This is a genomic window from Burkholderia sp. JKS000303 (assembly GCF_002563755.1).
GTDB lineage: Bacteria > Pseudomonadota > Gammaproteobacteria > Burkholderiales > Burkholderiaceae > Burkholderia > Burkholderia anthina_B.
Window position 1 is genome coordinate 2,737,824 of the sequence record NZ_PDBZ01000001.1, and the last position, 114,640, is coordinate 2,852,463.

Annotated in this window: 101 protein-coding genes and 2 pseudogenes (2 of these 103 only partly in view); 53 read left to right on the forward strand and 50 right to left on the reverse strand. The window is 67.4% G+C overall.

The genetic code is table 11. The features are described from left to right. Nucleotides 1-999: the 5' portion of a DUF3999 domain-containing protein gene (locus BX604_RS13145; protein ID WP_098551169.1), read on the reverse strand. 366 nt of this gene lie to the left of the window's left edge; the window shows 999 of its 1,365 coding nt (coding positions 1-999); the start codon lies at nt 997-999; its stop codon lies beyond the left edge, outside the window. Beyond that, entirely contained in the window at nt 996-4,394 is a 3,399-nt protein-coding gene (locus BX604_RS13150) for a DUF2339 domain-containing protein (RefSeq protein WP_098551170.1), read from the reverse strand. The genes BX604_RS13145 and BX604_RS13150 overlap by 4 nt, the downstream gene beginning before the upstream one ends. A 475-nt stretch (nt 4,395-4,869) precedes the next feature. Between BX604_RS13150 and BX604_RS13155 the strand changes: the two are divergent. From BX604_RS13155 to BX604_RS13170, 4 genes and pseudogenes are all read left to right on the forward strand, one after another. Then, nucleotides 4,870-6,161, forward strand: a pseudogene (locus BX604_RS13155) (quaternary amine ABC transporter ATP-binding protein); the annotation flags it as partial. Then, nucleotides 6,154-7,050, forward strand: a complete 897-nt coding sequence (choW, locus tag BX604_RS13160; protein ID WP_098551171.1) for a choline ABC transporter permease subunit — start codon at nt 6,154-6,156, stop codon at nt 7,048-7,050. The pseudogene BX604_RS13155 and the gene choW, both read left to right, overlap by 8 nt. 118 nt (nt 7,051-7,168) lie before the next feature. Continuing rightward, nucleotides 7,169-8,167: a GlxA family transcriptional regulator gene (locus tag BX604_RS13165; RefSeq protein WP_098551172.1), complete on the forward strand. Its 999-nt coding sequence runs from the start codon at nt 7,169-7,171 to the stop codon at nt 8,165-8,167. A 110-nt stretch (nt 8,168-8,277) separates the two neighbouring features. Beyond that, the gene (locus BX604_RS13170; RefSeq protein ID WP_098551173.1) at nt 8,278-9,225 is read left to right on the forward strand and encodes a choline ABC transporter substrate-binding protein; all 948 of its coding nucleotides are present in this window, start codon (nt 8,278-8,280) and stop codon (nt 9,223-9,225) included. Nucleotides 9,226-9,348: 123 nt separating this feature from the next. Here the strand turns inward: BX604_RS13170 and BX604_RS13175 are convergent, their stop codons facing one another. The 3 genes from BX604_RS13175 to BX604_RS13185 form a co-directional block, all read right to left on the reverse strand. After that, entirely contained in the window at nt 9,349-10,326 is a 978-nt protein-coding gene (locus BX604_RS13175; protein ID WP_098551174.1) for a GlxA family transcriptional regulator, read from the reverse strand. Nucleotides 10,327-10,408: 82 nt separating this feature from the next. Next, the gene (locus BX604_RS13180) at nt 10,409-11,866 is read right to left on the reverse strand and encodes an amino acid permease (protein WP_098551175.1); all 1,458 of its coding nucleotides are present in this window, start codon (nt 11,864-11,866) and stop codon (nt 10,409-10,411) included. Nucleotides 11,867-11,918: 52 nt separating this feature from the next. Beyond that, the gene (locus BX604_RS13185; RefSeq protein WP_098552857.1) at nt 11,919-12,719 is read right to left on the reverse strand and encodes an SDR family NAD(P)-dependent oxidoreductase; all 801 of its coding nucleotides are present in this window, start codon (nt 12,717-12,719) and stop codon (nt 11,919-11,921) included. A gap of 211 nt (nt 12,720-12,930) precedes the next feature. On the opposite strand from BX604_RS13185, the gene BX604_RS13190 reads away from it, so the two are divergent. Beyond that, nucleotides 12,931-13,704, forward strand: coding sequence for an SDR family NAD(P)-dependent oxidoreductase (locus BX604_RS13190; RefSeq protein WP_098551176.1), 774 nt, complete (start codon nt 12,931-12,933; stop codon nt 13,702-13,704). Between the two features lie 3 nt (nt 13,705-13,707). After that, on the forward strand, nt 13,708-14,409 hold the full coding sequence (locus tag BX604_RS13195; RefSeq protein ID WP_098551177.1) for a FadR/GntR family transcriptional regulator: 702 nt from the start codon (nt 13,708-13,710) through the stop codon (nt 14,407-14,409). 6 nt (nt 14,410-14,415) lie between these two features. On the opposite strand, the gene BX604_RS13200 is transcribed toward BX604_RS13195, so the two are convergent. Then, nucleotides 14,416-14,841 (reverse strand): PACE efflux transporter, encoded by a 426-nt coding sequence (locus BX604_RS13200; RefSeq protein WP_098551178.1) that lies wholly within the window; start codon nt 14,839-14,841, stop codon nt 14,416-14,418. 146 nt (nt 14,842-14,987) lie between these two features. Here BX604_RS13200 and BX604_RS13205 point away from each other — a divergent pair, with 146 nt between their 5' ends. Continuing rightward, on the forward strand, nt 14,988-15,911 hold the full coding sequence (locus tag BX604_RS13205) for a LysR substrate-binding domain-containing protein (protein ID WP_098551179.1): 924 nt from the start codon (nt 14,988-14,990) through the stop codon (nt 15,909-15,911). A 50-nt stretch (nt 15,912-15,961) separates the two neighbouring features. On the opposite strand, the gene BX604_RS13210 is transcribed toward BX604_RS13205, so the two are convergent. The 3 genes from BX604_RS13210 to BX604_RS13220 all read right to left on the reverse strand — a co-directional run bounded on the left by BX604_RS13210 (nt 15,962) and on the right by BX604_RS13220 (nt 18,481). Then, nucleotides 15,962-17,110: a WD40/YVTN/BNR-like repeat-containing protein gene (locus BX604_RS13210; RefSeq protein WP_098551180.1), complete on the reverse strand. Its 1,149-nt coding sequence runs from the start codon at nt 17,108-17,110 to the stop codon at nt 15,962-15,964. Nucleotides 17,111-17,166: 56 nt separating this feature from the next. After that, a complete protein-coding gene (locus BX604_RS13215) occupies nt 17,167-17,436 on the reverse strand; it encodes a MoaD/ThiS family protein (RefSeq protein WP_098551181.1) in 270 nt (89 codons plus the stop codon). 355 nt (nt 17,437-17,791) lie between these two features. After that, entirely contained in the window at nt 17,792-18,481 is a 690-nt protein-coding gene (locus BX604_RS13220; RefSeq protein WP_098551182.1) for an aspartyl/asparaginyl beta-hydroxylase domain-containing protein, read from the reverse strand. A 238-nt stretch (nt 18,482-18,719) separates the two neighbouring features. Here BX604_RS13220 and BX604_RS13225 point away from each other — a divergent pair, with 238 nt between their 5' ends. Together BX604_RS13225 and BX604_RS13230 are read left to right on the forward strand one after the other, a co-directional pair. Continuing rightward, nucleotides 18,720-19,076: a DUF4148 domain-containing protein gene (locus BX604_RS13225; RefSeq protein WP_098551183.1), complete on the forward strand. Its 357-nt coding sequence runs from the start codon at nt 18,720-18,722 to the stop codon at nt 19,074-19,076. Between the two features lie 71 nt (nt 19,077-19,147). Next, entirely contained in the window at nt 19,148-19,435 is a 288-nt protein-coding gene (locus tag BX604_RS13230; RefSeq protein WP_098552858.1) for a DUF4148 domain-containing protein, read from the forward strand. A gap of 50 nt (nt 19,436-19,485) precedes the next feature. Here the strand turns inward: BX604_RS13230 and BX604_RS13235 are convergent, their stop codons facing one another. The 3 genes from BX604_RS13235 to BX604_RS13245 form a co-directional block, all read right to left on the reverse strand. Next, nucleotides 19,486-20,013: a cytochrome b gene (locus BX604_RS13235; protein ID WP_098551184.1), complete on the reverse strand. Its 528-nt coding sequence runs from the start codon at nt 20,011-20,013 to the stop codon at nt 19,486-19,488. A 70-nt stretch (nt 20,014-20,083) separates the two neighbouring features. Beyond that, complete coding sequence (locus BX604_RS13240) at nt 20,084-21,553, reverse strand: ATP-binding protein (protein ID WP_098551185.1); 1,470 nt, start codon at nt 21,551-21,553, stop codon at nt 20,084-20,086. Then, entirely contained in the window at nt 21,550-22,209 is a 660-nt protein-coding gene (locus BX604_RS13245; RefSeq protein WP_098551186.1) for a response regulator, read from the reverse strand. The genes BX604_RS13240 and BX604_RS13245 overlap by 4 nt, the downstream gene beginning before the upstream one ends. Nucleotides 22,210-22,496: 287 nt before the next feature. Between BX604_RS13245 and BX604_RS13250 the strand changes: the two genes are divergently transcribed. The 3 genes from BX604_RS13250 (at nt 22,497) to BX604_RS13260 (ending at nt 25,164) form a co-directional block, all read left to right on the forward strand. Further along, nucleotides 22,497-22,847 carry a hypothetical protein gene (locus tag BX604_RS13250; protein ID WP_098551187.1) on the forward strand — a complete coding sequence of 117 codons (351 nt, stop codon included), beginning with the start codon at nt 22,497-22,499 and terminating at the stop codon, nt 22,845-22,847. Nucleotides 22,848-22,909: 62 nt separating this feature from the next. Further along, nucleotides 22,910-24,079 (forward strand): bacteriohopanetetrol glucosamine biosynthesis glycosyltransferase HpnI, encoded by a 1,170-nt coding sequence (gene hpnI, locus BX604_RS13255; protein WP_098551188.1) that lies wholly within the window; start codon nt 22,910-22,912, stop codon nt 24,077-24,079. Then, the gene (locus BX604_RS13260) at nt 24,076-25,164 is read left to right on the forward strand and encodes a lysylphosphatidylglycerol synthase domain-containing protein (RefSeq protein WP_098551189.1); all 1,089 of its coding nucleotides are present in this window, start codon (nt 24,076-24,078) and stop codon (nt 25,162-25,164) included. Before hpnI ends, BX604_RS13260 begins: the two co-directional genes overlap by 4 nt. 68 nt (nt 25,165-25,232) lie before the next feature. On the opposite strand, the gene denD is transcribed toward BX604_RS13260, so the two are convergent. The 10 genes from denD to BX604_RS13310 all read right to left on the reverse strand — a co-directional run bounded on the left by denD (nt 25,233) and on the right by BX604_RS13310 (nt 35,540). Beyond that, a complete protein-coding gene (denD, locus tag BX604_RS13265; RefSeq protein WP_098551190.1) occupies nt 25,233-26,204 on the reverse strand; it encodes a D-erythronate dehydrogenase in 972 nt (323 codons plus the stop codon). Nucleotides 26,205-26,232: 28 nt separating this feature from the next. Further along, nucleotides 26,233-27,009 carry a 2-oxo-tetronate isomerase gene (otnI, locus tag BX604_RS13270; RefSeq protein WP_098551191.1) on the reverse strand — a complete coding sequence of 259 codons (777 nt, stop codon included), beginning with the start codon at nt 27,007-27,009 and terminating at the stop codon, nt 26,233-26,235. Between the two features lie 61 nt (nt 27,010-27,070). Beyond that, entirely contained in the window at nt 27,071-28,396 is a 1,326-nt protein-coding gene (locus BX604_RS13275; RefSeq protein ID WP_098551192.1) for an MFS transporter, read from the reverse strand. Between the two features lie 118 nt (nt 28,397-28,514). Beyond that, nucleotides 28,515-29,153, reverse strand: coding sequence for a 3-oxo-tetronate 4-phosphate decarboxylase (gene otnC, locus BX604_RS13280; protein WP_098552859.1), 639 nt, complete (start codon nt 29,151-29,153; stop codon nt 28,515-28,517). After that, nucleotides 29,153-30,451, reverse strand: coding sequence for a 3-oxo-tetronate kinase (otnK, locus tag BX604_RS13285; protein WP_098551193.1), 1,299 nt, complete (start codon nt 30,449-30,451; stop codon nt 29,153-29,155). The genes otnC and otnK overlap by 1 nt, the downstream gene beginning before the upstream one ends. Nucleotides 30,452-30,470: 19 nt before the next feature. Next, nucleotides 30,471-31,367, reverse strand: a complete 897-nt coding sequence (ltnD, locus tag BX604_RS13290) for an L-threonate dehydrogenase (protein WP_341772666.1) — start codon at nt 31,365-31,367, stop codon at nt 30,471-30,473. A 56-nt stretch (nt 31,368-31,423) separates the two neighbouring features. Continuing rightward, nucleotides 31,424-32,128 carry a FadR/GntR family transcriptional regulator gene (locus BX604_RS13295; RefSeq protein WP_098551195.1) on the reverse strand — a complete coding sequence of 235 codons (705 nt, stop codon included), beginning with the start codon at nt 32,126-32,128 and terminating at the stop codon, nt 31,424-31,426. A gap of 157 nt (nt 32,129-32,285) precedes the next feature. Further along, entirely contained in the window at nt 32,286-33,065 is a 780-nt protein-coding gene (locus tag BX604_RS13300; protein WP_098551196.1) for an IclR family transcriptional regulator, read from the reverse strand. Between the two features lie 27 nt (nt 33,066-33,092). Then, nucleotides 33,093-34,214, reverse strand: a complete 1,122-nt coding sequence (locus BX604_RS13305; protein ID WP_098551197.1) for an FAD-dependent monooxygenase — start codon at nt 34,212-34,214, stop codon at nt 33,093-33,095. A gap of 252 nt (nt 34,215-34,466) precedes the next feature. Continuing rightward, the gene (locus BX604_RS13310; protein ID WP_098551198.1) at nt 34,467-35,540 is read right to left on the reverse strand and encodes a porin; all 1,074 of its coding nucleotides are present in this window, start codon (nt 35,538-35,540) and stop codon (nt 34,467-34,469) included. Between the two features lie 278 nt (nt 35,541-35,818). Here BX604_RS13310 and BX604_RS13315 point away from each other — a divergent pair, with 278 nt between their 5' ends. Together BX604_RS13315 and BX604_RS13320 are read left to right on the forward strand one after the other, a co-directional pair. After that, nucleotides 35,819-37,654 carry a sulfatase-like hydrolase/transferase gene (locus tag BX604_RS13315; RefSeq protein ID WP_098551199.1) on the forward strand — a complete coding sequence of 612 codons (1,836 nt, stop codon included), beginning with the start codon at nt 35,819-35,821 and terminating at the stop codon, nt 37,652-37,654. A gap of 100 nt (nt 37,655-37,754) precedes the next feature. Further along, nucleotides 37,755-38,045, forward strand: a complete 291-nt coding sequence (locus BX604_RS13320) for a LysR substrate-binding domain-containing protein (protein ID WP_098551200.1) — start codon at nt 37,755-37,757, stop codon at nt 38,043-38,045. A 60-nt stretch (nt 38,046-38,105) separates the two neighbouring features. Here the strand turns inward: BX604_RS13320 and BX604_RS13325 are convergent, their stop codons facing one another. Beyond that, nucleotides 38,106-39,182, reverse strand: a complete 1,077-nt coding sequence (locus BX604_RS13325) for a GlxA family transcriptional regulator (RefSeq protein WP_098551201.1) — start codon at nt 39,180-39,182, stop codon at nt 38,106-38,108. A 260-nt stretch (nt 39,183-39,442) separates the two neighbouring features. On the opposite strand from BX604_RS13325, the gene BX604_RS13330 reads away from it, so the two are divergent. The 8 genes from BX604_RS13330 to BX604_RS13365 all read left to right on the forward strand — a co-directional run bounded on the left by BX604_RS13330 (nt 39,443) and on the right by BX604_RS13365 (nt 48,411). Further along, a complete protein-coding gene (locus tag BX604_RS13330) occupies nt 39,443-40,828 on the forward strand; it encodes an L-serine ammonia-lyase (RefSeq protein WP_098551202.1) in 1,386 nt (461 codons plus the stop codon). Between the two features lie 15 nt (nt 40,829-40,843). Further along, a complete protein-coding gene (locus BX604_RS13335; RefSeq protein WP_006480591.1) occupies nt 40,844-42,088 on the forward strand; it encodes a sarcosine oxidase subunit beta family protein in 1,245 nt (414 codons plus the stop codon). 25 nt (nt 42,089-42,113) lie between these two features. Continuing rightward, nucleotides 42,114-42,428, forward strand: a complete 315-nt coding sequence (locus BX604_RS13340; RefSeq protein ID WP_023476365.1) for a sarcosine oxidase subunit delta — start codon at nt 42,114-42,116, stop codon at nt 42,426-42,428. Continuing rightward, nucleotides 42,425-45,436 (forward strand): sarcosine oxidase subunit alpha family protein, encoded by a 3,012-nt coding sequence (locus tag BX604_RS13345; RefSeq protein ID WP_098551203.1) that lies wholly within the window; start codon nt 42,425-42,427, stop codon nt 45,434-45,436. The genes BX604_RS13340 and BX604_RS13345 overlap by 4 nt, the downstream gene beginning before the upstream one ends. Continuing rightward, nucleotides 45,426-46,055 (forward strand): sarcosine oxidase subunit gamma, encoded by a 630-nt coding sequence (locus BX604_RS13350; protein ID WP_098551204.1) that lies wholly within the window; start codon nt 45,426-45,428, stop codon nt 46,053-46,055. Before BX604_RS13345 ends, BX604_RS13350 begins: the two co-directional genes overlap by 11 nt. Continuing rightward, nucleotides 46,052-46,492: a dihydroneopterin aldolase gene (locus BX604_RS13355; RefSeq protein WP_096501943.1), complete on the forward strand. Its 441-nt coding sequence runs from the start codon at nt 46,052-46,054 to the stop codon at nt 46,490-46,492. The genes BX604_RS13350 and BX604_RS13355 overlap by 4 nt, the downstream gene beginning before the upstream one ends. A gap of 249 nt (nt 46,493-46,741) precedes the next feature. Beyond that, nucleotides 46,742-47,059, forward strand: a complete 318-nt coding sequence (locus BX604_RS13360; RefSeq protein ID WP_096501941.1) for a helix-turn-helix domain-containing protein — start codon at nt 46,742-46,744, stop codon at nt 47,057-47,059. Further along, nucleotides 47,059-48,411, forward strand: coding sequence for a HipA domain-containing protein (locus tag BX604_RS13365; RefSeq protein ID WP_098551205.1), 1,353 nt, complete (start codon nt 47,059-47,061; stop codon nt 48,409-48,411). The genes BX604_RS13360 and BX604_RS13365 overlap by 1 nt, the downstream gene beginning before the upstream one ends. 70 nt (nt 48,412-48,481) lie before the next feature. Here BX604_RS13365 and BX604_RS13370 read toward each other — a convergent pair whose 3' ends face one another. Beyond that, nucleotides 48,482-49,594, reverse strand: coding sequence for an alkene reductase (locus BX604_RS13370; RefSeq protein WP_098551206.1), 1,113 nt, complete (start codon nt 49,592-49,594; stop codon nt 48,482-48,484). Nucleotides 49,595-49,762: 168 nt separating this feature from the next. On the opposite strand from BX604_RS13370, the gene BX604_RS13375 reads away from it, so the two are divergent. Further along, nucleotides 49,763-50,638, forward strand: coding sequence for a LysR family transcriptional regulator (locus tag BX604_RS13375; protein WP_098551207.1), 876 nt, complete (start codon nt 49,763-49,765; stop codon nt 50,636-50,638). 25 nt (nt 50,639-50,663) lie between these two features. Here BX604_RS13375 and BX604_RS13380 read toward each other — a convergent pair whose 3' ends face one another. The 6 genes from BX604_RS13380 to osmF all read right to left on the reverse strand — a co-directional run bounded on the left by BX604_RS13380 (nt 50,664) and on the right by osmF (nt 55,786). Next, nucleotides 50,664-51,050 carry a lysozyme inhibitor LprI family protein gene (locus tag BX604_RS13380; protein ID WP_143748022.1) on the reverse strand — a complete coding sequence of 129 codons (387 nt, stop codon included), beginning with the start codon at nt 51,048-51,050 and terminating at the stop codon, nt 50,664-50,666. A gap of 25 nt (nt 51,051-51,075) precedes the next feature. Further along, nucleotides 51,076-51,744: a lytic transglycosylase domain-containing protein gene (locus BX604_RS13385; protein ID WP_098551208.1), complete on the reverse strand. Its 669-nt coding sequence runs from the start codon at nt 51,742-51,744 to the stop codon at nt 51,076-51,078. A gap of 244 nt (nt 51,745-51,988) precedes the next feature. Further along, nucleotides 51,989-52,756, reverse strand: coding sequence for an ABC transporter permease (locus BX604_RS13390; RefSeq protein WP_098551209.1), 768 nt, complete (start codon nt 52,754-52,756; stop codon nt 51,989-51,991). Further along, a complete protein-coding gene (locus BX604_RS13395) occupies nt 52,753-53,691 on the reverse strand; it encodes an ABC transporter ATP-binding protein (protein WP_098551210.1) in 939 nt (312 codons plus the stop codon). The genes BX604_RS13390 and BX604_RS13395 overlap by 4 nt, the downstream gene beginning before the upstream one ends. Continuing rightward, nucleotides 53,688-54,866 (reverse strand): ABC transporter permease, encoded by a 1,179-nt coding sequence (locus BX604_RS13400; RefSeq protein WP_098551211.1) that lies wholly within the window; start codon nt 54,864-54,866, stop codon nt 53,688-53,690. Before BX604_RS13400 ends, BX604_RS13395 begins: the two co-directional genes overlap by 4 nt. Next, a complete protein-coding gene (gene osmF / locus BX604_RS13405; protein WP_098551212.1) occupies nt 54,863-55,786 on the reverse strand; it encodes a glycine betaine ABC transporter substrate-binding protein OsmF in 924 nt (307 codons plus the stop codon). Before osmF ends, BX604_RS13400 begins: the two co-directional genes overlap by 4 nt. Before the next feature lie 166 nt (nt 55,787-55,952). Between osmF and BX604_RS13410 the strand changes: the two genes are divergently transcribed. The 4 genes and pseudogenes from BX604_RS13410 to BX604_RS13425 all read left to right on the forward strand — a co-directional run bounded on the left by BX604_RS13410 (nt 55,953) and on the right by BX604_RS13425 (nt 61,400). Continuing rightward, nucleotides 55,953-56,882, forward strand: a complete 930-nt coding sequence (locus tag BX604_RS13410) for a 2-hydroxyacid dehydrogenase (protein ID WP_098551213.1) — start codon at nt 55,953-55,955, stop codon at nt 56,880-56,882. Nucleotides 56,883-57,089: 207 nt separating this feature from the next. Beyond that, nucleotides 57,090-58,352 (forward strand): Zn-dependent hydrolase, encoded by a 1,263-nt coding sequence (locus BX604_RS13415; protein WP_098551214.1) that lies wholly within the window; start codon nt 57,090-57,092, stop codon nt 58,350-58,352. Between the two features lie 64 nt (nt 58,353-58,416). Beyond that, a pseudogene (locus tag BX604_RS13420) lies at nt 58,417-59,642 on the forward strand (diaminopropionate ammonia-lyase). 132 nt (nt 59,643-59,774) lie between these two features. Beyond that, on the forward strand, nt 59,775-61,400 hold the full coding sequence (locus BX604_RS13425; protein ID WP_098551215.1) for an APC family permease: 1,626 nt from the start codon (nt 59,775-59,777) through the stop codon (nt 61,398-61,400). Nucleotides 61,401-61,500: 100 nt separating this feature from the next. Here the strand turns inward: BX604_RS13425 and BX604_RS13430 are convergent, their stop codons facing one another. Next, complete coding sequence (locus BX604_RS13430) at nt 61,501-63,438, reverse strand: Xaa-Pro dipeptidyl-peptidase (RefSeq protein WP_098551216.1); 1,938 nt, start codon at nt 63,436-63,438, stop codon at nt 61,501-61,503. A 480-nt stretch (nt 63,439-63,918) separates the two neighbouring features. On the opposite strand from BX604_RS13430, the gene BX604_RS13435 reads away from it, so the two are divergent. Next, a complete protein-coding gene (locus BX604_RS13435) occupies nt 63,919-64,728 on the forward strand; it encodes a hypothetical protein (protein ID WP_098551217.1) in 810 nt (269 codons plus the stop codon). Nucleotides 64,729-64,800: 72 nt separating this feature from the next. On the opposite strand, the gene BX604_RS13440 is transcribed toward BX604_RS13435, so the two are convergent. Beyond that, nucleotides 64,801-65,223, reverse strand: a complete 423-nt coding sequence (locus BX604_RS13440; RefSeq protein WP_257146303.1) for a hypothetical protein — start codon at nt 65,221-65,223, stop codon at nt 64,801-64,803. On the opposite strand from BX604_RS13440, the gene BX604_RS39565 reads away from it, so the two are divergent. Genes BX604_RS39565 through pbpC form a run of 3 tightly spaced genes read left to right on the forward strand, consistent with a single transcriptional unit; the run spans nt 65,213 to nt 73,995 of the window. Next, complete coding sequence (locus tag BX604_RS39565) at nt 65,213-65,533, forward strand: hypothetical protein (protein ID WP_257146304.1); 321 nt, start codon at nt 65,213-65,215, stop codon at nt 65,531-65,533. The two genes, BX604_RS13440 and BX604_RS39565, sit on opposite strands and share 11 nt — an antisense overlap. 2 nt (nt 65,534-65,535) lie before the next feature. After that, nucleotides 65,536-71,532, forward strand: a complete 5,997-nt coding sequence (locus BX604_RS13445; protein WP_098551218.1) for an MG2 domain-containing protein — start codon at nt 65,536-65,538, stop codon at nt 71,530-71,532. 51 nt (nt 71,533-71,583) lie between these two features. Continuing rightward, nucleotides 71,584-73,995, forward strand: coding sequence for a penicillin-binding protein 1C (gene pbpC / locus BX604_RS13450; protein ID WP_098551219.1), 2,412 nt, complete (start codon nt 71,584-71,586; stop codon nt 73,993-73,995). Nucleotides 73,996-74,047: 52 nt separating this feature from the next. On the opposite strand, the gene BX604_RS13455 is transcribed toward pbpC, so the two are convergent. Further along, a complete protein-coding gene (locus BX604_RS13455; RefSeq protein ID WP_098551220.1) occupies nt 74,048-75,031 on the reverse strand; it encodes a LysR substrate-binding domain-containing protein in 984 nt (327 codons plus the stop codon). Nucleotides 75,032-75,214: 183 nt separating this feature from the next. Between BX604_RS13455 and BX604_RS13460 the strand changes: the two genes are divergently transcribed. The 4 genes from BX604_RS13460 (at nt 75,215) to BX604_RS39980 (ending at nt 79,568) form a co-directional block, all read left to right on the forward strand. Further along, nucleotides 75,215-76,543: an MFS transporter gene (locus BX604_RS13460; protein WP_098552861.1), complete on the forward strand. Its 1,329-nt coding sequence runs from the start codon at nt 75,215-75,217 to the stop codon at nt 76,541-76,543. A gap of 35 nt (nt 76,544-76,578) precedes the next feature. Continuing rightward, the gene (locus BX604_RS13465) at nt 76,579-78,144 is read left to right on the forward strand and encodes a sulfatase-like hydrolase/transferase (protein WP_098551221.1); all 1,566 of its coding nucleotides are present in this window, start codon (nt 76,579-76,581) and stop codon (nt 78,142-78,144) included. An 86-nt stretch (nt 78,145-78,230) separates the two neighbouring features. Further along, complete coding sequence (locus tag BX604_RS13470; RefSeq protein ID WP_098551222.1) at nt 78,231-79,310, forward strand: DUF1176 domain-containing protein; 1,080 nt, start codon at nt 78,231-78,233, stop codon at nt 79,308-79,310. A 42-nt stretch (nt 79,311-79,352) separates the two neighbouring features. Then, nucleotides 79,353-79,568, forward strand: coding sequence for a DEAD/DEAH box helicase (locus tag BX604_RS39980; RefSeq protein ID WP_098551223.1), 216 nt, complete (start codon nt 79,353-79,355; stop codon nt 79,566-79,568). Nucleotides 79,569-79,849: 281 nt separating this feature from the next. On the opposite strand, the gene BX604_RS13480 is transcribed toward BX604_RS39980, so the two are convergent. Next, entirely contained in the window at nt 79,850-80,206 is a 357-nt protein-coding gene (locus BX604_RS13480) for a DNA-binding protein (protein ID WP_098552862.1), read from the reverse strand. A 78-nt stretch (nt 80,207-80,284) separates the two neighbouring features. Between BX604_RS13480 and BX604_RS13485 the strand changes: the two genes are divergently transcribed. Together BX604_RS13485 and BX604_RS13490 are read left to right on the forward strand one after the other, a co-directional pair. Then, nucleotides 80,285-81,190, forward strand: a complete 906-nt coding sequence (locus tag BX604_RS13485) for a hypothetical protein (RefSeq protein ID WP_098551224.1) — start codon at nt 80,285-80,287, stop codon at nt 81,188-81,190. Between the two features lie 250 nt (nt 81,191-81,440). Beyond that, nucleotides 81,441-81,671: a hypothetical protein gene (locus BX604_RS13490; protein WP_098552863.1), complete on the forward strand. Its 231-nt coding sequence runs from the start codon at nt 81,441-81,443 to the stop codon at nt 81,669-81,671. Between the two features lie 219 nt (nt 81,672-81,890). On the opposite strand, the gene BX604_RS13495 is transcribed toward BX604_RS13490, so the two are convergent. The 6 genes from BX604_RS13495 to BX604_RS13520 all read right to left on the reverse strand — a co-directional run bounded on the left by BX604_RS13495 (nt 81,891) and on the right by BX604_RS13520 (nt 86,925). After that, nucleotides 81,891-82,898 carry an aldo/keto reductase gene (locus BX604_RS13495; RefSeq protein WP_098551225.1) on the reverse strand — a complete coding sequence of 336 codons (1,008 nt, stop codon included), beginning with the start codon at nt 82,896-82,898 and terminating at the stop codon, nt 81,891-81,893. A 76-nt stretch (nt 82,899-82,974) separates the two neighbouring features. Next, nucleotides 82,975-83,301, reverse strand: coding sequence for a carboxymuconolactone decarboxylase family protein (locus BX604_RS13500; protein WP_098551226.1), 327 nt, complete (start codon nt 83,299-83,301; stop codon nt 82,975-82,977). A 96-nt stretch (nt 83,302-83,397) separates the two neighbouring features. Further along, the gene (locus BX604_RS13505; RefSeq protein WP_098551227.1) at nt 83,398-84,297 is read right to left on the reverse strand and encodes a LysR family transcriptional regulator; all 900 of its coding nucleotides are present in this window, start codon (nt 84,295-84,297) and stop codon (nt 83,398-83,400) included. Between the two features lie 80 nt (nt 84,298-84,377). After that, nucleotides 84,378-85,256, reverse strand: coding sequence for an alpha/beta hydrolase (locus BX604_RS13510; RefSeq protein ID WP_179894798.1), 879 nt, complete (start codon nt 85,254-85,256; stop codon nt 84,378-84,380). Nucleotides 85,257-85,390: 134 nt separating this feature from the next. Next, nucleotides 85,391-86,122 carry an alpha/beta fold hydrolase gene (locus BX604_RS13515; protein ID WP_098551229.1) on the reverse strand — a complete coding sequence of 244 codons (732 nt, stop codon included), beginning with the start codon at nt 86,120-86,122 and terminating at the stop codon, nt 85,391-85,393. Further along, nucleotides 86,119-86,925, reverse strand: coding sequence for a DinB family protein (locus BX604_RS13520; protein WP_098551230.1), 807 nt, complete (start codon nt 86,923-86,925; stop codon nt 86,119-86,121). The genes BX604_RS13515 and BX604_RS13520 overlap by 4 nt, the downstream gene beginning before the upstream one ends. Before the next feature lie 475 nt (nt 86,926-87,400). Here BX604_RS13520 and BX604_RS13525 point away from each other — a divergent pair, with 475 nt between their 5' ends. From BX604_RS13525 to BX604_RS13545, 5 genes are all read left to right on the forward strand, one after another. Further along, nucleotides 87,401-88,564, forward strand: coding sequence for an aromatic ring-hydroxylating oxygenase subunit alpha (locus BX604_RS13525; protein ID WP_098551231.1), 1,164 nt, complete (start codon nt 87,401-87,403; stop codon nt 88,562-88,564). Nucleotides 88,565-88,662: 98 nt separating this feature from the next. Next, nucleotides 88,663-90,348, forward strand: a complete 1,686-nt coding sequence (locus tag BX604_RS13530; protein WP_098552864.1) for a choline dehydrogenase — start codon at nt 88,663-88,665, stop codon at nt 90,346-90,348. A gap of 5 nt (nt 90,349-90,353) precedes the next feature. Continuing rightward, nucleotides 90,354-91,337, forward strand: coding sequence for a PDR/VanB family oxidoreductase (locus BX604_RS13535; RefSeq protein WP_179894799.1), 984 nt, complete (start codon nt 90,354-90,356; stop codon nt 91,335-91,337). Nucleotides 91,338-91,367: 30 nt separating this feature from the next. Then, nucleotides 91,368-92,315, forward strand: coding sequence for a choline ABC transporter substrate-binding protein (locus BX604_RS13540; protein WP_098551233.1), 948 nt, complete (start codon nt 91,368-91,370; stop codon nt 92,313-92,315). Between the two features lie 80 nt (nt 92,316-92,395). After that, a complete protein-coding gene (locus BX604_RS13545; RefSeq protein WP_098552865.1) occupies nt 92,396-93,169 on the forward strand; it encodes an SDR family oxidoreductase in 774 nt (257 codons plus the stop codon). A 92-nt stretch (nt 93,170-93,261) separates the two neighbouring features. Here BX604_RS13545 and BX604_RS13550 read toward each other — a convergent pair whose 3' ends face one another. Next, nucleotides 93,262-94,011 carry a class II aldolase and adducin N-terminal domain-containing protein gene (locus BX604_RS13550; protein WP_098551234.1) on the reverse strand — a complete coding sequence of 250 codons (750 nt, stop codon included), beginning with the start codon at nt 94,009-94,011 and terminating at the stop codon, nt 93,262-93,264. Between the two features lie 24 nt (nt 94,012-94,035). Then, nucleotides 94,036-95,499: an aldehyde dehydrogenase family protein gene (locus tag BX604_RS13555; RefSeq protein WP_098551235.1), complete on the reverse strand. Its 1,464-nt coding sequence runs from the start codon at nt 95,497-95,499 to the stop codon at nt 94,036-94,038. Nucleotides 95,500-95,811: 312 nt separating this feature from the next. Here BX604_RS13555 and BX604_RS13560 point away from each other — a divergent pair, with 312 nt between their 5' ends. Then, entirely contained in the window at nt 95,812-96,843 is a 1,032-nt protein-coding gene (locus BX604_RS13560) for a GlxA family transcriptional regulator (protein ID WP_257146305.1), read from the forward strand. Between the two features lie 149 nt (nt 96,844-96,992). On the opposite strand, the gene BX604_RS13565 is transcribed toward BX604_RS13560, so the two are convergent. Continuing rightward, nucleotides 96,993-97,424, reverse strand: a complete 432-nt coding sequence (locus BX604_RS13565; protein WP_098551236.1) for a YciI family protein — start codon at nt 97,422-97,424, stop codon at nt 96,993-96,995. Between the two features lie 224 nt (nt 97,425-97,648). After that, complete coding sequence (locus tag BX604_RS13570; RefSeq protein ID WP_098551237.1) at nt 97,649-98,239, reverse strand: hypothetical protein; 591 nt, start codon at nt 98,237-98,239, stop codon at nt 97,649-97,651. A gap of 196 nt (nt 98,240-98,435) precedes the next feature. Here BX604_RS13570 and BX604_RS13575 point away from each other — a divergent pair, with 196 nt between their 5' ends. After that, nucleotides 98,436-98,666, forward strand: a complete 231-nt coding sequence (locus BX604_RS13575; RefSeq protein WP_098551238.1) for a hypothetical protein — start codon at nt 98,436-98,438, stop codon at nt 98,664-98,666. A 33-nt stretch (nt 98,667-98,699) separates the two neighbouring features. Here BX604_RS13575 and BX604_RS13580 read toward each other — a convergent pair whose 3' ends face one another. The 3 genes from BX604_RS13580 to BX604_RS13590 all read right to left on the reverse strand — a co-directional run bounded on the left by BX604_RS13580 (nt 98,700) and on the right by BX604_RS13590 (nt 101,260). Next, nucleotides 98,700-99,401 carry an MBL fold metallo-hydrolase gene (locus tag BX604_RS13580; RefSeq protein ID WP_098551239.1) on the reverse strand — a complete coding sequence of 234 codons (702 nt, stop codon included), beginning with the start codon at nt 99,399-99,401 and terminating at the stop codon, nt 98,700-98,702. A gap of 138 nt (nt 99,402-99,539) precedes the next feature. Beyond that, the gene (locus BX604_RS13585; protein WP_098551240.1) at nt 99,540-100,310 is read right to left on the reverse strand and encodes an ABC transporter permease; all 771 of its coding nucleotides are present in this window, start codon (nt 100,308-100,310) and stop codon (nt 99,540-99,542) included. Nucleotides 100,311-100,315: 5 nt separating this feature from the next. Further along, nucleotides 100,316-101,260 (reverse strand): ABC transporter ATP-binding protein, encoded by a 945-nt coding sequence (locus BX604_RS13590; RefSeq protein ID WP_098551241.1) that lies wholly within the window; start codon nt 101,258-101,260, stop codon nt 100,316-100,318. A gap of 430 nt (nt 101,261-101,690) precedes the next feature. Here BX604_RS13590 and BX604_RS13600 point away from each other — a divergent pair, with 430 nt between their 5' ends. The 6 genes from BX604_RS13600 (at nt 101,691) to BX604_RS13625 (ending at nt 108,396) form a co-directional block, all read left to right on the forward strand. Further along, complete coding sequence (locus BX604_RS13600) at nt 101,691-101,987, forward strand: cupin domain-containing protein (protein WP_098551242.1); 297 nt, start codon at nt 101,691-101,693, stop codon at nt 101,985-101,987. 628 nt (nt 101,988-102,615) lie between these two features. Then, on the forward strand, nt 102,616-104,214 hold the full coding sequence (locus BX604_RS13605) for a DUF2957 domain-containing protein (RefSeq protein ID WP_098551243.1): 1,599 nt from the start codon (nt 102,616-102,618) through the stop codon (nt 104,212-104,214). Nucleotides 104,215-104,285: 71 nt separating this feature from the next. Further along, a complete protein-coding gene (locus tag BX604_RS13610) occupies nt 104,286-105,539 on the forward strand; it encodes a DUF2957 domain-containing protein (RefSeq protein ID WP_098551244.1) in 1,254 nt (417 codons plus the stop codon). 71 nt (nt 105,540-105,610) lie between these two features. After that, entirely contained in the window at nt 105,611-106,435 is an 825-nt protein-coding gene (locus BX604_RS13615; RefSeq protein WP_098551245.1) for an OmpW/AlkL family protein, read from the forward strand. 121 nt (nt 106,436-106,556) lie between these two features. After that, nucleotides 106,557-107,060 carry an activator protein gene (locus tag BX604_RS13620; protein ID WP_098551246.1) on the forward strand — a complete coding sequence of 168 codons (504 nt, stop codon included), beginning with the start codon at nt 106,557-106,559 and terminating at the stop codon, nt 107,058-107,060. A 241-nt stretch (nt 107,061-107,301) separates the two neighbouring features. Beyond that, nucleotides 107,302-108,396 (forward strand): hypothetical protein, encoded by a 1,095-nt coding sequence (locus BX604_RS13625; RefSeq protein ID WP_098551247.1) that lies wholly within the window; start codon nt 107,302-107,304, stop codon nt 108,394-108,396. A gap of 75 nt (nt 108,397-108,471) precedes the next feature. Here the strand turns inward: BX604_RS13625 and betA are convergent, their stop codons facing one another. Genes betA through betI form a run of 3 tightly spaced genes read right to left on the reverse strand, consistent with a single transcriptional unit; the run spans nt 108,472 to nt 112,281 of the window. Then, a complete protein-coding gene (gene betA / locus BX604_RS13630) occupies nt 108,472-110,172 on the reverse strand; it encodes a choline dehydrogenase (RefSeq protein ID WP_098551248.1) in 1,701 nt (566 codons plus the stop codon). A gap of 22 nt (nt 110,173-110,194) precedes the next feature. Next, nucleotides 110,195-111,664 carry a betaine-aldehyde dehydrogenase gene (gene betB, locus BX604_RS13635; protein ID WP_098551249.1) on the reverse strand — a complete coding sequence of 490 codons (1,470 nt, stop codon included), beginning with the start codon at nt 111,662-111,664 and terminating at the stop codon, nt 110,195-110,197. Nucleotides 111,665-111,696: 32 nt separating this feature from the next. Then, complete coding sequence (gene betI / locus BX604_RS13640; RefSeq protein WP_098551250.1) at nt 111,697-112,281, reverse strand: transcriptional regulator BetI; 585 nt, start codon at nt 112,279-112,281, stop codon at nt 111,697-111,699. A 720-nt stretch (nt 112,282-113,001) separates the two neighbouring features. On the opposite strand from betI, the gene BX604_RS13645 reads away from it, so the two are divergent. The 3 genes from BX604_RS13645 to BX604_RS13655 all read left to right on the forward strand — a co-directional run. Continuing rightward, nucleotides 113,002-113,901 (forward strand): alpha/beta fold hydrolase, encoded by a 900-nt coding sequence (locus BX604_RS13645; RefSeq protein ID WP_098551251.1) that lies wholly within the window; start codon nt 113,002-113,004, stop codon nt 113,899-113,901. Between the two features lie 82 nt (nt 113,902-113,983). Beyond that, on the forward strand, nt 113,984-114,553 hold the full coding sequence (locus BX604_RS13650) for a methyltransferase family protein (protein WP_098551252.1): 570 nt from the start codon (nt 113,984-113,986) through the stop codon (nt 114,551-114,553). Between the two features lie 17 nt (nt 114,554-114,570). After that, a protein-coding gene (locus tag BX604_RS13655; protein ID WP_098551253.1) for a glycosyltransferase crosses the window boundary here: on the forward strand, nt 114,571-114,640 show its beginning. 1,214 nt of this gene lie beyond the right edge of the window; only the first 70 of its 1,284 coding nucleotides appear in the window; its start codon is at nt 114,571-114,573; its stop codon lies beyond the right edge, outside the window.

Genomic DNA, 114,640 nt, shown 5'->3' on the forward strand with positions numbered 1-114,640 from the left:
GCGCATGTCGACGACGATCCGCCATGCGCGGTCCGGATCCGACGGGAATTCGAGCGGCGGATTGCGTTGATCGCCGCCCTTGCCCTGCAACCTGAACAGCACGGCGTCGGCAACGTCGCGCCACGGCGCCTGCGCGTCGGGGCGGCTCTGCAGCGTTGCGCGCGCAACGGTATTCGGTTGCGGCAGGTCGATCCGCACGCGGTCGACCGGATAGGCACCGTCGGTCTCGAACAGATATTCGCCGGGCGCGCTGCCGGCGCGCGCGTGCGTGACGTCGCGCCATTGGCGCGGCACGGCCGCCGCGTCGGTCGAGCGTGCATCGCGCGGATGCGTCTCGACGTCGACCGACCCGATCGCGGGTGCGCCGTCGAGCCAGTCGAGCCGCAGGTAGCGCGGCCCGGCGCCTTCGAGCGCGATGCGTTCCTGCACCAGCATGTCGCCGCCGCGCCCGACCTTCAGCAGTTGCGTGCTGCCGAGCGAGCGCCAGCTGCGCAGGTCGTCGCTTGCCGCGACGGCGACGCGCCCCTGGTAGCTGTCGTCGTTCACATGCACGAGCAGCGCGTCGATTTCGCCGTCCGCATGCGACAGGTCGACGAGATCCGACGCATGCTTCGCGCGCGCCGGCACGGTGGCGGCCGCGCGCAGCGAGCCGTCCGGGCCGACCGACACGCCGAGCGGCGCGTGGCTGTTGTCGGTGCGGGCCGGCGGCAGCGGGAACCAGTGCACCGGCGTGCGCGACGGCGCCACCGCGGCCGCGGCGGGCGCATCGAGGGAATACGGCACGGGCTCGCCCGCGCTGTTGAAGATGCGCACGTCGCCGAGATCGTCGCGCCGGCTGCCCGCATAGACGGCTTGCGGCACGGTGAGCTGGTAATACGCGGCGCTGCCGTCGAGATCGAGCGAGAAGCGATGTGCGACGCGTTCGGCGCCCGACGTGCCGTCGGCCGCCGCGAACGACGTCAGCAGGCTCAGGCCGAGCAGGGCTGCGAGTCGTTTCATGGTTGGTGGTCGTTGCGTTGGGCCGCGGCCTTCGGCGGCAGCGGCGAGAAATAACCGATCAACAGCAGCAGCACGCCGATGCCGATGAACGACACGATGCGCTCGATGCCGGTGACGTGCGACAGGTCGAACAGGAACAGCTTGATCACCGTGAGCGCGAGCAGCGCGGCGCCGACGAACCACAGCGCACGCAACCCGCGACGCGTCGCCCAGATCATCGTCGCGAGCGCGCAGACCGTCCAGTACACGGACAGCGACGCCTGCACGAGCGTCGATTCCGCCATTGCATCGAATGCGTACGGCACGCCGGTCCAGTGATGCAGCGTGCGCAGCAGGATCGCGTTCAGCCACAGGAACGCCGTCGCGCCGGCCGCGCCGAGCAGCCCGACGCGATAGTTGTCGAACGCCCAGCCGAGCTTGCGCGCGCGCACGAACCACGACGCGGCGAGCGCATAGACGACCACGAGCACGAGATCGAGCGGATTGAGCAGCGGGATGCGCGCCCAGCTGCCGCCGTCCTGCGTGAAGTTCGCGTAGAAGGTCCAGACCCACATCACGACGATCAGCGGCAGTGCCGCGAGCGCGCACACGCGTGCGATGCCGTCGCGGCGCACGAGCCACATGCCGGCGAACGCGAACAGGCTCCAGCCGACCATGAACACCTGCTGGATGCCGAACGACGACAGCACGGTGTCGATGTCGTAGCCGAAGTGGAACCGCTGATGCAGCGTGCGCAGCAGCAGCGCGTTGAACCACAGGAACACGGTCGCGAGCGCGGCAAGGTCGATCGCGAGCGGATGCCACGTGACGCCGAGCGTCTTCAGCCGGCGCAGCCACGTCGCGAACCCGACGAAGATCAGCAGTTGCGCGACGTCGAGCGGATTGAGCAGCGGCAGCCAGAACAGCGGCGACGCGTCGCCGTCGCTCGTCACGCTGGCGATGCTCCACAACCACAGCAGCGCGGCGAGCGGTGCGGCGCCCCATATCTGATAGGCGCGCGGGAAGGCGGCAATCGGCCAGCGCAGGCGCGTGCCGGGGCCGGACACCAGCAGGAGCAGCGCGCCGAAGCCGTAGGCCCATGCGCTCCAGCTCCACGCGCCTTCGGGGACGAACGCGCGCAGCCGCCAGAAGCCTTCGAGCGAGAACAGCCCGCACAGCGTCCAGAAAGTCAGCGTGTGCAGCGGCGCGAGCACGCCGGCGGGGATGGCGGTCGCACCGGCCGAGGTCGCGCCCGACGTGCCGGCCGCTGCCGTATCGCGCGACTGGCGCCACAGCAGCGCATAGCATGCGACGACGGCGATCGGCCACGCGAACGCGCCCATGCCCGACAGCGGCGCTTCGTGCGCATCGAACGCGCGCAGCGCGAGCAGCGCCAGCACCGGCGTCAACGCGAGCGCCGGCCATTCGGCGATCGGCCACGCGAGCTTGCGGCGCGCGAGGTGGGCGAGCCAGGCGGTGCCGGCCGCGAACAGCGCGGTGGTGTCGACGACGAAGCGGTCCGCATGCAGGTCGACGTGACGGCTCGCATAGACGAGGATCTCGTGCAGCCCGCCGCTCACCCACCACAGCAGCCCCCACGCCGCGGCGGCCGCGCCGACCTCCGGCATCCATGCGTGCCACGCGCGCGCTTCGTCGCGCCCGTGCAGCCACCAGCCCGTGAACAGCCCGGCGAGCGCGATCAGCAGCATCGCGATATACGGGCTGTTGAGCACCGGCAACGCGTTTGCGTCGACCGGCCCGAGCACGCTCGTGAAGAACGCGCCGGCCGCGGCCACCTGCATCAGCAGCCCGAAGCCGAACGGCGCGAGGCGCTTCTCGCGCACGCCGACCCATACGATGGCCGCGCCTTCGATCGCCCATGCGGCGCTCGTCGTCGGGCCCGAGAACGCGAGCGGCACCGCCAGCGTCGCGAAGATCACCGCGAGCGCGAGCATCGCTTCGAACAGAAACGCGAGGCGATCGCGGCGCCGCGCGAGCCAGGCGGCGACGGCGACGTAGAACGCCGACAGCGCGACGGCGCTCCACGCGAGCCCGAACGGCATGTCCTTCACGAGCGCCGCCTGCAGCGCGGTCGCGACGATCGGCGTGCCGAACACGAGCGTGCCGTCCACATAGTGACGCAGCGCGAGTTCGCGTTTGACCGCATAGAGCAGCGCGATGCCGACATACATCAGGAAGAACAGGATCAGGAACGGCTCGGTGCTCGCGAACAGCGCGGGGCGGTAGGCCGTCACGCCCCACGCGGAGCCGATCGTGAACGTGAACACGAAGCCGAGCAGGTTCAGCGGGCGCCATGCCTTGAACCATGCGATCGCGAAGATGCCCGTGTTCAGCAGCGCGTAGTAGCTGAACAGTGCGATGTGGCTGCCGTGGCCGGTCGACAGCAGCACCGGCGCGAGAAAGCCGCCCGCGCTCCCCATGAACGCGAGCGGCAACGCATTCTGTCTGACCGCGAGGAACGCGCTCAGCGCGCACACCGCGACCATCAGCGGGAACGCCGCGCCGACGGGCAGCAGCGGGTAGAGCTTGGTCGCGGCGAAGATCGTCAGATACAGGATGCCGATGCCGCCGCCTTGCAGCACGAGGCCGTACGCGGCGCGGCGCGCACGCACGCGCCAGCCGATCGCGAGCAGCGCGGCCGCGGCGAGCGCGGTGCCTGCCAGGCGGAATTCGATCGGCAGCAGGTTGTTGTCGGCCGCGTACTTGAGCAGGAACGCGACGCCGAAGAACAGCACGATGATCCCGACGCGCACGACCGTGTTGCCGCCGAGCAGCCAGTCGCGCGCGGCGCGGAACGCGCGTTCGGCGAGGTCGGGTTCGCGCGGCTTCGGCGGGGCGGGCGGGGTAGCCGGAGCGGGGCGCGCGGTCGTTGCGGGCGCATTCATCGGTGCGCGGGTGGCCGCGTCGGCGTCGCGCGTGCGCGGCGTGGCGACGGCAGGTGCGGGAGCCGGCACGGACGACGACGAACCCGCACTCGCGGCGGCAGGCTGCGTCGACGGTCGTGGCGCAATGGCGGCGGCGGGTGGCGCGACGATGGCGGACGAAGACGTCGACGGTGTTTGCGCCGTGCTGCCGGCCGCCGCTGCACCGGCCTTCGCGCCGGCGAGCTGGCCGCGCAGCACATCGAGCTCGCGCGTGAGGGTGTCGACCGTGGCTTCGAGACGCGCGACGCGATCGGCGAGCGTCGCGGGCGGCTGCGGTGGCGTCGCTGCGGTGGTGATGGCGAACGCGTCGCGTGCGGTGTTGTCGTTCTTGCGCTTGCGTTGCAGCAGCGCGTGGCCGAGACAGAACCCGACCGCCGCCCCGAGCAGCGCGCCGTTGGCGGCCGAAAAATCCCCGAACAATGCAGCGATACCGCCCACGATGAAACCGATTGCGGCAAAAGCCCAATTCATCGCCTTGCTCCCTCTCTCATTTCGTTATCGTGCTTCGATCATGGTGCGCCCGATCGAGGCTGTTTCGGCATGGCCGGCAGGCGAACCGGCATGCGCGCACTCCGGCGCGGTGCGGCGTGCGCAAGGCGCCGCGACGTCGCGATCAGTGTATTTGCCGGCAATGTATCACAGCGGCCATGCGGGATTTTCAGGGTTGCGGACGGGCCGTCAAACGTGGCTGTCTGGCTGTTGCGGCGCGCGGTTTTACGTACGGTCATGCTTTTTGTCCGGATGCGACCGCGATACGGTCCGATCGGACGTGAAATTGTCGCAAAGCGACGCGCGGCCGATGCGCTTTGACGCAAAACATCATCGGTTGCGCGTCGCGCTGCTGCGCACAAGTCTCACGCGCGATGCCCGTCGTTGCTGGCCCTGCGCGTATTGCATTGCCGCAAACGGGTGCTGCCGCATGCCGCGGCCCGCCAGGCGGGGCTGCCGGCCGTGTCGTATTTGCGCAAGCGTTTGTCGTAATTCGTCGGCAGGTCGGGGTTTTTTCTGGCAACTATGTAGGCACGCTATGACACGCGTGAGTCCCCGCTACACGAGGAGAAGGTTTCGATGGATGCCCCCAAGGTCGTGGTCGAAGGTCTGTGCAAGGTGTTTGGAAGTAACCCGCAGCAGGCGCTCGACATGCTCGCCGCCGGCTCGACGAAAGACGAAGTGCTCAAGCGTACCGGTCAGGTCGTCGGCGTGCACAACGTATCGTTCGACGTGCAGGAAGGCGAAATATTCGTGCTGATGGGCCTGTCGGGCTCCGGCAAGTCCACTCTGATCCGCCTCGTGAACCGGCTGGTCGATCCCAGCGCCGGCAAGGTGATGATCGACGGGCTCGACGTCGCGTCGGCACGCCGCTCGGCGCTGACTGCGCTGCGCCGCAAGGACATGAGCATGGTGTTCCAGTCGTTCGCGCTGATGCCGCATCGCACCGTGGTGTCCAACGCCGCGTTCGGCCTGGAGGTCGCGGGCGTCGGCAAGAAGGAGCGCGAGCGCCGTGCGATGGAAGTGCTCGAGCAGGTCGGTCTCGCCCCGTTCTCGAACAAGCTGCCGTCCGAGTTGTCGGGCGGGATGCAGCAGCGCGTCGGTCTCGCCCGCGCGCTGGCCGTGAACCCGTCGCTGATGATCATGGACGAGGCGTTTTCCGCGCTCGATCCGCTCAAGCGCCGCGAAATGCAGGACGTGCTGCTGCAACTGCAGAAGGAGCAGCGCCGCACGATCATGTTCGTGTCGCACGATCTGGAAGAGGCGCTGCGCATCGGCAACCGCATCGCGATCATGGAAGGCGGCCGGCTCGTGCAGGTCGGCACGCCGCAGGACATCATCACGAACCCGGCCGACGACTACGTGCGCGCGTTCTTCGACGGCGTCGACACCAGCCGCTACCTCACGGCCGGCGACCTGATGCAGACGGGTGCCGTGCCGATCGTGTCGAAGTGCGATGCCGCGAACGTCGCGGCGACGCTGAACGGCAACGCCGAATACGCGTTCGTGCTCGACGCCGCACGCAAGATCCGCGGCTTCGTCACGCGCGAGGCGATCGGCCAGGACACGCCGTCCGTGCGCCCGATCGAAAGCATCCGGCGCGATGCGTCGCTCGAACACGTCGTCGCGCGCGTGGTCGCGAGCGCGAATGCGCTGCCCGTCGTCGACGACGACGGCTGCTACTGCGGCTCGGTCGACCGTGCACTCATCCTGAAGGCCATCACGCGTTCGCGAGGCTCCCATGTCTGAAATGATTCCGCTCGGTACCTGGGTCGACCAGTCCGTTCACTACCTGCTGGACCATGACGCGGCGACGTTCGATGCGATCGGCCGCGCGATCGAGGGGCTTGCAGCCTTCGTCGAGCACAGCCTGCAGGCGATCCCGATGTGGCTGATGATGGCGATCTTCATCGGTATCGGTCTGTGGCGCGTGGGCTGGCGCTTTGCGCTGTTCACCACGTTGTCGCTGCTGCTGATCTTCGCGACGGGCTTCTGGGATCAGACCGTCATCACGCTGGGCCTCACGCTGTCGTCGACGATCATCAGCCTCGTGCTCGGCATTCCGCTCGGCATCTGGGCCGCGAAGAGCAAGTGGGTTGCTGCGATCGTGCGTCCGATCCTCGACCTGATGCAGACGATGCCTGCCTTCGTCTACCTGATTCCGGCCGCGATGCTGTTCGGTCTGGGCCGCGTGCCGGGGATCCTGTCGACGGTGATCTTTGCCATGCCGCCGGCCGTGCGCCTGACGAGCCTCGGTATCCGTCACGTGAACCGCGAGATCGTCGAAGCCGGCCAGGCATTCGGCTGCACGCCGTGGCAACTGCTGTACAAGGTGCAGTTCCCGAACGCGCTGCCGTCGATCATGCAGGGCGTGAACCAGACGATCATGATGGCGCTGTCGATGGTGATCATCGCGTCGATGGTCGGTGCGGGCGGCCTCGGCAACGACGTGCTCGCCAGCATCCAGCGTCTCGACATCGGCCTCGGCTTCGAAAGCGGTCTGTCGGTCGTGCTGCTCGCGATCATTCTCGACCGCATCACCGAGAGCTTCGGCCGTGCGCCGGGCACCGTGAAAGCACCGCTGTTCGCGGGCCTGAAGCAACTGTTCCGCGGCAAGGCAACGCCCGTGCAAGCGTGACCTGCTGGCGGCCGGCAAGTCTTCCGGCCGCCTTCCCTGATTCGATACCGGCTTCCGCGGCATCCGCCGCGGGGCTGACTGCCTGCAACCCGCTCAACCCGTTCGCCAGGAGCCCGATGTGACGTCCGCCGCCGCCGTTGCGCCCGCCGCTTGCGTTTCACCGGTTTCGTCGCTCGCCCATTTCGGCTTCCTGACGCTGCCGAATTTCTCGATGATCGCGTTCTCGAGCGCCGTCGAGGTGCTTCGGATGGCGAACTACGTCGGGCGCGCCGACCATTACCGGTGGTCGATCTACTCGCTCGACGGCGCGCCCGTGCATGCCAGCAACGGCATCGCGGTGCGGCCGACCCAGGCGCTCGACTACACGAGCCTGCCCGACGTGATGATCGTGTGCGGCGGCATTCGCATCCGCGACGTGGTCGACGACGGTGCGCGCGACACGCTCGCGGCGCTCGCCGAACGCGGGCTGCCGCTCGGCGGCATCTGCACGGGCGCGTATGCGCTGATGTCGGGCGGGCTGCTCGACGGCTATCGCTGCACCGTGCACTGGGAGAACCTGTCGTCGCTGCACGCGGAGTTTCCGCACGTCGGGTTCGCCGACGAGCTGTTCGTGGTGGACCGCGACCGGCTGACCTGCACTGGCGGCACCGCGCCGCTCGACCTGATGCTGAACCTGGTCGGCATGCGCTTCGGCCAGCAGCTCGCCGCGCAGGTGTCCGAGCAGTTCATTCTCGAACGCATCCGCAGCTCGACCGACACGCAGCCGATTCCGGTCGATGCGCGTGTGGGCTTCTCGCGCGCGGAGCTGATCGAGGTCGTGCGGCTGATGGAAGCGAACATCGAGGAGCCGCTGTCGCTCGAGGAACTCGCACGGCTCGTGCGCCTGTCGCAGCGGCACCTGCAGCGCATGTTCAAGGTGTACCTGAACGTGTCGCCGACCCACTATTACCTGACGCTGCGCCTGAAACGCGCGCGTGACCTGCTGCGTACGACCGACGCGTCGATCGCACGCGTGACGACGACCTGCGGCTTCCATTCGCCGTGTCACTTCAGCAAGGCATACCGCGCGCAGTTCGGCCACGCGCCGAGCTACGAGCGCCGGTTGCCCGGGCGCTGAGACTGCCGCGCGAACCCTATTCGGTCCGCGACGCCGCCGGGATCGCGGCGCGCGGTTTCTATAAACGATCCCGCATCCATGCAAACGACGTCACCTTGAGGAGAAGACAAATGAAGCGCCTATTGATCGCAGCGGTATGCGGGATCGGGATAGCCGCGCCGACGTCGGCCGTTTATGCGGCCGACCCGCCCGTGTGCAAGAACGTGCGCTTCGCGGACGTGGGCTGGACCGACATCGCGGCCACCACCGGCCTCGCGGCGACGATGCTGCAGGGCCTCGGCTACGCGCCGACCAAGACGATCGCATCGGTGCCGATCACGTTCGCTGGCATCAAGAGCAAGCAGATCGACGTGTTCCTCGGCTACTGGTCGCCGACGATGGACCCGATGATCCAGCCGTTCACGAAGGCCGGCACGATCAAGGTGCTCGCGACGCCCAACCTGACCGGCGCGAAATACACGCTGGCCGTGCCCGACTACGTGTACCAGGGCGGCCTGAAGTCGTTCGCCGACATCCAGAAGTACGCGGACAAGCTGAACGGCAAGATCTACGGGATCGAGCCGGGCAACGACGGCAATACGCTGATCAAGAAGATGATCGACGGCAACCAGTTCGGCCTCGGCAAGTTCAAGCTGGTCGAGTCGAGCGAGGCCGGGATGCTGGTCGAGGTGAACCGCGCGATCCGCGACAAGCAGTGGATCGTGTTCCTCGGCTGGGAACCGCATCCGATGAACGTGCAGATGAAGATCGACTACCTGAGCGGCGGCGACAGCGTGTTCGGCCCGAACTACGGCGAAGCGAAGGTGCTGACGGCCACGCCGCCCGACTACGCGCAGCGCTGCCCGAACGTCGCGAAGTTCGTGTCGAACCTGCAGTTCACGACGTCGATCGAGAACCACGTGATGGTGCCGATCATGAACAAGGAAGACCCGAACAAGGCGGCTGCCGAGTGGCTGAAGGCGAACCCGCAATCGCTCGACAAGTGGCTGGCCGGCGTGACGACGCTCGACGGCAAGCCGGGTCTGCCGGCCGTGAAGGCGTATCTCGGCGTGCATTGAGCGGTCGGGTTACAGCATGGCTTGCCGGCTGTGACGCATGGATGGGCTGATGCGGATCGCGAGGGCCGGGGCGGGATGACTTCCTGCCCCGGCCCTCGCGGCATGGTGCGTGCCGAATTCCGGTCAGCCGCCGCGCGCATCGGCTTCGATCAGTGCCGCGCGCCTTTTCCGCTCGATGCCGGGCGCGCAGCCGAAGGCTTCCCGATAATTCCTGCCGAAGTTCGAGATCGACTTGAAGCCGCAGACGGTGGCGATATCGCAAATCTGCATCCCCGTCTGCAGCAGCAACTCGCGCGCACGCTTCAGCCGAAGCGTGACGTAGTAGTGGGCGATCGTCGTGCCGAGCGCGTCGCGGAACAGCCGCTGGATCTGGCGCACCGAAATCCCGGAGCGCAGCGCGAGATCGTCGCCGGATAGCGGATCCTCGATGTTCTCTTCCATGATGTCGATCACGTCGAAGATCACGCGGTTCGCGGAGCCGAGCCGGGCCACGAGCGGGATCGTCTGCAACGAATCAGTATTGCGCAGGTTCTCGACGATGAAGAAGTCGGCGATTTCCGCGACCCGCGCCGGGCCGACCTGATCCGAAATCAGCTCGAGCATCATGTGCAGCGGCGCGAGCCCGCCCGCGCAGGTCACGCGATTGCGGTCGATCACGAACAGCCGCTTCGAGAATTCGATGTCGCGGAACGTTTCGCGGTGCGCGAACAGGTGCTCCCAATGGATCGCGCACGGATATCCGGTCATCAGGCCGGCCTTGGCGAGCACGTATGCGCCCGTGCAGATGCCGCCGAGCACGACGCCCTGGCGATCGAACTGCCGCAATGCCGTCAGGTGATCGCGGGTCGTCGCATCGTGCACGTCGTTGCCGCCGCAGACGAACACGATGTCCGGCCTGACGAGTTCCCTCACGGCCGTGGTGTCCAGTGCGATCCCGTTGCTCGCATCGATCCTTCCGCCGTCGATGCTCGCGAGCGACCACGCATATTCGTCGGTCTCGCGCAGCTGATTCGCCGCCCGCAACACTTCGAGCGCATTCGTGAATGCGATCATGTTGAAGTTGGGCATCAGCAAAAAGCAGAAGTTGAACAGGGGCTTCATGTCGGTCGAGGCGGGACGGGGCCCTCCAAATGGAAAAACGAGGCGGGCCGCATGCACTGCGGCCCGCCTCGCGATTGTAGTGTTATTCCGCGCTCAGGCGGTTCGACGACAGATCGAGCTTCGCCATTTGAATCAGGCCGGCGATCAGGATCACGACCAGCGAGATGACGATCAGCCAGTTCTCGAACCAGCCGGCCTCCGGCGTGCGCGGCCACGCGAGGTCGACGATGGATGCCACCCCGAACGCGAGTGCGACGAGCTTGATCAGGATGCCTTTCGCGCCGAGCCGGAACGCGCCGTCCGATTGCCACCCGCGCAGGCTGGCCAGCAGCGATGCGAGCACGACCATCTGGAACGACGTGTAGATGCCGGTGGTCGCGAAGCTGATGATCTCGGTTGCCGCGTTCGCGGAAATGAAGCCGACCGACAGCACCAGGATCGTCAGCACGGCGGTCGTCCAGATCGCCGCTACCGGCTGCTGCCGCGTGCCGCTGAGGCGGCCGAGGAAGCGGGCGCCGACGATCATGTTGTCGCGGCCGAGCGAGAACATCAGGCGGCTGATCGACGCGATCACCGACGCCACGGCGCTGACGACCACGGCGAGCAGGCAGCCCATCGTGAACTTCAGCCCGAGCGGGCCCATCGCCTGCTGGATCGCGGCGCTGGCCGGATCGGCGACCTTGCCGCTGAGCGCGCCGGCCAGATCCGGAATCGCGAACAGCAGACCGACCGTCATCAGCAGCGCGGACGTCCCGCCGCACACGATGGTCAGCAGCATCGCGCGCGGCACGGCGTGGGAGGCGCCGTCGACTTCCTCGGCGAGGTCGCCGCACGCTTCGAAGCCGTAGAAGATCCAGATGCCGATGAGGCCGGCCGCGAACAGCGCGGGCAGGTAGTTTCCATGCGCGACGTTGAACGTGTTCCACAGAATCGACACCGGCTGCACGCGTGCGAAGAACAGCATGTACACGCCGCACACGATGAGCCCGGCGATGCCGGCCCACACGCCGATTTCCGTGGCCTTCGCGAGCACCCGGGTGCCCGCGAAGTTCGCGAGGATCGCGATGACGGCAATCGCGATCCCGGCGATCGCGTTGAAGGTCGGCGTCGCGGGGGCGCCCAGCAGGCTCGCGAGGAACGGCGCGCCGCCGGCGGAGATCCCGGCGCCCGTGCCGATCAGCGCGAACAGATAGATCCACGCGGTCAGGAAGCCCCAGCGCGTGCCGCCGAACTGGCGCGCCCACTGATAGATGCCGCCGGCGATCGGGTAGGCCGACGCGGCTTCGGCGAAGACCAGGCACACGAACGCCTGGCCGGCGAGCACGACGAGCATCGTCCAGAAGAACGGCGGCCCCGCGGCGACCAGCGCCGTCGAGAACAGCGCGAACACGCCCGCCATCGGGCTCATGTATGAATACCCGAGGGAAAAGTCGGCGAAGAGGCCGAGGACGCGGCGGAATTGCGGCTGATAACCGAGCGCCAGCAACCTGCTGTCTTCGCTGTCGTGCGCATCGGAGCGCGCGTTTGCTCTATCGTGCATTTTGGATTCCTGACCTGTTTGGGTGGCGGGAAGCGGGGAGTACTACGGATGACTAGCCTTTCGAATACCAGCCGTTGTCGACGTAAAGGGCGGCGCCATTGACGAAGCTGGCGTCGTCGGACAGCAGGAACAGCGCGGCCGAGGCGGCTTCCTCGGCTTCGCAGATCCGCACTTGCGTATCGGCGAGGCCCGCGTCTTCCCATTTCTGGCCGAGCCGGTCGAGTTCGTCGATCTCGCGCAGCCCGTGCGCGGTGCGGACGAATCCCGGACAGATCGCGTTGCAGCGGATGCCGTTGCCGCGATACTCGGCCGCGATCGAGCGCGCGAGCTGCAGCACCGCGCCCTTCGTCATGCAATAGACGCTTTCGAGCGCGAACCCTTTCTCGCCGCCGATCGACGACGTGATCACGATGCTGCCCTTGCCGCGCGCGACCATGCCCGGCAGCACCGCGCGGCAGGTGAGGAACGCCGAGCGCGCATTGATCGCCATCAGCCGGTCGTATTCGTCGTCCGTCGTCTCGTGCAGCGGCTTCACGACGATCGTGCCCGCGTGGTTGAACAGGCAGTCGATCCAGCCGAGCGACTCGGTGGCGGCGCGGACCGCGGCCGTGACCTGCGCGGAATCCGATGCGTCCGCCTGATGGAAGGACGCGCGGCCGCCGTTGCTGCGGATTTCGTCGACCACCTGCTCGCCGGCATCGCGCGCGATGTCGACGATCGCCAGCTCGGCGCCGTGCGCGGCGAACAGCAGCGACGCGGCGCGGCCCATCCCGCCGGCGCCGCCGGTGATCAGCACCTTCCGGTCGCGCAGGCGGCCCGGGTTGATCGAAGGGGTCAGAAGGCCATCGGTCATGCGTTCCATCATCCGTCCTTTTGGTCTAATGGTCTAAAAGAAATACCAGTAGACCTCGCGGAAATATCCGTGTCAACGGTCTCGATACAAGGGAGAACCATGAGTCCCGTCGGCGCGGAGGGGGCGAAAAATGGGGCCGCGAAGCGCTTGATCGTTGTCGTGGCCGCGCGGTATTCTCGGTGCCTCCTCATCATTGGCACATCGGTGATCCATGACGCCCCGAGATCGACTTGCCGGACGTGTTGCGCTGATCTCAGGCGGCGCGAATGGTGCCGGCGCTTCGTCCGTGCGATTGTTTGCCCAGGAATCGGCCAGGGTCGTGATCGTCGACAAGGACGTCTCCGCCGGCCGCAAGCTGGAAATGGAACTGCTGGCGAAAGGGTACGAAGTCGCGTTCGTCGCGGCCGACGTGTCGAAGCCGGATCAGGCCCAGCACGCGGTCGAGCAGGCGATCGCGCGATTCGGCCAGATCGACATCCTGTTCAATCACGCGGGCATCATCATCGTCAAACCGTTCCTCGAATTCTCGATCGACGAGTGGGACGAGATGATGGAGAACAACGCGAAGAGCGTGTTCCTGATGACGCGCCTCGTGCTGCCCGAGATGCTGAAGCGCGGCTACGGCGTGATCGTCAATACGTCGTCGTCCGCGGTGCGCGCGGCGACCCATCTGGAATCGGTGTACTGCGCATCGAAAGCGGCGATGAACCAGCTCGCGCGCGCGATCGCGGTCGAATATCGCGATCGCGGCATTCGATGCAACACGCTGTGCCCGAGTTTCGTGCGGACCAAGCACGGCGAGCACGAGATCGAACAGTTGCGCGCATACGGCGTGTTCGCATCCGAGCGCGACGTGAACGTGATGCAGGGGCGAATCTGCGAGCCGGAAGAGGTCGCGAGCGTCGCGCTGTTCCTCGCGAGCGACGAGTCGAGCTTCGTCAACGGCGCGGAAATTTTCGTCGACAACACTTTTACGGCGGTTTGACAGATGCTGTGGGGGCTTCAACCGGTCGAGCAGCAGCCGGCCTACGGGCTGGCCGTCGAGGTGTTGCGTCGCCAGGTCCATCTCGGCCACCTCGAAGCGGCCGAGCGCCTGCCGGCCGAGCGGTCGCTGGCGGAACAGCTCGGCGTATCGCGCGTGACGCTGCGCGAAGCGCTGCGGGTGCTCGAAGCCGAAGGCTACTTCGTCGTGCGGCGCGGCCCGCAGGGCGGCACGTTCGTGAACGACGTGGATGCGCTCAGGGAGCTGTCCGCTCGCCGCATCGGCCGCGATCCGGGCATGGTGATGCGCGTGCTCGAGTTCCGCGACGCGAACGAGACGACCGCCGCGCGCCTGGCCGCCGCGCGCCGTACGCCAACCGATCTGTCGAATCTCGAAGCGGCGCTCAAGCCGATGCGCGCCGATGACGCGCCCGCCCGGCTGCGGCGCGCCGAGGCGATGTTCCATCTCGCGATCGGCGACGCGTCGCACAATCCGTTGCTCGCGAAGTCGATCGAGGAAGCGCACGCAGCGCTGTTCGTGGTGCCCGACGAACGCGGCAACGCGGCGCTGAAAAAGCGCGTGCTCGATACGCGCGAACGGCTCTTCGCCGCGATTCGCGATCGCCGCGGACAGGACGCCGAGGAGGCCGCGAAGGACGTCATCGCCGCCGATCGCGCGCGGATGCAGGTGCTCGCGCGGATCGCGTAGCGCGCGTCACGGCCCCTTGGTCGCCGCCGGCACGTCGAACACGCGATCGAACGCCCACTGGAACACGAACGCGTAACAGAAGAAGAACGCGAACAGCCCGACGTCGACGACGAACGCGTCGAACCACGAGATGTCGAGCCACCACGACACGACGGGCACGAGAATGAAGATCAGCCCGCCCTCGAAACCGGTCGCATGCAGGATCCGCCGCCCGAGCGTGCGCGCGGGCTGCCGGCGCGAGGCTTCCCAGCGCTCGAACAGCGCGTTGAAGATCATGTTCCACAGCATCGCGATCGCCGACATCGTCGCCGACAGCGCGCCCGAGTAGACGAGGTTCTGCTTGAACAGCGTCGCGATCACGGGCGAGATGCAGGTAATGGCGATCGCTTCGTAAAGCACCGCCTGCGTGATCCTGCGCGGTAGGCCTTGCACGTCGTGGCTCCGGATCAATGGTTGCGGCCGCGGCACCGTACCGCGACGTCCGCCAAGGCTACCCGCGTTGCGCGCCCGCATCAATTCACCTAATCTCACGCGGATTGAATCGAATTCAACCGGCCCGACCCGGCCCGCGAGGCCCCGTGTTCTCCAGAATCCCCCTGACCGCATTGCGCGTATTCGAGTCGTCGGCGCGGCTCGGCACGTTCAAGGCGGCCGCCGACGAACTGTCCGTGACGCCGGCCGCCGTGTCACACCAGATCAAGTCGCTCGAAAGCCGGCTCGGCGTGCTGCTGTTCGCGCGCGGCGCGAGCGGCGTGCGGCTCACGGACGACGGCGAGCACCTGTTTCGCGCGTGTCACGACGCGTTGCTCGGGTTGAGCCGCGGGCTCGACGCGCTGCGGCCTGCGGAGGCCGGCGAGCGCACGCTGGTGCTGACCACCACGCCCGCGTTCGCCGCGATGTGGCTGATCCCGCGGCTCGGCCGGTTCCGTCGCGTCGATCCGCACCTGCACATCAAGGTCGAAACCGGCAATGCGCTCGTCGATCTCGAACGCGACGCGCGGATCGACCTGGCGATTCGCGCGACGTCGCGCACGTTCGCGGCGCTGCACGAGGTCGCGCTGATCGACGAGTATTTCGGCGCGTATGCGGCGCACGACTTCGACGTCACGCGCACGGACGAGCGGATCGCCCTGATCGAGACCACGTGGGATACGCCGCTGCCCGTAACGATCGACTGGCCGTCGTGGTGTTGCGCGGCCGGGCGCGACGCGTGGCTCGAGCGCGCGCTGTTTCGCCACTTCGACGACGAGCATTACGCGCTGCAGGCCGTGCTGCACGGGCAGGGTGTCGGGCTGCTCAGCTCCGTGCTGGTCGCCGAGCATGTCGAGCGCGGTGCGCTCGTCGCGATCGATCCGTCGGTGCGGCTGGCGGGCGCGCGTTTCGTCGCGCTGTGCCGGCCGGGGAGAGAGCGTGAGCCGCAGGTGCGGCGGTTTCTCGACTGGCTCGAGGCGGAAATCGCACGGACGCGTGCGGCAGTCGCACGGATCGCGCCGGGGGCGTGAAGCAACGGTCCGGCGCTTGCGTTCCGCATGGGGCGCATGCAGGTCGTTCGTTACCCGAAGCGCACGCAATACACCGGCGGCAAATGCGCCGATACCTGCCGCCAGTTCCCGCCGCCGTCAGCGGAGGTCCATAACCCGCCCGTCGTCGACGCCATCGCGAGGCGCGTGCCGGAATCATCCACGGCGAGCCCGTGCCGATACACGAGGTCGTAGGCCGGCACCGGCGGCAACCCGTTCGACAGGCTCTCGAAGCTGCGGCCGCCGTCGCGCGTGCGCGTGACGACGAACCGGCCGTTCACCGGAATCCGGCATGCATCCTTCACGGCCGGTACGAACCACGCGGTATCGGGGTCTGCCGGATGCACGGCGACCGCGAAGCCGAAGCTCGACGGCTGTGCTTCGATGCGTTGCCAGCGAACCGCGCCGTCGGTCGAGCGGAAGATCGCGCAATGATGCTGGGTCCACAGCACGTCGGGATTGGCCGCGCACTGGACGACGCGGTGCGGGTCCTGCACGTTGGGCTCGCCGCGCCGCTCGGGCGGCATGTAGTCGGCTTCCATGCCGTCGGCGCTGACGCGCCAGGTCGCGCCGCCGTCGAAGGTCTGCCAGACGCCGCCGCACGAGATGCCGATCGTCACGTGCCGGCTGTCGCGCGGATCGACCATCACCGAATGGATGCCGGGCGCGTCGTAGCCGCCGCCGAACCACTCGGGGCGCTCCGGGCGATCCCACAGTGCGCGGTTGAGCACCCACGAATCGCCGCCGTCGTCGGAGCGGAACAGTCCGCCGGGTATCGTGCCGGCCCACAATACGCCCGGCTCGTCGACGCCGCCGGTTTCGAGCGACCAGATCTGCCGAAGCGTCCAGGGCGGGCGCGGCGGGGCGGGCGCTTCGTCGTCCGCGTCGCCGGCGGCTGCGTGTGCGCCGAGATCGGCGCGCGGTGCGTCGGCGGGCTGCAACGGGTACACGGGAACCGCGCATTCTTCCCATTCGGCCGCGCCGGCGCGGCGGCGATGCAACTTGACGCCGAAATGGCCGAGATCGAGCGCCGCATACAGCGTGCCGTCGCGCGGGTCGGCGAGCGCCATGCTGACCGGGTCGCCAATGAAGTGCGGCTCGCCGAGCGACCAGCCGCCGTTGCGGTCGGCTTGCAGCACGAACAGGCCCTTGCGGGTCGCGACGAGCAGTCGATCGTTCATGTCGGGTGCCTCCGGTGGGCGCGGTCGGACGCCGGCTTCGGTGAGGATGGAACCCTTTATCCGCCGGACAACGCTTGCACGACGTAGACGCGGCTGGCGTCGCCGAGCGTATCGGACAGGTGCTGCCGGTCGCGCACCGGCTGGCCGTCGATGAACACCGACAGGTGCTTTCTCAGCGCGCCCTGGTCGTCGACGATGTAGCCGCGTAGCCGCGGCTGTGCGCCGAAGGCGGTTTCAAGCGCTTCGCCGAGCGTCCGTGCGTCGATGTCGCGTTCGGGCACGTCGATGTGCCGCTGGATCGACGCCGCGAAGAAGAGATGTGCCATGACAGTGGCTGGCAGAAGCCGTGCGGAAATGGGCGGGATGTCGGTTCTGTAGTTTAGGCGATCGTTCGGGACGGCGACGCAGCGATGTTGCTGCGTCGCGCAATGGCCGGTGCGCCCGTTCGCGCGCTATGCGTACTTGTCGCCTTCCGTACTCCGGATCGGATGCGTGTCATGGACGCAGAATCCGCTGGCGGATCTGCCCCGCGCGCTGTCGCCGCTGACGGCGTTCCAGGCGATGAATGCCTCACGCCGATGTGTACGCGCGAGGCCGGTGCGTCGTTGAAGTCGGTCACCGATCGCGCGCATGCGACGCTGGTCGCACTGTTTCCGGATCGGGCATGCGCCGGACGGTTTGCTAAACCGGGATCGACCGTCCCCGCACGCGGATCCCGAGCCGCACGATGCCGATTACCGCATTCGACAGCCACGTCAGCAAGCGCGGCATGCCGCGCCGGCGAATATCGAGCAGCAGCACGATCCGCACTTCGTCGCTGTCGTTCCACACCTCGTGCATGAACGTGTCGTCCCACAGCAGGAAGCGGCCTTCGTCGAGCCGGTATTCATGGCCGTCGACCTTCAGCACGGCGGCCGGCGAGCCGTCCGCGCGCTTCGGCATCGACAGCACCAGATAGCCGCGCAGGATGCCGCGGAACGGCCCGCGATGCGGCGGGATGTGCTTGCCCGGCGCGAGGAACGACAGCGAGGCGGACAGCACGTCCGGCGACGCCGCGACGATCGACGCGATGGTCGGGCAGCGCGACAGGTTGCGGGGAAACGGCTGGCCGTACGCCTGCATGATGAACATCCGCCAGTCGCGCGCATCGTTGGCCGAGATGTCGTACTGCTCGCGCATGATCTCGTGAAAGCGCGGGATGCGCGGCATGTCGCGCGCGACGGCGAACGCCTCCGCCTGGATGTCGGGCCATGCGTGGACGAAACGCTCGGCATCGGGAAACGCGGCCGTGTCGAGCACCGCGCCGCCGTCGATATGGCGGTCGTACAGCGTGCGAAGCCAGCCGGCGGCATAGTCGTAAGCGACGGACATGATCGAAGGGCGATCCACAAGGTGTCGTCAGTCTGCCCCACGCGCGGTGGAGGCTGCGTTACGTCAGGTTACGCCGGCTGACGAACGAATGACAGCAGGATGAACGGGCGACACCGATGGTCCGGAAAACGGGGAGATATCGCGCGCGTCGCCGCGCCCGCGTCCGGGAATAAACACGCGCCCGGCGTCGTCATACGGGATGTAGCACGTCGTCTCGTTGACCTCGGAGGAGTGGACCATGAACGGGTACTGGATGAAGGCCGCCACGGTGGCGGCAATGGCTTTCGCGGGCGTCGCGACGCATGCGTCGGCGCAGGCGCAGGCACTGACACGCGCGCAGGTCAGGCAGGAGCTGATCGACGCCGAACGGCACGGGCTGAGCTTCGTGACCGATACGTCGTATCCGGACGTGAGCCCGCTGTTCCGAGGGCAGGTCCAGCGCCTGCCGCAGCAGCAGGCCGAGGCCGCGCGCGGAAACGAGCCGGCAGCGACTTCCGATGCGGGAAGGCCGGCGGCGACGCCATCGCGTCAGGGTTCGGGTTCGGCCGCGTGCGTCGGTCCGGAAAGCTTCTGCACGCCTTATTTCGGAAGCTGACGCATCAGCCCGCGTCGCCGGGCTCGACGTTCACAGCGGTTGATCGGTACGGAACATGGATGGAGTTCGTGATGAAGATATATATCGCACTACTGACGATGATCGGCGCGATAGCCGGTCAGCCTGCGTTCGCGCAGTCGTCCGCGCCGCTGACGCGCGCGCAGGTTCGCGAAGAACTGATTCGTCTGGAAGCGGCCGGGTACGACCCGTCGAAGGGCGACGATGGCGAATATCCCGCGGACATTCAGGCTGCGCAGGCGCGGGTCGCGGCGCAGGAGCAGGAGCAGGAGCAGGCGAGGATGGCGGCATCCGGCGCGCGTGCCGTCACTCCGGGTATGCCGTCGCAGGCCGGAAACTAGGCGCCCGCACGAAGGCGGGGCCGCCCAGTTTCATGCCTGCGGCGCGGGGATCACCACGGCATCATGCGCTGCATCACGCCGTCGCGCAGCACGAAACGATGCGCGAGTGCGGCCGCCACGTGCAGGCAGATACCGCCGAACAGCACCCATGCGAGGATGCCGTGCACGTCGCCCATCGCATGACCGAATCCGGAGCCGGCTGCCGACAGCGCCGGCAACGGCACGATCCCGAGCAGCGTCACGCTCCATGCGCGCGACGACGCGTTGATCCAGCCGAGCAGCGGCACCGCGACCAGCAAAACGTAGAGGGCGACGTGCGTCGCACCGGACAGCGTGCGCATCACCGGCGACAGGTCGTCGGGAGGCGGACGGTGCGTCGCGCGCCAGAGCACGCGGGCCGCCATTGCCGCGAGCAGCGCGGCGCCGACGATCAGGTGGGCGGCGATCAGGCCGACCGGTTGCGTGTCGCGATGCACGTCGGGCATCGTCCAGCCGATCGCAAACTGCACGACGATCAACGTCACGATCAGCCAGTGGAGAAGACGCGCAACGGCGTCGTATCGGGCAGGTCTGGACATGGGGACACCTGACGAATGGCGGGGAGGGTATCGGTGGGGCGGATTCTACGGGGGAATCCTTAACGAAACGTTAAGCCCCCGGCGTCGCGTGCGATCGGTCGGCGCTCGCCTGGGCCGGTGCGCCGGCCGGCCCCGACCCGGCCTCGTCTGTGGAGGGCAGCGCGATCACGATGCCGAGACCTTGGCCGTCGATACCGGTTTCGAAGCGCACGGTGCCGCCGAAATAATGCGCGATACGGGTGACGATCGACAGCCCGAGCCCGCTGCCCGGCGACTGTGCGCCGCTGCCGCGATAGAAGCGGTCGCCGAGCCGTTCATGCTCGCCGGGGGCGACGCCCGGCCCGTCGTCGCGCACGACGATGCGCTGTACGGCGCCGTCGTCGTGCACACCGAGCGCGATGTGTCCGCCGCGGTGTCCGTACTTGATCGCGTTGTCGATCAGGTTGTCGAGCAGGATGCCGATCAGGATCGGATCGGCCGGAACCGCGCGCCCGGGTGCGCCGGTCGCCACGATGTCGACGGCATGGTCCGACGCTTTCGCGGCATGACGGTCGATGGCCGCGTCGACGAGTTCGCGCAGGTCCACGGCGCGCGCCGGAATGCGTTCGTATTCGTCGAGCCGCGCGAGCAGCAGCAACTGCTCGGCAAGCCGCGCGCTGCGGTCGACGCCTTGCACGACGCGCTGCATCGCGAGCTGCTTGCGCGCCGGATCGTCGGTCGCGAGCGCCACCTGGGCCTGCACCTTGATGGCGGCCAGCGGCGTCTTGAGTTCGTGCGCCGCGTCCGACGTGAACGCGCGCTCGCGCACGATCGATTGCCGCAGGCGGGCCAGCAAGCGGTCGATCGCGTCGACCAGCGCGCGCACTTCGTCCGGCACGGTGACGACGCCGAGCGGTTCCAGCGATCGCGCATCGCGCGCGCCGATCAGCGTCGACAGCGTTTTCAGCGGCGCGAGGCTGCGCCCGATCATGTACCACAGCAGGAGCGCGAGCACCGGCAGCGCGACGACCAGCGGCAGCACGATGCCGCGCGCGATGCCGGTCGCCAGGTCGCTGCGCGTATTGGTCGGCTCGATCACGCGTACCCATCGCCCCGACACGTCGTCGCGCAGCGCGTACGTGCGCCACGGTGCATCGTGGACGACGATCGTCACCGGCGCATCGTGCGCATCGTGTGCATCCGCCGACCCGGCGGCGCCCGCCGGCAGGCTCGATGCAACGACCTGGCCCTGCGCATCGCGCACTTCGAACAGCACGTCGCGCGGCAGGCGGTCGCCGTCGGTATCGGTTGCGGCGTCGCGTCTCGCTGCGCCGCGATCGAGTTCGACGCGCGCGTCGGGCGGGACGCGCGCGAGGCGATCGAGATCGGCCGGCGACAAGTTGACCAGCAGCGACGCGTATTCGACGAGACGCGCGTCCTCCCATTCGCCGATTTCGCGCGTGGCGTGCCGGAAGCTGCTGAACACCGCGACGAGCCACACCACGGTCACGCAGCCGAGCGCCATCAACGAGACGCGGCGCCGTATCGAGCGCGAGATCATGGTTTGTCGACGACGTAGCCGATGCCGCGCACGGTGCGGATCAGGTCCGCGCCGAGCTTCTTGCGCAGGTTCGAAACATGAACCTCGATCGCATTGCTTTCGATGCCTTCCTGCCAGCCGTACAGGCCGTCCTCGAGACGCGCGCGCGACTGGGGCGTGCCCGCGTGACTGACGAGCTGGACGAGGATGCTCCATTCGCGCGATGTCAGCGCGATGCGCGACGCATCGCGGGTGACCGTATGGGCGGCCAGGTCGATCGTGATGTCGCGCCAGACGATTTCGTCGCCGGCGCGGCCCTGCGAGCGGCGCACGAGCGCACGGCACCGGGCGAGCACTTCGGTCAGCTCGAACGGTTTCGCGAGATAGTCGTCGGCACCGTCGTCGAGGCCGCGGACGCGGTCGGCCACGGTGCCGCGCGCGGTCAGGACGAGCACCGGCGTCGTATCGCCCGCATCGCGCAACGCGCGCAGCAGTTCCGATCCGGATTTCCCGGGCAGCCCGAGATCGAGCACGACGAGCGCGAAGCGCGTCGTCGCGAGTGCCGCGGCGGCGGCGTGGCCGTCGCGCAGCCAGTCGACGTGATAGCCGGCCTGGCCGAGGCTGATCTCGAGGCCGCTGCCGATCAGGTCGTCGTCTTCAACAAGGAGGAGTCGCATGGTCGATCCGTGTGCACGCGTGTGCGATTGTACGAGCGTGGCTGCGCGTTCGTGCAACGGAACGTAATCGCCCCGCCTCGCCCGCCGCCCGATTCTGAAGAACGCTTAAGGTTTGCCGCCGGCATTCCCGCTACCATCGGCCACACCGTTTCCCCGGTTGTTCCCCGCTTCTCCAGGTTCCGGACGACGCAGCACGTTCGGCACGGACCGCACACGGGGCCCCGAATCCGCGACCCGTCGACCGAACCGGTTCGACGCCGGTCGACTACACGGGAGGTTCGTTCTTGATGGCACCCTCGACGATCGAGCGATGGCGCGCCTATTTGCTGATCGCTGCGCTGGCCGGCATGGTCATCCAGTGCTTCGTGCTGGTGTCGTTGCTCGCGCTGCGCGTACCCGAAGCGTTTTTCACCACGATGACATTTCGCGCATGGATCGTCGTCGCGATCGCGATGGCAATCCTGTCGGCCCGTAAGGTAGCCGACGCCGCGTTTACGGCCGCGCTCGCGTGCGGCGACGTGTGCGTGAGCGGGATTGATCGTTGCACGGTAGCCGTGTCACCGGATTGCGCGTACCGTTCGTGGGTCATCCTCTACATTCGGCTCAACGGCAACCGTTTCGACCGCGTGTGTGGATGAGCCCGTGCGCGCGGTGCCGGTCCCGGCGTCGCGGTCGTACGGGGAAACCATAGGGACGAAGCATGGTCTTGCTGCATGTGGCGCACGCGCTGGGCTGGGCAATGTCGGTCGTTTGCGGGCTCGGCGCGGTGCTGGGCATGGCGTACACGATCGTGGCCAGCGTGCTGGTTGGCCGGTTCTTTTCCCGCGCGGCGACGCCGCCGCGCGATTTTCCGGGCGTCACCATCGCGAAGCCGCTGCACGGCGACGAGTGGCAGCTCGTACAGCATCTTGAAAGCTTCTTCGTCCAGGACTATCCGGGACCGGTTCAGCACCTGTTCGGCGTGCACGATGCGGACGACGCCGCGCTCGACGCCGTCGCGACGCTGCGCGCGCGCTACCCGGACGCGAACATTACGGTCGTCGCCGACGCGCGGCTGTACGGGCCGAACCGGAAGATCGCCAATCTCGTCAACATGCTCGAACGCGCGGAGCACTCGGTGCTCTGTCTCGCCGACAGCGACGTGCTGGTCGAGCGGGACTATTTGCGTGCCGTCGTCGGCGCGCTGCAGGAGCCGGAGGTCGGGATCGTGACGAGCGTGTATCGCGGCGTCCCGTCGCCGGGCTTCTGGCCGCGTGTCGCGGTCGCGATGACGAACTACCATTTTCTGCCGGGCGTGATCACCGGGCTGTTCATCGGTCGTGCGCGGCCGTGCTTCGGCCAGACGATCGCGATCACGCGCGCGACGCTCGAACGCATCGGCGGCCTCGCGCGCTTCGCCCATCATCTGGCCGAGGATCACGCGCTCGGCGAAGCGGTGCGGCAGGCCGGCGCGCGGGTCGTCGTGCCGCCGTTCGCGGTCGGGCACGCGTGCGTCGAGGACACGTTTGCGACGCTGTACGCGCACGAACTGCGCTGGAGTTGCACCATCCGCGCCGCGGACCGGATCGGCCATGCCGGCTCGGTGCTGATGCATCCGCTGCCGCTCGCGCTGATGGCGCTGCTGTTGTCCGGCGGCGCGTCGGCCGCCTGCTGGCTGACGGCGGCCGCGCTCGCGGTGCGCGCGCTGCTGATGGTGCAAACCGGGCGGGCGACCGGCGCGGGCCTGAGCGGCGCGGTGTGGTTGCCGTTCGTCGATCTGCTGCAGTTCGCGGTGTTCGTGTCGAGCTTCTTCTCGTCGCACGTCATCTGGCGCGGCACGCGGTTTCGCGTCGACCGTGAGGGTTTGCTGTCGCCGGCGGCGAAATCATGACGCACGACACGCATTCCGGCGGAGACGGTGCAAGCCCGCCGTCCGTGCGCGGCGACGCACGGCTGCGGCATGCGGGACGCCTGGCCGCGCTCGCGGGGCTGGCAATCGCGGTCTGGCTGATCTGGCGCGAGCATCCGCTCGATATCCTGCACCGCTTGGAGGCGGCCGGCGCCGGGCTGCTGATCGCCGCGCTCGCCCATATCCTGCCGATGCTTGCGAACGCATGGGACTGGCGGATGCTGATCCGCGGCCGGCGCCGGCCGTCGTTCGCGACGATGCTGAAGATCGTCTGGATCCGCGAATCGATCAACGGGTTGTTGCCGGTCGCGCGGATCGGCGGCGAAATCGTGTCGTTCAGCCTGCTGCGGCAGGCCGGCGTGCGGCCGGCCACCGCCGTCGCGAGCCTCGTCGCCGACATGCAGCTCACGCTGATCAGCCAACTGGTGTTCGCGCTGGTCGCGATCGGCTACGTGCTCGAGCGCGTGTCGTCCGATGCCGCGCGCGTGGCGGCGCAGCTCGCGATCGGGATGGCAGCGCTGGTGCCGGTGCTGCTGCTGTTCGCGCTGGTGCAGCATGCGCGGCCGTTCGAGCGGGCGATGCGCGCGCTCAACCACCTCACGAGCGGGAAGGTCTACGCGCTGGTCGGCGAATCGGCGCGCACCGATCAGTCGATCCGGATGATCTGGAGAAAGACGGGGATCGTCGTCCGCTATCTGGGGATCTGGCAGACGCTGCAGTTTGTCGGCTATTCGCTGGAAATCTGGCTCGCGCTGCGTTTTCTCGGCACCGATGCGACCTTCGCGCAGGCGCTCACGATCGAGGCGCTGATCCAGTTGCTGAGCAGCATCGCATTCCTGATGCCGGGCGGGCTCGGCGTGCAGGAGGGCGGCTTCGTGCTGATCGGCGGGCTGCTCGGGTTCGATGCGCCGACCTGTCTGGCGCTGGCCGGCGCGCGGCGCGTGCGCGACCTGCTATTCTATCTGCCGGGGTTGCTCGCGTGGCAGCACGCGGTCGGTGCGGCCCGCCCGCCGGGCGGCGCGACACCCGCGTCGATGCGGATCGGGGAGTCCGCCGGGCGGCGCTGAGCGGCGCGGCCCGACGTGGCGGCCTGCCGACACGGCCCGTTGCGGGCCGGGCGCGGCAGGCGCGACCATTAACGCCGTTCGTCGGCGATATGACTGCGGATCACGTCCGCGAACGACGTATCGCCCTTCAACCCGAGCGCTTCGGCGCGCGTCGTGTCCCAGCGGCCCGGCCAGCTGCCGACGATCTTCTCCACGCGTTCGTCCGGCGCATGGCGGATCATCTTCACGGCGTCGTTGCCCGCGACTTCGCGCAGCGCCTCGATCATCTCGTCGACCGACACCGACAGGCCCGGCAGGTTGATCACGCGCTTGTTGCCGAGCTTCGCGCTGTCGATCTCGCAGCCCGCGACGAGCGCTTCGATCGCGCCGCGCGGCGACAGCAGCCACAGCCGCGTCGACCCCGGCACCGGGCACACGCTTTCCTCGCCATTGAGCGGCTCGCGGATGATGCCGCTCGCGAACGACGATGCCGCCGCGTTCGGGCGGCCCGGCCGCACGCTGATGGTCGGCAGGCGCAGCACGCGGCCGTCGACGAAGCCGCGACGGGCGTAGTCGCACAGCAGCAGCTCGGCGATCGCCTTTTCCGCGCCATACGACGATTGCGGGTTCAGCGCGGTGTCGTCCTGCACGACGTCGGGCAGCACGCCGCCGTAGACGGCGACCGAGCTCGTGAACACGACGCGCGGCTGGTGGCCGCGCGCGCGGCACACTTCGAGCAGCGCGCGCGACGCGTCGAGGTTGATCCGCATGCCGAGGTCGAAATCGGCTTCGGCCTGCCCGCTGACGATCGCCGCGAGGTGGAAGATCGCGTTCGTCCGCGTGTCGATCGCGCTTTCGAGCACCGCGCGATCGGCGATGTCGCCGACGATCGACGTCACGCGCGCGTCGCCGAAATCGCTGCCCTTGACGACGTCGAGCAGCACCAGCTCGTCGATCGTGTCGATGCGGCCGTCGGGGCCGGTCAGTTCGCCGCGCTCGAGCAGCTTGCGTGCGAGGCGCTGGCCGAGAAAGCCGGCACCGCCGGTGATCAGTACTTTCATGTTCTTGACCCTCCAGGAAATACTTGAATTACAGGTACGGCTTGAGCCAGCCGAGGCCTTCGGACGTGCCGGCCTTCGGGCGGTATTCGCAGCCGATCCAGCCGTCGTAGCCGAGCGCGTCGATCAGCTCGAACAGGTACGGGTAGTTGAGTTCGCCGAGATCCGGCTCGTGGCGCTCGGGCACGCCGGCGATCTGGATGTGGCCGATGCCCGCGAAATCGCGCTTGAGCTTCATCGCGAGGTCGCCCTCGACGATCTGGCAGTGATAGCAGTCGAACTGCACCTTCAGGTTCGGCGCGCCGACTGCCGCGCAGATCTCGTGCGCGTCGTCCTGGCGGCTCAGGAAATAGCCGGGCATGTCGCGCTGGTTGATCGGCTCGATCAGGATCGTGATGCCGTGCGCGAAGGCAGCCTGGGCCGCATGCCGCAGGTTCGCCACGTAGGTGTCGCGATGGCGTGCGCGATCGGCACCCGGCGCGACCATCCCGGCCATCACGTGCAGCTTCTTGTTGCCGAGCACGCGCGCATAGTCGAGCGCCTGGTCGATGCCGCGGCGGAATTCGTCCTCGCGGCCCGGCAGCGACGCGGTCCCGCGCTCGCCGGCCGCCCAGTCGCCGGGCGGCGCGTTGAACAGCGCCTGTTCGAGGTTGTGTGCGTCGAGGCGCGCGCGGATGTCCTCGGCGGCGAAGTCGTACGGGAACAGGTACTCGACGGCCTTGAAGCCGTCGTAGGCGGCAGCGGCGAAGCGTTCGAGGAACGCGTGCTCGGTGTACATCATCGAGAGGTTGGCGGCGAAGCGGGGCATGGCAGCGGGTCCTGTGAATGAGTGGGGCGGGGCAGCGCGCCCCGCGTCGAATGATGGCGCGTCAGCGGTTCACGAGTTTCGCGGGCGTGAGCCACACGGCGATCGCACCGATCACGAGCATCGCCGCGAGCACGTACATGCCGGACGACGTGCTGTGCGTGGCGTCCTTCAGGTAGCCGATCACGTACGGGCTCGCGAAGCCGGCGAGGTTGCCGACCGAGTTGATGATCGCGATTCCGGCGGCGGCGGCGGAGCCGGCGAGGAACGCGGTCGGCAGCGACCAGAACAGCGGTGCGCAGGTCAGCACGCCGCCTGCCGCGAGCGACAGGAACACGATCGACACCGCCGTATTGTGCGAGTACGACGCGGCGACCGCAAACCCGACCGCGCCCATCAGCGCCGGCACGATCAGGTGCCAGCGGCGTTCGCGGCGCTTGTCCGCGCTGTGGCCGAACAGGTTCATCACGAAGATCGCGACGAGGAACGGAATCGCGGACAGCAGGCCGATCTGGAACGTATCGGTGATCCCGGTGGATTTGACGAGCGTCGGCATCCAGAACGTCAGGCCGTACTGGCCGGTGACGAACGCGAAGTAGATCAGCGACATCCACCACATGCGCGGGTCGGCGAACACGGCCTTCAGCGAATGGCCTTGTTTCTGCTGTTCCTGCGGCTGCGCGGCGATTTCCGATTCGAGCAATTGCTTCTCGCGCTCGTCGAGCCACTTCGCGCTGCGGATGTTGTTGTCGAGATAGAGGATCGTCGCGATGCCGACGAGCACGGCCGGCACGGCTTCGATCATGAACATCCATTGCCAGCCGTGAAAGCCCGAGCCGCCGTGAAAGCGCTCCATGATCCAGCCCGACAGCGGGTTGCCGAAAATGCCCGACACCGGGATCGCCGACATGAACACCGCGATGATCTTCGCGCGGCGATGCGACGGGAACCAGTACGTGAGGTACAGGATCACGCCCGGATAGAAGCCGGCTTCCGCGAGACCGAGCAGGAAGCGCAGCACGTAGAACTGCGTCGGCGTCTTCACGAACGCGAACACCGCCGACAGCAGCCCCCACGTGATCATGATCCGCGCGATCCAGATGCGCGCGCCGATGCGGTGCATCAGCATGTTGCTTGGCAGTTCGAACAGAAAGTAGCCGAGAAAAAAGATGCCGGCGCCGAGGCCGAACACCGTTTCGCTGAACGCGAGATCCTGCGACATCTGCAGCTTCGCGAAGCCGACGTTCACGCGGTCGAGATACGCGACCACGTAGCAGAGCATCAGGAACGGCACGATGCGCCAGAACACTTTCTTGTAGGTGCGGTCGAGTTCGGCCGATTGGGCGGGCGCGGCGGGCGAGCGGCTTGCGGCCGCGTCGAATGCAGTCATCGTCGTCTCCAGGGATGTCGTGTGCCGGCGGCGCGTACGCCGCCGGATCGTGTGTGCTGACGGAAGGGCCCGCGCACACGGCGGGCATGGGAATCGGTGCGGATGCGTGCGCGACGGGTTACCAGCGGGCGCCGAAGGTGTCGCGCAGTTCGTCGAGCGCCGCGTCGGAAAGCGGTTCGGGCTTCGGGTTCGTCATCAGCCACAGCCGCGCGGTTTCCTCGAGCTCCTCGAGCGCATACGACGCGTGCGACACCGACGACCCCCACATCACCGGACCGAGGCGGTCGAGCAGCACGCCGCGCACCTGGTCGGCGAGCGCCGCGACTTCGGCCGCGACGGCCGGGTCGCCCGGGCGCCGATAGCGGATCAGCGGAATGTGGCCGACCTTCATCACGTAGTACGGCGTGATCGGCGGCAGCACGTCGGTGTCGCGCCACACGCCCGCGAGCGTCAGCGCGACGAGGTGGGTCGAATGCGTGTGGACGACGCCGTTCGCTTGTGCGTTGCGCCCGTAGATGCCGCGGTGCAGCGCGAGCGTCTTTGACGGCTTGCCGCCCGACACGGGCTGGCCGTCGAGGCCGACCTTAGCGATGTCGTTCGGGTCGAGCCGGCCGAGGCAGGCATCGGTCGGCGTGATCAGCCAGCCGTCGGCAAGCCGCGCGCTGATGTTGCCGGCGCTGCCGACCGCATGGCCGCGCGCATACAGGCTCGCGCCGACGACGCAGATTTCTTCGCGCAGGGTTGCTTCGATGCTCATCATGCGGCTCCGTCCAGCGCGCGCAGCGCCTTGTCGAAAAAGTCCACCGTGCCGAAGTTGCCGGATTTCAGCGCGAGGCCGAGCGGCTGCGCGTCGATGGTGGCGGTGGCCGGCACGCCCGGATCGATCTGCGCGCCGATCTGCAGCGACTTCACGTCGAGCGCCTGTACGACCGCACCGGACGTCTCGCCGCCGGCGACGACGAACTTGCGCACGCCGAGTTCGCGCAGGCCGCGCGCGATCGCCGCGAGCGTGCTTTCGACGAGATGGCCGGCCGCTTCGACGCCGAGCGTCTGCTGGACGGCTTTCACTTCGTCGGGCGTCGCCGTCGCATAGATCAGCACGGGCTGCGGCAGGTGCGAGCGCGCGAAGGCCAGAGCGTCGTCGACGACGGGTTCGCCCCGCGCGGCCGCGAGCGGATCGATCCGGAAGCTCGGCCGGCTGTCGCGCCACGCGGCGACCTGCGCGTTGGTGGCTTTCGATGCGCTGCCGGCGAGCACTGCCGACAGCCCGTCGATGCGCGACAGCGACGCCGCGTTGTCGCGCTGCGGCAGCAGCCCCGCGCGGCGGAAATTCTCCGGCAGGCCGAGCGCGATGCCCGAGCCGCCGGTGACGAGCGGCAGGTTCGCGCATGCTTCGCCGAGCACGTGGAGATCATGGTCCGACAGCGCATCGGCGATCGCGAAGCGCACGCCGTCCGCACGCAGTGCTTCGATGCGCGCCCGCACGGCGGCCGCGCCCTGCGCGATCGTGTCGTAGCGGATCAGGCCGACCGGCGACTTCGTCTGCCGCTGCAGCACGCGCACGAGGTTTGCGTCCTTCATCGGCGTGAGCGGGTGGTTCTCCATGCCCGATTCGTTCAGCAGCACGTCGCCGACGAACAGGTGGCCGCGGAAGATCGTGCGGCCGTTCTCGGGAAACGCCGGGCACGCGATCGTGAAGCCGCCGTCGGTCGCATCGAGCAGCGCGTCGGCCACCGGTCCGAGGTTGCCCGCGTCGGTCGAGTCGAACGTCGAGCAGTACTTGAAGAAAAATTGCCGGCAGCCCTGCGCGCGCAGCCACGCGTAGGCGGCGAGCGACTGCGCGACGGCGTCGGCGGCGGGAATCGTGCGCGACTTCAGCGCGACGACGATCGCGTCGGCGTCGATGGCCGTGTCGGCTGCGGCGCCGTCGGCGGGCACGCCGATCGTCTGCACGGTGCGCATGCCGCTCTTGACGAGCATGTTCGCGAGATCGGTCGCGCCGGTGAAATCGTCGGCGATGCAGCCGAGCAGGGGGCGGGAAGCGGAAGCGGTCATGGGAGGAACGTCGTTCGAATCAGCGGGCAGGCGGCAGCGTGATGCCGGGGAAAGTCTTGATCACGGCGGAATCGTCTTCGCCGCCGTGGCCGGCGCTCGATGCGCTCATGAACATCTGGTGCGCGGTGGCCGACAGTGGCAGCGGGAACTTGCTGCGGCGCGCGGTATCGAGCACGAGGCCGAGATCCTTCACGAAGATGTCGACGGCCGACAGCGGCGTGTAGTCGCCGTTCAGGATGTGCGGCACGCGGTTCTCGAACATCCACGAATTGCCGGCGCTGTGCGTGATCACGTCGTACAGCGCGTCCGCATCGACGCCTTCGCGCAGGCCCAGCGCCATCGCCTCGGCGGCCGCGGCGATATGCACGCCGGCCAGCAACTGGTTGATGATCTTCACTTTCGAGCCGATGCCGTGCGTGTCGCCGAGGCGATAGACCTTGCCGGCGATCGCGGCGAGCACGTCGTCGCAGCCCGCATACGCGGCGGCGGGGCCCGACGTCATCATGGTCATCTCGCCCGACGCCGCGCGCGCGGCGCCGCCGGACACCGGCGCGTCGAGCATCTGCAGGCCCGCGGCCTCGATGCGCGCACCGAGTGCGATGGCGAATTCGGGCGCGACGGTCGCGCTCGCGATCACGACGCCGCCCGGCTTCATCGCCGCGACTGCACCGTGTTCGCCGAACAGCACCGTTTCGGTTTGCGCGGCATTGACGACGAGCGTGACGACGACGTCGCACTGCGCGCCGAGTTCGGCCGGGCTCGTGCAGGCCACGCCGCCTTCGGCCGCGAACGCCTGCAGCACGGTGTCGCGCACGTCGCATGCGTGCACGCGAAAGCCGGCGCGCAGCAGCGAGCGCGCGACGCCGAGGCCCATCGCGCCGAGGCCGATGACTCCAACATTTCGTGACATGGTCAACCTTGATCGATTCGGGAGAGGTTCGGGACAACGGCGGCGCACGCGCGCCGCCGGATTCAGCAGATGCCGGCTTCCGCGAGACGGCGGGCGGCGTTGTACATGTGGGTGCGTGCCGCGTTGCGCGCCGCCATCGGGTCGCGTGCGCGAATCGCGTCGGCGATCGCCGCATGTTCCTCGCGCACCTGGCGCGAGAAGTCGTCGCGCGTCGCTTCGTTGCGACGCGTCACCTTCACGCCGGCCTCGAGGTACTGGTTCAGGAACTGCAGCGTCTTCAGGAAATACGGGTTGCCGGTGACGGCCGCGATCGTGCGGTGGAACGCGACGTCTTCCGCGACGCCGTCGCGGCCTTCGGCCACCGCATCGTCGATCTTGCGCAGCGCGTCGTCGATGTCGGCCATGTCGTCGTCGGTGTGATGCAGCGCGGCTTCGGCCGCGACTTCAGCCTCGATCGCGCGGCGCACCGCGAGCAGGTGCGGCAGCGAACTGGCTTCGACCGCTTCCGCGTAGTCGATCCGCAGCGGCCGGATCGCGCCGTGCTGGTTCACGTACACGCCGCTGCCCTGGCGCGGCTCGACCACGCCTTCGTTCTTCAGCCGCGAGATCGCCTCGCGGATCACGGTGCGGCTCACGCCGAATTCCTGGGCGAGCACGGCTTCCGTCGGCAGCTTGCCGCTGGCCGAGAAACTGCCGGCTTCGATCTGCTTGAGCAACTGCTGCGCGACATGGTCGCTCATCGCACGGGCGGGAATTTTCTCGAACATGACGCTCTGGTTTGTAAGGTGATGTGGTCATCATACAAATTTGAATGTGCGTCAGCATCCGGGATAACCCTCGGTTAACGTGCTGCAACGTCGGTCAAGTTGATTGGAACCGGTTCCAAAAGTGGGCATCCCGCCGAAGCGGGACGAAGGGGGCGCGTCAGAGGCTCGAGCGGGAAAGCGTCTGGGCGGCTGCCTTGACGCTTGCCTCGACGATTTCGCGCAACGCGGGATTGGCTGAAAACGCGCTGTCGGGGCCTGCGATGCTGAGCGCGGCAAGCACGGTGCCGTTGTTGTCCCGGATCGCGGCCGCGCACGAGTCGATGCCGGCTTCGAGGCCCGAAAAACTCCAGGCGCAGCCGCTGTTGCGCACCGCGTCGAGCGTGCCGGCCAGCGTCTCCCAGTCGGGCGCGTCGCGATGGTCGGCCGGATTCGCATAGCGTGCGCGAAGCGCCGCGCTGTCCAGGCCGGCGAGCATCGCCAGCCCGGGCGTTGCCCGGTGCGCGGGAATCCGGCTGCCCACGCGAATGCGGCTGACCAGCGGCGTATCGGGCGTCTCGCCCAGCAGATAGACGATCTCCGTCCCCTCGAGCACCACCAGGTACGCGGACAGGCCGGTCCTGGCGACGAGGCCCGGGAGAATCTGCCGGGCCCGGGCCGTGAGGTCGGTGGTGCCCAGCGCGCTGGCGGCGAGCGTCAGGAACGGCAGGCCCAGGCGATACGATCCGCCGGACGGATGCGGTTCGATCAATTCCGCGGCCTCGAGCGAATCGAGCAGGCGCTTCACCGTCACGCGATTGACGTCGATTTGCCGCGCGATGTCGCTGAGATTCGCGGTCGAACCGCCTTCCGCGATGAATCTCAGCAGGCGAAAGGCGCGCTCCACCGGCGACGGCGAGGGGGCGGCCGGGCGCGAAGGGTCGGGTGTGTCCGTTGTCATCTCTGTCGTTGAAAGCGTGTGCGGGGTTCAGGCCAGCGGGACCGACCAGGCATCGTATCCGTAGACCCAGTCGGCGTTGCCGCCGACCTTCAGCCAGTTGTTGCCGCGCGAGCCGATCTGGATGCGCGCCGTCCGTTCCTGACGGGCGCGCTCATAGCGCGTCAGCGCGCCGGCGAGCGTGTCCGGCCCGACGCCGGTCAACGCACGCGACAGCACGACCGCATCCTCGATCGCCATGCCCGCGCCTTGCGCCATGAACGGCATCATCGGATGGCATGCGTCGCCGAGCAGCGCCATGCGTTCGCCGGTCCATTTCGGCAACGGATCGCGAATATACAACGCCGAGGCCAGCACCGTGTCGCATGCGGCGAGCAGCGCGCGCGCTTCCGGATGGAAGTCGGCATAGGCGCGCCGCAGCGCGTCGGGGTCGCCCGGCTTGGTCCACGATTCGTGCGTCCAGTCCGGCTGGGACGTGGTGGCGAAGATGAAGATGTCGCGGCCGAGATTCAGCGGGAACGTGACGATCTGCAGGTCGTCGGTGGGGCCCCACCATTTGACGAAGGCGCCGAGATCGCCGCCCTGGAGGCGCTCGGCCGGCACGACCGCCCGATACGACACGATGCCGGTGAACTGCGGGTGTTCGTCGCCGAACAGAAACCGGCGCACGCCGGAATGAATGCCGTCCGCGCCGAGCAGCAGGTCGAACGCGTGCGTCGAACCGTCGTCGAGCGTCACCGTCGCGCCGTCGGCCGTCCGGGCGACGGCCGCGGTGCGCTTGCCCAGCCGAAGTTCGCCGGGCAGCAGCGCCTGCTCCAGCGCGTCCATGACGTCCGCGCGATGCATCGTCAGTTGCGGCGCGCCGTACTGGCGCTCCGCTTCGTCCGACATCGGCAGCCGCGACGTGACCTCGCCGGTGTCCCACATGCGGCTGACGCGTGCGTTCGGCCGGGCGGCGGTCTCGCGCAGCTTCGCGCCGATGCCGAGCCCGTCGAGCGCGCGCACCGCGTTGGGCGTCAGGTTGATGTCGGCGCCGACGCGCCCGAAGCGGTCGGCCTGCTCGAAAACGACGGGACGATGCCCCGCCTTGCGCAGCGCGATGGCTGCCGTGAGCCCGCCGATTCCGCCGCCGACGATTCCGATGTTCAGCATGGTGTCTCCTGCATTGCTGTCTTTGATGTGTTCAAAATTGAACAAATAGAACTAAATTGAACCGACATGGTGCGACCAAATCCATCGGATCGCAAGGAAAAGGTCATGAGGTAAAACCCGGTCGGGACGGGGAAGGCAGGGGGCGACGAAGCGGGAAGCGGCAATGCAATGACGATCGACCGCCGATGCCGGGCGGCATCGCGGTCGATCGTCGGGGACGCGGGAGGGCGTGCGCGGGGTGTGCGCGACCCGTCAGAAGTTGTGGTGAATCCCGGTCAACAGCATCAACTGATTGCTCGTGCTCGACATGCCGGCAACGGACAACGACGCGAATCCGCCCGGGTTGGTGTGCTCGAAGATGCCCTGCGCGTAGAGTTGCGTCCGTTTGGACAGCGCGTAGATATAGCCGAGGCCTACCTGGGTCCAGCGGTGCGCATCGAGCGTGGTCGTATTGGCGCCGGCCGTCAACGAGGTAAACGGCGTGACCGACCATTCGGCGCCGGAGTCGTACGACTGGTAGATGTCAGCGTGTTGCTTCGACTGCAGCTTTACCCGTGTATAGAGCGCATGCAGCTTCACGGGCCCGAGCGTGTACGCGCCGCCGGCGCCCCAGAATTCCGCGCGGTCGGCCACATAGCTGGCGGCGGGCTGCCCCTGGAACGTGCCCAGCGCGAGCGGCGTCAGCGCGAACGCCTGGTTGTGCTGGCGCTGATAGAACGCCGAGGCCTGCAGCGGGCCGCGATCGTAGGTCACGGCCGTGCTCCACGTGTTGCCATGACCGAAGTTGGGGGTGTTGCCGAATCCGAACAGCCCGGCGACGCTGACGCCCCCGTAGCTCGGCGAGCGGTATTTCACCGCGTTGTCGATGACCGACGTGGCCGAGTTGGCCAGGCCGTCGACATTGCCCGGATGGAACATGTTCCACGAATTCCCCGCATAGGCATTGGCGAACGGCGTGAGGAAATCGAACGACAGCGCGCTCTGATGCCCGAGCGTCAGCGTTCCCAGCCGGCTCGATTCGAGGCCGACGTACGCACGGCGATTGAACTCGACGTTCGGGTTGACGAATGCGCCGGTGTTTGTGAAGAAGCCGGTCTCGAGACGAAATATCGAACGCAATCCGCCGCCCAGATCCTCGACGCCGACAATGCCCCAGCGATCCGGCTGCATGTTGCTCTGGTTGGCCTTGAACAGCGCATGGCCGCCGCTGTTGTTGACATAGGCGACGCCGGAATCGAGGCTGCCGTACAGCGTCACGCTGCTTTGCGCGGAAGCGGCTCCGCTGATTGAAATGGCAAGCAGTCCTACTAAATATGTTCTGTTCATTTTTGTTCAGGGCCGGCAGGAATCAGGATGGTCGATTTTAGTATTTACGTTCCATACAAGGAACGACGTTGTTTGTATGGAACATTAGAACATCAAATAAATTTGCTTATGACTCATGGTTTTTACCGAATTTGCGTGGATAAAACGCCGATGACAAAAACTGATTTTGTTCGAAAATCCTCTATGCAACAATGCCATCCACGAATCAATGTTCCGTAAATGGAACAAATTTGAACACCCCGGATGTTGCCGCAGGTCCTTTGTCATCGGAACGAGTCATGCCTGATCTGATCAATCCCGCAGGTTCACTGGAAGCGAATCGGGCGCTGCCCGACAGTCAGCGCCGCGTATTTCTCAAGACGTCCGGCGCCGTCGCGATGACGGCGGCCCTCGCGCCGTCCGTGGCGATGGCGGCCGGATCGGCGGAGAAGCCGGGGGCGAACCAGTCGAACCCCGCTCCGTCCGCACGATTCGATCTGCCGGCCGGCTACAACATCCTGTTCGTGCTGGTCGATCAGGAGCGCTATTTCGACGCATGGCCGATGAGCGTGCCGGGGCGCGAGCGTCTCGCGAGGAGCGGCGTCAGCTTCATCAACCATCAGATTGCCGCCTGCGTATGCTCGCCGTCGCGCTCGACCATCTATACGGGCCAGCACATGCAGCGCACGGGCGTGTTCGACAACGCGGGGCTGCCGTGGCAACCGGACATGCCGACGTCGATCCGGACCGTCGGGCACATGATGAAGGACGCCGGCTATCAGGCCGTGTACGTGGGCAAGTGGCATCTGAGCGCGACGATGCACGAATCGAATTCGCCGTACAACGCGCCGGTGGCCGACTACAACAAGGCCATGCGGGCGTACGGTTTCGACGACTATTTCGGTGTCGGCGATCTCGTCGGCTCCGCGCATGGCGGCTACAACTTCGACGGCGTGACCGCCCAGGCCGCCATCAGCTGGATGCGCGAGCAGCGGCGCGATGCGGCCGGCGCAAAGCCGTGGATGCTGGCGGTCAACCTCGTCAATCCCCATGACGTGATGTGGCTCAACACCGATCCGTCGGGGCGTCCGAACGGGTCCGGGTTGATTCCGACGCGTGCGGCGCCGGATACGCAGCTATACGACGCGCGTTGGGACAAGGTGCCGTTGCCGGTGTCGCGCCGCCAGCCGCTCGCTGCGCCGGACCGGCCGAAAGCGCATGCGATGTATTCCGCCGCGCACGAGACGCTGATCGGCAAGATCGAATTCGACGATGCGACGGTCAGGCGTTATCAGAATTACTACCTGAATTGCATACGCGACTGCGACCGGCACGTCGAACGCCTGCTCGACGAACTGGACGACCTCGGCATCGCCGACAAGACGATCGTCGTTCTGACGTCCGATCACGGCGACCTGGCGGGCCATCACCAGATGATCGACAAGGGCGCCAACGCGTATCGCCAGCAGAATCACGTGCCGATGATCATCCGGCATCCGGCGTTTCGCGGCGGGAAGTCGTGTCGCGCGCTGACTTCGCATCTCGATGTCGCACCGACGCTCGTCGCGTTGACCGGCGCGCCGGCCGACAAGGTCGCGAGCGTCGTCGGCGCCGACGCGAAAGGGTCGAGCTTCGCCCATCTGCTCGCGCAGCCCGAACGGGCGGACCTGCACGCGATCCGCGACGCAGCGCTCTTCAATTACGCGATGCTCCTTTACTACGACAGCGAGTGGATGCTCGCCGAGTTCAGGACGATGCGGGAGCGGGGCGTGCCGCCCGCGGAAATGCACCGGCGGGCGGCCGCGCTGCAACCGGACCTGACGCAGCGCGGCGCGATCCGCAGCGTGTTCGACGGCAGGTATCGATTCAGTCGTTACTTCGCGCTGTCGAACTTCAACGCGCCGGAAACGCTCGCGGATTTGAGCGCCGCCAATGATCTGGAGCTGTTCGATCTCTACACCGATCCTGACGAGCTGCACAATCTGGCGGCGCGCCCGGATGCGCATGGCGCGTTGATGCTGGAGATGAACGCGAAGCTGAATCGATTGATCCGGCAGGAAGTCGGTCAGGACGACCTGACGAGCCTGCCTTTCAAGGACGGTCGACTGCAGTTTCAGTTCAAGGCGCATGCCTGAGGCGAAGGAAGGCGGATAGCGGCCGACGCATGCGCACGCTGCCGCCGCCCCCCGGCGACGGCAGCGTGGCGCGTCATGCGCGCACCGTCGCGCGTGCGCCATGCGCCGTGCCGGCGACGAGATCGGCCGGTTGCAGGGCGGCCTGACCGGCAAGGTGTCGATCGGCGTGCCGGGCAGCATGGCGCTGGCGGCGATCCCGGCGGCGTTGCAGCGGTTTCGCAACACGATGCCGGGCGTCGACGTCGAGATCGCCGAACTTGCGATCGAATTGCAGGCGGCCGGCCTGCTCGGCAGCTCGCTCGACTTTCTCGTCACGCATGCGCGGATCGACCCGCGGCTCGATTGCGGTGCGCTGAGGACGACGCGACGACGCCGCCCGGTCACCCGGTAACGGGGCCGGAAGGGCCGGTCCGCCGGTGCTCGCACGCGGATGCGGCGGCGGCGTTCGCCGTCAGTCGACGATGTCCTCGGCCGCGTCGAGCGCCGCCGGGTCGGCTGCCGCATCCGGTGGCGCGCTTTCCCCGCCGCGCTCGCGATAGGTCGCCGGCGGCACCCCGAACTGCTTGCGGAATTCACGCCCGAGGTGCGACGCGTCGGCGAAACCGCAGCTCGACGCGATATCGGCGACGGTGCGGTCGGAACTCGTCAGCAGCCACGCGGCCGTGCGCAGCCGCACCTGCTTCGCGAACGCCTGCGGGCTCTTGCCCGTCTCGGCCTTGAACAGCCGTTCGAGCTGGCGCGTCGACATGTCGAGCTTGGCCGCGAGCTCCTCGAGCGGCAGCGCGCGCCCGACATGCTGTTCCATCAGAAGAATCGCGCGCTTGACCTTCGGGTGCGTGGCCGGCTCGAGGCCGGGCGGATGCGGTTGCGGCGCATTGCCTTTCTGCATCTCGCCGACGAGCAGGATGCGCAGCGCCTTCTGCACCGTCGCATGGTCGAAGTGGCGCAGCAGGATCGCGGCGGCGACGTCGATCGACGCGCGGCCGCCCGAACACGTGATCCGGCGCCGGTCGATCACGAACAGCCGGTCGGCGATCAGCAGGTCGGGATCGGCGCTCGGGAAGCGCTCGATGAAATCCCAGTAGTGGAACCAGCTCACGCAGGTGCGGTAGCCGTCGAGCACGTTCGCGCGCATCAGCGTAAACACGCCCGTGCAAATCCCGACGACCGTCGCGCCGCCCGCCGCCGCGCGGCGGATGAACTGGAGCGTTTCGGGGCCGGCTTGCGGCCCCGAATGCAGCAGGCCGCCCACCACGACCACGTAGTCGAACGGCTCGGCCGCATCGAAGGTTTCCCACGGCGTGATCTGGATCCCGCAGCTCGCGCGCACCGGCGCGAGCGTTTCGCCGATCACGCTCCACGCGCAGCGCACGGGCTTGCTGTAGTCGCCGTCGTCGGCCGACAGCCGCAGCATGTCGACGAACCCCGAGAACGCGGTCAGCGTGAAATTCGGCAGCAGCAGGATGCCGAAGCGAATGCGCTGCGGCGCGGGTTCGGCGAGGGGGGAAGCGGGTACGTCGGGTGTCATCGCGGTAAATCTCGTCACGCCGGGCAGGCGGGTCTCACTCGTTTCACTCTGTTTGGGGGCACGGCGGCCGGGGTGCGCATACGCCGGCGACTTGTGCTTTTGCGTCGCGAACCATCGTCAAAACGTACTTTCGGACCGTCCTTTTCGGGGCTTGGCGGCGGTATCCCACGCCGATGCCGTTTTTGTTCTATCGGCCAATTTTACGCTTTGATGTACTGATGCCAACGACATTTCACGTACGCCCACCCAGAGGAAGTCAGATGAACGTCAGCGCGTTCGACCTGTTCAAGATCGGCATCGGCCCGTCCAGTTCGCACACGGTCGGCCCGATGATCGCCGCCTGCCGCTTCGCGTCGCATATCGAGGACGCGAACCTGCTCGGCTTCGTGCGCCGCGTGCGGGTCGAACTATACGGCTCGCTCGGTGCAACGGGCAAGGGCCACGGTACCGACAAGGCCGTCTTGCTCGGTCTCGAGGGCCATCTGCCCGACACGATCGATCCGGACCTGATCGAGCCGCGGCTCGCGGCGATCCGCGCGGAGAAGTCGCTGTCGCTGCTCGGCAAGCAGACGATCCGCTTCGACGAGAAGGAAAACATCGGCTTCTATCGCAAGCTGATGAGCGGCACGAGCATCGTGCATCCGAACGGGATGCGCTTCCAGGCGTTCGACGAGCACGGCCAGCTGCTCGTCGAGAAAGAGTATTACTCGGTCGGCGGCGGCTTCGTCGTGAACCGCGACGGCGATCGCGTGAACGGCGTGCGTGCGGCGGCCGAAGTGCCGTATCCGTTCCGCACCGGCGACGACCTGATGCGCCAGTGCCGCGAACACGGGCTGTCGATCGCCGAACTGATGCTGCGCAACGAAAGCGCGCTGCGCTCGGCCGACGAGGTGCGTGCCGGGCTGCTCGCGATCTGGCGCACGATGGCCGCCTGCGTCGAGCGCGGCTGCAAGGTCGAAGGCGAACTGCCGGGCCCGATGCGCGTGAAGCGCCGTGCGGCCGAGATGAACGGGCACCTGCGTGCGCGTTCGGAAGAGTCGCTGCGCGATCCGCTGTCGATGCTCGACTGGGTCAACCTGTATGCGATGGCCGTCAACGAAGAGAACGCCGCGGGCGGCCGCGTCGTCACCGCGCCCACCAACGGCGCGGCCGGCGTGATTCCCGCCGTGCTGCACTACTACGTGAAATTCGTGCCGGGCTCGAGCGAAGCCGGGATCATCGAATTCCTGCTGACGGCCGCCGCGATCGGGATCATCTACAAGGAAACCGCATCGATCTCCGGTGCGGAAGTCGGTTGCCAGGGCGAAGTGGGCGTCGCGTGCTCGATGGCCGCCGCCGCACTCGCCGCGGTGATGGGCGGCACGCCCGACCAGGTCGAGAACGCCGCCGAGATCGGCATGGAGCACAACCTCGGCATGACCTGCGACCCGGTCGGCGGGCTCGTGCAGATTCCGTGCATCGAGCGCAACGCGATGGGCGCGATCAAGGCGCTGAACGCGTCGCGCATGGCGCTCAAGGGTAACGGCCAGCACTACGTATCGCTCGATTCGGTGATCAAGACGATGCGCGAGACGGGTGCCGACATGAAGACGAAATACAAGGAAACGTCGCGCGGCGGTCTTGCCGTGAACGTCATCGAATGCTAACGAAGGATCACTAACATGAGCCGCTACTCGATATTCAGCCTGTTCCGCAACGGCCTCTCGTATCACGAGAACTGGGAAAAGCAGTGGAAGAGCCCGGAACCGAAGAAGGAATACGACGTCGTGATCGTCGGCGGCGGCGGCCACGGCCTCGCGACCGCGTATTACCTCGCGAAGGAGCACGGGATCACGAACGTCGCGATCCTCGAGAAGGGCTGGATCGGCGGCGGCAACACCGCGCGCAACACGACGATCGTGCGCTCGAACTACCTGTGGGACGAATCGGCCGCGCTGTACGAGAAGGCGATGAAGCTGTGGGAAGGGCTGTCGCAGGATCTCAACTACAACGTGATGTTCAGCCAGCGCGGCGTGATGAACCTCGCGCACACGCTGCAGGACGTGCGTGACACCGAGCGTCGCGTGAACGCGAACCGGCTGAACGGCGTCGACGCCGAATTCCTGACGCCCGCGCAGATCAAGGAAATCGAGCCGACGATCAACCTGAACAGCCGCTACCCGGTGCTCGGCGCGTCGATCCAGCGCCGTGCGGGCGTCGCGCGTCACGACGCGGTGGCCTGGGGCTTCGCGCGCGGCGCGGACCGCGCCGGCGTCGACATCATCCAGAACTGCCAGGTGACGGGCATTCGTCGCGAAGGCGGCGCGGTGGTCGGCGTCGATACGGTGAAGGGCTTCATCAAGGCGAAGAAGGTCGCGGTGGTCGCGGCCGGCAACACGACGACGCTCGCCGACATGGCCGGCGTGCGCCTGCCGATCGAAAGCCACCCGCTGCAGGCGCTGGTGTCCGAGCCGATCAAGCCGGTGGTCAACTCGGTGATCATGTCGAACGCGGTGCACGCGTACATCAGCCAGTCCGACAAGGGCGACCTCGTGATCGGCGCGGGTATCGACCAGTACACGGGCTTCGGCCAGCGCGGCAGCTTCCACATCATCGAAAGCACGCTGCAGGCGATCGTCGAAATGTTCCCGGTGTTCTCGCGCGTGCGGATGAACCGCCAGTGGGGCGGCATCGTCGACGTGTCGCCGGACGCCTGCCCGATCATCACCAAGACCGACGTGAAGGGCCTGTATTTCAACTGCGGCTGGGGTACCGGCGGCTTCAAGGCGACGCCGGGCTCGGGCTGGGTGTTCGCGCACACGATCGCACGCGACGAACCGCATCCGCTGAACGCACCGTTTGCACTCGACCGCTTCTACACGGGTCACCTGATCGACGAACACGGCGCTGCCGCGGTCGCGCACTAACCCCCGCACTGAAGGAGAAACAAACATGTTGCTGATCGAATGTCCGTGGTGCGGGCCGCGCGCCGAATCCGAGTTCACGTGCGGCGGTGAAGCCGACATCGTGCGCCCGGTGGCGAACGAGACCATGACCGACCGCGAATGGGGCGAGTACGTGTTCATGCGCGAGAACAAGCGCGGGCTGCACAAGGAGCAATGGCTGCACACGCAGGGCTGCCGCCGCTGGTTCAAGGTCACGCGCGACACGGTGACCTACGATATCAAGGGCTACGAAAAGTTCGGTGGGGCTGCCATCAGTGGCGCTGCTGCCGGCAACGCACACGAAGAGGGCACGAGCAAATGAGCCAGAAAGACCGCCTCGGCACCGGTGGCCGCATCAATCGCGCGATTCCGTTGACGTTCACCTTCAACGGCCGCACGTATCAGGGCTTCCAGGGCGACACGCTCGCGTCCGCGCTGCTCGCGAACGGCGTGCACTTCGTCGCGCGCAGCTTCAAGTACCACCGTCCGCGCGGGATCGTGACGGCGGACGTCGCGGAACCGAATGCCGTCGTGCAGCTCGAAACCGGCCCGTACACGGTGCCGAACGCGCGCGCGACCGAGATCGAGCTGTACCAGGGCCTCGTCGCGACGAGCGTGAACGCCGAACCGTCGCTCGAGAACGACAAGTACGCGATCAACCAGAAGCTGTCGCGCTTCATGCCGGCGGGCTTCTACTACAAGACGTTCATGTGGCCGCGCAACATGTGGCCGAAGTACGAAGAGAAGATCCGCGAGGCCGCCGGCCTCGGCAAGGCGCCTGAAGTGCTCGACGCCGATCGCTACGACAAGTGTTACGCGCACTGCGACGTGCTCGTGGTGGGCGGTGGCCCGTCGGGCCTCGCCGCCGCGCATGCGGCCGCCACGGCCGGCGCGCGCGTGATCCTCGTCGACGACCAGCGCGAACTCGGCGGCAGCCTGCTGTCGTGCCGCGCGGAAATCGACGCGAAGCCGGCGCAGCAGTGGGTCGAGAAGATCGAGGCCGAACTGCGCAAGCTGCCCGACGTGACGATCCTGTCGCGCAGCACCGCGTTCGGCTACCAGGACCACAACCTGGTGACGGTCACGCAACGCCTGACCGATCACCAGCCGGTGTCGATGCGCAAGGGCACGCGCGAACTGCTGTGGAAGATCCGCACGAAGCGCGTGATCCTCGCGACCGGCGCGCACGAGCGTCCGATCGTGTTCGGCAACAACGACCTGCCGGGCGTAATGCTGGCGGGCGCGGTGTCCACCTACATCCATCGCTTCGGCGTGCTGCCGGGCCGCAACGTGGTCGTGTTCACGAACAACGATCGTGCATACCAGACCGCGCTCGACCTGAAGGCCTGCGGTGCGAAGGTGACGGTCGTCGATTCGCGCGCATCGTCGAACGGTGCGTTGCCGGCGGCGGCAAAGCGGCAGGGCGTGACGGTGATGAGCGGTGCGGTCATCACCGCGGCTTCGGGCAAGTGGCGCGTATCGTCGGTCGACGTCGCGTCCTACTCGAACGGCAAGACGGGCAGCAAGATGCAGTCGCTGCCGTGCGATCTCGTCGCGATGTCGGGCGGCTTCAGCCCGGTGCTGCACCTGTTCGCGCAGTCGGGCGGCAAGGCATGCTGGAACGACGAGAAGGCGTGCTTCCTGCCGGGCAAGCCCGTGCAGGCCGAGGCGAGCGTCGGGGCGGCCGCGGGCGAGTTCGGTCTTGCCCGTGCGCTGCGACTCGCGCTCGACGCGGGCGCCGAAGCGGCGAAGGCCGCGGGCTACACGGCCGCGCAGCGCCCCGTCGCGCCGCAGGTCGCTGAAACCGTCGAAGGCGCGCTGCAGCCGTTGTGGCTGGTCGGCAGCCGCGAGGCCGCGCCGCGCGGGCCTAAGCAGTTCGTCGACTTCCAGAACGACGTGGCCGCCGCCGACATCCTGCTGGCCGCGCGCGAAGGTTTCGAGTCGGTCGAGCACGTGAAGCGCTATACGGCGATGGGCTTCGGCACCGATCAGGGCAAGCTCGGCAACATCAACGGGATGGCGATCCTCGCACAGGCGCTCGGCAAGACGATTCCTGAAACGGGCACGACGACGTTCCGCCCGAACTACACGCCGGTGTCGTTCGGTACGTTCGCCGGCCGCGAAACGGGCGACTTCCTCGACCCGATCCGCAAGACGGCCGTGCATGAATGGCACGTCGAGCACGGTGCGATGTTCGAAGACGTCGGCAACTGGAAGCGCCCCTGGTATTTCCCGAAGAACGGCGAGGATCTGCACGCGGCCGTGAAGCGCGAATGCCTCGCGGTGCGCAACAGCGTCGGCATCCTCGACGCGTCGACGCTCGGCAAGATCGACATCCAGGGTCCGGACGCAGTGAAGCTGCTGAACTGGATGTACACGAACCCGTGGAACAAGCTCGAAGTGGGCAAGTGCCGCTACGGGCTGATGCTCGATGAAAACGGCATGGTGTTCGACGACGGCGTGACGGTGCGCCTCGCCGACCAGCATTTCATGATGACGACCACCACCGGCGGCGCGGCGCGCGTGCTGACGTGGCTCGAGCGCTGGCTGCAGACCGAATGGCCCGACATGAAGGTGCGGCTCGCGTCCGTCACCGATCACTGGGCGACGTTCGCGGTGGTCGGCCCGAAGAGCCGCAAGGTCGTGCAGAAGGTGTGCCAGGACATCGACTTCGGCAACGAAGCGTTCCCGTTCATGAGCTACCGCAACGGCACCGTTGCAGGCGCGAAGGCGCGCGTGATGCGGATCAGCTTCTCGGGCGAACTGGCCTATGAAGTGAACGTGCCGGCCAATGCGGGCCGCGCGGTGTGGGAAGCGCTGATGGCAGCCGGTGCCGAGTTCGACATCACGCCGTACGGCACCGAGACGATGCACGTGCTGCGCGCGGAGAAGGGCTACATCATCGTCGGCCAGGATACCGACGGGTCGATCACGCCGTACGACCTCGGGATGGGCGGCGTCGTCGCGAAGTCGAAGGACTTCCTCGGCAAGCGCTCGCTGTCGCGCTCGGATACGTCGAAGGAAGGCCGCAAGCAATTCGTCGGCCTGCTGACCGAAGACGAACAGTTCGTGCTGCCGGAAGGCGCGCAGATCATCGCGAAGGATACCCAGGTGTCTGCGACCGATCCGACGCCGATGCTCGGCCACGTGACGTCGAGTTATTACAGCCCGATCCTGAAGCGCTCGATTGCGCTGGCCGTGGTGAAGGGCGGTCTGAACAAGATGGGCGAGAGCGTCGTGATTCCGCTGGCCAACGGCAAGCGCATCACCGCGAAGATCTCGAGCCCGGTTTTCTACGATACGGAAGGGGTGCGCCAGCATGTGGAATGAAACGAGAAACCAGACGCCGGTGGCGGGCGCGGGCGTGACGCTTGAATCGCCGTTCGTCGGCGCGGCCGATGTGCTGAAGCTGCACCAGGCGCGCGTATCGAAGAAGTTCACGCTGCGCGAGCGGCCGTTCCTCGATCTCGTGAACGTGCGCGGCGAGCTGAGCGACCCGGCCTTCGTCAGCGCGTTCGAGCGCGTGGTCGGCTGCCAGCCGCCCGCCGCGCCGAACACGGTGGCGCGCAGCGCGGAATACGACGTGCTGTGGCTCGGTCCGGACGAGTGGTTCGTGCGCTCGAACGGGCCGGTGCAGGCCGGCGTGCTCGAGGGCCTGCTCGCGGAGGCCGTGCAAGGGCTGTATGCGGCGGCCGTCGACGTCGGCAGCGGCTACACGGTGGTGGAAATCAGCGGCGAACGCGTGCGTGACGTGATTGCGCGCGGCTGCCCGCTCGATCTGCATCCGCGCATGTTCAAGCCGGGCCAGTGCGCGCAGTCGCACTACTTCAAGTCGCCGATCACGCTGATCCCGACCGGCGACGATACGTTCGAGATCGTCCTGCGTCGCAGCTTCGCCGACTATTTCGTGCGCATCATGCTCGACGCCGCGGCGCCGCTCGCATCATGAAGCCGTTCGACGAACCGTTCGTGGCGATCGAATCGCCGCGCCTGCGCGGGCGCGGCTGGAGCGTGTTCGTCGACGAACTGAAGGTGCCCGCGCGGATCGGCATCCATGCTCACGAGCACGAGGCGCCTCAGCCGATCGTGATCGATGCGCGGCTCGGGTATCGCTGCGAGCCGAGCGAGCAGGGCGAGTGGATCGACTACGACGGCTACTGCGCGCGTCTCGCGTCGTTCCTGTCGCACAAGCCGCATACGCGGTTGCTCGAAACGCTGGTCGCCGACATCGCGGTGCTGTCGTTTCGCGAATGGCCGGCGCTGGAGTCGCTGACGCTGTCGGTGTACAAGCCGAAGATCCGGCCGGGCACGAAGCGCGTCGGCGTGTCGCTCGACTGGACACGCGGCGATTACCTGCGGTGGACGGGGGCGGCGGGGCAGTTGTAGGCAGAGGGGGCCGGATCGGTGCAGGTGATCCGGCGACCGGGCGGACACGGCGGCGCGGATGCGCCGCCGTGTTCGTTTATAGTTCCTGAAATATGCGATCAATAGGTTGCTGCTGCCTGTTCGGGTATTTATTCCTGAAATAGCAGAATTATCGACGGCCGGGCCTGCGAGCCACTATAATTCCGATATTCTCGCAACTATGCCGGTCGCCCGCTGGCGTCGGCGCTTTGTTCCTGAAACTCCGGAATTATGGCCCGTACCTTACCGCAACCCATCGCCACCCCCGATCCGCTCGCCTCCGACCTGGCCGCACTCGGCGCGCTCGTGCGCAACCGGCGCGCGCAGGCCCGGATGCGGATCGACGATGCGGCCGATATGCTCGGCGTGTCGAAGGATGTGCTGTCGCGGCTCGAAAACGGCCGCGCGGTGAGTCTCGACAAGCTGTTCAAGGTACTGGACGGCTTCGGCCTCAATCTGCTTGTCGTGCCGAAACGCGATGTACAGACGGCGCGCAGCGTATTGCACGATCAGGCGACGATACGCGCCGGCTCGTCCGGGGGCGCGTGATGATTCATCGCCTGTGCATTTCGGCCGACGGCTCGCCGGTCGGGCAGTTGACTTACGATGCCCGCCGCAACGACTACGGTTTCTCGTACGATCCGACGTGGCTGGCGCGCGGCGATGCGTTTGCGTTGTCGCCGAGCATTCCGCTCGACGTCGGCACGCCGCCGGAGGGGGCAATCCAGCGCTTCGTGGGCAACCTGCTTCCCGAGGGCCGCGCACTCGACGTGGCCGCATCGATGTATCAGATATCGAAGGACAACGTCTTCGGCCTGATCCGGATGCTCGGCAAGGAGCCCGTCGGCGCGTTGAGCTTCGTCCCGGCCGACGGCTCGTCCGCGCGAGCGCCTGACACCCTCGAACCCGTACGGCGACCGATCTCGGCGGAAGAGTTGACCGACCGTATCCGCAAGCGCGATGCGATTCCGTTTTCCGTCTGGGACGATCGGGTACGCCTGTCGATCGCCGGCCATCAGGACAAGCTGCAGGTGCTCGTCGAAGGGGAGCGGTATGCGCTTGTCGACGGGGCGCTCAGCAGCTCGCATATTCTGAAGCCGGAATCGCGCAGCCCGAATGCGCCGTTCATGGTGGCCAACGAGCATTTCTGCATGACGCTGGCGCGCCACATGGGAATGCCGGTCGCGCATGTCGAGATCCGGCGCATTCCCGAACCGATTCTGCTGATCGAACGATTCGACCGGCTCGTGACGACCGAACCGGGCGATCCGCAGCGCGTGAGCGCGGTGCGGCGATTGCATGTCATTGATGGATGCCAGGTCCTCGACTTGCCGGCGACGCTCAAATACGAACGCAATCTCGGCAACAGCGAGGATGTCCGCAATATCCGCGAAGGCGTGAGCTTCGAGAAACTGTTTTCGCTGACACCGTCGCTCGAGACGCCCGCCGCCGCACGTTCAATGATGTTGCGCTGGGCGCTGTTGCAATGGCTGATCGGCAACAGCGATGCACACGGCAAGAACATTTCGTTTTTCGTCAGCAGCGGCGGGCTCGATCCGGCGCCGCTTTACGATCTGGTGTGCGTGAACGTATACGGCGACGCTTACGTGCAGGACATGGCGATGGCCTACGGGGATGTGTTTCGCATCGAGGAACTGACCGCTTTCGCGCTCGCGGACTTCGCGCATCGTGCGCAGATCCGGCCGGCGCTCGTTGCGCGTGAAATGACGCGGATGGCGGCGCTGGCTGCGAAACTGGCGCCCGGGCTGGCGGAGTCGGATGTTTATGCAGGCGACGAGCGTGCGTGGGTGCATCGTATTTCGGAATACGTGCGTGCTCAGGCCGAGCGCATCCTTCGCATTGCGCCCATGGTACCCAAGGTCGACGTCGCGCTGCTCTGATCTCGCGCTTCACCGACCATCGCCGCGATACTGATCCAGCATGTCACGGCGATGGCCCGAAGCGACGCCGTCACCCGGCAACCACGCCGCTCAACGCCGGATAGTCGACATACCCGCGCGCATCGCCGCCGAAGAACGTGTCGCGCTGTGCGTCGTTCAGCGGCGCCCCCGTCTTCACGCGCGTCACGAAATCCGGATTGGCGAGCACCATCTGGCCGTACGCTTCGAGATCGGCCACGCCCGCCGCCACGTCCGCGCCGATCGCGTCGCGCGCGCGGCCCGGGCGATTCAGGATCAGCGTGCCGTGCCAGCGCTCGCGCAGGTCCGCGAGCAGCGCCTCGTCGCCCTGGTGCATCACGTGCAGATACGCGAGGCCGAGCGCGTCGAGCCGCGTCGCCAGATGGCGGTACAGGTCGGCGCTGTCCGGGCCTTCGTCGATCCCCCACAGCGTGGTGCCCGGCGACAGGCGGATCGCGGTGCGATCCGCACCGATCTCGTCGGCGATCGCGGCGGCAACCTCGATCGCGAACCGCGCGCGATTCTCGATCGACCCGCCGTATTCGTCGGTGCGCGTATTGGCGTTCGGCGCGAAGAACTGCTGGACCAGATACCCGTTCGCACCGTGAATCTCGACGCCGTCGGCGCCGGCCTCGATCGCGCGTCGCGCGGCGAAGCGGAAGTCGTTCACGGTGTCGCGCACTTCGGCGGTCGTCAGCGCGCGCGGCGCCGGGATGGCCTGCATGCCCGTCGCGGTGAACATCGGCACGCCCGGCGCGACCGCCGACGGCGCGACGCCCGGGCGATGATGCGGCGTGTTGTCGGGGTGCGACATGCGGCCGACGTGCATCAGCTGGATGAACAGCCGCCCGTCGCGCGCATGCACGCGGTCGCTGACTGCCTTCCAGCCGGCGACGTGCGCATCGGTATAGATGCCGGGCGTCGTCAGGTAGCCCTGGCCGTCGTCCGACGGCTGCGTGCCTTCCGTGACGATCAGGCCGAGGCTCGCGCGCTGCGCGTAGTACTCGGCCGCCCATGCGCCGGGCGTGCCGTCGAACGCGGCGCGGCTGCGCGTCATCGGCGCCATGACCAGGCGGTTGTGCAGCGTGTAGCGGCCGACGCGGACCGGGGCGAACAGTTGCGGCGCGTCCTGGCCGGCGCGGACGGGAACGAATCGTTGCTTCATCGCGTATTTCCTCATCGAAGGTGGGGGCGGCACCGGCGTGATGCCGCCTCGGGCGATGGCCGGGCCTGTCGCTCCGGTTTCGCCGCCATGCCCGTATCATCCATTGCTCCTTTTATGAGATAAAGCGGGTATCGTGGAGCACATTGATCCATTGATGGAGCAGTCAGCATGGAGTTGCTGAACGACATGGCGCTGTTCGTGGAAGTCGTGAAGGCGCGCGGCTTTCGCAGTGCCGCGCAGGCGCTGGGCATGCCGAACTCGACGCTGTCGCGGCGGATCGGCGCGCTGGAAAAGGCGATCGGGCTGCGGCTGCTGCATCGCACGACGCGCCGCATCGAGCTCACGGAGGCCGGGCAGCTGTATTTCGAGCGCTGCAAGCGCATCGTCGACGACGCGCGGCTCGCGCACGAGCAACTGGGCGAATGGCTGGCCGAGCCGACCGGCGTGCTGCGCGCGTCGTTTCCGGTCGATTTCGCGGTGCTGTACCTCACGCCGCTGATCGTCGAATTCGCGAACCGCTATCCGCAGTTGACGTTCGACTTCGAGCTGACGTCGCGGCGCGTCGACCTGGTCAGCGAGCCGTTCGACGTCGCGATCCGGATGGGCGAATCGGCCGATTCGCAATTGGTCGCGCGGCGGCTCGCCACGTTCCGCAATCACCTGTATGCGTCGCCGCGCTATCTCGAGCGGGCGGGCGAGCCGCGCGAGCCGGACGACCTGCGGCGGCACGAATGCCTGAGCGTGCGGCGCAACGACGTGTGGGTGCTGAACGACGGCAGGCGCCGGGTCGAGGTGCCGGTCGGCGCACGGTACAACGTGAACAGCGTCGGCATGATCCGGCAACTGGCCGTGCACGAGGGCGGGATCGTCCGGCTGCCGGAGGCGGTGGTGGCCGACGACGTGGCTGCCGGCCGGCTGCGCCGCGTGCTGCCTGGGTGGGAGGGCGCGCCGGTGCCCGTCTATGCGATGACGGAAACGCGCCTGCTGCCTGCGAAGACGCAGCACTTCATCGCGTTTCTGCGCGCGCATTTCGCACGCGAATGACGGGCGTGGCGCGTCGTCCCGCGGCTCAGGGCGACGCGTCCAGCTGCGCGTCCCACTTCTTCAGGATGCGCACGCGCGCGTCGCTGAAATCGACCCAACAGTTCATCCACGCATCGTCCGGAATCATCCGCTGCGGATTCGCGGCTTTCACGTAGTCGCAGGTGTCGCCGGCGAAGCGGGTCCAGCTCGCCTGCGATTTCGCGAGCTGGCTGGCCGCATCGGGGTTGCGTCGCTGGAGCTTGCGCTGGAGCGACCGGTACGCCCGGTCGACTTGCTGCTCGCGCGTGTCGAGCACGCAGCGGCGCACGGCTTCCATCGTCGGCCCCTGTTGTTCGCAGTCGACGGCGGCGAATGCCGCGACGGAATGGATCGTCAGCGCGGCGATGACGAGCAGGCGGACAGGGTGGCGCACGGGCGAGCGAACAGGAAAGCGGTGCTTACTTCACGTTGCGGGCCGTGGCGGGCGCCGCGGTCGACGGATCGCTGACCGGCACCAGATGCGCTCTGCCGTCGGCGGCATGTTGCGTGCCGTCTTCGGCGTCGAGCACGAACCGGAACGTGTCGACGCGCTGCATCACCTTCGCCGCATACGCATTCGATCCGCCGTAGCTCTTCAGCCCGGCCTGCACGTTGCCGCCGGCCGCCCGCACGTAGCCCGACAGGATGGCGGAACCGGCCTCGACGTTGGCGTTCGGCTCGGTCAGGTCCTTCACGTTGCGCAGCAGGCCGCGGTGCGCGGCCGGCACGACCTGCATCAGCCCGGTCGCGCCATGCTGGCCGCGTGCCTTCTCCTGGAAGCGCGATTCGATCGAGATAATGGCGTAAACGAGTGCCGGAGGCAGCGAATATTTCGTCGCAGTGACGCTCACGATATCGGCGAGCTTCGCGGCCCGTTCTTTTGCGACGCCGAATTTCTTCGTCAAGTAGGACGTGATGCGACGGTTTGCTTCGTTCGGCTGATCGTTCGCGACCGGTGCGGACGCATCAATCGGCGCGGACGCGACCGCTTCCGGCGCGGGCGCAGGCAGCACGGCGGCCTGCTGCGCCGAGGCCTGCTGCGCAATGCCGAGCGAAAGCACGATCAGCCAGAAAAACCGTCGTCGCATGGTGAAGGGCAGGGAAATGGGAGGCGCATAGTATATCGACCAATCGCGGCTTGCGTTCGAGCGCGGCTTCGAATGAAAGCGCGGTGTAGGTTTGTGATGCGCCGGGCAGGGTGTCGCACGCAGTCGTTGCACAAACACGCATCGGAGTCCGGACGAACCAGGGTGAACGGATTTCCGCTCGGATCCCCTTTTTCGCGCACGAGTGTCCGCGGCTGCACGAGGCTCACGCCGCCATCGGCTATTTTTACGTGTGCCGCGCACTCGCCATTCGCGCAAGCGCACCGATCGCATCGCTGACCAGCACCGCGAGCAGCCCGACGATCACGCCGCCCTGCAGCACGAACGCGGTGTTCGACGTCTGCAGCCCCGCGATGATCACGTCGCCGAGCCCGCGTGCGGCGACCGTCGAGCCGATCGTCGCGGTGCCCAGATTGATCACGACCGCGAGCCGGATGCCGTTCACGATCACCGGAAACGCGAGCGGCAGCTCGACCGACACCAGTTGCTGCCAGCCGCTCATCCCCATCCCGCGTGCGGCGTCGACGACGTCGCGCGGCACGTCCTCGAGCCCCGCGATCGTGCTCTCGAAAATCGGCAGGAGCCCATACAGAACGAGCGCGATCAGCACGGGCTTCAGTCCGAAGCCGACGGCCGGCACCGCGAGTGCGAGCACGGCGACCGGCGGAAAGGTCTGGCCGATGTCGACGACGCTGCGCGCGACCGGCAGAAAATCCGCGCCGGACGGCCGCGTGACGGCAATGCCGGCCGCGACCGCGAGCAGCGTGCCGATCAGGCTCGACAGTGCGACGGTGCCGAGATGCGCGAGCGTGAGGTCGAGCAGGCTCGCGCGATCGTAGATGACCGGCGCGCCGTTGTCCGCGAACGGCGCGAATACGCCCTGCAGCCATGCGGGGCGCAACAGCAGCACGAGCAGCAGCGCAACCGCGGCGGCGCGCGCCACATAGGCGGGCAGCCGCCGGGGCAGCGACCGTCGTGCAGCGTGCGCCGTCATGCGGGCTTCCTCGCATGCGCACGGATCGCGTCGAGCGTGATGCGGCGCGTGCCGCGCCCGTTGCCGTCGTCGACGGGGAGTGTGTCCGTCCCGCGCCACAGCAGCTCGGACACCGCATCGCGCAGCGTGCGGGTCGCGGCGATCGGCTCGCCGTCCGCGTGGCCGGGTTCGGCCACCGCGTCGATCGGCGTCAGCGCGAGCAGGCGCAGCGGCCGGTCGACGCCCGCGACGAGCTGTTCGACGACGCCCGCCGCCGGCTTGCCGAGAATCTCGGCGGGCGACGCGACCTGCAGCAGCCGGCCGCCATCCATTACCGCGATCGTGTCGCCGAGCTTCAGCGCTTCCTCGATATCGTGCGTGACGATCACGACCGTGATGCCGAGGCGGCGCTGCAGTGCGTACAGATCGTCCTGCGCCTTGTTGCGGATGATCGGATCGAGCGCGCCGAACGGCTCGTCCATCAGCAGCATCGCGGGCTCCGCCGCGAGTGCGCGCGCGACGCCGACGCGTTGCTGCTGGCCGCCCGACAGCTCGTGCGGGAGCTTGTCCGCGAATTCGGACGGCGCGAGGTGAAACAGTTCGAGCAATTCGCGCACGCGCGCGTCGATGCGCGCGGCCGGCCAGCCGAGCAGGCGCGGCACGGTCGCGATGTTGCGTGCGACGCTCCAGTGCGGAAACAGGCCGTGCCCCTGGATCACGTAGCCGATGCGCCGCCGCAGTTGCTCGGGCGGCACGCTCGCGGTGTCCACGCCGTCGATGCGGATCGTGCCGCTCGTCGGCGCGATCAGCCGGTTGATCATCCGCAGCAACGTCGACTTGCCGCTGCCCGACGCGCCGACGAGCGCGGTGATCGTGCCTTGCTGCATCGTCAGCGACACGTCGTCGACGGCGGCGACGTCGCCGAAGCGTTTGCCGATGCGTTCGATTTCGATCATGCGGTACGTCCCTTCGCGAGCGTGGTCGCGGCTTCGAACACGACGGCGGCCGCCAGCGCGAGTGCGATCGTCGGGATCGCGCCGAGCAGCACGAGATCGGCGGCCGATTGCCCGATCCCCTGGAAGATGAAGGTGCCGAACCCGCCGCCGCCGATCAGCGCGGCGACCGCGGTCAGCCCGATGTTCTGCACGAGCACGATGCGCACGCCGCTCAGGATCACCGGCAGCGCGAGCACGAGGTCGACGCGCAGCAGCCGCTGCACGCGCGTCATGCCCATCGCGCGCGCCGCTTCGCTCACGTGCTCCGGCACCTGCGCGAGCCCGACCACGACGCTCGACGCGATCGGCAGCAGCGAATAGAGGAATAGCGCGAGCGCGGCCGGCGCGACGCCGATCCCGCGGATGCCGAGCGCGGCCGCGAGCGGCACGCGCGCGGCGAGCAGGCCGAGCGGCGCCATCATGAGCCCGTACATCGCGATGCTCGGGATCGTCTGCACGATATTGAGCACCGGCATCACGACGGTGCGCACCGGTGCGACGCGCGCGCAGGCGATGCCGAGCGGCAGGCCCGCGACGAGCGCGGCCGCGACCGAGCCGCCCGCGAGCGACACGTGGCGGATCGCTTCGCGCCAGAAGTCGTCGCTGCGCACCGCGTATTCGCGCATCACGGAAAGGCCGTCCCACCCGCCGCTCGCAAGCGGCACCGAAATCGCCGCGATCGCGACGACGAGCGCGGCGAGCCGGCGCCACGGGCCGAACGCGAGCCGCGCGAGCGCGTCGGCGACGAGCACCGCCCAGGCGAACAGCAGCAGCCACACGCCGGCGGCGGGCGACACGCGCGCGAGCATGTCGTCGGGGGCGACGATGTGCGTCGCCCCCGCGCCGAGCGCATACGCAAGCGTCGCGAGCCACGCGCAGCCGGCCGCGAGTCGCCATGCCGGGCGGCTCGCCGTCATCGCCCACAGCGCGCCGACGATCCACAGCGCAGCGAGCGCGGCGCCCTGCATCGCGGGCAGCGCGGCGAACACCGACAGACCGGTGCCGGCCGCGATGCGGTTCGGGCGCAGCACCATGAACGGCAGGCCGAACACAGCGACGATCGTCAGTACGCCGATCAGGATGCCGACCTTGTCGAGCGTCACGCGCCGCGCGGACACCGCCGCGCGATCCGTCATTGAATGAAGCCCTTCGACTTCAGGTAGCTCTTGGCTACGCCGGCCGCGGGCTCGCCGTTGATCTGGATGCGCGCGTTCAGCATCTGCAGCGTCTTCAGGTCGAGGCTGGCGAACACGGGCTTCAGATAGTCGGCGATCTGCGGATGCGCCTTCAACACGGCTTCCCGAATGACCGGCGTGGGCGCATAGACGGGCTGCACGTGCTTGTCGTCGTCGAGCACGACGAGGCCGCTCGATGCGATGCCGCCGTCGGTGCCGTACACCATCGCCGCGTTCACGCCGTCGGTCTGGTTCGCGGCGGCCTTGATCGTCGCGGCCGTGTCGCCGCCGGACAGCACGACGAGCTGGTCGGGCTTCAGCTTGAAGCCGTAGGCCTTCTCGAACGACGGCAGCGCGGACGCGCTGTTCACGAATTCGGCCGATGCCGCGAGCTTCACCTTGCCGCCGCTCGCGACCCACTTGCCGAAGTCGGAGAAGGTCTTCAGATGCTGCGACTGCGCAACCGGCGCGAGCACGGCCACGCCCCACGTGTTGTTCGCGGGCGCCGGTGCGAGCCAGACGAGATGGTTCGCCGCGTAGTCGAGCTTCTTCGCGGTGTCGTAGCCTTGGGCCGCGTTCTTCCACACGGGGTCGTCGGCCTTGTTGAAGAAGAACGCGGCGTTGCCCGTGTATTCGGGGTAGATGTCGATCTCGCCGCTCGTGAGCGCCTTGCGCACGATCGGCGTCGCGCCGAGCGCGATTTTTTCGGTGACGGGGATGCCGTGGGCCTTCAGCACTTGTGCGATGACGTTGCCGAGCAGGTTGCCTTCGGTGTCGATCTTCGACGACACCACGACGGGCGTGTCGGCGTGCGCGCCGGGTGCCACGACAGCGGCGGCGAACGCGAGGCCCAGTATCCGGGCGGGCAGGGCGAGCTTCATCGGGGCCAATCTCCAGAACGGGGACGTACGCCGAAAGTTACTTGACTGAGTCGGCTTTGGCAAACCGCGTGAGGCGGCGCGTCCACAGCGCGCGTGGGGATAACCCGCGCGCGTCACGCGCCGTTGCTACACTGGAACGCATTCCCGCCTGCGGACATTGCCTGACATGAAACCCGAGTTGTTGGTCCTCATCGCGTTGCGCGGCGACGCGCATCGCCAGATCGCCGCGTCATACGACGTGCACTATGCGCCGACCGCCGACGAACGCGAGCGCGCGCTCGCCGAACACGGCGGCACCATTCGCGCGGTGCTGACCAACGGCAGCACGGGGCTTGCCGCCGCCGACATCGATCGCCTGCCGCAACTCACGTTCGTCAGCGCGCTCGGCGCGGGCTACGAGCACATCGACGTCGCGCACGCGAAGGCGCGCGGCATCACCGTGGTCACGGGCGCGGGCACCAACGACGATTGCGTCGCCGACCACGCGTTTGCGTTGCTGCTCGCCGCCGTGCGCGGGGTGGTGCGGCTCGATGCGGCGGCCCGCGACGGCGTGTGGCGCGATGCGCTGCAGATGCCGCCGAACGTGTCGGGCAAGAAGCTCGGGATCGTCGGCCTCGGCAAGATCGGCGAGAAATGCGCGCGTCGCGCGGCCGGCTTCGACATCGAGATCGGCTATCACAACCGCTCCGCCAGGCCCGTGCCCTACCGCTTCTTCGACCGGCTCGACGCGCTCGCGCAGTGGGCCGATTTCCTGATCGTCGCGACGCCCGGCGGCGCGGGTACGCGCCATCTGGTCGACCGCGCGGTGCTCGATGCGCTGGGGCCCGGCGGGTTCCTCGTCAACGTGTCGCGCGGCAGCGTTGTCGATACCGCTGCTTTGGCGGATGCGCTGCGCGAACGGCGCATCGCGGGCGCCGGGCTCGACGTGTACGAAGGCGAACCGGAGCCGCCGCGCGCGCTGATCGAACTCGACAACATCGTGCTGACCCCGCACATGGGCGGCTGGTCGCCGGAGGCGCTCGATCGGTCGGTGCAGCAGTTTATCGACAACGCCGCGCGGCACTTCGCCGGGGAGCCGGTGCTGACGCCCGTGTAGGCACGGGCTGTGCGCGTGCGCGGCCGTCGCAGGGGGGCGGCGACGCACGCAACCTGGCACGCATTTGTCGCAGCCGGTGCGCGAAGATGAGAAAAAATTGCACCGAAGCGGCCAATTGAGAGCCGAAATATCGACCTGCCTGAAATAACATTTCACTCCATCAAGCCCGGCAATCGGCCGGGCGCGTGCCGCTCATGGAGATGATCGATGAAAACCCCCGCAGTACAGCAGCCGGCGCTTGAGCTGAATGGCGCGCTTCTTCTCGACCAACTGCGACGACTTGGCGACATCGGCGTCGACCCCGATGCGGGTGGCCGCACGCGGATCGCGCTGACGGATGACGAGCGGGCCGGGCGCGATCTCGTCGTCGAATGGATGCGCGAACTGGATCTCGACATCCAGGTCGACCGCATCGGCAATATTTTCGGCACGTTGCGCTCGGCATCCGACGACGGCAGCGAACGCCCGCTGATGATGGGTTCGCACATCGACACCGTGAAAAACGCCGGCGCGCTCGACGGGTGCTATGGCGTGCTCGCGGGCCTCGCCGTCGTGCGGGCCTTTCGCGATGCGGGGGTCAAGCCGCGACGCTCGATCACCATCGGCGCGTTCACCAACGAAGAGGGCATTCGATACCAGCCGGACATGATGGGCTCGCTGGTCCATGCCGGCGGCATGTCGGTTGACGCGGCACTCGATACGGTCGGCATCGACGGCACGCGCCTGGGCGACGAACTTGCCCGGATCGGCTATGCCGGCGAACTTGAACCCGGCGCGATCGTGCCGCATGAATATCTCGAACTGCACATCGAGCAGGGGCCGATCCTCGAGGCCGAGGACATCCGCATCGGCGTGGTCGAGAACCTGCAGGGCATTTCGTGGCAACAGGTTACCGTGCAGGGCAATGCGAACCATGCCGGCACGACGCCGACGCATCTGCGGCACGACGCCGGCTGGGCGGCCGCCGCGATCGCGACTTTCCTGCGCGAGCTGACCGTGGCGAGCGGCACGACGCTGGCGACGATCGGCATGCTGCGCATCGAGCCGAACGTGATCAACGTGATTCCGCGCAAGGCCGTGTTCACGGTCGACCTGCGCGATCCGGACGAACTGCGCCTGCAGGATGCGGAGAAGCGCCTCGCCGAATACCTCGACAAGGTGGCCGGGCAAGAGGGCGTCCGGATCACGACCGAGCGCCTCGTCCGTTTCGAGCCCGTCGTATTCGATGCGGGCCTGGCTGCCGAAATCGAGGCATCGGCCACGCGGATGGGCTTCTCGAACCGCCGGATGACGTCGGGCGCCGGCCACGACGCGCAAATGATCGCGCGCATCGCGCCGGCCGCGATGATCTTCGTGCCGAGCCGCGGCGGGATCAGCCACAACCCGCGCGAACATACCGACGACGACCAGCTCGTCGACGGCGCGAAGGTGCTGCTGGACGTCGTACTCAGGCGGCTTGCCGCGGACTGAGCGTCCGCTCGACCGATCCCGTTTTCCGTTTTCCCGCTTATCTCTGCCCTGGAGCCCCCTGGTCATGTTGACTGCCAATCCGCGCGCGACGCGTACGTCCTATCCTGCCGAACTGAAACGCATCCTGAGCATCGAGGCCGCCGAGGAAAGCCGCCGGTGGCTGTCCTGCTGGGACAAGATCGAGCCGCAGGCCACGCCGCTGCTCGACCTTCCCGGCGTAGCCACAAAAATTGGCATTGCTAATCTTTATGTCAAGGACGAGTCGAAGCGTTCCGTGCTCGGCAGTTTCAAGGCCCTCGGCGCGCCGATTGCGCTGGTGCGGCTGATCCTGCGGATGTGGCCCGGCCACGATCTCGATCCGGCTGCGCTGTTCCAGGGCCGCTATCGCGATCTGCTCGCGCATTTCACCGTGATCAGCGCGACCGACGGCAATCACGGCAAGGGGCTGGCCGCCGCCGCGCAGACGCTCGGCTGCCGCTGCGTGATCGTGCTGCATGCCAACGTCAGCGTCGAACGCGAGCAGGCGATTGCGGCGTACGGCGCGGAGATCGTCCGGATCGCCGGCAACTACGACGAGTCGGTCGAGGAGGCCGCGCGACTCGCGGCCGCTAACGGCTGGCATGTCGTATCGGATACGTCGTACGACGGGTACGAGGACATTCCGCGCGACGTGATGCAAGGCTACGGCACGATCGCGGCCGAAGTCGTCGAGCAGAGCGGGAGCCGGCCCGACCGGTGCGCGTTGACGCACGTCTTCCTGCAAGGCGGCGTGGGCGGGATGGCGGCCGGCCTTGCCAGTTATCTGTGGGAATTCCACGGCGCGCATCGCCCGCGCTTCGTGATCGTGGAGCCGCAACAGGCCGACTGCCTGTACCAGAGCGCGCTGGCCGGCCCGCACGCGCGACGGGCTCGGTCGACTCCGTGATGGCCGGGCTTGCATGCGGCGAAACGTCTCCGCTCGCGTGGAAGATCCTCGAACCCGCCGTCGACGATTTCATGACCATTTCGGATGCCGATGCGGTGCAGGCGATGCGGGTGCTCGCAGCGGGCAGCGAAGGCGACGAGCCGATCGTCGCCGGCGAATCGGGCGTGGCCGGTCTGGCCGGTCTCGCGGTGCTGCTGCAACACCCCGATCTCGCCCGGCAGGTCGGGCTCGACGGCACGTCCCGCGTGCTGCTGGTCAATACCGAAGGCGCGACCGCGCCCGCGACCTACCGCGAACTCGTCGGTGAAACGGCCGAATCGGTGCTGGCGCGGCAGTCCGCGTGGCGCGCCCGCGCGGCCCGCTGAGCATTCCCCGCTCGTCGCCGGACGCGTGAGTCCGGCGGCGGCATTCCCCTTTCCAGCCAGAAAAAAAGCAGCCGCGGCGGCGCACGCGTTGCACGCGCCGTCCGTCCGCGCGTTGCGATTCAGGAGACAAGCATGAAAGTATCCGTCGACCGGAGTATCGGTCCAGTGGCGTTGCTGTTTACCGGGCTCGGCTCGATCATCGGATCGGGATGGCTCTTCGGTGCATGGCATGCGTCGAGAATTGCCGGGCCGGCGGCGATCGTCGCATGGGTCATCGGCGCCGTCGTCGTGCTGGCCATCGCGCTCACCTATGCGGAACTCGGCGCAACCTTTCCCGAATCCGGGGGCATGGTGCGCTATGCGCGCTACTCGCACGGCGCGTTGGTCGGCTTCATTGCCGCGTGGGCGAACTGGATCTCGATCGTGTCGGTCATCCCGATCGAGGCCATCGCGTCGGTGCAGTACATGGCGTCGTGGCCCTATCCGTGGGCGCGTGCGCTGATGGTCGGCGAGGACCTGACCACGCACGGGCTGTTCGCGAGCGCCGCGCTCGTGGGCGTGTACTTCATGCTGAACTACTGGGGCGTGAAGCTGTTCGTCAAGACCAACACGGCGATTACCGTGTTCAAGTTCCTGGTGCCGGGCGCGACCGTCGCCGGCCTCGTATGGAGCGGGTTTCATCAGCAAAACTTCGCGCTCGGCAGCGGTGGGCAGTTTGCGCCTTATGGCTGGTCGTCGATCCTGACGGCGGTCGCCACCAGCGGGATCGTGTTCAGCTTCAACGGCTTCCAGAGTCCGGTCAGCCTGGCCGGAGAAGCGCGGAACCCGGCGCGCAGCATTCCGTTCGCACTCGTCGGATCGATCCTGCTCGCGCTCGTGATCTACGTGCTGCTGCAGGTCGCGTTCATCGGTGCGGTGCCGCCGTCGGCCATCGCGGGCGGCTGGCACGGACTGAACTTCTCGTCGCCGTTCGCCGAACTCGCGATTGCCGTGAACCTCAACTGGCTCGCCGTGCTCCTGTATGTCGACGCGTTCGTGAGTCCGTCGGGAACGGGCGCGATCTACACCGCCACCACCGCGCGGATGATCTACGCGATGGAGCGCAACCGGACGATGCCGAAGATGTTCGGCACGCTGCACCCCGTGTATGGCGTGCCGCGTGCGGCGATGTGGTTCAACCTGGGCGTATCGCTCGTGTTCATGTTCTTCTTTCGCGGCTGGGGCACGCTGGCCGCGGTGATTTCGGTCGCGACGGTCATCTCGTTCCTGACCGGGCCGGTGAGCGTGATGGCGCTGCGCACGCATGCGGCCGATCTGCCGCGACCGCTGCGCATCGCGTGCATGCCGGTCGTCGCGCCGTTCGCGTTCGTCTGCGCGTCGCTGGTGCTGTACTGGGCATGCTGGCCGTTGACGGGGCAGATCATCCTGCTGATCGTCGTCGCGCTGCCGATCTATCTGTACTACCAGTCGAAGAGCGGTTGGGCCGACTTTCGCGCGGAGCTGCGCTCGGCGTGGTGGCTGGTGGCCTACCTGCCGGTCATGGCGTTGCTGTCGCGATGCGGCGGGCGCGAGTTCGGCGGGTACGGGTTCCTCGCCGATGGATGGGATCTGGTCACGGTGGTGATCGTCGCGCTCGTGTTTTATCGCTGGGGTGTCGCCAGCGGGCGGCGCACGACGTATCTGCGCGAATATGCGACGGAGCAGCCGGCAGCCGCGGCGGATGACGGCATTCCGCTGCCCGTGACGCACGCCGGCTGACGTGCGGTGGCACGCGACGCGGTGTCGTGTGCGTGTACGTGCGGTCGTGCTCGACCGCACGTACATCGCCGGGAAACGCGCGCCGCGTGCGCGGTTCCGCTCAGGACGAAACCAGCGGCACGGTGACCGACGTGCCGGCCGGATCGAGTGCGAGCCCCGTGCCCGGCGTCGGCCGCAGCGTCGCCTCGCTGTCGCTCGACAGCACGACGAGGCCCAGCCGGTGGCCGGCTTCGAGCGTGTAGTCGCGCGGCATGAACGTCAGCTTCAGGTCGTACGGCATGCCCGGCAGCACCGGCTGCGACAGCCAGTCGGATACGCGGTTGCGCGGATCGGTCCAGGCACGCGTGACGATCGTCGCCGTGCCGTCCGGTGCGCGATCGACCAGCAGCGCGGTTACGTTCGCGGCGCCGGTGAAGGTCAGGCGCACGCGCGCGGTCGCACTGCCCGAGATGCGCGTCGCGGCCGTGAGCGGGGCGGTTTCGAAGCGGCTGCGATGCTCGCCGGTCGCGGTGTTGGCCAGTGTGAGCGCGGGGATCCGCGCATCGTCGGTGAAGCGCGTGAGCGGCCCGCCGCTCGGCATCCGCAGCAGCGTGCCGGTGCCCGCGCCGTCGCCGCCCGCGAAGTAGGCGACCGGCGTCGCGCGGCGCGCGGCCCAGTCCGCTTCCTTCAGCAACGTGCCGTCCGCCTGCTCGATCACCGCGCGCGGATCGCGCTCGACGCCGTTGTCATAGCCGACCAGATAGCGCGTGAACCAGCGGTTCACCTCGGCGGTCCATGCATCGGCCATCGCCGGCACGCGGGTCGGATCGGTGTGCTTCAGGCGATGTAGCCACAGCTGCGTTGGCACGCCCTGGCGCCGCATCGCGAGATGCCACGACGTCGACTGGTCGACGCGCACGTTGTCGTCGGTCAGCCCCTGCGCAACGAGCGCCGGCGCGACCGCGCGCACGGTCGGGATGTCGCGCGCGGCCCAGAACGGCGAATAGTCGCCGGTGATGCGGTCTTCCTTCTGCAAGGCTTCGTCGATCAGGTGCGTGCAGCGCTCCGGATGCGCGTTCGTGAGCAGCGCCTTGATGTAGACGTCGACGTCCTCGCCCTGATAGCCCTCCGGCGCGCGAACCAGGCCGCCCGAGCGGTAATAGCCATACATGTTCGACAGCCCGGCGACCGGCACGATCGCATCGAGCCCGCGCGTGCGCAGGCTCGCGACCATCTTCGGCAGCGTGCCGTCGTACGACACGCCGTACATGCCGACGTGGCCGGTCGACCAGTTCGCGACGACGTTCTTGCCGTTCGCGTCCTTCGCCGTCGCATCGCGGCCGAGCCAGCGGATCACCGACGCCATCGCGACCGATTCGTCGCGCGTCAGGATGGTCGGGCAACCGTCGGAACCGGCGGTGCCGAGCGAATCCGCATAGACGATCGTGAAGCCGCGCGGCACGAAGTAGGTTTCGATCCAGGAGCGGCCGGCGGCGGCCGCTTCGAGCTGCTGCTGAATGCGTACCTGCGGCGCGGCGGCCATGATGTGCGCGGACGCGCCGCCCGCGGCGGCTGCCGCGGCATGCGGCGTGCCGTCGAGTTCGACGTCGACGTCATGGTCCGGACTGTCGGCGAGCCCCGCGTAGTACGGGCTCGCGAGCACGATCACGGGCGTGCGGGCGCCGGTGGCGGTTTCGGCCGGGCGCACGATGCGCACGTGAATGCGGTCGCGTTTGCCGTCGCCGTCGGAGTCGACCGGTGTGTCGACCCACGCGTTTTCCTCGATCGTGCCGCCCGACAGCGACGGCTGGACCTGGCCGTTGTCGATCACGGGCCGGTAGCGTCCGCCGCTGGCCGGGTTCGCATACGGGACGCCGGAAGGGGACACGCGCGATGCGGGCGATTGCGCATTGGCCGGCGCCTCGTCCTGTTGGCCTTGCGCGAGCGCGGACACGCCCGCGACGCTGCCGCCGTCGTCACCGCCGCATGCGGCGAGCGTTGCGGCTGCAACGAGCGCGGGAAGCCATGCGCGACGCGCTCCGGTTCGATGAAAGTTCATTGTCGACCTCGTTTCTTGTGATTGTCCGGAACCGGCCGGCCCGCGATATGCCCCCTGCGGCCCGGCCGGGTGCTGCATCGGATGAAGCGGAACTGCACCATCAAAGGCGGCGGGCGGGATGCCCGCGTGTCACGGCCAGCGTTACCGCAGCGACGGCCCGACATGAGTGAAGGAGTGCGAATCAAATGCGAGCATGCCTGAGCGACCTTCAGGTTTCGGATGAAACGGAACGGCACGAAGCGATGAGGCGGGGATGTTGCGAACGGCGGTGCTGCAACGGCGGGAAAGCGCGACGCGAGTCGGCATGGCTGGCCGGATTGCTTTCCGGAAGCTTGCGCAAAAGTTATCTCAGTGAAATGTTCGTGTCAAACTTTTTTAGCCTTGGTCAAACAATGTTTTCCGTATGCACCAACACGCACGCTCAACTTTCCCGGAATCGATCCGTAAACAAATAAAAATAATCTGAAAGGAGAGAGGGCAATGACGATGTCGGTCACGGCGGCAGGCAGCCTGTCGCTCGCGCAGATGGCGCAGGCGGCGCTCGACGGGCGCCAGGACACGGACGCGGCGGCGTCCGCGGCACCGCAGGACGCGCCGCTGACGGTCCGCGAGCTGGATCCCGTGGCGATGCAGGCGGCGTTGATGAAGCAGTTCTCGATGGTCGGCGACCTGACGATGAAGCTGCGTGGCGTGGCCGACTCGCTCGCGACGAGCATGCAGGACATCGTCGCGAAGCGCCCGGATCTGGCCGACGCGCAATTCGACTTCATGACCGACAACGGCCAGATCAAGGTCGTGTCGAAGACCATGAAGGACAGCGATCGCGCGTGGATCGAGTCAACGCTGAATGCGAACGCGGGCCTCGTGCTTGCGACACGCGATTTTCATCAGCAGGCGGTCGATCTTGCCGAGCAGGGCGCAGCCGTACGCGGCGAGACGTTCACGGACGACGATCGCGCGGCGGTCAGCCGCGGCGCCGATGCACGCTATCGGTTCATGAGCATGCTCAACACGTCCGTCGCACGCAACCAGCCGCTGTTTTCCGGCCAACACGTCGTCGCGCAGGACGGCACGCCGTTGAAGGTCGAAGCGTCGGCCGGCACCGCGAGCGGCACGCTGTCGCTGCTCGATACCGTGCATCAGTTGTCGGCGGGCGCGGCGATCGTCGTCGACAAGTCAGGCCACAAGACGTACGGCATGCGTGTGGAACTCGTCAGCCTCGATTTCGACGTGCTCGCCGATTACACGCCGGACGGCAGCAACAGCATCGGCTTCCACGAGACCGCATAACGCTTGTGCGGCTTGTGCCGGTTGCGCGTGTTCGTCGCGCAGCGCTTCGGCCGGCCGTACGCGTGCGGCGCGTCAGTTCGGGTACAGCGTCGCGACGCATGACATCAGGAATGCGGCCACGGCGATCGCGCTCATGTCGGCCGCCGCGAGTGTCGACGGCTGCGCGCCGAGGAAAGACACGGACGGCGTCAGGAAGTGGATGCCGGGCAGCCGCTCGAGCGCCGGCAGCACGGCGGGAATGCTCGCCGCGATCGCGCAGCCGAGCGCGGTGCTCGCCAGCGTGCCGGCGTTGGTCAGCAGCGCCGGCGTATCCACATCGGGCGCGACGGCGCGAACTGCAGCGTTCTGTAACGATTCATGGGCAGTCAGCCGGCAGTCGTGCAGCGCGTCGGACGGCGCGAAGATTTCCACGTGCGCGAGCACCGATAGCACGACGATCAGCGCGACGAGGCCGGGCGCGATCCCGGCCATCGCGGCGCCCGCGATGAAGGACACGAAGCCGCCGCCGGCCGGACTGCCGTTCGAACGGGAGTTTCACGGCGGCTCCTTTCCATTTGATTCGAATCACGACGCGCCGCGCATTCCAGCGAACGCGGCAGGGTCGCGTGCGGAGGCTGGCGGCGCACGCGGCGTCGCGCGCCCGCACGCCGATATTTCCAACGTTTCGGCTGTAGCAGATAATGGCGCGCAGCATCCGGTCGAACATACCAAGCATTCACGGCGCAACCGGGCCGCGCCGTTACAGACCTACAACAGTTCGGGGCACGCCGCCGCGTCGGGCAGCACGTCCTCGACAAGGACATAACAATGGATTTGCTGCGTTTTCTGCTGCTCCTGCCGATTCGTGCGGCGGGCTTCGTCTGGCGCCTGCTCGGCCGCGTGCTGCGGCCGCTCGTCGGCGACGTGTCGTGGACCGCGCCCGCGTGGGCGGGCATCACCGCTGCGGCGGTGCGTCGCCGCCCGTGGCACGCCGGCGGCATCGTGCTGGCTGCCGCCGCGCTCGGCTACGGCGGGTACTGGTTCAAGCATCGACCGAAGCCGCCCGAGCCCGACACCGTCAGTTTCACCGTGAAGGCGCCGGCCATCACGACCTACGAGGTCGACGACGGCGACAAGCCGAAAATCACCGTGCATCCGCTCGAGGTGGCATTCTCGCGCTCGGCCGCGCCGATTGAGCTGGTCGGCAAGCCGGCCGGGCAGGGCATCGAGATGACGCCCGCGCTCAAGGGCGCGTGGGAATGGGCCGACGACCGGACGCTGCGCTTCACGCCGGCGGCCGACTGGCCGGTCGGCGCGCATGTCGAGGTGAGCTTCGCGGTGCACCAGGCGTTCGCGCCGCAGGTGCTCATGCACGACGACCACTTCGCATTCGATATCCCGGCCTTCAGCGCGACGTCGGGCAACAACGAGTTCTACCAGAACCCCGACAATCCGGCGGAGAAGCAGGCGCTGCTGCAGTTGCGCTTCAACTATCCGGTCGATCCGGCCGGGTTCGAGAAGCGGATCGGCCTCGTGCTGGTCGGCCGCGACGGCAAGAACGCGACGCCGCTGCGCTACACGGTCAACTACGACAAGATGAAGACGAGCGCGTGGGTGTACTCGCAGCCGCTCGAGATTCCGCACGATCCGCTGGCCGTGCGGCTCGACGTCGACAAGGGCGTGAAAAGCGCGCGCGGCGGCGACGGCACGCCGCAGGCGCTGCATGCATCGGTCGACGTGCCGGGGCTCTACAGCCTGTCGATCGGCAATGTCGCGCCGACGCTCGTCGACAACGAGCGCTACGAGCCCGAGCAGGTGCTGGTCGCCGAAGCGTCCGACGGCGTGCGCAGCGGCGACCTCGCCGCGCGCGCGAAGGCATGGGTGCTGCCCAAGCGCAAGCCGGGCGTCGATCAGTCGGACGACGATCCGCCGTACGAATGGAACGTGGACGACATCAGCGATGCGGTGCTGAAGCAGTCGAAGCCGCTGCCGCTCGAAGTCGTGCCGACCGAGAACGATTTCGCGACGCTGCAAAGCTTCAAGTATCACGCGACGCCGGGCGACCGTATCGTCGTGCGCTTCGCGGGCGACCTGAAGTCGGCGGGCGGCTACCTGCTCGGCGCGCCGGTCACGACCGCGTTCACCGTGCCCGACTATCCGAAGCTGTTGCGCTTCATGGCCGACGGTTCGCTGCTGTCGATGAGCGGCAGCAAGCGGCTGTCGGTCGTGTCGCGCAACCTGCCGGGGATGAAGGTCGAGATCGGCCGCGTGCTGCCCGACCAGATCCAGCATCTCGTGAGCTTCAACAACGGCACGTATGCGCGGCCCGAGCTGTCGTATTCATTCAGCGAGGATCACATCGTCGAACGCTTCGTGCAGACGCGGGCGTTCCCGGCCGGCGACCCCGGCAAGGCCCATTACGAAGGCGTCGATCTCGGCCAGTACCTGAAGGGCGGCAAGCGCGGCGTGTTCCTGCTGCACCTGTCGAAGTACGATCCGGCCGCCGCGAAGAAGAAAGCCGACGATGCGAAGGATAGCGATGCATCGTCCGACGACGGCAGCAACCAGGATCAGTCCGACAACGCCGATTCGGGCGACAGCAGCGACGACGACGGCGACCACGCGCTCGGCGACACGCGCCTGATCGTCGTGACCGACCTCGGGATGCTGGTCAAGCGCGCGCTGGACGGCAGCCAGGACGTGTTCATCCAGTCGATCCGCAACGGCCGGCCGGTTGCGGGCGCAACCGTCTCGGTGCTGGCGGTAAACGGCCAGGCGCTGTTTACGCAGACGACGAGCGCCGACGGCGTCGTGCATTTCCCCGCGTTCAAGGGGCTCGACCGCGAGAAGCGTCCGCAGCTTTACATCGTGAAGAAGGATGGCGACCTGTCGTTCCTGCCCGTCGCGGGCCGCGACCGCCAGCTCGACTTCTCGCGCTTCGACGTCGACGGCGAGCGCAATGCGACCGGCCAGGGGCAACTGTCGGCGTACCTGTTCTCGGATCGCGGCCTGTACCGGCCCGGTGATCCGTTCCACATCGGGCTGATCGTGCGGGCGGCGAGCTGGGCGCGCAGCCCGGCCGGCGTGCCGCTGCAGGCGGAGATCGTCGATCCGCGCGGGCTCACCGTCGAGCGCAGGCCGGTGACCGTCGACGCGACCGGCTTCACCGAGCTCGGCTATACGACGACCGACACCGCGCCGACCGGCACGTGGACGGTCAACCTGTACATCGTGAAGGACGGCCAGCCGGGCGACGAGCCGATCGGCAGCACGACGGTGCAGGTGAAGGAGTTCCTGCCCGACCGGATGAAGGTCGACGCGAAGCTGTCGCAGCAGGTCGTCGACGGGTGGGTGAAGCCGAAGGGGTTGAAGGGGCTCGTCGATGCGCAGAACCTGTTCGGCACGCCGGCGGAGAAGCGTCGCGTTGCCGCGACGCTGACGCTGCGCCCGGTGTGGCCGTCGTTCCGCAGCTGGCAGGGGTATCACTTCTTCGACGCACGGCGCGCGAAGGAAGGCTATACGACGACGCTGCAGGACGGCACGACCGACGACAAGGGGCATGCGGAGTTCGATCTCGACCTCGACAAGTACGCGGACGCGACCTATCAGCTGTACTTCCAGGCGAAGGCGTATGAAGCGGAAGGCGGCCGCAACGTCGCCGCGAATGCGCAGACGCTCGTGTCGAACAACGACTGGCTCGTCGGCTACAAATCGGTCGACGATCTCGGCTACGTGAAACGCGGCAGCCCGCGCACGGTGAAGCTCGTCGCGATCGATCCGGGCGCGAAGGCGATCGACGTGAAGGCGCTGCGCGCGCAGCTCGTCGAGGAGCGCTACGTGTCGGTGCTGACCAAGCAGGATTCCGGCGCGTACAAATACGATTCGCGGCTGAAGGAAGTGCCCGTCGACGACACGCCGCTGACGATTCCGGCGGCCGGGCTCGACTTCGCGCTGCGCACCGACAAGCCGGGCAGCTATGCGCTCGTGATCCGTCGCGCGGACGGCACCGCGGTAAACCGGATCGAGTATTCGGTCGCGGGCGACGCGAACGTCGCGCGTTCGCTCGACCGCAACGCGGAGCTGCAGTTGAGCCTCGCGAAGCACGACTACAAGCCGGGCGAGCAGGTCGAGATCGCGATCCGCGCGCCGTATGCGGGCAGCGGGCTGATCACGATCGAGCGCGACAAGGTGTATGCGCACGCATGGTTCCATGCGGACACGACGAGCTCGATCCAGCACATCACGGTGCCGGCCGGGTTCGAGGGCAACGGCTACATCAACGTGCAATACATCCGCGATCCGTCGTCCGACGAGATCTTCATGAGCCCGCTGAGCTACGGCGTCGTGCCGTTCTCGGTGAACCTCGATGCGCGCCGCAATGCGTTGACGGTCGACGCGCCCGCGCTCGTGAAGCCGGGCGACACCGTCAACTTCACCGTGCATTCGGCGAAGCCCGCGAAGGTGGTCGTGTTCGCGGTCGACGAAGGGATTCTGCAGGTCGCGCGCTACAAGCTCGGCGATCCGCTGAAGTTCTTCTTCCGCAAGCGGATGCTCGAAGTCGGCACGTCGCAGATCCTCGACCTGATCCTGCCGGACTTCGAGAAGCTGATGGCGATGGCCGCACCCGGCGGCGACGCCGACGACGCGATCGGCCGTCAGTTGAATCCGTTCAAGCGCAAGCGCGACAAGCCGGTCGTCTACTGGTCGGGGATCGTCGACGTGAACGGCGACACGCGCCTGAGCTACACCGTGCCCGACTACTTCAACGGCAAGCTGCGCGTGATGGCCGTGTCGGTGTCGCCGGACCTGGTCGGCACGTTCGAAGGCGCGACGACGGTGCGCGGCGATTTCGTGCTGTCGCCGAACGTGCCGACGACGCTCGCGCCGGGCGACGAGGCCGACGTCAGCGTCGGCGTCGCGAACAACCTGACGGGCGTCGGCAACCAGCCGGTGCCGGTCGCGGTCACGCTGAAGACGGGCCCGCAGTTGCAGGTGATCGGGCCGGCGACGCAGAACGTCGCGCTCGCGCCGCAGCATGAAGGCGTCGCGCTGTTCCGCGTGAAGGCGACCGACACGCTCGGCTCGGGCGCGCTGTCGTTCGGCGCGCGCTACGGCGCGAAGGGCGCGCAGCAGCGCGTGGACGTATCGGTGCGGCCGGCCGCCGCGTTCCGCACGCAGCTCGACATCGCGCGGCTCGATCCGGGCAAGAAGGCGAGCGTGCCGAACCTGCGGTCGATGTACGACGCGTACGCGTTGCGCGATGCGAGCATCTCGACCGCGCCGCTCGTGTTGTCCGAAGGGTTGTCGTCGTATCTCGTCAATTTCGAGCACAGCTGCAGCGAGCAGATGGTCAGCGCGGTCGTGCCGCGCGTGTTCGCGGCGAAGTGGCTGTCGGTGCGCGCGCTGACGAGCCCGATGCATGCGCCCGACGCCGGTGCCGATGCGGCGAACGCCGCGGCGATCGCGCAGTTCCTCGACGTGCTGCGCAGCCGGCAGAACGCGCAGGGCGGCTTCGGGCTGTGGAGCGCGACGCCCGATGCCGATCCGTTCGTGTCCGCGTATGCGATGCACGTGCTGCTCGACGCGCGCGAGCGCGGTCTCGCGGTGCCGAAGGACATGCTCGACGCGGGCAACCAGTATCTGCAGAAGCTCGCCGCGAACGATTCGCTCGGCTCGCTCGACCTGCTGCGGCAGCGCGCGTACGCGGTGTATCTGCTCACGCGCCAGGGCAACGTGACGACCAACAGCCTCGCGGCCGTGCAGAAGCGGCTGCAGGATGCGTATCCGAACGACTGGAAGAACGATCTCGCGGCCGCGTGGCTCGCCGCGTCGTATCAGCTGCTGAAGCAGGACAAGGAGGCCGCCGCGCTGATCGCGGGCCCGCAGGCGTTGCTCGAACGCAAGCGCGCATCCGGCGGCGATTATGTGACGGGCTACTACATTGATCCGCTGACGCGCGACGCGAGCGTGCTGTACCTGCTCGCGAAGCATTTCCCGGAGCGGGTGCGCAAGCTGTCGCCGCGCGCGATGGACAACATCGCCGCGCCGCTCGTCGACAACCGCTACAACACGCTGTCGTCGGCGATGACGATCCTCGCGCTCGATGCGTACGCGGCGTCGAACGCGGGCCAGCTCGACAAGCTCTCGATCGACGAGGTGCGCACGGGTGGCGCACCGAAGGACGTGTCGTCGATCCAGGCGAACCTCGTGCGTTCCGGCACGTGGGCGGGCGGCGCGTCGCGGGTCGACTTCGTGAACGGCAGCGCGCTGCCGGCGTGGTGGGTCGCGAGCCAGTCGGGCTACGACCGCGGCACGTCGACGAAGGCGATCAGGAACGGGCTCGAGATCGTGCGCGACTACACCGACACGAACGGCAAGCCGCTCGACCGGATCACGGTCGGCCAGGAGATCGACGTGCACCTGAAGATCCGCGCGACCGGTTCGGCGAGCGTCGGCAACGTCGCGATCGTCGACCTGCTGCCGGGCGGTTTCGATCCGGTGATCGCGGCGCCGCCCGTGACCGACGCGCAGAGCGACGACAGCGGCGACAGCGCGGCGTCGGCGCCGCCGGCCGATGCGCCGTGGCGTTCGCCGATCGGCGTGACCGGCTCGACGTGGCAGCCGCAGTTCGCGGACGTGCGCGAGGACCGCGTGGTGATCTACGGCACGGCGACCGCCGACGTGCGCGAGTTCGTCTACCGGATCAAGGCGAGCAACGCGGGCCGTTTCGTTGCGCCGCCCGCATATGGCGAGTCGATGTACGACCGCCGCGTGCAGGCGCAGGCGCCGGGCGGCACGACGCTGACGGTGGAGCGCGCGCGATGATGCGGCCCCCGCGGCCTTGCATGCCGCACCGGGCGCGAGGAGCGTGGGCGCGTGGCTGACGCTTCGATGCTTCGCCGCGCGGTGCGCGGCGCCGGCCGCTGGCTGCATCGCTGGCAGAACGCGATCGCCGGTGTGCTGCTCGTGTTCGGCGTGCTGGCCGCGTGCCGGCTGTGGCCGCATCCGCCGCTGCGCGACTGGAAGCCGTCGTCGGTCGCGGTGGTCGATGCGCAGGGCCGGCTGCTGCGCCTGACGCTCGCGCAGGACGATCGCTATCGGTTGTGGGTGCCGCTCGAACGGATGTCGCCGCAGCTCGTCGAGGCCGTGATGCTGCACGAGGACCGCTGGTTCTGGTGGCATCCCGGCTTCAACCCGTACGGGCTCGCGCGCGGTGCGTGGGTCACGTATGTGCGCGGCGGCAATCCGCAGGGCGGCTCGACGCTGACGATGCAGCTCGCGCGCTCGCTGTGGCGGCTGAACACCCGCACGCCGGCCGGCAAGCTGAAGCAGGTCGCGCGCGCGGTGCAGCTCGAACTGTTCTATTCGAAGCGACAGATCCTCGAAGCGTATCTGAACGACGCGCCGTACGGCCGCAACGTCGAGGGCGCGGGCACCGCGAGCGTCGTCTATTTCGACCGGATGCCCGATGCGCTGACGCTGCCCGAGGCGCTCGCGCTGGCGGTGATTCCGCAGGATCCGGCACGCCGCGTGCGCGGCGGGCAGGACGAGATCAACCGCGCGCTGACCGCGTCGCGCAACCGGCTGTATGCACGCTGGCTGATGCAGCACCCGGACGATGTGTCGTACAAGCCGCTGTTCACGCTGCCGCTGGTGATGCGCTCGCTGTCCGCGCTGCCGTTCGATGCGCCGCAGGCGGTCAATCAGGTGCTGGCCGCGCGCAGTACCTGGCGTGCGACTTCGGGCGGCGCGGCCGAGGACGGCGATGCCGGCGCGCGGCTCGTGACGACGCTCGATCTCGACCTGCAGCGCACGCTCGAACGTCAGATCGCGCGTTACGTCGCGCGCAACGCCACCCGCGGGGTGCGCAACGCGGCTGCCATGCTCGTCGATACGCGCGACATGGGCGTGAAGGCGCTGGTCGGCTCCGCGAACTTCTTCGACCGCACGATCGACGGGCAGGTGAACGGCACGCTCGCGCGTCGCTCGCCGGGCTCGACGCTCAAGCCGTTCATCTACGCGCTCGGCTTCGACCAGGGCGTGCTGCATCCGCAGACCGTGCTGCGCGATGTGCCGACCGCGTTCGGCCCATATGCGCCGGAGAATTTCGACGGCCATTTCCTCGGGCCGATCACCGCGACCGATGCGCTGAACCGCAGCCGCAACGTGCCGGCCGTGTGGGTCGCGTCGCAGCTCAAGTCGCCCGACCTGTACCGGTTCCTGCAGGAAGCCGGCGTGCGCCGGCTCGCGAGCGCGCAGCACTACGGGCTCGCGCTCGTGCTCGGCGGCGGCGAGGTGACGATGCAGGATCTCGCGGCGCTCTACGCGATGCTCGCGAACCGCGGCGAATTCCGGCCGTTGCGGCTGCGTGAGGACGAGCCGGTGGCGCCCGGCCGGCGTCTGTTGAGCGCGGCGGCGAGCTACATGACGATGGACATGCTGCGCCAGCACCTGCGCCCCGACGAGACGAGCGGTGCGCAGCCGTCGCGCGTGCCCGTCTACTGGAAGACCGGCACGTCGTGGTCATTTCGCGATGCGTGGACGGCCGGCGTGTTCGGCCCTTACGTGCTGATCGTATGGGTCGGCAACTTCGACAATTCGAGCAACACGGCATTCGTCGGCGTCGATGCCGCGGCGCCGCTGTTTTTCCAGATGGTCGACGCGCTGAATGCCGAGCGCTCGCTCGTCGAGCCGCCGCGTCCGGTGCCGCCGCAACTGAAGCGCGTGCGCATCTGCCTCTCGAGCGGCGATCTGCCGAACGAATGGTGTCCGCAACAGGGCTGGACCTGGTTCATTCCGGGCACGTCGCCGATCCGCGTGAGTACCGTGCATCGGCCCGTCGTGATCGACGATGCGACCGGCAAGGCCGCGTGCCCGCCCTATGACGGCAAGCGCACGCATACGGAGATCTTCGAGTTCTGGCCGTCCGACCTGCAGCAGGTGTTCGCGCAGGCCGGCATTCCGCGCCGGCGGCCGCCGCAGAATGCGGACTGCCGTGATGCGGGGCAGATCGAAGGCGATCCGCCTCGCATCACGTCGCCGCTGCGCGGCAGCACGTATGCGATGCGCGTGAAAAGTGCCGACGATACGCGCATCGCGTTCAACGCGACGGCCGACGCGAGCGCGCATGCGCTGTACTGGTTCGTCAACGACGCGTATGTCGGTCGCAGTGCGCCGGGAGCGGCGCTGTTCTGGCAGCCGGGTACGGCCGGGCGTTATACGGTCCGGGTGGTCGACGATCATGGGCGCAGCGATCAGCGGCCGTTGACGGTGGGGCTGGAGCAGTAGGGGGCCGTTGCTTCAGGCGGTTGGCTGACACGCCGGCAATACCGTGATCGCACTAGATCCGCGCCGCCTTTGCCGCTTCGGTCAGGCACGCGCGAAACAGCGCGGTGGCCGGCGTATCGTCCGCATCGGCGCGCCATGTGGTGCTGACCGGACCGAGCGCGGCGCCGAGGCTCAACGGCAGGATCTTCAGCGCACCGGTCTCCTCGTGATGCCGCGCCAGCGAACGCGGCAGCAGGCACAGCACCGGATACGATTGCAGCATGCCCACGTTCGCGTCGATCACCACCGACTCGACGGTGTTGATCGGCGTTCCCACGCCGTGTGCGTCCAGCACCGACAGCAGGTGCCGGTGCATCGGCGCGCCGGCGCTCGGCACGATCCACGCCAGCCCGGCCAGGTCGGCCCACTTGACGCGCTTGCGGGCCGCCAGCGGGTGCGTGCGCGCGACCACGATGACGGTCGGGTCGTCGAACAACGGCTCGCTGGTGAATTCCGGCGCGGCCAGCCCCCGCGCGAGACGCCCGACGATCATGTCGAGCTGGCCCGCGCGCAGCGCCGGCACGAGCTGGTCGAGCGTGCCTTCGTGCAGACACACGGCCGCCGTCGGCGAGCGCTGCTTGAACAGCGCCACGGCCGCCGGTATCAGGATCGGCGCGGCGACCGACAGCACGCCTACCTCGACGCGGCCGCCGACGCCGCTGGTCATCGCATGCAGTTCCTCGCTGGCGCGCTGGGCGTGCAGCAGCAGTTCACGCGCATGACGGACCAGGCATTCGCCGTAGGCCGTGGGCCGGATGCGGCGGCCATCGCGTTCGAACAGCGGCACGCCGATGCCCTTTTCCATCTCGTTGAGCATCTTCGAGACGGCCGGCTGCGTTACGTGCAGCGCGTCGGCGACCTTGCCGACCGTCTGGCGCTCGGCCAGTGCGACGAGCAACTGCAGGTGGCGCAGCTTCAACTGTCGGGAAAAATAGCTCTCGATGGCGCTGCGTTCGAGCGTAACGGCGGGCGTGGCGCCGGGCATGTCGGAAGCCATCAATTCATAACCTTTTCCTCATGATTTGAAGTCAATATCTCATTAGACGGTAACGATGTAAATCCACACAATCGTCATCGCATGTCGCCGGACGACGTCGAGCGCCCGGATGGCAACGACAACACCGATACGAGACATGGCAGCCGCCTCCGGGAGTCCGGCCGCCGCCAGGAGGATTCCGCGATGCCAACCCCGCCAGCCTTGCCCCGCGCCAATCGCCGGGCGATCGTCGCCGCCACCATCGGCAATGCATTCGAGTGGTACGACTTCATCGTGTTCGGCTTCCTGTCGGTGATCATCGCGCGGCAGTTCTTTCCGTCGTCGAACCCGACGGTATCGATGCTGCTGACCACCGCGACGTTCGGCAGCGCGTTCCTGATGCGGCCGGTCGGCGGCATCCTGCTGGGCATCTACGCCGATCGCGCCGGGCGCAAGGCCGCGCTGTCGCTGGTGATCCTGCTGATGACGCTGTCCTCGGCGATGATGGCGCTGACGCCCGGCTACGCGACGATCGGCATCGCCGCGCCGATCGTCGTGGTGCTGGCGCGACTGCTGCAGGGCCTGTCGGCCGGCGGCGAGTTCGGCAGCGCCACTGCGATGCTGATCGAATACGCGCCGGCTCACCGGCGCGGTTTCTACGGAAGCTGGCAGAACTTCGGCCAGTTCGTCGCCGCGGTGACGGCCGCGTTGATGGGCGCACTGGTGACGCGCGGGCTGAGCGCCGGCGCGCTCGATGCGTGGGGCTGGCGTGTGCCGTTCCTGTTCGGCATGCTGATCGGTCCCGTCGGCTTCTATATCCGCACCCGGCTGCACGAGACGCCGCCCGACCATGACGACGCGCATGCCACCGCGTCCGGCAAGGCCGCGTCGATGCTCGCGACCGTCTGGCGCGAGCACCGGGCGGCGCTGTGGATCGCGTTCGGGCTGGTCGTCGCCAGCTCGGTCGCGCAATACGTGCTCAACGTGTACTTGCCGGTCTATGCGGTGAACCAGCTGAAGCTGCCGGTGGCCGCGCCGTTCGTCGTGTTGATGGTGACCGGCACGCTGCGCATGCTCCTGATTCCCCTGTTCGGGCTGCTGTCCGATCGCATCGGGCGCAAGCCGGTGATGGGCGTGGCGATGGCGCTGTACGTGCTGTGCATCTATCCGCTGTTCCTGTGGCTCGTCGCCGCGCCGAGCCTGCCGAGACTGCTCGCGGCCGAAATCGTGTTCGCCGTGCTGATGGCCGCCGCACTGGGCCCCGCGTCGACCGCGCTGGCGGAACTGTTTCCCGCGCGGGTCCGCGCTACCGGCCTGTCGATTTCCTACAACGTGGCCACCACGCTGTTCGGCGGATTCTCGCCGTTTCTCGTGACCTGGCTGATCAGCACGACCGGCGACAAGATGATGCCGGCCTACTTCGTGACGGCGGCGATGATCGTCGGACTCGTTGCGTTGTGGCCGATGCCGGACCTCGTGCGCGGTTCGAACGGCGTTCCGTTCGGCGCCGGCAACGGTACCCCCTCGCGCTGAATGCTTTCTTCTCATTTTCAATTCGGATTCCTGCGATGTCATCAATTCGCAATGTGCTCTTCGTGATGTGTGACCAGCTGCGGGCGGATCACCTGTCGTGCTATGGGCATCCGTATCTGGCCACGCCCAACATCGACGGCCTGGCCCGGCGTGGCGTGAAGTTCGAGCGCGCGTTCGTGCAGTCGGGCGTGTGCGGTCCGTCGCGCATGTCGTTCTACACGGGCCGCTACGTTGCCAGCCATGGCGCGACCTGGAACCGCGTGCCGCTGTCGATCGACGAAATCACGCTCGGCGAATATCTCGCCGCGCGCGACATGAAGCTGACGCTGGTCGGCAAGACGCATATGACGCCGGACAGCCACGGCCTGAAGCGGCTGCATCTGGACGGCGGCAATGCGCTGGGCGCGCTGCTGCGCGAGGGGCATTTCACGCTGGTCGACCGTTACGACGGCCACCATGCCGAACCCGCCGGCGGCTACGCCGAATACCTTCGCGAGCGCGGCTACGCAAGCGACGATCCCTGGACCGACTTCGTGATCTCGGCCGAAGACGAACACGGCCGCGTCGTCAGCGGCTGGCACATGCGCAATGCGCACCTGCCCGCACGCGTGCGCGAAGCCGATTCCGAAACCGCCTATACCACCGACCAGGCGATCCGTTTCATCGAACGCCAGGGCGAAACGCCGTGGGCGATGCACCTGTCGTACGTGAAGCCGCACTGGCCGTACATGGCGCCCGCGCCGTATCACGGCAAATACACGCTCGATCAATGCCTGCCGGTGCGGCGCGCCGCGCGTGAACGCGAGGCTCCGCATCCCGTGACGGGCGCCTATTTTCAGCAGGAGGAGTGCGCCAATTTCATGCGCGACGAGGTCGTCGCGAAGGTGCGGCCGGCTTATCAAGGTTTGATCAGCCAGCTCGACGATCATCTCGGGCGACTGTGGGAAACGCTCGACAGGCTCGGGCGGTGGAAGGACACGCTGATCGTCTTCACCGCCGATCACGGCGATTTCCTCGGCGACCACTGGCTCGGCGAGAAGGAGTTGTTCTACGACACCGTGCAGCGCGTGCCGTACATCGTCTACGATCCGTCGCCCGAGGCCGACGCCACGCGCGGTCGCAGCGACGCACGCTTCGTCGAAGCCATCGACACGGTGCCGACGCTGCTGGACGCACTGGGCATGCCGGTTCCCGGGCACCGCATCGAAGGTCGCTCGCTGCTTGCGCTGACGCGCGGTGCGGAAACGCAGGTGCCCTGGCGGGATGCGGTCTTCTCGGAACTCGATTATGCGTATCGGCAGGCGCGCCAGATCCTCGGCCGCAGCCCCGACGCATGCCGCGGCTGGATGGTGCGCACCGATGCGTGGAAATACATTCACTGGGACGGCTTCGCGCCGCAGCTCTTCGACCTGCGCAACGATCCCGACGAATTCGTCGATCTCGGCACCGATCCGATGTTCGACAACGTGCGGCAAGCGATGCGCGAGCGCTTGCTGGCCTGGTCCCTCGGCCTGCGCAATCGGACCACCGTGACGCATGACGACGTCGAGCGCGGCACGCATCAATACAAGAAGGCGGGGGTGTTCTACGGGGTGTGGTGAGACGCGGAAGCGCCTCCGGAGAGACTTGTGCTCCCGGAACATCGCTTGCGTTACGATGCGCGTCATCCTCGACTCGACAGACGTCCATGAAAAATCGCGCCATCGCGGCGGGCACGGCGCTCGTTGCTCTTTTCGTCAACGCGACCATGTGCGTCGCCGCCAACGCCGCGTCGCCCGGGAGCGCGGTCGAGCCCAGCTACGACACCTATAAATCATGGCTGGTCGCATGCGACAACGGCTTGACCTGCGAGGCGAAGGGGTTTGCGAGCGGCGGCGAAGCCAGCGCGGAGTTGCACGTCATTCGCGCGGCGGGGCCGAACGGTTCGCTCGAAGCGCGACTCGTCGTCGACACCAGCGCCGGTACCGATCTTGACGATCTGCGTGTGGATGGGCAGCCGCTGCGGCTCGACGATTCGGCGTGGAGCGTGAACCAGGTCGGCAACGAAGCGACGCTGTCCACCCAGCGGCCGGCGGCCGTGGCAGCCTTCGTGTCCCGGCTGCGCAATGGGGCAAAGCTTCAGGTCGGTACGGATGCAAGCGCCTATGTTCCGCTCGACGGCATGGCTGCCGCGCTGTTGCGCATCGACGACCGGCAAAGTCGAATCGGCGGTGTCACCGCGTTGATCCGCAAGGGCCCGGCGCCTGCGTCTCGAGTGCCGCTCCCGCCGCCGCTGCCGATCGTGCCGACACGAAAAATCGTTGCGTCCCTGTCGGGCGGCGAGGACGAGAACCTGATCGCGCGTGCGAAACGCATTCAAGACTCGGGCAACTGCGAGGAGAATGCGTCGAAGTATCTCGAAGAAGCCGCGTATCCGCTCGACGCACGGAAGGCGCTGGTGATTCTTCCATGCATTCAGGGCGCCTACCAGGGATCGTCGGACGTGTTCATCGTCCCGCGCATCGGCGGCGGAGCGCCAGCGCCTGTCAAGCTGGAGGGCTTTCAGGTCGGGGGTTCGGACTCGCTGCTGGTCGAGCCGGGCTTCGATCCTGCGACCGGGACGCTGACGACCTTTTACAAGGGGCGGGGGCTGGCCGACTGCGGTTTTCGCGCCGAATGGATCTGGGATGGTCAGGCATTTCAGCTTTCGGCACTGGCGCGGCAGGATACGTGCGGCGGACTTGAACCCGGTGACTGGCCCACCCTCTATCGGTCGCGAAAGAAATAGCGGACCGACCGGCGTTCCCGCATGCCTGCCCGATCCGCGTCCATGTCTTTTGCCTCGCTTGGCCTGATCGAGCCGTTGCTGCGCAACCTGCAGAACCTCAATTACCAGACATCCACGCCGGTGCAGGCCAAGGCGATTCCTGCCGTGCCCGGCGGCACGGACGTCATGGCTGCGCAGCGTCCAGAAGCCGCGCAGCAAACCGGCCGGGGGGGCGAGGCAAGTGCTAACGCAGATCAACGGACGACTCGCGCGAGTTGACGGGACCTGAAGCGCAGCGAAGCAGTTCGGTCGATCACGTGCCGCTGGACGCTGCGTGGGTCAAAATCGGCGCCTTGCGTCAGGCGTGCTTCCAGTGAATATCGAACCAATCACGCTCGCGGAAGTGGGCCCCGGATTTCGATTCACGAACGGACGATCCGCGATATCAGCGGCGGGTGCGCAGTGCACGACACACTCACCGTTGGATGGCGTTGGCCGACGCAATGGCTGACAGAATGGCCAAAGCTCGCAAGGAGCGCGCTCGCGTTTCTTTTCCGTCATCACCCATCATCCGCCTTCCCCTGCAGCCCCTTCAGCCCCTTCAGCCCCTTCAGCCCCTGAATCACCACCAGCAGCGCGCGGCCGTGCTCGTCCGAGCCGTCCCACGCGTCGACGATCGCGTCGCGCAGCAGGTCGTTGTAGCGGCGGCGCGCCGGCCCGGTATCGACGCCATAGAAACTGCATAGCTTGTTGAATGGCGCGCTGCGCCGCAGCCGATGCCCGTTCGACAGCCGAAGTCGCGACACTGTCGGCTGACTTACCCCGGAAAGCCGTGCGATTTCGCTGGACGAGCGCGTGTCCGCCGTCAGACGGCGCAACAGGTCTTGAACAGGAAAATCATGGTCCGGGGCTTCCATGCGATGCATTATACCTATACAGTTACGGTTGTTGAATGGGCTTGCTGTCACCGGCGAGGCTGTATTCCGAGAAAGTTGATGACACTGAAACACCTCCCTCCCACGTTCTGCTGGACGAAGATCGGTACCGAGTCCGGCGAGGAACTGCCGACCGTCGTGCTCCGCAAGGAATGGGAGCGCCGGCTTGGGGGCGGGCGTTTTCTGTGGGGGATCAACCAGCCGCTCGGCAGCAGCGCGCAAGTCGCCGCGCATCGCACGGGCTCGCTGCTCGCGTTGTTTTCGCCGGTTGCGTCGCGCACGCGGCCGGGCGAACGCAAGCGCGAGGACGCGCTGCTGTGGAATGCATGGGTCGACGCCAGCGGCCAGGTGCGGCCGCTGCCGCCGCACACGTTCATCGCGAGCCGCTCGACGCTGCCGTCGGGCCGGCGTCGCGAACAGCACTACGCGCTGGTGTGCGTATCGTCCACCGCGCTGACGGTCGGCACGCAACTGCGCGTGTTCCCGGATCACCTGCGCAGCGTGAGCACGGGCAAGCCGCTCGGCGTCGCGCAGGGCGCGGCCGTGGTCGACTGCATCGGGCGGGCAAAGGAACAAACGGGAAAGAGCTATCCGCTCGCGCTGTCGGTCGAGCTCGAGGCGCCGTATTTCGTGCGGCTCGCGCAGCCGTGCGTGCTGAAGGCGCGCGATCTCGCCGACGTGAACAAGGCGACGCGCGCCGGCGATTTCGATCGCTTCGTCGAACTGGTCGCGCGCCTGCGCGGCCGTTCGCCGACGGATGCCGTGCGCGGCGTCACGCGCGATCTGTTCGACGTGCCGCCGATCGAAACGGCGGCCGCCTATGTCGCGCCCGCGCATGCGGCGCGATTGCGCAGTCGGCCCGCTGCCGAGCATCCGCGCGAGCCCACCGGCGATCTATTCGATCTGTCGCCCGGTGAAGCGGCGGCGTTCGGCGGCTTGACGCATCCGCGCATCGGGCGCGCGTGACGTTTGCGCCACTGACGCGCGGCGCGTGCATCGGCAGCGAAGCCCATGCGCATGCAATGCATACGCCGGTGCGGCCATCGTAACGACGCGCGCAAGAATTTGTTGCAATCTCGCCATAGCGGATCCGCGCACGCGGAGCGACAATCGGCTCGAAGCACGCTGTGCGGCGGTCGTTCACGCCGTCGACATGCGCGCGACGCACACTGGGCGTCGGCTTGCTTCACACCGCAACCCTGAGGGAGAAGTGTCGATGTCGACCCACATCTGTTCGCAGGAAGCCCGGGCCGCGCAACGCTTCGTCGAAGCGACGCGCAATGTCGATCAGGCGTTTCGCGCCGTGCGCGGCGAGAGCGACGACGACATCTCGTCGTCCGAATATGCACGTGCGATGTCGCGTCTCGATCGCGCGCTCGACGAACTGGCGCAAGCGCAGGAATTTTTCGATCGCGTGGTGAGCGCCGACGCGGCACGCGGCAACTGATTTCGCCGCCGCCGGCTTCGTCTTCCGCTTTCCGCTTTCCGCTTTCCGTTTTTCGTTTTCTGTTTTTCGCCGCGTCGCTCGACGCGCGCTACAACCGCTCACACGCTCGTCTGCTTGCCCGCTTGCCGGACGACATCGTCCGGCCCGTCAGTCGTTCATCCTTCCCGCGCGCTGCAAGCGCGATCGCCGCAGCACGCATCGCGCTGCAATCTCCCGACGTCAAACCTTTCGTCCTTCGACCGGGTAGCCGGGGTCCGTATAACCGTGCGTCGACGCATGCCCCGGCGGCACCAGCGCATCGACGAAGCGCTCGTCGTCGGGGCCGAGTTCGAGCGTCAGCGCATCGACGTAGCTGTCCCAGTGCGCTTCGGTGCGCGGCCCCGCGATCGTAGAGCTGACGATCCGGTTCTTCATCACCCACGCGAGCGCGAACGCGACCGACGTCGTGCCGCGCGCAGCCGCATGCGCGACCACCTGCTGCGCGATGTGCAGCGACTCGGGCCGCCATTCCGTCTGCTGGATGCGCCGGTCGCCGCGGCCCGCGCGCGAATCGGCGGGCGGCTGCGCATTGACCGCATACTTGCCGGTCAGCACGCCGCGCGCGAGCGGGCTGTACGGCACGACGCCGAGCCCGTAATGCGCGGCGGCCGGAAGCTGTTCGACCTCGGCCGTGCGATCGACGAGGTTGTACAGCGGCTCGCTCGCAACCGGCCGGTCGATGCCGAGCTGATCCGCGAGCCGCACGATCTCGGCAATGCGCCAGCCCTTGAAGTTCGACAGCCCGATGTAGCGCACCTTGCCTTGCCGGATCAGGTCGGCCACCGCGCGCATCGCTTCGTCGAGCGGCGCGTCGGTCAGCGCGCGATGGAAATAGAGGATGTCGATGTAATCGGTGCCGAGCCGCTTCAGGCTCGCGTCGACCGATTCGAAGATCCACTTGCGCGACTGGCCCTGGCGGTTCGGCCCCGCGTCCGGTCCGGCCGGATAGCCGAATTTGGTCGCGACGACCCAACTGTCGCGATGTCGTTCGATCGCGCGGCCGACGATTTCTTCCGAGCGTCCAGCGTGATAGACGTCGGCCGTGTCGATGAAGTTGATGCCCTGGTCGAACGCCTTGTCGATGATGCGCGCCGACGTCGCTTCGTCGGTTTCGCCGCCGAACATCATCGCGCCGAGACACAGCGGCGACACCTTCAGCGCGCTGCGCCCGAGATAGCGGTAATCCATATGCAGACTCCATGCGGGCGTGCGCCCGCGTTGGTTCAAGTCGGTTGAATGAGAACGCGCCGGCCGTGCGTCGTGCTTACACGCCCGCTTCGTCGAAGACGCGTTGCGCGATCGGCAGCGCCGAGCTTGCGGTCGGCCAGCCCGAGTAGAACGCGAGGTGGGTGATCGCCTCGATCAGCTCGTCGCGCGTGAGGCCGTTGTCGAGCGCTTTCTTCAGATGGAACGGCAGCTCGTTCACGCGATACAGCGCGATGAGACTCGCGACGGTGATCAGGCTGCGATCGCGCGGCGACAGGCCGGGGCGCTGCCATACGTCGCCGAACAGCACGTTGTCGGTGTAGTCGGCGAGGGCCGGCGCGATGGCGCCGAACGCGCGGCGCGCGGGGGAAGTCGGTTCGGACATCGAGGGCTCCGGATCATGTTGAAGACACCGACGATGGTAGCCACCGAGACGCTTAGCGATAATCCCCAATAATTCGCATGCACTTATCGAGCGGGCTCATGAATGGGCCGGATGGCGCAGCGCATCGACGATCAGCGCGAGCGCGCGCGACGACTGCCGCCGGCTCGCGTAGTACAGGTGGTGACCGGGGAACGTCGGACACCAGTCGTCGAGCACGCTGACGAGGCGGCCGGCATCGACATGTGGCGCGGCGAGTTCGGCCGGCACGTAAGCGAGGCCGTAGCCGGCGAGCGCCGCGTCGAGCATTTCATAGGTGCCGTTGAACGTGACCTGGCCGTCGACGCGCACCTGCAGCGTGTCGCCGCCGCGCGCGAGTTCCCATGCGTACAGCGCGCCGTGCGTCGGCAGCCGCAGGTTGATGCAGTCGTGCGCGACGAGATCCTGCGGCGTCGCGGGCCGTTCGCGTTGCGCGAAATACGCGGGCGCGCCGACGATCGCCATTTTCAGGTCGGGCGAGATGCGCACCGCGATCATGTCCTTCGCGACCTGATCGCCGAGCCGCACGCCGATGTCGAAGCGTTCCGCGACGATGTCGGACAGCCCGTAGTCGGTCACGAACTCGACCTTCAGGTCGCGATAGTCGCGCAGCATCGGCGACAGCTTCGGCCACAGCAACGTGCGGATCACGTAGTCGGTCGCGTTGATGCGCACGGTGCCGGCCGGTTTGTCGCGCAGCTCGGCGAGCGCGGACAGCTCGGCCTCGATTTCGTCGAAGCGCGGCGCGAGGTTCAGCAGCAGGCGCTCGCCGGCTTCGGTCGGCGACACGCTGCGCGTCGTGCGCGTGAGCAGCCGCACGCCGAGACGTGTCTCGAGCGAGCGGATCGTATGGCTGAGTGCGGATTGCGAGACGTCGAGCCGGGCGGCCGCGCGCGTGAAGCTGCGCTCGCGTGCGACGGCGATGAAGGCAAGCAGGTCCGCAAAGTTGTCGCGCGGCATGGAGGAACGTGGGTGGTCGATGCCAGCGCATCGTACCACCGGGGTCGCCACGTCGCGTGGTGCGAAGAGGGGGGCGCGCGTCAGCCCGCGTGCGTCATGCCCGGCGCATGGGGCGCCGGATGGTATGCATAGCCGCCGTGCTGGAACGACATCGCGAAGAACCGCATCTGGTAGCGGATCGCCTGCGCCCAGTAATCCCACGTGTGGCCGCCCGGACGTTCCGCATAGTCGTGCGGTACGCCGAGCGCGACGAGCCGCTCGTGCAGCGTGCGGTTCGAGCCGACGAACGCGTCGTCGCGGCCGCAGTCGATCGTCAGGTCGAGATGCGCGCGCACGAACGCGCGTGCGCTTGCGACGATCGCGTTGCGGTTCCAGAACGACGGATGGCGGACCGGGTCGCCGAACACGTGGTCGATGCCCGGCTCGTCCTCGCAGCAGCGCGGGTCGACCGCGCCGCTGATGCTGCCGACCGCGCCGAACGTGTCGGGCCGGTCGAGCGCGATGCGCAGCGCGCCGAAGCCGCCCATGCTGAGCCCGGTGATCGCGCGCGCATGCTTGGCGGCGATCGTTCTGAAGTGAGCGTCGATATAGGACACGACTTCGTCGCCGACGAAGGTTTCGTAGCGGCTGCCGGAGTCGAACGGGCTGTCGATGTACCAGCTCTCGTGTCCGCCGTCGGGCATCACGAGGATCGCGTGATAGCGGTCGGCGAGCGTCGCGATGTGCGTGTTGCTGGTCCAGTCGGTGTGGTCGCCGCCGGAGCCGTGCAGCAGGTAGACGACCGGAAAGCGTTCGGCGCCGTCGTGCGGGCGTGCGTAGTCGTCGGGCAACACGACGGTCGCCTTCAGCGTTTCGCTCATCGCCGCGCTCGGGATCGCCACGACCCGCGTCTGAAACGCGACGGCGGGGCCGGCGACGGCGAGCAGCAGGAGCAGCCAGAATGCACGTACCAGGTTCATTGATCGTCGCATGTATTGCCTCCGTCCGGCGGTCGGGCGCCAGGACAACCCGGTTCGGCGACTCTAGCAACCGCGCCTTTCAACCATATTTCGGCGAAACCTACGGGTTGTCAGACGGGGCGCCGACGCATGCGTCAGCCGACGCAGCGTGCGAGCGTGTCGCGAAACGCGGCGGGCCGCTCGGCCGGCATCAGGTGCCCGCAGCCGCCGATCGTTTCGAAGCCGGCGCAGCGCGCGAGCGCCCAGTCCGGCACATGCCAGCCCGCTCGCGAGCGTTCGCCCGCGACGAGCCATACCGGATGGCGCTCGAACACCTGCGCGAGCGTTTGCAGATAGCCGGGGGCGCCGGTCGTCGCGACGACCGAGCGCCCCATCGCGCACAGCGTCGACGCCGGCTGATGCGCGAGCCAGCGGCGTGCATCGTCGAGCTGGCGCGGCGATGGATCGTCGATCGCGCCACGCAGCCAGGCGGGCGGATCGTCGCGCAGGCCGTCGAGCATCGCATCGGCTTGCGCGGGCGTCATGCGGCCGACCGACGCCGACCAGAACGCATCGTCGAGCGTGAAGTTGCCTTCGACGTTGACGATCCGGCGCACGTGCGCCGGATGCGCATGCGCGAACAGCATCGCGATCGCGCCGCCCACCGAGTGACCGACGATATCGACCGGCTGCGCGCCGAACTGCTGGCTGATGGCCTGCCGCACATGCTCGACCTGCGCGGCGAGCGTGATCGCGTCGGGCGGTGTCGCGCGATGGATGCCGTAGCCGAGCAGGTCGGGCGCGAGTTGCGGGCCGGGCCATTCGGGCACGTCGAACGTGCCGATGAAGCCGTGAACGAAGACGACGGGCGTAGTGGGCTGGGTCATGCGGCGTCCGAGGCGGGAAGGGGCGGCAATTCGAGTTCGGCGAGCAGTTCGTCGAGTTCGAGCACGTGCGTGCGATCGTGGTCGAGCCATTCGCGCACGAGATCGTCGATCGACATCCGGCGAATGCCGTCGCGCAATCCGCAGCGTGCGCGTTCCGGCGCCGGCAGCGCGGCGGCCGTCGCGCACAGCGCTGCGCGGCCGGTGCGGAATGCGGCGAGCGCGTCGTCGAGCGATTGCGCGAGATAGTCGCGCTGCGCGGCAAGCGCGGTGCCGTCGACGGACGCGATCACCGGCAGCGCGTGCGTGCGCACGGCGTCGATGCGCGCGGCGAACACGGCGTCGAGGTCGCGCAGGTGGCACGCATGCTCGACGAGCGAGAAGCCGGTGCCGGCCGGCCGTCGCCTGCCGAGCGCGGCGGGCACGTGCGCGGCATACGCGGCGAGCCGGTCGGGCATCGTGGCCAGCGCGGCGACGACGTCGGCGAACGGCAGCACCTGCGGATACGCGCTGAAGACCGCGCCGTAGCTGAACAGTGCGCCGCCGATCCGGCCGCGCGCCTGCACGACGTCGTGCCCGTGACGGCGCATCACGTCGGCGACCATCGCGCCGCAGAACTGGCGGGCGGTCGTATCGGCTTCGATTTCAGGGAATTTCTGCGCGACCTCGTGCTGGATCGCACCGATCGCGGCGACGCCGACACGCGACAGCGCCGCGAATTCGACATAGCGCTCGGGCTGCGCGATCAGTGCTTCGAGTTGCGCGCCGAGGGGCGTCGCACGAAAGCGGTCGAAACGGGAGTGCATGACGGGACAGGGGCGCCTTTTAGCAACGTAGCAAGACGATACGTTACTAAAAGGCGCAGCGTCAATCGGTTTGTTCGGTGGATGCGGGCGGGGCGGCGGGGTCTGGCCGGCGGCATCGGCCGCAAGCGCGCTCCTTGTTCCTGCCATTCCCGCGTGAACCGAAATCCTCGATGTCGAAAACGGAGAGGAACCCGATCTCCGACTCACCCGGCGTCAGGTTCGAACAGCGTCGCCGCTATTCGGGCACTGCGTCCATCGACTTCACAAGCCACCGCCGGAAGCCCGCGACGCACGCGGAAACCGCCATCGCGAACCCGAAAAATCTCCACGCGTCGCCGGTCGCACGCGGCGACATCGCGATGTCGCGATCCATCAAGTGCGGGCCGGCGGGCGCCCATAAAGTTCGCTTCATGGTGGATGGCCAGCCGGACCGGACCGCCACCTTCCGACGAACGACAGAAACAGGAAAACGCCCATGCAACCGATCTCCGTTGTGAAGAAGCAAGACATCGTCGCTGCCGACCGCTGGATGCAGCAACGGCCCGAAAACGCGCTGACGCTGCCGTCGCGCTATTTCTACGACGATGCGGTGTTCGCGGCCGAGCGCGACCGCATCTTCATGTCGGCATGGCACGTGATCGGCCACAAGTCGGAGCTGAGCACGCCGGGCCAGTTCGTGATGACCGACGTGTTCGACCAGAGCGTGATCGCCGCATGCGGCCGCGACGGTCAGGTCCACGCCTTCCACAACGTTTGCCAGCATCGCGGCAATCGCCTCGTCGAAGCGCGGCGCGGCGTGCAGAAGGGCCTGTTCCGCTGCGCGTACCACTCGTGGTGCTATGGCGCCGACGGCAGCCTGCGCGGCGCGCCGCGCACCGATCGCATCGAAGGGTTCGATATTTCGGACTACAACATTCCGAAGGTGCGCATCGAGGAACTCGGCGGGTTCTACTACTTCAACCTCGATCCGAATGCGCCGTCGATGCGCGACCAGTTCCCCGGCGCCGACGCGGAGATGAAGCGCGTGTTTCCGAAGCTGGACGCGTACCGGCTGATGGAGGAGAAGGACGTGATCGTGCCGGCGAACTGGAAGGTCATCATGGACAACTCGATCGAGGGCTATCACTTCTCGCTGTCCGGCCCGCATCACGTCGAGCTGGCCGGCCTGATCGACTTCGACGGATACCGGCTCACGCAGCACGACAAATGGTGGACCTACACGGCGCCGGCCAATCTCGGCGCGACCGCCGCGTACGGCGTGCCGCTCGGCGACAAGAATCCGGACGAGTGCTTCTTCAACATCGGGATCTGGCCGCACAACACGTTCTATACGTTCCCGTACTCGGAATTCCTCGCGACGTTCCTGATCATTCCGCTGGAACCGGAGAAGACGCTGCTGCGCTTCGGCTACTACTCGACGCACGACGAGATGCCCGCGGTGACGAAGGCGTGCATGGACTGGATGAACACCGATCTCGGCCCGGAAGACATCCGCCTGAACATCTCGGTACAGAAGGGGCTGCATTCGGTCGGCTACAACCAGGGCCGCTACGTGATCGACGCCGAGCACAGCAACGAGAGCGAACACCTCGTGCATCACTTCCACACGCTCGTGCACGACGGCATTCACGGCGCGTGAGCGGCGGGGAGCGCCGCTCCCCGTTGCGTCTCCGGCGAGGACGACGGCGCCGATTCGCCCGTTCGACCTTCATGATCACGATCAACTGCATGCAAGCAATGAAGAAATCAGACGCAATCGACGCTGTGCGTCGCGACTACGACTATGTGATTGTCGGTGCGGGATCGGCCGGCTGCGTGCTGGCCAACCGGCTCGGGCAGGATCCGAACGTGCGGATCCTGCTGCTCGAGGCCGGCCCCGCGAACCGGCACTGGTCGATCGACATGCCGTCCGCGATGGGCATCGTGGTGGGCGGCGACCGTTTCAACTGGCAGTACCGGTCGGAACCGGAGCCGTTCCTGAACCGTCGCCGCATCGCGACGCCGCGCGGGCGCGTGCTCGGCGGTTCGTCGTCGATCAACGGGATGGTCTATATCCGCGGCCATGCGCGCGACTACGACGGCTGGGCCGAGCAGGGCTGCACCGGCTGGAGCTACCGCGAGGTGCTGCCGTATTTCATCCGCTCGGAACGGCACGAACTGGGCGCCGATGCCTATCACGGCGACAGCGGCCACCTGCGCGTGACGGCCGGCCGTACCGACACGCCGCTCACGCGCGCGTTCATCGCATCGGGCGTCGATGCGGGCTACGCGCATACCGACGACGTGAACGGCTATCGGCAGGAAGGCTTCGGCCGCGTCGATCGCACGACGTGGAACGGCGCGCGCTGGAGCACCGCGCGCGGCTATCTTGCGCAGGCGCTCGAACGCGGCAACGTCACGGTGCTGACCGGTGCGCTCGTGCTGCGCGTGCTGTTCGACGGCAAGCGCGCGACCGGCATCGAGTATGCATGCGACGGCGCCACGCACGAAGTGACGGCGAACGCCGAAGTGCTGCTGTGCGGCGGCGCGATCAATACGCCGCAACTGCTGATGCTGTCCGGCGTCGGGCCGGCCGGCGAACTGGAACGCGCCGGCGTGCGCACGCGGCACGATCTGCCGGGCGTGGGCCGCAGGCTGTCCGATCACCCGGACACCGTGGTGCAGTATCTGTGCCGCAAGCCGGTGTCGATCTATCCGTGGACGGTCGCGCCGCGCAAATGGTGGACCGGCGCGAAATGGTTCGCGCAGCGCGAAGGGCTGGCCGCGACGAACCATTTCGAGGCCGGTGCGTTCATCCGTTCGCGCGCGGGCGTCGAGCACCCGGACCTGCAACTGACGTTCATGCCGCTCGCGGTACAGCCGGGCAGCGTCGACAGCGTGCCCGCGCATGCATTCCAGGTGCATATCGACCTGATGCGCCCGACGAGCCTCGGCGCGGTGACGCTGACGTCCGGCGATCCGCGCCAGCCGCCGAGGATCCTGTTCAATTACCTGAAGACCGAACGCGACCGGGCCGACATGCGCGCCGGCGTGCGCCTCGTGCGGGAGATCCTTGCGCAGCCGTCGTTCCGCGACCTGTGCGGCGACGAGCTTTCGCCGGGTCCGGGCAAGACCGACGACGCGTCGCTCGACGCGTGGGCGCGCGACATCACCGAGACGGGCTACCACGCGGCGGGCACCTGCAAGATGGGCCCGGCGTCCGATCCCGAAGCGGTGGTCGGCCCCGACCTGCGCGTGCACGGCCTCGAGCGGTTGCGCGTGATCGACGCGTCGGTCATGCCGACGATCGTCAGCGGCAACACCAATGCGCCGACCGTGATGATCGGCGAAAAGGGCAGCGATCTCGTGCTCGGGCGCACGCCGTTGCCGCCTTCGTCGGCGCCCGTCTGGGCGCAGCCTGAATGGCGTACGCGTCAACGGTGAGCACGATGGAGCCGATTCTCTCCCTTTCGACCGTCACGCACATCGACGCGCGGGTCGTCGACGCGACGATGCTCACGCCGGAGATCCGCAGCGTCGTGTTCGCGTCGGCCGACGGCGCGGCGCTGCCGCCGGCCGAGCCCGGCGCGCATGTCGAGCTGCGCCTGCCGGGCGGCATCGTGCGCCAGTACTCGATCGTCGAGCGCGCGGCCGACGGATCGACCTACCGGATCGCGGTGCTGCGCGAGCCGCGCTCGCGCGGCGGATCCGCGTATGTCGTCGAGCGGCTGGCGGCGGGCGACGCGGTCAGCCTGAGCGCGCCGCGGAATCATTTCGTGCTCGACGAGCACGCGAGCGACTACGTGCTGATCGCGGGCGGCATCGGCATCACGCCGATCCTGCCGATGGCGCGCCGGCTCGAGGCGCTCGGCAAGCCGTTCACGCTGTGCTACCTGGCGCGATCGCGCGAGCGGATGGCGTTGCTCGACACGATCGAAGGCGGCGCGCTGCGACCGAACACCCGGCTGCATTTCAGCGAACGGGACGGCGAGGCCGATCTGCGCGCGCTGCTGGGCACGCCGCGTGCGGGCACGCAGGTGTATGTCTGCGGCCCGGCGCGGCTGATCGACAGCGTGCTGGACGCGGCGCGCGACTGGCCGGCCGGCACGATCCGCTTCGAGCGTTTCGCGGCGCCCGCGGCGCCGTGCGCGCAGCGGGACGACCCGCGGGCGTTCGAGGTCGAGCTCGCGCGAACCGGCCGCCGCATTGCGATACCCGCGGAGCGGTCGATTCTCGACGTGCTGCGCGACGAGCGGATCGCGGTCGAATCGGTTTGCGCGGAAGGCATCTGCGGCACCTGCGCCGTCAGGCTGCTCGACGGCGAGGCCGACCATCGCGACTGTCTCCAGACGGACGAGGAGAAGCGCGCGAACAATCTCATCTATATCTGCGTGTCGCGCGCGAAGTCGTCACGACTCGTGCTGGATCTTTAGTTGTCCTTCAACCTGTCTGGAGAAATCACGATGAACGTCGTCAGGAAAACCCTCGGGTGTATCGCGCTGGCGGGCGTCTGCGCGGGTCATGCGGTCGCGCAGGAACCGGCAACCTGCCGCGCCGTGCGGTTCGCGGATATCGGCTGGACCGATATCGCCGCGACAACTGCACTCGCGTCGACCGTGCTGTCGAGTCTCGGCTATCAGCCGACCAAGACGATGGCGTCGATTCCGATCGCGCTGGCCGGGCTCAAGGCGCACCAGATCGACGTGTACCTCGGCGACTGGCGGCCGTCGATGGATGCGACGAGCGGGCCGTTCGTGAAGAGCGGCGCCGTGAAGGTGCTGGATCGTCCGAACCTCGTCGGCGCGAAATACACGCTCGCGGTGCCGGCGTATGCGTACGACGCCGGTCTGCGTTCGTTTGGCGACATCGCGAAGTTCGCGGACAAGCTGCAGGGCCGCATCTACGGAATCGAGCCGGGGAACGACGGCAACGAGCTGATCCGCAAGGCGATCCAGGGCAACCAGTACGGGCTCGGCAAGTTCAAGCTGGTCGAGTCGAGCGAGGCCGGCATGCTGGTCGAGGTCAAGCGCGCGATCCGCGATCATGCGTGGATCGTCTTCCTCGGCTGGGAACCGCATCCGATGAACCTCGACTTCAACATGCGCTATCTCGGCGGTGGCGACGCGCTGTTCGGCCCGAATTACGGCGAGGCGAAGGTCTATACGATGACGGCGCCCGACTACGCGGCGCGCTGCCCGAATGCGGCGAGGCTGGTCGCGAACCTGCAGTTCACCACCGACATGGAGAACGAGGTGATGAAGGCGATCGCCTCCGGCCAGCAGCCTGACGTCGCGGCAAAGGCGTGGCTGCAGCAGCATCCAGGCGTGTTGAAGGACTGGCTGGCCGGCGTCACGACGGCCGACGGACACGATTCGCGCGCGGCGCTCGACGTCGCGCTGAATCTTCACTGAGCGTGCAGCGTGCATCGGGTGCGCCGCGGCTCGTGCCGGCGCGCGCGATGCCGAACGGGCACCTGTCGGAGCAAACGACGATGAACGAGAACCAGACCGGCCGGCTGGCCGGCAAGGTCGCCGTGGTGACGGGCGCGGCGAGCGGAATCGGCAGGCACATCGCGCTGCGATTCGCGCGCGAGGGCGCGCGTGTGATCGCGACGACGAGCCGCAACGTCGCGCAGCTCGACGCGACGTGCGCGATGGCGCGTGACGGCATGATCGTCGGCAGGCAGGCCGACGCGAGCTCGGCGGAGCAGGTCGGCGAGCTGGTCGACTTCGTGGAGCGCGCGTTCGGCCGGCTCGACATCCTGTGCAACAACGCGGGCGTGATCCGCGAAGCGACGCTCGTCGACACGACCGAGGCGGACTGGGACGCCGTGATGGACGTGAACCTCAAGGGCGTGTTCCTCGGCTGTAAATACGCGATTCCGGCGATGATCCGCAGCGGCGGCGGCTCGATCGTCAATCTCGGCTCGACGAGCAGCTTCGTCGGCGAGCCGCTGCATGCGGCCTACTGCGCATCGAAGGGCGGCGTGCTGATGCTGACCCGCTGCGTGGCGATCGAGCATGCGAAGGACCGCATCCGCGCCAATGCGGTGTGCCCGGGCTGGATCGACACGCCGATGAATGCGCCGTTCATCGACGCGCTCGGCGGTCGGCAACGGATGGATGCGCTGCTCGACGCGGTTCAGCCGCTCGGGATGGGCACGCCGGAGCAGGTCGCCGACGTCGCGCTGTTTCTCGCGTCCGACGAAAGCAGTTTCGTCACCGGCACGTCGGTTCTCGTCGATGGCGGATTGACCGCCAGGTAACGTGTGTCGATGGACGATTCGCGCCACGTCGCGCGAATCGTCCGTGCGTTCGTTCGGGCGCGCGAGCATGTGGTCGCCCGCGCCGCGCATCGCTACCACGCATACGACGGCGATTCGTCATCGAGAATCGCGCGGAGTTCCGCCAGGTGCTGCTCCGCGAAGCCCGCATAGTCGTCGCGCCACTGGATCATCGTCTTGCGCGCGACCTGTTCGGTCGCGATCTTCAACGGCTGGCCGGTTTGCAGCGCGCTCACGTAGGTCTCGCATGCGCGCTCGAAGTAATACAGGTCGTCGAACGCCTGCGCGACCGACGACGCGGCGACGATTACGCCGTGCTGGCCCATCAGCAGCACCGGCTTGTCGCCGAGCGCGTCGGCGACGCGGCACGCTTCGTCGCCGAGCCCCATGCCGTCGAATCCGGTATCGACGGCGACCCGTTCGAAGAAGCGCATGCAATTCTGGTCGAGCGGCGGCAGCGTGGGCTGCGCGAGGCACGACAGCACCGTCGCGTATTTCGAATGCACGTGCAGCACGCAGCGTGCATGCCGATGACGCTTGTGGATTTCCGAATGGAGCGCCCACGCGGTGAGGTCGGGCGCGTCGTCGCGGCGGATCGTGTCCGCATCGTCGGCATCGACGAGCAGCAGGTCGCTCGCGCGCACCCGCGAGAAATGACGTCCGCGCGGGTTGATCAGGAATTGCCGGTTGTCGTCGGATACGGCGGCGCTGAAGTGGTTGGCGATCGATTCGTGCATGCCGAGGCGCGCGGTCCAGCGGAACGCGCACGCGAGATCCGCGCGTGTCGCGCGATGCGTCTGGTCGGGTTGCGTGGCAGTGAGCATGTCGGGTTCCCGTGTCGGTGGAGATCAGAACCAGCGTTGCGGGCTGGCTTCGAAGTTGACGTACGCGTGCTTCAGTTCGGTGTATTCGTCGAGGCCGCTGCGCGACAGCTCGCGGCCGATGCCGCTGGCCTTGTAGCCGCCCCACGGCGCGCCCGGCAGTGTCACGTTGTAGTCGTTGACCCACACGGTCGCCGCCCGCAACCGGCGCATCACGCGGTTGGCGCGCGCGAAGTCGCGCGTCCACACCGCGCCGGCGAGGCCGAACGGCGTGTCGTTGGCCAGCGCGAGCGCGTCGTCCTCGCTGTCGAACGTCTCGACGGTCAGCACCGGGCCGAACACCTCGTCGCGCGCGATCGCCATCGTCGTGCGCACGTCGGCGATCAGCGTCGGTTCGATCCAGAAGCCGGTCGCGAACGCGTCGCCCGCGGGCGCGCGGCCGCCGCATACGATGCGCGCGCCGTCGCGTGCGGCGTCGCCGATCAGCGCCAGCACGCGATCGCGCTGCTGGGCAGAAATCACCGGGCCCATCCGCGTGGCCGCGTCGACGCCGTGGCCGAGCCGGATCGCCGCGATGCGTTCGGCGAGCGCATCGACGAAGCGGTCGTGCAGCGCGCGTTCGACCAGCAGGCGCGAGCCGGCCGAGCACATCTGCCCGGCGTTGAAGAACGCGGCGTTCAGTGCGTAGTCGAGCGCCGTGTCGAAATCGGCGTCGGCGAACACGATGTTCGGGTTCTTGCCGCCGAGCTCGAGCGACACGCGCTTGAAGTTCGTCGTGGCCGCGCGCATCACGCTGGCGCCGGCCGCGTTGCTGCCGGTCAGCGAGATCAGGTCGACCTCGGCGCTCGACGCGAGCGTGTCGCCCACGTCGGCACCGCCCGTCACGAAATTGAGCACGCCGCGCGGCAGGCCCGCGTCGTGCGCGAGTTCGACCAGGCGATGCGTGGACAGCGGCGTCAGCGACGCGGGCTTGATGACGACCGTGTTGCCGGCCACGAGCGCCGGCGCGAGCTTCCATGCGGCCTGCAGCAACGGGTAGTTCCAGGGCGTGATCAGCCCGCACACGCCGACCGGCTCGCGCAGCGTGACGCTGAGCGCGTGCGGTTGCGTGGCGTTGACGCTGCCCGATTCGGTGACCGCGAGGCTCGCGAAATAGTCGAAGGCCGCGGCGGCGTCGTGTACGTCGGACGCCGATTCGACCAGCGTCTTGCCGGTGTTCGCGGTCTCGATGCGTGCGAGCGCCGGCGCTTCGTTGCGCAGTGCTTCGGCCAGCGCGCGCACGCAGGCCGCGCGTTCGCCGACGGACCGACGCGGCCACTCGCCGTGGTCGAACGCGGCGCGCGCCGCGCGAATCGCGTGTTCGGCATCGGCCGTCGTGCCGTACGACACGCGTGCGATCGTTTCGCCGGTGCCGGGATCGACGATGGCACGCTGTCCGCCGGCGGCGGCGGGTTGCCACGCGCCGTCGATATAGAGCTGTTTGATGTGCATGGAGCAGGTTCCCGGAAGTCAGTGGATACGCGTGCATCGCCCGGATGCAGGCGGAACGCGAGCCGACTATAAGGGGCGTGCGCGGCCCGCACTTGATGGATTGCGACGGCGCGTGACGCACCGTGGCGACGCGTGCGGGGCAGAGGGGGCGGCATTGCGACCCTGCGGAAAGCGACAGTGAGATGTCGCTTTTCATCAAGTATCGACACGCGGCGGGCGGCACAGTCGGGGTTGAACGGATGGCGCATCTGATACGCGCCGCCTACGATTTCCCGCCAAGCGGCCGCTGTGTCCGGCCGGATCGAAACTGCAATGACTTTACGGAAACTGCCTTTGCCGGCCGCGCCGGCGGCCGCGTACACGCCGCGCCAGATCGGCTTGCTCGTCATGCCGCAGTTCTCCCATCTGGGGCTCGCGCTGCTGATCGAGGCGATGTCGCTCGCGAACTGGCTCGGGCAGCGCAGGCTGTACGAGTGGACCGTGCTGTCGGTCGACGGCGAACCGGTGCAGGCGACCAACGGCATGTCGACGCCGACCCGGCCGATCGGCGACCAGCGGGGCGCATTCGCGACGATCTTCGTGGTCGCGAGCTTCGAGGCGCAGCAGCACGGCAAGCACCGTGGCGTGAAGACGTGGCTGCAGAACCAGATGGCGTTCGGCACGCAGATCGGCGGCGTCGAGACGGGGACCGAACTGCTCGCTGCAGCCGGCCTGCTGCACGGGCGGCCGTCGGCCGTGCACTGGGACAACGTCGAAGGGTTTCAGGAGGCGTATCCGAAGGTCGGCGCGACCACGCGGCTCTACACGATCGAGCCGCGCCTGATCACGTGCGCGGGCGGCACCGCGATCATCGACATGATGCTCGACTGGATCGGCCGCGAACACGGCGCCGAGCTCGCGCGCGAGATTGCGCGGCATCTGCTGCATGCGCGGCCGCGCGGCGCGGACGAGGCGCAGTTGTCGGATCGCGAAGCGGAGCCGGAGGCGATGTGCGCGTCGGTCGCGAAGGCGATCCGGCTGATGCGCGAGTCGATGGCGGAGCCGATGTCGTGCGAATTGCTCGCGCAGGAGGTCGGGCTATCCAAGCGCCAGCTCGAGCGGCAGTTCAAGCGGCATACGGCGACCGCGCCGCTGCAGTACTACCTGAGCCTGCGGGTCGCGACCGCGCACCAGTTGCTGCAGCAGACGGAGCTGAGCGTGTCGCAGGTCGCCGCGGCGACCGGCTTCGAATCGATCGAGCATTTTTCCCGCGTGTACAAGTCGCGGTTCGGCTGCCCGCCGAGCCGCGATCGCCTGCAATCGTGGGGCGCGCCGGTGATGCGTCATCCGGTGCCGGCGGCGTAGCGCGCCGCGGCCGTGCGACCGGCGTCACGCGAAAGCGGCCGAAACGGGCACGCATGACGGAACGATTTCACCGGATAACGTATCAGGGCGACGCGTTACCCGGCGACGCGTCGTCCATCCGTTTGTTCCGAGGATTGGGCCGGACCGGCTTACGCGTTGTGCTTGCCGTCCATCTCCGCGCGCAGCCGTGCTTCCTGTTCCTGCAGCTCCGGCGTGAATTCCGCGCCGAAGTCTTCCGGCGAGAAGACCTGGCGGATTTCGATGTCCGACTCCATCGGCATCGGGTTCGGGCAGCGCTTGACCCATTCGACGGCTTCTTCCATCGACTTCACCTGCCACAGCCAGTAGCCGGCGATCAGTTCCTTGGTTTCGGCGAACGGGCCGTCGATGACGGTGCGCGCGTTGCCGGAGAAATGCACGCGCTTGCCGCGCGAGCTCGGGTGCAACCCTTCGCCGGCGAGCATCACGCCGGCTTTCACGAGTGCCTCGTTGTACTGGCCCATCGCGGCCAGCAGTTCGGTATCGGGCATCGAGCCCGATTCGGAAAAGGCCGTTGCCTTGACGATCACCATGACGCGCATTGTGGTTGCTCCTTGGATGAGAGAGGGTCGGGGCCTGTCGGTCGCCGCGGCGGCCGGCAGGGGATGTCACGGGTACGACGGACGAACCGGCGGGAAATCGACATCGCGATCGAAAAAAAAGCGGCCGGTGCGTCTTGCGCGTGAATCAGACGCCGGTCAGGCGGCGCCGCATCGCGTACAGCGTACCGGATCCGGCGCCCGATACGATCCAGTGCGCTCGCCGGTCATGTGTCGTACCAGCCCGTGGCATAGGGGTCGTATTGCTCGTTGTTGCTGGTCGGCCGGATGGCCCATAGATATTTGCTGCCGCCCACCTTGCCGATTCTCAGATTGAACGCGTGTTGTACTTCCGCGTCGTAGGTCCGTTGACCCGCGTATTTCTTTTCGCGTTGGCGGTTGAACCACGGCAGGCACTGGTGCTTTTCGATGAACGCGTCGATCAGGTCGGCTTCGACATACTGGCAGAGATTCGCGTCCTTTTTCCGGACGCAGTCCGCGACCCGGACTTCGATTTCCGCGTTCGGGACGGCCACCAGCAATTCCGCGATCCACTTGGCGTGCGCGTACAGGCGGGTCGCCGCATTGCCTTCGCCGATATAGATGACTGGCGAGAATTCACCGCCGTACGCGATGGCGACGTCACCCTTCAGCCGGACGACGTACACGCATTGACTCGGCTTGTCGAGTGTCGGGAACTGGGCGGTGAGCCGATGCCTGACGAGGACGACCGCCTCCTCGGTGTCGATGCCGGTGAAGCCGAATTTCACCGTGATCGGGTCGCGCCAGCGGATGTGCGTGGTGGTGACGAGCGTCATTTCCGTGAATGGTTCTGATTGGCATGTGAGGGTGTGAGACTGGCGCGACGCCTGGTCGGCCAGCGCGTGACGATCTTACCCGCGTGCCGGACGCGTCGCCTGGAAATCGCGATGCCGCTGCGTCGGTGCAGCCCGCGCCGGAGCGCCGGTTCAAAACTGGTATGCTGACCGGCATGACATTCGTACGGAGGGCGCCATGGCAGCGAAGGAAGTGTCGAAGAAGAAGTACCTGAAAATTCTGAACAAACGCTTGCGCGCGGAGCCGGATGCACCGGCCGGCGCGTCGTTCGTGTTCTTTCCGCTCGGCGCGAAGGCCAAGCATGCGACGGGCGTCGTGTCCGGCGAGCCGCGCAACAAGCGCGAGCTTGCGCTGATGGCCGCGGTCCAGAGCAAGGCGGCCGACGAATTCGTCGTCACGGGCGCCTGAGCGCGCCAGCCGGCCGCGCGCCGCGCGCTTGCGCTACGCGGTCGCCGCTTCGCAGTGGGCGATTACCCCGGCGATCACGCGCGGAATGTCGTGCGTGATCGCCGGGCCGTGCATCGGCAGGATGATGTCGAGGTCGAGCGCCTGGATGCGGCGCAGCGCGCTCGCCATGTGTGCGAGCGACGGCAGGTAGTCCGAGCGCGTGATCGAATCGAGGATCGCGGGCAGCGGGTCGTCCGTTTCCTCGTTGCCGAAGCGCATCAGGATATCCGACGACAGCAGGGCCTTGTACGCCGGCAGATACACGACGAGCGCATCCCATTGATGCACGTGCTTCGTGAAGACCGGCACGACGTCGATGCCCGACAGCGTCGTCGGCACGCCGTCCTTCAGCGGAATCGCGCGCACGCCGAACACGTCGGCGAGCCCCCACGTGCACATCGGATGGCCGTACGCGACCAGCGCCGAATTGGCCGCGAGGAAATCGGGCAGCGCGCCCATTTCGTCGGCCTCGAAGTGCGGAACGATCACGCTGCTCACCATCGACGGCGCGATGCCGACGGTGTCGAGCGCCGCGCTCAGTTGCGTGAAGTTGGAGCGGGTGCCCGTTTCGACACACAGCACGTCGCCGTGCGGCGAGCGGATGAAGAACTGGCTGAAGCCCAGGTTCAGCGTATCGACGAAGGTCGTGGCGCGAAACAGGCCGTCGCGGACGGCATCGATTCGGGAAGCGCTCATCGGGGAATCCTCTCGCAGGGAGTGGGGCCGCGCGGCCCGCGCCTGTCGGGCGCCGGCGGCCGATCTTCCGATCCAGTCTAGCAGCGGCGGTCCGGTTGCGCGAACCGGGCCGATGCCGCCGCGACTGCGCGCACCGCGTCAGTTCTTCAGCTTGTAGCCGGTGCGGAACATCCACGCGACGATCGCGAGCAGGATCGCGAGGAACAGCGTGGTCGCGGCGAGGCTGATCCACACGTGCACGTCCGCGATCCCGTAGAACGACCAGCGGAACCCGCTGATCAGGTACACGATCGGGTTGAACAGCGTGATGATGCGCCACGCGGGCGGCAGCATGTCGACCGAGTAGAAGCTGCCGCCGAGGAACGTGAGCGGCGTGATGATCAGCAGCGGCACGAGCTGCAGCTTCTCGAAGCTGTCGGCCCAGATGCCGATCACGAAGCCGAACAGGCTGAACGTGATCGACGTCAGTACGAGGAACAGCACCATCCAGAACGGATGCAGGATGTGCAGCGGCACGAACAGGCCGGCGGTGGCGAGGATGATCAGCCCGAGCAGCAGCGACTTCGACGCGGCCGCGCCCACGTACGCGATCACGATTTCCCAGTACGACACGGGCGCGGACAGGATCTCGTAGATCGTGCCCGTGAAGCGCGGGAAGTAGATGCCGAACGACGCGTTCGAGATGCTCTGCGACAGCAGCGACAGCATCACGAGGCCCGGCACGATGAACGATCCGTAGCCGATCCCGTTCACGTCGCTGATGCGCGAGCCGATCGCCGAGCCGAACACGACGAAGTACAGCGACGTCGAGATCACCGGCGCGATGATGCTCTGCATCAGCGTACGGCGCGTACGGGCCATTTCGGCACGGTAGATCGCGCGGATGCCGTGGAGATTCCAGTTGGCCATGTGCGTTACGCCCCTTGTGTGCCGTTGCGGCGGTTGTCGATCAGGCTCACGAAAATGTCCTCGAGCGAGCTCTGCGTCGTATGCAGGTCGCGAAAGCCGATGCCGGCCGCGCCGAGCGCGTTGATCAGTTTCGCGATGCTCGCATCGTCGCGCTGCGAGTCGTACGTGTAGACGAGCGCGGTGCCGTCGTCGGTGCGTTCGAGCCCGAACGGCGCGAGGTCGGCCGGCACGGCGGCCAGCGGCTGCTCGAGCTGCACGGTCAGCTGCTTCTTGCCGAGCTTGCGCATCAGCTCGCGCTTCTCCTCGACGAGCACCAGCTCGCCGCCGAGGATGATGCCGATCCGGTCGGCCATTTCCTCGGCTTCCTCGATGTAGTGCGTGGTGAGCAGGATCGTCACGCCGCTTTCGCGCAGCGAGTCGACCAGCTTCCACATGTCGCGGCGCAGCTCGACGTCGACGCCGGCCGTCGGCTCGTCGAGGAACAGGATGCGCGGCTCGTGCGACAGCGCCTTCGCGATCATCACGCGGCGCTTCATCCCGCCCGACAGCGTCATCAGCTTGTTGTCGCGCTTGTCCCACAGCGACAGCGCCTTCAGCGTCTTCTCGATGTACGCGGGATCGGGCGCCTTGCCGAACAGGCCGCGGCTGAACGACACGGTCGCCCAGACGGTTTCGAACGCGTCGGTCGTCAGTTCCTGCGGCACGAGGCCGATCATCTCGCGCGCGGCGCGATAGTGATCGCGGATGTCGTGGCCGCCGACCGTCACGCGGCCTTCGGTCGGCGTGACGATCCCGCAGATCGAGCCGATCAGCGTGGTCTTGCCCGCGCCGTTCGGCCCGAGCAGCGCGAAGATCTCGCCGGGGCGGATGTCGAGGGTGACGTGCTTCAGCGCCTGGAAGCCGGACGCGTAAGTCTTGGAGAGGTCGGAAACGGAAAGGATCGGTTGCATGCTCACGGATGGCACGGCCGGTCGGCCCGACGCCGCGCGCCGCGCGGGCCCGGTGCCGCCGCTGCGAGGCGGCCGGCTGCGGGTGCGGCATGGCGAGCGTGCGTCATGTCGAACGGCGTTGTGGTGCGGGATCGCAGGACCGCCATATTAGCAATCGGTAGATGGAAATGCATTCTGGTGGAAAGGCCGCGCGATGTCGGTGCCGGATTGGCGTCCTGTGTGTGCGCGTTGTTCAATAACACCGCGCTTTATTTGAGATATGCGAACAATCCACGTCGTTTCCGGCAACGCGGGCGCCGATCGCGTGTTCGCGGGGCGGCACGACGGCGAGGCGGCAAACTGTGCCGCCCGGACCTCGTCGCGCCGTACCGGGACGCCACGGGCGGCGCTCGCGATAATGCGTTCCTTTCACATCCCCGGAGCGACGCGCATGTCTTTGGTCGATTTCAAGTCCGTTGCGGCCGCGCAGGCCGTCGCGTGGAAGTCCACGATCGTCGGGGAAGTCGGGCCGGCCCGGATCAAGGTGTTGCGCATGGATGCGCAGCCGTACGAAGCGGAAGTGCACGACTACAACGAAGGGCTGCTGGTGCTCGACGGCCGGCTGATGCTCGAGGTCGACGCGCAAACGATCGTGGTCGAGGCCGGCCAGATGTATCTCGCGCACGCCGGCACGCACCACGCGGTGCTGCCGGGCAGCCACGGCACGCTGGCCATCATCGACGTGTAAGGTTGCGCCGCAGCATCCCTGCCGGCCGTCGCAGGCCGTCCCGCCGGGCGCTGCGGCGGATCGGCCGCGATCGTTCAAACGCGCGTTATACCGTCTCGATATTTGTCTGAGCAAAGAAAATGAAGGCCGTTTGAAAAACTGTCAAATGCCCTGCAAGCGCTAGGGTCGCGCGGCGCGGCTCGTTTGGAACTCTGCATCCATTTACTTGTGTGGATCGTCCGCTCATAGTCTCGACAAACGACGCATCACGATAACGAATCAAGCGTACGTATGGAGACCACTTCATGAGACGCCTATCCGCGGGGCCAGCGGGACTGCCGTTTCCCTGTTGTTCGCCGGACGCCGGCGCGACGCGAGTCGCGTGCGAGCGTCATCGCATTGCGTTGTCGCTGTAGCGACACGCCTATTCCGTTTTGATCGTTTGTTCCGATGGCGCCGTGCCGCATGACGGCGCTGCCGGATCGCGCTTGCCTGCCGCGGCGATTCTGATCGCATTGGCCTGATCGGCCACGCGGCGCGCGTTGCGCGCATCGTCATGCGCTGCGTGCCTGCACGACGGCGCGATACCAACCGGCGGGCCACGCAGCCCGTCCGGACGAGACTTGTCGTACCTGAAAAGGAGGGGTTGATGCTTTGTATTCCTGAATGGCGGAAGGCGGTCCTGTCGTGCGCCGTGCTGGCGTTGCCGTTCGTCGCCGGCTGCGGCGGCGGCGACGATCCGGGGCCGATCAACGTGCCGCAGTGCTCGGGCAGCGCATGCGGGTCGAGCGGCGCCGAAACGACGCCGCCCGTCGTGACGAAGCTGTGTCCGGATTCGCTCGACTACACGACGACCTACACGGGCGGCTCGGGCAGCGGCGAATACGTGAAGGTGAAGTTCGACACGACGAAGCTCACCTACCAGATGCAGTTCATCGAATCGTCGGTGCCGACCTCGGCGGGGCAGGTCAACGACACGCGCGCGGGCCTGACGATCAGCGGCGCATTCCATCATCCGACCAATCTGCCGACCGCCGAGCAGAACCGCTGCGCGTTCGTGCTCGACAACGGCGCGACAAGCGACGGCAAGTATGCGGTGACGATCAAGCGCACCGATCCGCCGATGCTGTTCGTCGGGAATGGCGTGGTCGGCGGGGGGATTCCGGGGGCGACGATCGCTTTCGACGGCATTCCGCTCGCGCCGGGCCTCTTTATCGGCACCGTGCCGTCGCGCACGTTCGATTTCTATCCGTTTATCGGCTTTACCGACACCGAGACCGATTTCGCGAAGGTGGCCGGCGTCTACAACGAGGTCGGCATTCATCTGTCGCCGACCGGCAGCAGCTATCAGACCGCAACCCCACAGGGCTGGCAGCCGGATGTCGTGAACTGGAACCAGACACTCAATGCGGACGGCACGTGCACGATCACGTCGGGCAGCGACTACTCGTGCCAGACGACCGGCACGCCGTGGACGCTGCGCAAGAACATGGACGGCAGCGCCGATAACGTGTTCGTCAGCGGCGCGAATCCGGGCATGCCCTATCCGTCGGCCGGCCAGGAGCAGCCGCTCGTGCTACTGTCGCCGACCCAGGCGCATGGCGTGATGATCGTCGGCAAGCTGAACGGCGTGCTGGTGCCGATCGTGATTCGCGTCGGCTACTCGCATGCCGACGCGAGCAACCTGCTGGCGTCGGTCGCCGACGCGGAAGTCGGCATCTCGATGCTGTCTCCCGCGCAGTCTGTCGCGGCCAATGCGCTCAAGGGCGGTTTCATCGGTGCGACGAGCGCGTCCGCATGCGGGGTGGTGACGTCCAACGGCGTGTATGGCGCACCGGGGAATTCGGGGCCGAGCTTCAATATTTCCATGCCGCATCCCGACCTGCCCGGCACGTTCAACGGCACGTTCTTCATGCCCGAGGCCGGAAATTGCACGGATGGCACCGCGGTGTCGACGATGGCCGCGAACTATACGTCCACGCTGTTCCAGGGCGCCACCGCGGCGTTCATCGACCCGCAGACGTCGTCCGTGAGTTCGCAGTTCGCGCTCGACTACACGCAGGCCACGCCCGGCAAGATCCAGGTCACGGCCACGCAGGACTTCAATACGAAGGGTCCGGACGGCAACGTGGCGATCTTCAGCAAGGGCGACACGGGCTGGCTCGTGACGGCCGGGAACGTCTACGCGATGGTCGTCAACAACAGCAAGATCAACCCGTTCTTCACGGTCGGCGCGTTCGTCCAGTGACGGCGTACTGAACACGGCACACCGGCGGCGCGCGCGTCGCCGCCGGCGAATCGAAATTCAAGAGGATTCCTATGAATGTGAAGCATTGGATGGCCGCGGCGTCGCTCGCGCCCGTGCTGGTCGCCTGCGGCGGAGACGGCGACCCGCCGCCCGCGCCGGTGGTCCGGCTGTGCCCGCAGACGATCGACTACAACACGGTGTTCATCGGCGGCTCCGGGTCGGGCGAACTGGTGAAAGTGCAGCTCGACACGACGAAGATGACGTACCGGATGACTTACCTCGCGTCGCCGGTGCCGACGACCACCGGCACCGTGCAGCCGACGCGCGACACGGCGCCGGCCAACGTGGTCGACGGCACGCTGGCGGACGAAACCGGGCTGCCGACCGTGAAGCTCAATCAGTGCACGTTCCGGATGCAGAACGCGAGCCTCGACCCGAACCGGCCGGCCCGGCTGTTCCTCGGCGAAGGCGTGCTGGGCGGCGCGATTCCCGGTGCGACGATCCAGTTCAATGGCGTGATCGGCGTCGGGAAGATTCCGCAGACGACGTTCCCGTACTACCCGTTCATCAGCTTCTCGACGCTCGAAACCGATTTGTCGAAGATCGCCGGCAGCTACAACCAGCTCGGCTACCACCAGGTGCCGTCGCAGAACTTCCAGCCGGTGGCGCTCGACCAGCAGGTGACGATCAACGCGGACGGCAGCTACGTCGAGACCGACAACTTCGGCAAGAAGAACGGCGGCCAGCCGCTTGCATCGAGCGCGACCGTGAACCAGCCGTTCACGCTGCGCCCGGATGCGCCGGCGTTCCAGTCGCTGAACTACCAGCCGCAGATTCCGCAGACGCTCGCCACGCTCGATCCGGCGAAGGCCGGCAAGGGGATCCTGATCGTCGGCAAGCTGCGCAACCAACTGGTGCCGATCTTCATCCGTACCGGCGCCGCGAACGCCGACCTCACGCAGGGCCCGCCGAGCGCGGACGACGAATCGGGCATCTCGTTCCTGAGCCCGCGGACGGCGATCGCGTCGGGTTCGCAGAACGGCGAGTACACGGGCGTCGACAGCGCGTTCAACTACCGCGCGACCGCGCTCGTCGATGCGCAGGCCACGCTGCTCGATCCGTTCAATGCGTCGCAGGCCGCGCTCACGCGCGCGCTGAACCTCGACTACACGCAGAAGGTGCCGGGCGTCGTGACGACCGTGCATGCGGATGCGGCGTCGGGGCCGGCGACCGGCAAGTTCGTGTTCACCGGTGGCGTGTTCGGGTTCCTCGACATGGCCGATACGAGCAATCCGTACTTCACGGTCGGCGCGTTCGTGCAGTGACCGCGCAGGGAAGGAGACACGATGGCGCCGCGCGCAGGTGCGCGGCGCCCGGACAGAATGAGGGGAGACTTATGAAGAAGCTGATTGTCGCGGGTGTCGTCGCAGGCGTGTCGACGCTCGCATCGGCCCAGCAGGCGGGCGACAACGTCGCGACGCTGGGCTGGCTGCACATCGTGCCGATGGATTCGACCAACGGGCTGACGACGAATCTCGCGAGCATGCCGATCAACGGGCCGCTGCGCCTGCCCGGGTCGTTCACGTCGCCGGGCACGAGCCTGACGGTCAACAACGCCGATACGGTCGGCCTCACGCTCACGCACTTCTTCACCGACCACATCGCGGTGACGTCGGTGCTCGGCGTGCCGCCCGAGTTCACGCTGACCGGGCACGGCGTGATCCGGCCGCCGGGCCCGGCCGGCGCGCTCGGCAGCGTCAACATGGACAATCCGTCGAACCAGCCGGCCGTGAAGAATGCGCGGCAATGGAGCCCGACGATCATTCTGCAGTACTACTTCAATGCGCCGACGGCGAAGTTTCGCCCGTTCGTCGGGATCGGCGTGGCGTACAGCTGGTTCAGCAACATCGAACTGAACGGCAACTTCGCGAGGGACATCAACGAGAACCTCGGCAGCGTGCTCGCGGCCGGCGCCGGCAAACCGGGGCCGACGTCGGTGGAGGGCAAGGCGTCGTCGTCGTTCACGCCGGTCTACAACGTCGGTGCCAGCTATGCGATCGACAAGCACTGGGGGCTCACGGCGACGCTGACCTACATGCCGCTGAAAACCTACTCGTCGCTCGTGATCAGCGCGGCGGACGGCACGACGCTCGCCACGACGCGCACGCGGCTGAAGGCTGATCCGCTGATCTCGTTCATCGGGATTTCCTACAAGTTCTAAGCCGTCCGGCGCGCGGCATGCGCGCTGGCGGCTTCCTGCGACCGAGCGGCCGGGCCAGTCCGGCCGGGGCGTCGCGTTCCTGGCGGCGTGCCGCCATTTGTGAAGAGAGGGGGCAGTTCAAATGAGCATTCGCACAATCGTATCGCTTGTTGCTGCAGTGGCATTCACCGCGGTGTCGGCCGCGCCTGCTTTTGCCGTGACCGTGACGCGCGCCGACGGTCAGGCCATGAACCCGAACGGGGAGCCGTTCTCCGCGACGGGCCTCACGACGCTCAGCAAGGGGACGATCAACGCGGCCTGCAACGCGACGTTCAACGGCACGATCTCCTCGATGGGCATCGTCAACATCACGTCGACGACGTTCGCCGGCGGCGCGACGTGCGGCCTGATCAGCGGGAGCGCGAGCAGCGCGTCGCCGTGGACGGGGCAGGCCGACAGCACGACGCAATTGTCGATCAACAACGCGAAGGTGACCGTTACGCTGCTCGGCGCTTGCGGGCCGAGCAAGGTGGTCACGACGTGGAGCGATCCGAACTCGTCGCTCACGTTCAACAACGCGGTGCTGACGCCGGACTGCACCGTCAGCGGCACGGTTGCCACGTCGCCGAAGTTCCACGTGCAGTAAGCGCCGTGTGATCGAGGCTGGCGCGCCCGTCAGAGACGAGGGCCGTGCAAGGATGCGCGGCGGGCAATCCGGCTTCGCGATGGCGTCGTGTCGTCGTGCGTATCGGCACGACGGCCGGCTGGCCGCCTGCTTCGCGATCCGGCGCGGGCGGCCATGCGGCGGACGGTACGGTATGCCGTACCGTCCGATTCGACCGACACGGAACTATCCCCCGATTTTCCAGAACATGTCCGGACTACCCATGCTCACCGACCCAGCGAAGTATGGCGATGCCCGCGGTGCGACGCCCGACCGGCTGCGCACGGCCGCGTGGCTGCAGTACCTGATCGAACGGCTCGACGAAGCCGCCTGCTCGATGACGGCCGAGGCCGGCGACACGGCAGGCATGTCGTCGCGTGCGGGGATGACCCTGTCGCACGACCGGGTTGCGATGCTGCACGAACTCGCGCCGTGGGCCGCCACGGACGGCGGCGGTTGCGCGTGCGATGCGAGCGATCCGCGCAATGCGTGCATGCACGTTCCCGATGCGCGGCAGCTCGCGTATGCGGAGCGGTGTTGCCCGGGGGCGCGCAACGTCTTCGAATCGGCGCACGGCATCGTCGACGCGTGGGCATTCGACGATCCCGATGAGGGCTGGGCCGCGCTCGAGCGAATCGCGGCCGGCATGGAAAGCGGCAGCGACGAGGCCGGAACGTACGACGCGCGAGAGCCGGAAGAGGCGCAGCCTGCGAAGAACCTGAGAGAACGACGCATAGCCGTGGCCGCGGCATGCGTGGAACCGTCTGCGCGGCCGGGTGCCGTCATCGACGCGATCGTGCTGCGCATCTGCGGGCCGCGCGACGACGCGGCACGTATCGACGAGATGGCCGCGCTCGCGATGTTCAGTGCGGAGCTGGCCACCGGAAACGGGGTGTCGATTGGCGCGTATGGCGGCCGACACAATATCGTCGCGCGTGCGATTCGCGAACGGCGTGCGGATCTCGCATCGGTGGACGGCCTGCTTGCCGCGGTGTCTGTATGCCGGCTCGACCGGATCCTCGGCGCGGGCAGCTTCTGGGCGTATTACCTGCTGGCGGGCATCGTGATCGCCGCGCCCGATGTGGTGCACGCATTCGCACGCCGCTTTCACGGCGATGCGTGGCGGACGTGGCTCGACGCCGTGCTCGCATGGCCGGCCGTCAGCCGCTTCGGGCCGCAGGAGGACGTCGCGTTCGAGCGCTTGCGCGATGCAATGAGCCTGACGTCGCGCGCGAATCCGATCGTGCGCGCGAAACGGATGCGACGAAGGGGCACCGCGATCACGCGGTTCAACACGGGCGGCGAAAGCACACCATGAAAAACGGCTCGCGGCGAGAACGCCGCGAGCCGTGCATGTTGCTGCTGTTGCGCCCCGGGACGGGCGTGGGTTCGGTTACACCGTCTCCGGCTGCCGCACCGCCTTCGCGACGTTGCGCGCCAGCGCGCCATTCGCGACGAAGTAGGGCACGTCGACGCGCGCGAGCGGCGTGCGGCCACGGATCTTGTCCGCGATCTTCTCCGCGATCATGATCGTCGGCGCGTTCAGGTTGCCGGTCGTGATGATCGGCATGATCGACGCATCGACCACGCGCAACCCTTCCAGCCCGTGCACGCGACCTTCTTCGTCGACCACGGCCATGTCGTCATAACCCATCTTGCACGAGCACGACGGATGGAACGCGGTTTCCGCGCGGGCCCGCACGAACGCGTCGAGTTCCGTGTCGCTCTTGCAGTCGGCGCCCGGGTTCAGCTCGCGGCCGCGATAGCGGTCGAGTGCCGGCTGCCGCATGATCTCGCGCGTCGCGCGGATCGCATCGCGGAACTCGCGCCAGTCGAGCGCTTCGGCCATGTAGTTGAACAGGATGCTCGGATGATCGTTCGGGTCGCGCGAGCGCAGCTTCACGCGGCCGCGGCTCGGCGAGCGCATCGAACCGACGTGCGCCTGGAAGCCGTGCATCTCGATCGCGTTCGAGCCGTTGTAGTTGATCGCCACCGGCAGGAAGTGATACTGGATGTTCGGCCACAGATCGTCGTCGCGCGTGCGGATGAAGCCGCCCGCCTCGAAGTGGTTGCTCGCGCCGAGACCGGTGCCGTTCAGCATCCATTCGAGACCGATCTTCGGCTGGTTCCACCACTTGAGCGCCGGATACAGCGACACAGGCTCCTTGCACTCGTACTGGATGTACATCTCCAGGTGATCCTGCAGGTTCTGGCCGACGCCGGGCAGATCGAGCACGACCGGGATGTCGAGTTCCTTCAGCCACGCGCCGGGGCCGACGCCCGAGCGCTGCAGCAGTTGCGGCGATGCGATCGCGCCGCTGCACACCAGCACTTCGCGACGCGCATGCGCGGTCGCGCGCTCGCTGCCGCGCAGGTACGTGACGCCCGATGCGCGCTTGCCGTCGAACAGGATGCGATCGGCGAGCGCGTGCGTGACGATCTCGAGGTTCGGCCGCACCTTCGCCTGGTCGAGGTAGCCGCGCGCGGTGCTGGCCCGGCGGCCCTTCGGCGTGACGGTGCGGTCCATCGGACCGAAGCCTTCCTGCTGGTAGCCGTTCAGGTCGTCGGTGCGCGGATAGCCGGCCTGCACGCCTGCATCGACCATCGCCTCGAACAGCGGATTCACGCCCGGCTTGCTGGTCGTGACCGACACGGGGCCGTCGCCGCCGTGATAATCGTTCGGGCCGACGTCGCGCGTCTCGGCCTTCTTGAAGTACGGCAGGCAGTCGAGATACGTCCAGTTCTCGAGCCCCTTGTGCGTCGACCAGTTGTCGTAGTCGAGCGCGTTGCCGCGGATGTAGCACATCCCGTTGATCAGCGACGAGCCGCCGAGCCCCTTGCCGCGGCCGCATTCCACCCGGCGGTTGTCCATGTGCGGTTCGGGGTCGGTCTCGTAGGCCCAGTTGTAGCGACGGCCCTGCAGCGGATAGGCGAGCGCCGCCGGCATCTGCGTACGGAAGTCGAAGCGGTAGTCGGGGCCGCCCGCTTCGAGCAGCAGCACCGTGACATTCGGATCTTCCGTCAGGCGCGTCGCGAGCACGTTGCCCGCGGAACCGGCGCCGCAGATGATGTAGTCGTATTCGCGTGTCGTCATGACGGGGTATCTCCTATCGTTCTCAAAACACCGGGTTGTAGCGGCCGAGCTCGACCTGTACCGACTTGATTCGAGTGTAGTGTTCGAGCGTCGTGATGCCGTTCTCGCGTCCGACGCCGGATTGCTTGTATCCGCCAACCGGCATCTCGGCCGGCGATTCGCCCCACGTGTTGATCCAGCAGATGCCGGCTTCGAGGCGATGGATCGTGCGGTGCGCGCGCGACAGGTTCTCGGTCACGACGCCGGCCGCGAGGCCGTAGTGCGTGTCGTTCGCGCGGGCGATGACTTCGTCCTCCGATTCGAAATCGAGGATGCTCATCACCGGCCCGAAGATCTCTTCGCGGACGATCTTCATGTCGTCGCGGCAGTCGCCGAACACGGTCGGCGCGACGTACTGGCCGCTGCCGAAATGGCCGTCGGTCAGGCGCGAGCCGCCGGCGAGCAGCTTCGCGCCTTCGGCCTTGCCGCTCTCGATGAAGCCGAGCACCTTGTCGAGCTGCGCGGCCGACACGAGCGGGCCGAAGTTGGTGTCGGCATCGGTCGGCTTGCCGACGCGGATGCGCTTCACGCGTTCGAGCACCTTCTGCGTGAACGCGTCCTTGACCGAGCGGTGCACGAACACGCGGGTGCCGTTGGTGCAGACCTGGCCCGAGCTGAAGAAGTTGGCGGTCACGGCGATGTCGGCCGCACGGTCGAGATCGGCGTCGTCGAACACGATCAGCGGCGACTTGCCGCCGAGTTCCATCGTCACTTCCTTCAGCGACGATGCGCCGGCGAGCGACATCACCTTCTTGCCGGTCTCGACGCCGCCGGTGAACGACACCTTGGCGATATCCGGGTGGCCGGTGAGCAGTGCGCCGACCGAGCCGTCGCCCTGCACGACGTTGAACACGCCGGCCGGCACGCCGGCTTCCGTATAGATTTCCGCGAGCTTCAGCGCGGTGAGCGGCGTGACTTCGCTCGGCTTGAACACCATCGCGTTGCCGGCCGCGAGCGCGGGCGCCGTCTTCCAGCATGCGATCTGGATCGGGTAGTTCCATGCGCCGATGCCTGCGCACACGCCGAGCGGCTCGCGACGCGTATAGACGAACGACTCGGCGCGCAGCGGCACCTGCAGCCCTTCGATCGCAGTCGCGAGGCCCGCGTAGTACTCGATCACGTCCGCGCCGGTGACGATGTCGACCGCGAGCGTCTCGCCGATCGGCTTGCCGGTGTCGCGCGTCTCGATCGCCGCGAGTTCGTCGTTGCGTTCGCGCAGCAGGTCGACCGCGCGGCGCAGGATGCGCGAGCGCTGCATCGCGGTCATTGCCGCCCATTCGCGCTGGCCTTCCCGGGCCGATGCGACCGCGCGGTCGACGTCGGCCGCGCTCGCCTGCTGCACCTGCGCGAGCAGTTCGCCGGTGGCGGGATCGAAGGTGTCGAAAGTCTTGCCGCTGGTGGCGTCGACGTAACCGCCGCCGATGTAGAGGCGCTGCAAACCGTATACGGACATGAGGATCTCCTTGAGGGCGACTGCGTGACGCGTCAGTCGGACGCGAGCAGCAGGTCGATGTAATCGTGGGCGAGCTTGAGTGCAGCCCGGGTGTCGATCGGGCCGCCGGCGAGTGCGCCGCGCAGCCACAGGCCGTCGATCAATGCGGCGAGGCCGCTGGCGGCTTCGCGTGCCTTCGTACGCGGCAGCGCCTTCGCGAATTCGGCGCACAGGTTCGAATGGAGGCGCCGCGTGTTGACGTGCTGCAGGCGCTTGAGCATCGCGTCGTGCATGCTCTGCGACCAGAACGCGAGCCACGTCTTCATCACGGGTGCGTTGACCTGCGTGTCGTCGAAGTTCGCGGCGACGATCGCGCGCAGCCGGGAGCGCGGATCCTTGCGTGCGGCGACGCGGCGGTGCGTGGTGGCCGTCCACAGATCACGCAGCACGTGCCGCATCGTGGCTTCGAGCAGGCCGTCCTTGTCGCCGAAGTAATGGCTGACGATGCCCGTCGAGATGTTCGCGCGCTGCGCGACCGATGCGAGCGTCGTGCCGGGCAGACCGGCTTCGTCGATCGAGCGCAGCGTCGCGTCGATCAACTGGGCGCGACGAATCTCCCGCATTCCAACTTTCGGCATCGCGACTCCCTTCGCCCGGACGGGCCGTTCCTGGAAGTCGAAGCTTAGCGGTTTTTTATTGATCGTTCAATCAACAAAAAATCGGGGTCCGACGGTGAATCGTCTCGCCGGCAAGGTGGGGGAGTCTGCCCGGCACCATTGTGCAGGTGCGGGAAAACTGCTTGAAAGATGATTAAATAAATTGAAGTTTGTTTAAAACGATTTCCGGAAAGTCAGCGTAATCGTCTCCAAAGTTTCGGAATTCAATTTATTACATGTCGAAAGAATGTCGAGGTGTGTGAGATTCGATTCGATATGGAAATTCAAGCTTTCGATGACAACTCCGGTAATTTCTGGAAAATCGTTTCAATCGGGCGATTGAAACGATTCATGTCGTTGAATTTGAATGATATTTAAGGTTTTCGTGCCTGCCGGAAAGGATTTTCGCAAACGATTGCTATCGCCTTTCAATCAATCCCGCCTACCATAAAAAACACTGAAAAAATTTGAATCTGTCGTATTTCCCGCTGGAGTAGAGGGGATCGTTGGGATGACTTGAGTAAGTAATATTGCCCGTATTAGTATGGCGCCGCACTACAAGGAATGAATCGGCGCCGCGCGTATTGACCGCGGTGCGTCGGCCATGCGCGCGCCCGATGATCGTGCCCGCAGCCGGCGCCAGCCATTGCGCACCTGCAGCATGCCGCGACGCCGAAACGCCGCATCCACCGGAGAACGACGATGCCGACCGAAAAACACGTGGTCCCGCTGCCGAATGGTCTGAAGGTCTACGTCGAACGGAACGTGTTCGATCCGTCCTTCGACACGGCGATGCTCGTCAACGGCGCGCTCGCGACCACCGCGTCGTTCGGGCAGACCGTCCAGTATCTCGGCGAGCGGATGAACACGATCTGCTTCGACCTCCCGTATGCGGGGCAGTCGCGCCAGCACAATCCCGGCTGCTTCATCCTGACGAAGGACGACGAGGCCGCGATCCTCCAGCATCTGGTCGAGCGCTTCGCGCCCGCGTTCCTCGTGTCGGTGTCGTGGGGCGGCGTCGCATCGCTGTTCGCGCTCGCGCGCGGCTGCCCGAGCGTGCGGCGCGCGGCGATCTGTTCGTTCTCGCCGTTCCTGAACGACGCGATGGTCGACTACGTGACCCGCGCACGCGACCACATCTCGGCCGGCGAGAACCTGAAGGCCGCGCAGCTGCTGAACGATACGGTCGGCCGCTACCTGCCGCGCATCATGAAGCTGTACAACTACCGCTATCTCACACGCCTGCCGCGCGACGAGCAGGACCAGGTCGCGTTTCACGTCGACCAGATCCTGTCGCTGCAGCCGGAGCGCTATCTGAGCGAGTTCTCGAACATCGGCTGCGAGCTGCTGTTCCTGAACGGCGAGCGCGACGAGTACACGACACCGGCCGACGTCCGCCAGCTTGGCGCGCACGTGCCGCGCGCGCGCTTCATGACCATTCCCGACGCGGGCCACTTCCTCGACATCGAAGGCCGCGCGCAGCGCGAGACCACGCGTGCGGCGCTGCTCGACTTCTTCTGCGATGCGCCGCCGGCCGCCGCGGGCATCGCGCTCGGCGCCGCGCACGCATGCGTGTCCGCGCCGCTGCCGGCGATGTCGTGACGCAGCACGTCGCGCACCGGGCACGCCGGACGTGTCCACGCCGGACGCATCCAAATTCTTATCCATACGAGGCAGGCCAGCCGTGAATATCGTTCAGAGCATCGCCATCGTCGTTCCGTGGGCCGTCTGGCTCGCCTACTGGATCGCGACGTCGCAGGGCGTGAAGACGACCGTGCGCAAGGAGGCGTCGCGTTCGCGCACGCTGCAGTCGATTCCGCTGATCGTCGGCGGCGCGCTGATCATCCTGCCCGATCCGTCGTGGCAGGCGCTCGTGCCCGACTGGCAGCGCTTCGGGCTGCTCGCGCAAGGCGGGCTCGCGGTGCTGGTGGCGGGGCTGCTGTTCTCGGTGTGGGCGCGGCTGCACCTCGGCACGAACTGGAGCGTGTCCGTCACGCTGAAGGAAAACCACGAACTCGTGCGCACCGGCCCGTACGGCCTCGTGCGTCACCCGATCTACACCGGCTGCCTGATCGCGCTGGTCGGCGCCGCGCTGATCGGCGGCGAATGGCGCGGCGCGCTCGGCGTCGTGCTCGTGTTCGTGTCGCTCGCGTACAAGGTGCGGGTCGAGGAGAGCTGGTTGACCGGCTATTTCGGGCCCGCGTATACGCAGTACCGCCGCGAGGTCGCGGCGCTGATCCCCGGCTTCTATTGATCCCCGCGAGGCGCGCGATGGCGAAGGTGATCGTGACCGCGATCGGCTCGGCGGGCGACGTGCATCCGCTGCTCGGCGTCGCGCGTG

Bases quoted from the DNA above. Each gene is read 5' to 3' on its own strand.
- otnI (WP_098551191.1), bottom strand. From the start codon at position 27,009: ATGCCCCGCTTCGCCGCCAACCTCTCGATGATGTACACCGAGCACGCG.
- BX604_RS13540 (WP_098551233.1), top strand. From the start codon at position 91,368: ATGAACGTCGTCAGGAAAACCCTCGGGTGTATCGCGCTGGCGGGCGTC.
- BX604_RS13620 (WP_098551246.1), top strand. From the start codon at position 106,557: ATGAGCATTCGCACAATCGTATCGCTTGTTGCTGCAGTGGCATTCACC.
- BX604_RS13535 (WP_179894799.1), top strand. From the start codon at position 90,354: ATGGAGCCGATTCTCTCCCTTTCGACCGTCACGCACATCGACGCGCGG.
- BX604_RS13580 (WP_098551239.1), bottom strand. From the start codon at position 99,401: ATGAGCGCTTCCCGAATCGATGCCGTCCGCGACGGCCTGTTTCGCGCC.
- BX604_RS13470 (WP_098551222.1), top strand. From the start codon at position 78,231: ATGAAAAATCGCGCCATCGCGGCGGGCACGGCGCTCGTTGCTCTTTTC.
- BX604_RS13500 (WP_098551226.1), bottom strand. From the start codon at position 83,301: ATGTCCGAACCGACTTCCCCCGCGCGCCGCGCGTTCGGCGCCATCGCG.
- BX604_RS13545 (WP_098552865.1), top strand. From the start codon at position 92,396: ATGAACGAGAACCAGACCGGCCGGCTGGCCGGCAAGGTCGCCGTGGTG.
- BX604_RS13615 (WP_098551245.1), top strand. From the start codon at position 105,611: ATGAAGAAGCTGATTGTCGCGGGTGTCGTCGCAGGCGTGTCGACGCTC.
- denD (WP_098551190.1), bottom strand. From the start codon at position 26,204: ATGAAAGTACTGATCACCGGCGGTGCCGGCTTTCTCGGCCAGCGCCTC.
- BX604_RS13275 (WP_098551192.1), bottom strand. From the start codon at position 28,396: ATGACTGCATTCGACGCGGCCGCAAGCCGCTCGCCCGCCGCGCCCGCC.
- BX604_RS13575 (WP_098551238.1), top strand. From the start codon at position 98,436: ATGGCAGCGAAGGAAGTGTCGAAGAAGAAGTACCTGAAAATTCTGAAC.
- BX604_RS13360 (WP_096501941.1), top strand. From the start codon at position 46,742: ATGGCCCGTACCTTACCGCAACCCATCGCCACCCCCGATCCGCTCGCC.
- BX604_RS13385 (WP_098551208.1), bottom strand. From the start codon at position 51,744: ATGCGACGACGGTTTTTCTGGCTGATCGTGCTTTCGCTCGGCATTGCG.
- BX604_RS13505 (WP_098551227.1), bottom strand. From the start codon at position 84,297: ATGCCGCGCGACAACTTTGCGGACCTGCTTGCCTTCATCGCCGTCGCA.
- BX604_RS13520 (WP_098551230.1), bottom strand. From the start codon at position 86,925: ATGCACTCCCGTTTCGACCGCTTTCGTGCGACGCCCCTCGGCGCGCAA.
- BX604_RS13170 (WP_098551173.1), top strand. From the start codon at position 8,278: ATGAAGCGCCTATTGATCGCAGCGGTATGCGGGATCGGGATAGCCGCG.
- BX604_RS13195 (WP_098551177.1), top strand. From the start codon at position 13,708: ATGCTGTGGGGGCTTCAACCGGTCGAGCAGCAGCCGGCCTACGGGCTG.
- BX604_RS13530 (WP_098552864.1), top strand. From the start codon at position 88,663: ATGAAGAAATCAGACGCAATCGACGCTGTGCGTCGCGACTACGACTAT.
- BX604_RS13510 (WP_179894798.1), bottom strand. From the start codon at position 85,256: ATGAACCTGGTACGTGCATTCTGGCTGCTCCTGCTGCTCGCCGTCGCC.
- choW (WP_098551171.1), top strand. From the start codon at position 6,154: ATGTCTGAAATGATTCCGCTCGGTACCTGGGTCGACCAGTCCGTTCAC.
- BX604_RS13465 (WP_098551221.1), top strand. From the start codon at position 76,579: ATGTCATCAATTCGCAATGTGCTCTTCGTGATGTGTGACCAGCTGCGG.
- BX604_RS13335 (WP_006480591.1), top strand. From the start codon at position 40,844: ATGAGCCGCTACTCGATATTCAGCCTGTTCCGCAACGGCCTCTCGTAT.
- BX604_RS13330 (WP_098551202.1), top strand. From the start codon at position 39,443: ATGAACGTCAGCGCGTTCGACCTGTTCAAGATCGGCATCGGCCCGTCC.
- BX604_RS13355 (WP_096501943.1), top strand. From the start codon at position 46,052: ATGAAGCCGTTCGACGAACCGTTCGTGGCGATCGAATCGCCGCGCCTG.
- BX604_RS13445 (WP_098551218.1), top strand. From the start codon at position 65,536: ATGGATTTGCTGCGTTTTCTGCTGCTCCTGCCGATTCGTGCGGCGGGC.
- BX604_RS13340 (WP_023476365.1), top strand. From the start codon at position 42,114: ATGTTGCTGATCGAATGTCCGTGGTGCGGGCCGCGCGCCGAATCCGAG.
- BX604_RS13320 (WP_098551200.1), top strand. From the start codon at position 37,755: ATGCGCCGTGCCGGCGACGAGATCGGCCGGTTGCAGGGCGGCCTGACC.
- BX604_RS13235 (WP_098551184.1), bottom strand. From the start codon at position 20,013: ATGTCCAGACCTGCCCGATACGACGCCGTTGCGCGTCTTCTCCACTGG.
- BX604_RS13365 (WP_098551205.1), top strand. From the start codon at position 47,059: ATGATTCATCGCCTGTGCATTTCGGCCGACGGCTCGCCGGTCGGGCAG.
- BX604_RS13225 (WP_098551183.1), top strand. From the start codon at position 18,720: ATGAACGGGTACTGGATGAAGGCCGCCACGGTGGCGGCAATGGCTTTC.
- BX604_RS13430 (WP_098551216.1), bottom strand. From the start codon at position 63,438: ATGAACTTTCATCGAACCGGAGCGCGTCGCGCATGGCTTCCCGCGCTC.
- BX604_RS13490 (WP_098552863.1), top strand. From the start codon at position 81,441: ATGTCGACCCACATCTGTTCGCAGGAAGCCCGGGCCGCGCAACGCTTC.
- BX604_RS13240 (WP_098551185.1), bottom strand. From the start codon at position 21,553: ATGATCTCGCGCTCGATACGGCGCCGCGTCTCGTTGATGGCGCTCGGC.
- BX604_RS13370 (WP_098551206.1), bottom strand. From the start codon at position 49,594: ATGAAGCAACGATTCGTTCCCGTCCGCGCCGGCCAGGACGCGCCGCAA.
- BX604_RS13175 (WP_098551174.1), bottom strand. From the start codon at position 10,326: ATGAAGCCCCTGTTCAACTTCTGCTTTTTGCTGATGCCCAACTTCAAC.
- BX604_RS13220 (WP_098551182.1), bottom strand. From the start codon at position 18,481: ATGTCCGTCGCTTACGACTATGCCGCCGGCTGGCTTCGCACGCTGTAC.
- BX604_RS13310 (WP_098551198.1), bottom strand. From the start codon at position 35,540: ATGAACAGAACATATTTAGTAGGACTGCTTGCCATTTCAATCAGCGGA.
- BX604_RS13215 (WP_098551181.1), bottom strand. From the start codon at position 17,436: ATGGCACATCTCTTCTTCGCGGCGTCGATCCAGCGGCACATCGACGTG.
- betA (WP_098551248.1), bottom strand. From the start codon at position 110,172: ATGACGACACGCGAATACGACTACATCATCTGCGGCGCCGGTTCCGCG.
- BX604_RS13525 (WP_098551231.1), top strand. From the start codon at position 87,401: ATGCAACCGATCTCCGTTGTGAAGAAGCAAGACATCGTCGCTGCCGAC.
- BX604_RS13460 (WP_098552861.1), top strand. From the start codon at position 75,215: ATGCCAACCCCGCCAGCCTTGCCCCGCGCCAATCGCCGGGCGATCGTC.
- BX604_RS13605 (WP_098551243.1), top strand. From the start codon at position 102,616: ATGCTTTGTATTCCTGAATGGCGGAAGGCGGTCCTGTCGTGCGCCGTG.
- BX604_RS13560 (WP_257146305.1), top strand. From the start codon at position 95,812: ATGACTTTACGGAAACTGCCTTTGCCGGCCGCGCCGGCGGCCGCGTAC.
- BX604_RS13395 (WP_098551210.1), bottom strand. From the start codon at position 53,691: ATGATCGAAATCGAACGCATCGGCAAACGCTTCGGCGACGTCGCCGCC.
- BX604_RS13485 (WP_098551224.1), top strand. From the start codon at position 80,285: ATGACACTGAAACACCTCCCTCCCACGTTCTGCTGGACGAAGATCGGT.
- BX604_RS39565 (WP_257146304.1), top strand. From the start codon at position 65,213: ATGAAGGACACGAAGCCGCCGCCGGCCGGACTGCCGTTCGAACGGGAG.
- betI (WP_098551250.1), bottom strand. From the start codon at position 112,281: ATGCCGAAAGTTGGAATGCGGGAGATTCGTCGCGCCCAGTTGATCGAC.
- BX604_RS13245 (WP_098551186.1), bottom strand. From the start codon at position 22,209: ATGCGACTCCTCCTTGTTGAAGACGACGACCTGATCGGCAGCGGCCTC.
- BX604_RS13150 (WP_098551170.1), bottom strand. From the start codon at position 4,394: ATGAATTGGGCTTTTGCCGCAATCGGTTTCATCGTGGGCGGTATCGCT.
- BX604_RS13590 (WP_098551241.1), bottom strand. From the start codon at position 101,260: ATGCAACCGATCCTTTCCGTTTCCGACCTCTCCAAGACTTACGCGTCC.
- BX604_RS13180 (WP_098551175.1), bottom strand. From the start codon at position 11,866: ATGCACGATAGAGCAAACGCGCGCTCCGATGCGCACGACAGCGAAGAC.
- BX604_RS13425 (WP_098551215.1), top strand. From the start codon at position 59,775: ATGAAAGTATCCGTCGACCGGAGTATCGGTCCAGTGGCGTTGCTGTTT.
- BX604_RS13610 (WP_098551244.1), top strand. From the start codon at position 104,286: ATGAATGTGAAGCATTGGATGGCCGCGGCGTCGCTCGCGCCCGTGCTG.
- BX604_RS13550 (WP_098551234.1), bottom strand. From the start codon at position 94,011: ATGCTCACTGCCACGCAACCCGACCAGACGCATCGCGCGACACGCGCG.
- BX604_RS13390 (WP_098551209.1), bottom strand. From the start codon at position 52,756: ATGACGGCGCACGCTGCACGACGGTCGCTGCCCCGGCGGCTGCCCGCC.
- BX604_RS13645 (WP_098551251.1), top strand. From the start codon at position 113,002: ATGCCGACCGAAAAACACGTGGTCCCGCTGCCGAATGGTCTGAAGGTC.
- osmF (WP_098551212.1), bottom strand. From the start codon at position 55,786: ATGAAGCTCGCCCTGCCCGCCCGGATACTGGGCCTCGCGTTCGCCGCC.
- BX604_RS13300 (WP_098551196.1), bottom strand. From the start codon at position 33,065: ATGACAACGGACACACCCGACCCTTCGCGCCCGGCCGCCCCCTCGCCG.
- otnC (WP_098552859.1), bottom strand. From the start codon at position 29,153: ATGAGCATCGAAGCAACCCTGCGCGAAGAAATCTGCGTCGTCGGCGCG.
- BX604_RS13515 (WP_098551229.1), bottom strand. From the start codon at position 86,122: ATGACCCAGCCCACTACGCCCGTCGTCTTCGTTCACGGCTTCATCGGC.
- BX604_RS13350 (WP_098551204.1), top strand. From the start codon at position 45,426: ATGTGGAATGAAACGAGAAACCAGACGCCGGTGGCGGGCGCGGGCGTG.
- BX604_RS13555 (WP_098551235.1), bottom strand. From the start codon at position 95,499: ATGCACATCAAACAGCTCTATATCGACGGCGCGTGGCAACCCGCCGCC.
- BX604_RS13600 (WP_098551242.1), top strand. From the start codon at position 101,691: ATGTCTTTGGTCGATTTCAAGTCCGTTGCGGCCGCGCAGGCCGTCGCG.
- BX604_RS13415 (WP_098551214.1), top strand. From the start codon at position 57,090: ATGAAAACCCCCGCAGTACAGCAGCCGGCGCTTGAGCTGAATGGCGCG.
- BX604_RS13250 (WP_098551187.1), top strand. From the start codon at position 22,497: ATGGCACCCTCGACGATCGAGCGATGGCGCGCCTATTTGCTGATCGCT.
- BX604_RS13410 (WP_098551213.1), top strand. From the start codon at position 55,953: ATGAAACCCGAGTTGTTGGTCCTCATCGCGTTGCGCGGCGACGCGCAT.
- BX604_RS13345 (WP_098551203.1), top strand. From the start codon at position 42,425: ATGAGCCAGAAAGACCGCCTCGGCACCGGTGGCCGCATCAATCGCGCG.
- BX604_RS13210 (WP_098551180.1), bottom strand. From the start codon at position 17,110: ATGAACGATCGACTGCTCGTCGCGACCCGCAAGGGCCTGTTCGTGCTG.
- hpnI (WP_098551188.1), top strand. From the start codon at position 22,910: ATGGTCTTGCTGCATGTGGCGCACGCGCTGGGCTGGGCAATGTCGGTC.
- BX604_RS13260 (WP_098551189.1), top strand. From the start codon at position 24,076: ATGACGCACGACACGCATTCCGGCGGAGACGGTGCAAGCCCGCCGTCC.
- BX604_RS13315 (WP_098551199.1), top strand. From the start codon at position 35,819: ATGCCTGATCTGATCAATCCCGCAGGTTCACTGGAAGCGAATCGGGCG.
- BX604_RS39980 (WP_098551223.1), top strand. From the start codon at position 79,353: ATGTCTTTTGCCTCGCTTGGCCTGATCGAGCCGTTGCTGCGCAACCTG.
- otnK (WP_098551193.1), bottom strand. From the start codon at position 30,451: ATGACCGCTTCCGCTTCCCGCCCCCTGCTCGGCTGCATCGCCGACGAT.
- betB (WP_098551249.1), bottom strand. From the start codon at position 111,664: ATGTCCGTATACGGTTTGCAGCGCCTCTACATCGGCGGCGGTTACGTC.
- BX604_RS13230 (WP_098552858.1), top strand. From the start codon at position 19,148: ATGAAGATATATATCGCACTACTGACGATGATCGGCGCGATAGCCGGT.
- BX604_RS13400 (WP_098551211.1), bottom strand. From the start codon at position 54,866: ATGACGGATCGCGCGGCGGTGTCCGCGCGGCGCGTGACGCTCGACAAG.
- BX604_RS13495 (WP_098551225.1), bottom strand. From the start codon at position 82,898: ATGGATTACCGCTATCTCGGGCGCAGCGCGCTGAAGGTGTCGCCGCTG.
- BX604_RS13375 (WP_098551207.1), top strand. From the start codon at position 49,763: ATGGAGTTGCTGAACGACATGGCGCTGTTCGTGGAAGTCGTGAAGGCG.
- BX604_RS13295 (WP_098551195.1), bottom strand. From the start codon at position 32,128: ATGTTCGAGAAAATTCCCGCCCGTGCGATGAGCGACCATGTCGCGCAG.
- BX604_RS13185 (WP_098552857.1), bottom strand. From the start codon at position 12,719: ATGACCGATGGCCTTCTGACCCCTTCGATCAACCCGGGCCGCCTGCGC.
- BX604_RS13625 (WP_098551247.1), top strand. From the start codon at position 107,302: ATGCTCACCGACCCAGCGAAGTATGGCGATGCCCGCGGTGCGACGCCC.
- BX604_RS13455 (WP_098551220.1), bottom strand. From the start codon at position 75,031: ATGGCTTCCGACATGCCCGGCGCCACGCCCGCCGTTACGCTCGAACGC.
- BX604_RS13570 (WP_098551237.1), bottom strand. From the start codon at position 98,239: ATGACGCTCGTCACCACCACGCACATCCGCTGGCGCGACCCGATCACG.
- BX604_RS13435 (WP_098551217.1), top strand. From the start codon at position 63,919: ATGACGATGTCGGTCACGGCGGCAGGCAGCCTGTCGCTCGCGCAGATG.
- BX604_RS13305 (WP_098551197.1), bottom strand. From the start codon at position 34,214: ATGCTGAACATCGGAATCGTCGGCGGCGGAATCGGCGGGCTCACGGCA.
- BX604_RS13325 (WP_098551201.1), bottom strand. From the start codon at position 39,182: ATGACACCCGACGTACCCGCTTCCCCCCTCGCCGAACCCGCGCCGCAG.
- BX604_RS13565 (WP_098551236.1), bottom strand. From the start codon at position 97,424: ATGCGCGTCATGGTGATCGTCAAGGCAACGGCCTTTTCCGAATCGGGC.
- BX604_RS13480 (WP_098552862.1), bottom strand. From the start codon at position 80,206: ATGGAAGCCCCGGACCATGATTTTCCTGTTCAAGACCTGTTGCGCCGT.
- BX604_RS13190 (WP_098551176.1), top strand. From the start codon at position 12,931: ATGACGCCCCGAGATCGACTTGCCGGACGTGTTGCGCTGATCTCAGGC.
- BX604_RS13585 (WP_098551240.1), bottom strand. From the start codon at position 100,310: ATGGCCAACTGGAATCTCCACGGCATCCGCGCGATCTACCGTGCCGAA.